The sequence below is a fragment of the Lachnoclostridium sp. Marseille-P6806 genome, from assembly GCF_900625025.1.
In the GTDB taxonomy this organism is placed as follows: domain Bacteria; phylum Bacillota; class Clostridia; order Lachnospirales; family Lachnospiraceae; genus CAG-791.
Genome location: NZ_LR130574.1, coordinates 287,876 through 403,218 on the forward strand (window position 1 = coordinate 287,876; position 115,343 = coordinate 403,218).

Sequence of the window (115,343 nt, forward strand, 5' to 3'; positions counted from 1 at the left end):
GTTCATCGTCATAGAACAGCGCTTTCACGCCCTCCGCCAGCTCATCGTACTTCCCGCCCGGAAAGAGGATGCCGTCCTCACCGTCGGAAAGAAGATCCGGCACGCCGCCCACCTTGGCCGCCACGCAGGGCACGCCCAGCAGCATCGCCTCACACAGCGAATTGGGTGAGTTCTCCATGATCGAGGCGCAGACGAACACATGCGACCGGAGAAACTGCTCTTTCATCTGCTGTGCGTCAAGCCGCCCCAGCATGATCACATGACCGCCGAGCCGGTTTTTCCGGATCAGCTTCCGGAGATACCTGCCGTAGGCCGTGATCCGAAGCGGCAGAGGAACCCTCTTCTTTTCCCGGAGCCGGCCCCCCACCCCGCCGATGATGGAGTTCCCGGAGACATAGAGCTTTGCGTCCGGAAACGCGCGCAGAATCGACGGCATCGCCTCCAGCATGTAGTGAAAGCCCTTGAGCGGATAATCGCCCTGACTCAGAAAAATGCTGTGCGGCTCGATATGCGCCGGATCCCATTCCCCGGAATAAAAATCATTCCGCAGCGTCTCGTTCATCATGTGGTACACCGCGTCGGGATTGATCTCCCCCGCGGCCGCACGGTCAAAGCCCGTCCGCCCGGTGATGTGCGCAGTATGCGCGAGCGCCTGTTCCTCCATGCGGGCGCGCACACGGAACTTGTGCTGCTGCTCCCGCAGAGAATCCCTGCGCACGCGGTCGCGAAACGTTGCGCCCCGCTGCACCCGGTACGGGAGATCCGCCATATAGCGCTCTGCAATGCTGCCGCACATTCCCTGTATTCCGATCAGCGTGCGCGTCGGATTGCGGAACGCCCGCACCATCGCCAGCGTATGCGGAAACTCCGTGCCGAAAATGTGTACGATATCCGGCCGGAAATCCGCAAGGATCCCCGCAAAGCGCAGCTCCAGCGAGCGGTCGTATACCTCCGGATGCTCCAGATTTTCCTGAAAGCCGTAAAAAACCACGCCCTCCAGTTCTCTGCGGCAGTCTCCGAGCGTCTCCGGAACTGGAAAGCACACTCCCAGATCAATATTCAGAAGCGCATCCTGCTCCCCGTTTTCGCGATAAACTTTCTGTTCCCTGCGCAGCCGTTCAAAGCTCCCGCTGAGCCAGCCCTCGCGACAGCTGTACGGAAGTCCCTCTGCTTTCGCGAATGCTGGCAGCATGATGTTGCAAAGCCAAAGTATTCTCATATATTCCCATCTGATGTCCCGCGCCGGTACAGGCGGTTTTTCAGTCCATGATAGAGCGCCGCCGTGTATTTGCCGCGGGAGAACTTCTCGCGGAGCGGCTGCAGCGTGAAAATCATATACAGTCGGAACAAAATCCGGCTTCTGAGCGGCAGGTACAGCGCGGTGACAAGGCGGTGCTCCTTTGCCGAGAGCCTGCGGTTTTCCCGCGTCTCCGAAAAGCCGCCCCCCTCGTAATCCGCGATCACCATCGGAAGCGCCGTCAGCTCCGCTCCCGCGCGGTACCGGCAGTACAGAAAATGTTCGTAATCCGCCCGTACCCGGAGATCCGTGTCGAAGCCTCTGTCCGCGAAGAGCGCGCGGCTGTAAAAGCAGGCCTGATGGCAGGGGAGATTGCGGTAGCAGGCAAAATCGTCCATCACCGGGCTCGCCGCCGCGATCTGTCCGGTCAGTCTCTCATAAATATCCCCGTAAAACAGCTGCGGCGCCGGGCGTTCTTTCCGCCGGACGATGGCATCATGCACCCGCCGGAGCACCTCCCTGTCATACAGGTGATCGCCGCAGTTGAGAAAGTAAAGGTACTCTCCCTCCGCCCTGCGGACCGCCTCGTTCATCGCGTCATAGATCCCGCAATCCCTGCCGGAAATGACGCGGATTCTGGCATCCTCCGGAATGGACGCAAGCGAGCCGTCCGAGGACTTTCCGTCCTTGACGATCACCTCATAATCGGCGAAGCTCTGCTCCCGGATGCTCTGCAGCGTCGTGCGCAGACGGTCTCCGGGATTGAAGCTCACCACGATAATGCTGAAAAAAGGATTCATCACAAATCTCTCATTGCCGCGGTCACCGGTTCACATCCGACCAGATCGCCGGCATCTCATGAAAAAGGAAGCTCTTATACGGCAGGAGCTTGATCGTCTCGTCCGGCATTTTGCGAAGCAGCATCACAAAATACAGCAGCGCCGCCGCGACGACCAGCGCCGCCGCAGCCTTTTTCCGACGTCGCTCCGCCGCCGTCCCCTCCGGCATGCTGCAAAGGAGCTCCGGGAGAAAGAATATCTGGGTGATGGTCAGGTAATAGCCGATCCGCGAGATAAACGGGATAAAGGAGGCGAATACATAAAGAAAAAGCGCCTCGATCTCACAGTAATAATAAAACCGGTTCCGCCGAAAACGCAGAGCCGCCGAAAACACCGCCGGAGCATTTTCCCGACCGCGCAGGAGCCATGCAAAGCCGATGACCGCCGCGCAGCGGACAACATTGCTCCAGCTGATTCCTCCGCTCGCAAGAAACTCCGTCCCCGCATAGGAGGGATAGAGCTTCACTGCGACGGCAAGCCAGAAGCCCTTTGTCGCGTATACCGCGCCGCCGAGAAGTGCAAGCGCCCACAGCATCCACGTCCGCCACGGCAGGAGAGCCAGCGGGTACAGCACCAGAACGATCAGCACCGATTTGTGAAAGGACGCCGCCGCGAGCACCACCAGCACGAAATAAGCAATTCTGCCGTCCAGCAGAAAGCGCAGCGCCCAGAGCACCACGGCCAGCACAAAATAATAGCGCACGGTGTTGTAGCTCTGAAAATAATAGCCGAACATCATAAAAAGAAAGAACGTGAGCGGAAAATTCTCCGCCTGCTCCCGCATCGCCAGCAGGAAGAAGCCGGCCGTCAGCGCCGCAAACACGGCGAAGACCAGCAGATAGTTCTCAAAGCCAGAGAGAGAATAAATCGCTCTCACCACCGCGTTGAAGCCGAACTCCGTCGCTACATAATCATAGGCCCCGCTGTCGATATTGTGAAAGAAATCGACATATTTGGCGTAATCATTGCCCGTGTTGACGCGCAGCGCCTCCGGGATCACCAACACAGAAAAGAGCAGCGCAAGGCAGAGCCGGGAGAGCGCGTCCTGCCTCGAGATCCCGCCCCGGAGGCGGAGACCGCAGCGGGACGCCGGCGCAGCATATTCCAGCGGCGCGCGCCGCCGCACCTGAGACGCCAGAAGCAGCGCCAGTCCTGTGACGATGAGATAAACAATCATTGCTCCCGAATCCCCTTTTTCATCAGCCGGTAGCAGGAAAGAAGCGGAATCTCACGGCACATCCGCCGGCGCTTGCGCAGCAGGAAAAGCAGCGCGAACGGCCGCGCCATCACGCCATAGAGGAAATGGTACAGCACCCCGCGGTCATAAAAGAATTTCTCATTATATCCCTTGAACCACGTCGATTCCTCGTCCTCGCTCCGCTTCCTCTCATGCCCGATGCTCACCGGCACTGCATAGATCCGAAGCCCCTTTTTCAGACAGTCGTGAATGAACAGCGAATCCTCGCCGTTGCTGTACTTCGCGCCGCCCCCGAAGAGCAGGGAAAAGCTCACGTTCGCCCGGTGCAGCCGATCCACCCGCGCACACATGCTGTACGTGGGATAGCGCCCGTAATTGTACCAGCGGACTCTCTTATGGCGGATGTTCTCGTAGGTGCGCCGGTGCTCGGTCGCCTGTACGTTGAACATCAGCACATCTGCCTGCGGATTCCTCTCAAATTCCCGCAGAATCTTCTCCTCGTAGTCGTCGTCATACACGATGTCCTCGTCGGCAAAGGCACACAGTTCAGTGTCCGCCCGCATCAGCGCATTGTTCCGGTTGAGGCCGACGCCCCGCTCCGCAAAGGAAAAGGCCCGGACTTTCCGGCCCCGGTGCACATACTCCTGATAGGAATACTCACGGCACTGATTGCAGATGATCGCCTCCGTGGACAAATTCATGTGCTCCGAGAGCATAACGACATTTTCCTCAACCGCCGCCACCAGAACCTGTATTCTCATTCCCGACCCGCTCTCCTTTGACCGCTCCGTTTTCCGTATCCGTTCCCGCAGACCGCCGCAGACTGCCGCGGCAGCAACGATAATACCGGTGAATAAATTTCATATCTGCACGATCTAGCGCAATCGCCTGCACCGGACAGCCCTGTTGCCGCAGCACGCTGAAAAGGTGATCCGCCGCCGCACCGCAGCGCACCCCGAAAGGAAGCGCCAGAACCACCGCTCCGGCCTCCCGAAGCGCCGCATACTCATCAGCGCGAAGCTCCGGGAGAGCTGTTCCTGTTTCCTCCGTTCCCGCCGGTCTCCTGCCCGCAGCTTCGCTCCGGCCTCCCGAAGCGCCGCTCCCGGAGGAAAAGGCCGGGAGACGAACCAGAACCGGCGGCCGGCCGTTCTCACCGCACTCTTTCAAGCGGGCGAGGTTCGCCGCAATCTCTCTCTCCCACTCCGCCGTGAGGCTCTGCCCCTCCTTGGCGCAAAGAAGTCCGAGCACCGGCACGCCATAGCGCCGCTCCGCATCCTCCGGGACATAGACCGCGTCGTTCACCGTCTCCCGCAGGAGCAGAACGCCGGCGCCCGTGAGCGCGCCGAGGAACAGTCCGAGCAGAATCGCGTTTTTCGTCCGGTTCGAGTACACGAGCATCGACGGGCCGCGCACCGACATTACCGTGATCCGGTCAAATTCCTTTGCCCCTGCTCCGAAGTGCTCAAGCGCGGAATTCACCGCCGCACCGATCGCCTCGGCCCGCGCAGGGGAATGATCTGTCACCGTAACGGTCATCACGCGGATGTCCGACAGGATCGCCGCCTTGACCTCCTCCCGCACCGTGTCAAGGCTGGCCCCCTCCGGGAGATTTTCCTCGATGGTGTCTGAAATCGCCGGATTCGCCGTCAGAAGATCCGTCCACGTCCAGCCGTTATAATAGTCGTAGGCCGTCTGCGTGTCCTCATTCACCGCATATTCCACATACAGCTTCGACACATATTCGTATTCGCGGACGCCCGAAAAAACCGTCGTCACAAGAAAATAGGCAAGAAAGCACAGAAGCGCCCCGAACCCCGCCCCGGCCGGCACGAGCCAGAGGCCGTGCAGCACCCGGAGATAGCGGACGCGCTGATTCAGTTCTTCGGTTCCGTATCGCAGATTATGTCTCGTCATTTTTCATCGCCGTGGTCTGACCCTCGCCGACGCCCTCCGTACTTTCCGGCTGCACCAGAATCTTGAGCGTAAGGAGCATGAGCTTCAGATCGAGGCCGACTGAATAGTTCTGTATGTATGTGAGATCCAGCTTCAGCTTGTCATAGGGCGTCGTATTGTATTTGCCGTAGATCTGCGCATAGCCGGCAAGTCCCGCCTTGACGCGGGTCCGAAACGCAAACTCGGGCATCTCCTCCATATACTGCCGGATGATCTGCGGGCGCTCCGGCCGGGGCCCGATAAAGCTCATTTCCCCCCGCAGGACATTGAAAAGCTGCGGCAGTTCATCGATCCGGCAGGTGCGGATAAAGCGTCCCACCGGCGTGATCCTGTCGTCATTCTGCGCGGCAAGGCGTGCCACGCCGTCCTTTTCGGCATCCACGCGCATGCTGCGGAATTTGATGATGCGAAATTCTTTCATCCCCTGCGTGCAGCGAGTCTGCCGGTAAAACACCGGCCCGCGGTCATAAAAATAGATCGCGAGCGCCGTGATAAGAAAAACGGGCGAGCTGAGAATCAGCAGGAGCACCGCGCCGACAAGATCGATCGCCCGCTTCCAGAAGCGCTGCTCAAAGCTCAGCGCATATTCCCGGGTCATATACAGAGGCGTGTCCGACAGATGGATCTGGGCCGAGCCGCGCATCAGCACATCCGGTATCTTGGGCATCACATACATGCGGATGGCATGTCCGTAGCAGTACTTCATCAGCCGGTTCCGGTCCATGGTCGGGATATCCCACAGAACGACGGTTCCGAATGCCTCTGCCTTTTTTTCGACCGCCTCGATTCCCTCCGAAATATTCATGCACGCCGTAATCCGGTATTTATCCGGGCGGCCCGCAAATTTCGCCATGATATCCTCGATCGGCCGCTCCCCGTAGACGAGCAGCATGTCCCGGGGCGGAAACACCCGCTTGTACACAAAATCACTGATGTTGACCCAGAGCACGGCCAGCACGCACTGCAGCGCCAACAGCTTCCACATGGGTACCTGCGGCACAACCCAGTTCCGCATCAGGGAAATCTGGAAATAGGAAATCACATCGACCGCCGCGAGTGAAAAAATCTGCGACAAAATCACGTCAAAGGGCTTGAGATAGCCGATCTTATTTCCCTCATAGGTCCGCGTCAGGAAAAGAAGCAGGAAAAAATAGATCAGCAGGATCAGGATATGCCCCTTTACGTAAAATTTCAGTTTCAGCCGCACCAGCGGATAATAGGAATCAAACCAGATCCACGCATACAGCGCCGTCTGCAGCAGGAGCCCTACAAGGTCCATCTGCAGCGCAAGTATTCTCCGGAGCGATTCCCGTTTTGACGGCCTGCCTGTATTCATGTACCGCAATAATCCTCCATGCCGAAGCGTTCCTCAGCGAGGCACGCGCCGTAAAAGCACCCTGCGCCGGCGCGCAGGCTGCCGAGCCGCTTCGCGTCTCGTGCCGTCCCACTACGCAACTGCACTTTTCGCTCACGGATCAAATCAGCGCATCAGCGTGATTTTTCACACTATCTCCCCTCACAGCGTCTCTTTTACAATGTAGATCGGCCGGTGCTTTACCTCGAGATAGGTTTTTTCAAGATACTGGCCGACCGCTCCGAGGCACAGCATCTGCACGCCGCTGACCAGCAGAATAATACACACAAGAGACGGCCAGCCGCTGGTCGGATCGCCGAACACCAGCTTGCGGACAATGGTCAGCAGGATCATCAGCACCGAGGCGGCACAGAACAGCACGCCGGTGACGGAGGCGATCCGTAGGGGCGCCGCGGAAAAGCCCACAATACCGTCGACGGCATATTTGAAAAGGCTCCAGAAATTCCACTTTGTTTGCCCTTTCACCCTCTCAATGTTCTCGTACTCCACCCATTTCGTCCGAAAGCCGACCCAGCTGAAAATCCCCTTGGAAAAGCGGCAGTATTCCGTCATGGAGAGAATCGCATCCACGACCTGACGGCTCATGAGCCGGTAATCGCGGGCGCCGTCGACAATTTCGGTCTGCGACCAGCGGTTGATGAGCCGGTAGAAGCGGCGCGCAAACCACGAGCGGAGCTTCGGCTCGCCCGTTCTTGTGGTGCGCCGCGTCGCCGCCGTATCATAGCCCTCCATGAGATAGCCGTAGAGCTCCGGCAAGAGTGACGGCGGATCCTGCAGATCCGCGTCCATGATCGCCACGTAGTCGCCCTTGGAGCTCTGCATTCCGGCGTACATAGCCGCCTCTTTCCCGAAGTTGCGCGAAAAGGAGATCAGATGGACCGCGCCGTCCTCGGCCGCCAGCTTTTTCACCTCGGCCGCCGTCCCGTCAAGAGAACCGTCGTCCACATAGATCAGCTCGTAGCCAAGCCCATTCTCCTCAAAAAAGGGACGGTTCCGAATGAACTCGTCATAGAAATAACGTACATTCTCCTCTTCATTATAACAGGGCACCACCGCGCTGATCAGCTTCATAGACAACCTCCACCTCCACGGACAGAGCTTACAGTCAGGTAATTATATCACGAAAGCCAAGCCCTGCGGTTTTTGCACCGGAAGAATCCGCGTCATGCCTGCATGTAAGCGGTTCTTTCGCGTGCAAAAAGCATGGGGCGCAGCCCCGGAGCGAGAAAACGCGCCAGCGTTTGCGAGCGCCGCAGGGCGGTAATGCGGCGTGGACGGAGCGCCGCAGGGCGGTGATGCGGCGTGGACGGAGCGCCGCAGGGCGGTAATGCGGCGTGGACGGAGCGCCGCAGGGCGGTAATGCGGCGTGGACGGAGCGCCGCAGGGCGAAGCGCGCCTACTGCACGCGCTTCCCCGTCTTGTACTGCTTCGGCGTGACCCCCTTGAGCCGGCGGAATGTCTTGATCAGATGGCTGCTGTCTGCAAATCCCGTCTCCTGACTGATATAGCTCAGATCACAGTTGGTAAACAGAAGCAGGTCCTCCGCCTTGCTGATCCGGATATGCTCGATATACTCCTTGCACGAGCGGCCGTACAGGCTGTGAAAGCTGCGGGCAAAATAAGAGTAGCTCATGCTGCACAGCCCCGCAAGCTGTTCCACCCGCAGATCCTCTCCGGCATGGTTGTCAATATACGCCGTGATATTGTGAATCGAAATTCCCTCGGTATCCTCGGCGATGGCCACATCCAGATTGATTCCTTTTTCTCTCCAGAGGCGGACGATTTCCGTCATGATCATGGAGATGAGGCTCTGCACCATCAGATCATAGCCGTATTCCTTATTTTCCAGCTCCTCCCGTATTCTCGCCATGGTGTCGCCGATCCGCAGACCCGCGATCTGTTTTTTGGGGAAATACATCGGCGCATGCTGCTCATTGCCCGCCTTGCGCAGGATCACATCCATTTTCGGAACATAGCTGTTTCCGGAATGAAGCCGGCTCACATCAAATTTCAGAATCTCACATACCGCCCTCCGCTCTTCATTCTGAAAAAAGCAGTGCACAACCTCCGGACGCACCATGTAGAAATCACCGGCACGGACAAGCTGCGTCACGCCGTCGCTCTCCACGATCATCCCGCCGCGCAGCATATAAATGATTTCCATATAATAGTGCCAGTGCGGCCGCACCGGCATGGTGATCACGTTAGTGTCAAACAGAAGCGCTTCCTGCGGCTTGTTCAGCACATCCGACAGCTCTATGAGACTTCCGAGATTTGTCTGCCGTCCGACGTCAGAGCGTCTCCGGTCTCCCCCCTGATTCACTGCCATATCCTCCTCCATGCCGAAGCGTCCCCCAGCGAGGCACGCGCTGTAAAATACGCGCAGGCGGTTTTACAGCTGCGATCAGGGGCACTTTGGGCTTCGGCACAAATTGCCGTGCGCAAAAATCATCGCATCAGCGTGATTTTTCACACTACTCCTCCACGTTGAAAGCTCCCCGGAGGGGCTGTCGCCGCGTTCCTTTTCCGCTCTGCCGCCTCACTGCGCCGCCTGCTTTTCCTGCCACCATTCCAGAAGATGGACAACCACCAGAGCGTAGCTGCCCCGTCCTTCTGCTATACCGTTTGCTTTCATCGAAGCGTCCGACAGTGTCTCATTGGCTGACTGCAATGTCTCCGTGTCGATGACGGCGCTCTCCTCGACCGCCGCCCGGACATCCTCCCGCAGAAACTCCTGATCCCTGCGCACCTGCTTCGAGATTGCCGGCTGCTCCGCGTAGCGCGCCCGGTTTCTCCCGATCGACTCGTAGTAGGCGTTGTCCACATAATTCAGGATGCCCAGCCACCCGCTGTACCGGAACGCCGGGTCCCCGCTTTCCAAGCAGGCAAAAAAGCCGATCATATTGCAGTCGTCCTCCCTCATATACCCCTTAAGGTGCGCCAGCTCATGGCATAAGGTAAACGGAACGTGCATGACCGTCATATCGAGGTTGTAATTCGCCTCCATCGAAAACGGAAAATAATAGCCCTGCATTTCGGCCTGACTCATAAGGTGCGAGTACGCCATGCCCTTGGGCCGGGGATAAAATCCCTGAAGCTGCGGTATCTTCCGGTTCTCCGCCAGACGTCGAAGACAGCAGATCGCCTCCGCGGAGGCGTCCTCCCCGAGCAGAACCTCTCCGGCCGCATCGCGCGGCACAATCTCTGCAAGTCGGTTCGACTGCTCCGCAATATAATTCCGGAGCTGTCGGAGCGATTCCGCCGTGTCTGCGCCGTCCTCCGTCTCCGCTTCTGCCGCGGCCGGATCGCCGAGCGAAAACCCGGATGCATGATATACGATGAAGCAGTTCAGCGTCATAATCAGAACGACGACCGACACGAGCCACAATGATATTCTGCAAAAAACGGCGGCGGGCCGCCACAATCCGAGGCGAGACTTCCCGGGCGAAATTTTGCCGGCCGGGAACTTCTCAGCCGACGACACCTCAGCCGATGACCTCCCGACAGGCGACGGACCAGAATGGCCGTCCCGCCCCGTCCGCCGACGGCGGAACAACCCCGACAGGGCGCGGATTCCTCCCGCGGCGGCAAGCGCCGCTCCTGCCGCACACCAGAGCGCTCCCGCCGTGAGCATCACCTCTCCCACAGAAAACGGAGCAAGGCCGGTCAGCCGTCCGAGGCTCCCGACCCAAAGCGGAAAAATCCGGCACTGATACCAGTCGCAGAACGGAACGGAGGACCACGCCGCAAGATTCAGCAGCCCTGACAGCGCAAGGAGAAGCACCGGGAGCCTGCGTATTCCCGCTGTCCTCACGCCGCCGGAGACAGCGCGCGTTCTCCGCCTCCGCAGCGCTTTCGGTCTGCGCTTTTTTCTCCCGCTCGTTCCTGTGGTCATGAATCTATCCGCACTTCCCCGCGCCGCCGTCTTACGCAGCATTCTATAACGATTCTTACAGTTTTAAAAGGCACATCTGCGCCGTTTATAAATAGTATAGAATATATTTGTACAAGTTTCATGGGAAATCTCCGGTCCGGGTCCGCTCTGGGCTCGAACCGCCCCGCGAGGCGTTTCCCGTCACCGCCGAGAGTCCGGACGCAGAAATGGTTCCTCACAGCGCCGCTCCGTCAAGAGGCCGTAGCGATCCGGTCTGCGATAGGCGTTTCCCTGCACCTCCCGCCTGCGGTAGGCACGGAGCTGATCGAGATCGAGCTCCGCCATGAAAATCCCCTCTTTCTCATCGGCCTCTATTATTTTTGTATCGCGCGAATCCGGCTGTCCCGGAAGATAAGCCACGCCGTCAAACACGGTCGAATGGCCGTTGCAGTCGGGCGTCCCCGCCGGATAATTACAGGTCGCGATCGCCAGCATGTTTTCATAGGCCCGCCCCCGGAGCTGGGAGAGCCGGTTGATCTCCATGGGACACGCATTGGGAACCAGAATGAGCTCCGCCCCTTTCAGCATGAGGATCCGCGCACTTTCGGGAAACTCCCGGTCAAAGCATATCATCGCGCCGACCTGCACCCGGCCGACCGCGGTGTCCAGCTCTGCGGCATAAAAATCCTCCCCGGGAGCAAGGCCCGCCTCGGAGGCAAAGACGCAGGTATGAACCTTGGCATAGTCCAGCACCCGTCTCCCGCGGCGGTCAAAAAGCGCGAGCGCATTGCGCGGCGCCGGCTCACGGTGCTCAAGATAGGTGATCGCGACTGCCATATCGAGCCGGGCCGCCAGTTCCCCGAATTCCGTGACAAAGCGCCCGTCCGCCGGAACGCTCCGGCACAGTCTCTCCGACGGCTCCTGCGGAATGACATAGCCGCTGCTCCACATCTCCGGGAAAAGTGCGATATCGGCCCCCAGACGTTTCGCCTCCGCACAGGCGCTCTTTCCCTTTTCCAGCGCCTGGTCCTCGTCCGCCCCGGGCAGGAGCTGAAGCAGTGCAATGCGCAGTTTCATTCTGTCCGTCTCCTCTCTCCGCTCAGAACGTCCCCTCCCGGAAACGGCAGATCATTTCATTGGTAAGGCTCATGTTCTGAAATTCTTCGGTGATAGCCTGCCGCTCCACCCACTCGGCCTGCGCGAGTTCGGCGCTGTCCATCCGGATCGTGCGGTCCCCGTCCAGCTCACAAAAAAAGCCCAGCAGCAGATCCGAGTCAAAGCCCCACGGCTGCGATTTGTAATAGCGGATGTTCCGGACACGGATCCCGGCCTCCTCCATCACCTCCCGGCGCACGGTGTCCTCGGCCGTCTCCCCGATCTCACAGAAGCCCGCGATCAGGGCGTTTCCCTTATATTCCCTGCCGGCGTACCGCGTCATCAGGATGCGGCTGCCGTCGACGACGCCCACGATCACTGCCGGCATGATCTTCGGAAAAACCACATGTCCGCACGCCGGGCAGTTCATGGTGCGGAGCTTTGTTCCGACGCTCATTTTCGAGCCACACCGGCCGCAGTGGCGATTATCCATATACCACCAGAACAACTGATACGCCGTTTCTGCGGCAAAGCAAAGCTCCCGGGGAGACACGCTCCGAAGAACCCGGAGAGGCCGCTCCCTAAAGCCGAGGGCCAAGAGCCGTTCCGCCTCGTCCGGTCCCACCGGGGAGAGGCGTGTATAGACCCCTGCCCCTCCGAGAGAAAAGAGGTACTGAAAGCCGGTTTCTCCGGCAAGACACGACATCGCCTGCACCGCCTCGGGAAAACGCAGACGGCCGTCCTCTGTTTCTCCCGCAAAAAGTCTCCCAGCAGAACTGCCGAACAGAACCGCAATGTCTCCTCCCCCGGCGGCGCGAGACGTATATTCATTATGGAAGATGCCCTCTCCGATATCCTGTATCATCTGTTTTCCCCCGCTCTTCAAAGATTCCCGGCCGCCCAGTCCTTTACAATGCCGAACGTCTCGCGGAGCATGTTGTTTGGCAGATAAAAGCCGACCGAGGGGGCCGCGATGCCGCAGACCCACCCGTAGCCTGCCTTTCTGGCGATCCGGACGCCGCGGAACACATGGAAATTATTGGTGACAATCCCTACGGAGGCCTCCTCCGCGTTAAAATACGCGCTGCTGTTCCGGATATTCTCCACGGTATTCCCCGACTGGTTTTCCTCGATGATCCGCTCCGCGGCAATGCCCCGCTGCACAAGATACTTCTTCATAGCGGCGCCCTCCGGCTCCGGCTCGTTTGCCCCCTGCCCTCCGGAGACAATGCAGAGCGTGTCCGGGTTCTCCGCAAGGTAATCACAGGCTGTGTCCAGACGATAGCGCAGCACCCCGCTCGGACCCGTCGGTCTGACCTGTGCCCCCAGAACAACGAGATAATCAAGCCCCGGCTCGCCCCCGGCAAAGCAGCCCGGCAGGAGACACAGCCACGTGATCAGAACGGTCAGGCCGAAAACACCGGCAGAAATCAGCACCCCCGCCCGGACAGCCGCCGGAAACCTCCCCCACAGGTGAAAGCGCTGTACCAGCGCGCCGCCTGCAAAGAGCAGTCCCAGCGCGATCCAGACAAGATAAAATGAGGTTCCGGAGCCTGTCAGGAGGACGCATACGCCGTAGAACAGACAGAGCAGCGCCAGAACGATATACAGCACATGCAGCATGACTTTTTCCTCCTCCCACTTCTTTCTTAAATAATTATTGTAGCCTCCTGTTCCGCCGAATGCAAAAGAGATATTCCTGCTATAATAGGTTCCACGACAGTCTGAAAGGATCAGATTCCCATGAAGCACGATTACCTCGCCGAAATGAGAGAGGGGCGGCCCCTCACCACCACGCAGGAGATGCAGATGATACTGCGCCTCTCCCTTCCTGCCATTCTCGCCCAGATGACCAGCATCATCATGCAGTATATCGACGCCTCCATGGTCGGCCATCTCGGTGCGGATGCCACAGCCGCCATCGGTCTTCTCGGCCCCTCGACATGGCTTTTCGGCGGCATCGTCGGCGCGGTTTCCACCGGCTTTGCCGTGCAGGTCGCGCAGGCCGTCGGCGCCGGAAAGGACGGCACCGCCCGCGGGCTGGTGCGTCTCGGTCTCCTCTCCTCCTGTCTCATCGGCCTTTTGCTGCTCGCCGTCGGCGCATCGCTCCACCTCGTTCTTCCGAAGTGGCTCGGCGGCGCTCCGCAGATTCTTCATGATGCATCCGCCTATTTTCTCGTCTTCGCATTCACGCTGCCCGTGGCGCAGCTTGCGCATATCGCGGCCTCCATGCTGCAGGCAAGCGGAAACATGCGCTTCCCGAGCTCGGTTCAGATTCTGATGTGCGCGCTCGACGTGCTGTTCAACCGCCTGCTGATCTACGATGCCACCGCCGTGCCTTTCGGCGGCTCTGCTCTCGTGCTTCCCGGAGCGGGTCTCGGCGTTCTCGGCGCCGCGCTCGGGACAACGCTGGCGCAGGCTGCGGGAATGGCCATACTTCTGGGATATCTTCTTTTCTTCTCTCCGAAGCTCCGCCTCCGCCGCGGGGATCCCAAGCTCCCGAAGCGCCCCTATCTCGTCCGGGCCCTCCATTTAGCGCTTCCCGTCGCGGCGGAGCAGAGCGTCCTCTGCACCGCCCAGATCGCCGTCATCCGCATCATCGCCCCTCTCGGGACGGTCGCCGTCGCCGCCAATTCCCTCGGCATCACCACCGAGAGCTTCTGCTACATGCCCGGTTACGGCATATCCTCCGCCGCCGTCACGGTCATCGGACAGTCCGTCGGCGCCGGACGAAAGGACATGACGAGAAAGCTGGGCGTCATGGCGGTCATTCTCGGCATGGGCTTCATGAGCGTCACCGGCGTTCTTCTCTATCTCTTCGCACCCTCTCTCATAGGCATCCTCACGCCGGTTCCGGAGATCGTGGAACTCGGCGCGGCCTGTCTCCGCATCGAGGCGCTCGCAGAGCCTCTGTTTGCCGCCTCGATCGTCGCGGCCGGCGTGTTCCGCGGCGCCGGCAACACACTGTACCCCAGCCTCATCAATCTTCTCTCCATCTGGCTCATCCGCATTCCGGCGGCCGCTCTCCTGTCTCCCCGCATCGGACTTACCGGGGCGTGGATCGGCATGGCGCTCGATGTGAGCGTGCGGGGCCTCCTGTTTCTCCTCGTGCTCGCCGGTACGCAGTGGCTTGCCCGGGCCTATCCGGAGCTTCACCCGAAAAAAATCCGGCATCCGTCCTGATGTTCAGACGGACGCCGGATATCCTGAGATTTTATGACAACAAACCCGGCTGGACGGGCTGGAAATGGCCGCCGCCATCCGGAAGTTTTTGCCTGAGTGCCAGTTTATTTTTCTGAGCGGTTATTCGGATAAAGTCAGGCAAAACCCTCGCCCGAATATCTGCGCCGCCTGTACTGTCAGATTATGTTCTTATTTTTATATGCCGCCGAGAGCCGGGGCGTCCGGCCCATCACCGAGCAGACGGATTCCCTGCTGTACACCGCGGTCCGTCAGGAAACGCTCTCCGGGCTGTGGGACATTCTGCGTCAGACGGCGCAGGATTATGCGAGCTCACCGTGCCAAGGAGCTTCTCGCAGGTACCGGCCGCAAGTTCTATGAAATTGCCAACGCCGTCGGCTACGGAGACGGAAAATATTTTGTCAGGCTGTTCACCCGGGAGGTCGGGCTGTCGCCCAAGGAATACCGGAAGAGGCATTCGTATGAGGAATAAGCTCTTTCGCTGGCTGCAGTGGTCCGGCGTCGACCAGATCCGCCTCTACGTGGAGAATGATTATCCCTACTCCAATACCAGAACCAATGTCATCAAGAACGAGATCCGGCACGCGCAGCTCTATGTCGATATCCAGAACATGCGCTTTGAGGACCGCGTCTGCGCCCATTGGGAGCTCGATCCCTCGGCCTCTCCTGCGTCAGCAGCCCGGGGGCGGGGGAACGACGGTCACGGTTTATATTCCGGCGGTTGAGGAGCCGTAAACCGGCATGCCGGGTACATGTTCCCGCATTTCCCGTCCGGTGCTCTTTTGTTACTGTCTTCGCTGCCGCGCGAGCCAGTCAAATACGTCCGCCTGCCTGCCGTCCAGCATCACAGGACTGCCGTCATAGTCAAAATTGCAATCCCGGTTAAAGAGCGGGATCCATGCAAAATGGCCGATATATTCAAAAGGCGTCCCGTCCGGATTTTTCCACCCTTCATGCCGGTCCACGATGCAGTCGAAAAAACTGAAATGCAGATTCTTCGCGCCAGCTGCTTTCAGTCTCTGATAAGTCGCATCCGCCGTCTCTGCCGGAATGACCACCGGGTCATTCCTGGAATGAATGAACCACATCGGAAGCTTTGCCAGCTCACGGATCTGCGCATCCGAAATTGTATTGTCATAGAGCGCTTCACAGACAGGGAACGCCGCAGCAAAGAATCCGGGATAATCGATGCACATCCGGACGGTCATGAATCCTCCGTTGGAATCGCCGCCGATATAGATCCGGTCCCGGTCGATTCCCGGGTTTTTGCTGATAAACTCATCAATTACCGCTTTCAGCGCCCGGATATACATGCTCCTGCCAGTGCTGCCGTACTTATGGGACCCGTCGTCCAGCCACATGGTCGGACACTGGGGCACCAGCAGGTACGCGCCGTCAAAGAGTTCCTGAATTTCCGGCGTGATCATAGAGGTCACCTTGTTTCCCATATAAGCGATCTTTGTCTCAGATCCACCCTCACCCGCGCCGTGAAGCCAGAGGATGAGAGGCTTCTTTTCCTGCAAGGTCTGGGGAACATAGTAGCCGTAGCGCAGCGGCAGCTCCGGATCCGAAGACACCGACTCGCGGAACTCAGCGTAGTCGCTGCAGCGATTTCCGTACTTCCGGTCGAATACGAGCCCCGCACAAGCTCCTGATTCGGTGCGCACCGGTTTTGTCATAGTGATGCAGTACTCACTGATCACTGACACATTAAAGCCATCCGGAGCGGAAATCTCCGCCGTAATGGAATGAAGCGGTCCATAGGCCAGCTCCAGAGTAATGCAGTCTCCGCCGGGAGTCCTCCTGCCGCCCAGATCCGACGCATAGGCATCGGTCACTTCCGCATATCCAACGCTCGGTTCTTTCTTATCCCTCTCCAGCCAGTTAAGCGGCAGCTGCATGATCTCTCCGCGCCGGTTCCGTCTCTCCACATAGACACTGAATCCGTCTTTTTCCGGCTCTTGCGTCAGCTTGTTCTCCATGGGCAGAACCAGTTTCGTCACATAGGGGCCGAAATCGGTCACGCGCACGTCTGCAAAATATCCTCTTGCCATCGCCCTTTGCCTCCTTACCACAAAACAAAATCTGCTAAAACTTCTGTCGGTCTATTATACCTCATACTTTCAAATATCTGTCCAGGAAAGCCAGCACCTTGGCCGAAATCTCGTTCTGGTAGAAACGTGGATCAGCATGCCCCGCGCCCTCAATCACAGACAGCTGACAGGGGACGCCGCACACCTCCATCTGCTCATAGAACTTTTCACTCAGGACCACGGGGATGAAAGGATCTTTCGTCCCGTGCAGCAGGTAATACGGAGGGGTGTTTTCATCCATAAACGTCACTGCCTCCCGCTCTGCGTCGGTCACCGGCGTACCTTTTGGAACCAGCTGCTCCGCCGCTCCGTCGAGGCCGTCGCCACGGTTAATTCCCGAGGGGCCGTAAAAATCGACGACGGCCTGCACTGCGCTGGATTCCCCGAGATTCTCTCCCACATCAAATCTGGGCTCTCTTCCTGTGGCGCCTGCCATAGCGGCGAGGTATCCGCCGGCGGACTCTCCCATGATCCCCACATAGCGAGGGTCGATGCCATAGACCTCCGCATGAGCTCTCAGATACCGGATGGCCGCCTTGACATCTTCCAGATTCGAGGGATAGCGGGCGCTGTTGGAGAGCCGGTACTCCACGCTCGCCACCACATAGCCGCGCTCCACATAATAAGTCAGATACGGGATATATGCTCCCTTTTCCATCGTTAGGAAACCGCCGCCGCAGACCCACACAAGAAGGGGCCTCTTTTCTGCCGGACCGAAAGGACGGATAATATCCATCTTGAGATCGCGGTAATTACAAAATGGGAACCAATAGGGGACCTGAGCAAAGGTCACGTTTTCAATCATCGCGTACATGGGTTCTTTGACTGCTACTTCTATGATTTCTTTCATAATCAGCCTTTCACGCCTTCCAGCGTAATGCCTTTTACAAAGTTTTTCTGAATAAACGGATATACCACGATCACCGGCAGAATACCCAGGGTCGCCATGGCCATTCGGACAGTAGAGGTGGGGATCTGCGCCAGCCCCTGCTGGGCTCCGGAAATGTTGTTGGCGTTCTGCGCCAGTGCCTGGATATTCTGCATCAGACGGTTCAGAAGATTCTGAATCGTGAACAGCTCCGTATGCTTTACGATATAAATATAGCCGTTGTTCCAGTAGGCAAGGCCCGCAAACATGGCGATGGTGGCCATGATCGGCCTGGAGAGAGGCAAAGCGATCTTCACCATCGTGGTGACCTCACCCGCGCCGTCGATATAGGCCGCCTCCATAATTTCATCCGGAACGCTGGCAGTGAAATAGCTCTTCATAAGAAGCACATTGAAAGCATTCATCATCAGCGACGGTATCAGCAGACCGAAGATCGTGTCCTTGATGTGGAACATATTCGTATAGTTGATGTAGGTAGGGACGAGGCCTCCGTTGAACAGCATTGTAAAGAACACAAGGAAAGTCAAGGCGCCTCGGAAAGGCAGGTCTTTCTTGGATAAGCCATAGGCCAGCGTCGTGGTAAGAAACAATGCGCAGGCCGTCCCGATGCCTGTAATGATAAAGGACATACCGTAGGAGCGCAGAATCGGGATGAGCGCGGTCAGTGTCAGCAGAATCATAATCATATTTCCGATGATTTCAAACCGTATCTGTTCTTTTGTTCTCATGTTGTCTCCTTCATGCGGGAGTCGGACGACGGCACTGTCAAAAAATCTGCCTGCTTATACCAGCGCGCTGTCCGGATCGATCCTGCGGACCAGCAGATTGGCAATCAGAACCAGGACAAAACCAATGATCGACTGATAAAGGCCTGCCGCCGCTGACATGGAAATATTGCCGATTTGAATCAGGGACCGGTACACATAGGTATCGATGGTATTCGTCGTGGAGTACAGCGCGCCCTGATTCATCGGCACCTGATAGAATAAACCGAAATCGGAATAGAAGATTCTGCCGATGGCCATCAGCGTCAGCATGATCACGGTGGGCTTCAGGAGCGGTAGAGTAACGAAACGTATCTGCTGCCACTTGGACGCCCCGTCAATCGCCGCCGACTCATAGATGGACTTGTCGATGCCCATGATAGTAGAGAGATAGATAATGCAGTTGTAGCCGACGCTCTTCCATGCGCTCACAAAGATGAGGACAAAGGGCCAGTATTTCGGATCACTGTACCAGTCGACAGGAGTCCTGCCCAGCAGCGGCAGGATCGTATTGTTCATAAAACCGTTCTCGACGCTGAGAAAACCAAACACAAGATATCCGATGATAACGCTGGAGATCAGGTTAGGCAGCAGAATAGCCGACTGATAAAAGTTTTTGATTTTTCCGGTCAGTTCGCTGATGATGATCGCGACCAGAATTGCCATGAAGGTATTGACTGCGATAAACGCCAGGTTGTAAAGAATGGTGTTCCGTGTGATGACCCAGGCGTCGCTCGTCTTAAAGAGAAACTGGAAGTTCTTCATTCCGACAAAAGGACTGCCGAAGATTCCTTTTTGAATGTTGTACTGCTTGAAGGCCACGACAAGGTCTGGCAGCAGTTTACGAGAGATCGGATCGATGTGATGCTCTGCGACATCGACATGCCCCGGGGCAGCGGTCTTGATCTCCTTACCTGGGTCCGGGAGAACAAGTACACCACCGAGTGCATCTTTCTCACTTGTCACGCCAACTTTGACTACGCAGCCAGTGCGATTCGTCTGGATTCCACCGATTACCTGCTAAAACCCGTTTCTGCGCAACAGCTGGAAACAGCTGTAGGGCGGGCGGTGCAGCGTCTGGGCAGAATTTCTCTTGTAGAAGATCTGCCCTCCGGCGAGAGCGCTTCGGGCACAAGAGCTCTGATCCCCTCCATCCGAAAATACATCGTTGAACATCTCGCTGAGGATTTGGACCGGGACAGCATTGCCGCTGCCGTCCATCTCAGTCCCGACTATCTCTCCCACATCTTCCGGGAAAAAACCGGGGAATCTCTGTCTGCATATATCCTGAATCTGCGCATAGAAAAAGCGATGCGGCTTCTCTCCATGAGCAGTGCCAGCATCGCCGATATCGCATCTGAATGCGGATTCAACAATATTTCCTATTTTTCCAGGCAGTTCAAGGCCTGCACCGGCAAGACCCCCCATGAGTTTCAAAAGAACGGGTAAGCCCGCACCGCACATTGCCGCGCTGCGCGCTCACCGCACAACGTCATCTATAGCGCAAAGACCGCACATGCGCAGGATCTGATCTACTGCACAGTGATCACCGCCCGGGCGTAGGCCGCCATGTACTCCGGATGTTCGCCCCTGGCGCTGTCTCTGCAGGTCACCATCAGATGAATCGTATCTCCTGCCGAAGCATCCTCCGGGACGGTAAAGCGCACAGTCCCGTCTCTTCCGTCCGCGCTCTGAGAGCTCTCCAGTCGGATCTCTTCCTGACCCCTATACCGGTCCGCCGCGGCGTAACGCCAGAAAGTCAGTCGCATCGCGTCGCCATCCGGATCCTCCGCACACACATGAAGCGTAATTTCTTCTCCCGCCCCGGCAGTCCGTTCGAGTCCTCCATCCACCTGCAACAAGGGACAGTGATTGGTCTGCAGCCGGTCCGCCGTCTGCGTCCAGGAAGCTCTTGCCGCGAAGTCATTCATCCAGTCTGCGATCCAACGGGACAGGGCATAAGCCTTTCCATCCACCTGCCCGCAGCTTTCATCCTCTGCACTCAGCCAGTAATCGGTCCTCGGATCAAAATCGTGCTCCGATGTTCTCTCGTAGCGGCCGCCCCAGCCTCCCCAGGAGGGATCCTCGAGAGATCGAAGCCCTCTGTCCAGGAGATACAGGAAAGACGGCGAATCTCCCTCGGAAATCATATCGTATTTTGTGTGCGGAACATGTCCCCACCAGTTGCCGGCAAGAAGATCCGGATTATCTCCAAATTGTGATCCCGGCTCTTCGCCGTCATAATGATGCCCGTCCCCCCAGGTATGGTAGCGGGCCATGAATGCCCCTTTGTCCAGGAGATGTTCTTTCATCCATGGCGCCGAAAAGCACTCCAGAGCCTCCACAGGGTCCCCTTTCGGGCCATACAGAAAAGCAACAGGAAGAATCGTCATGCAATGGATCATCTGCACATCCGGCCACACTGGGGAAATGTAATCTCTGTATGTATCGTCCTGGGTCACAATCATCACAATGACCAGAGTATCCGATACTTTCCGGCGGATCTTTCCCCAGTCCGCAGAGTCCCTGTATTCCTCCTCGATCGAACGAAGCGCCCGGGCCACAGTGCTCGTCCCTCCTCCAATCTGTACATAGAGCTTTCCCGGCTTGTCTTTAAGAATCGCTTCCCGGATCAGCTCAGACCCTTCTGTCACCTCCTCCATCTCCGACACCATGCGGACATTGCCGATCGCCACGATACTGCGGAGATAATCCGGATCCGGGTACGCCGGATCATGAGCCTTAAGATTCGGCCACACCTTTTCATAGTCATTGATATATTCATACATCCATGCCGGATCCGCCCAGCGCATCGGAGGAATCCCTTTCTCCGGGATTCCCTGATAATGGAACTTTGAGCCGGAATAGACGATTCCCTCCAGATCTATGTCGTTGGCATAGAGCAGCAGATGCAGGAACGTGTTCATATCATCGCATTCCCCATCATTGGTGTAGATAGTGCGCACTTTCTGTTGAGCCATCGTTTTCCCCCTTTGCTCCTTTCAATCCGGTTTCGTTAATACCCGTACCGTTTCGACGGGATTACCTTTTTCCCACAAGACATCCCTCAACATATCTGCTTCGTTCGCATATGTAAAAGAAATCTGGACTGGTGTTGATTCCGGCGGAAGCAGGACATCGGCGCCCCGCTCCGCATTTGCCTTGATAATGATCCTTTTTCTTACAGAATATTCTCAACGCTTTTCCCTTACATCTCTCTCGTGAGGTTCCTCACCCAGAGATATTTCCGGAAATGCAGCATCACCCAGGGGATCTTGCCCACCTCATCGAGGCAGGTACAGGCATAGACGACAAGCACGGGAAGATGCAGGACAAACGCGCCGGCAAAGGCCGCCGGGAGCGCGAAGCACCACATCGAAACCGCGAGCGAATACACATCGAACTTCGTGTCTCCGCCGCCGTCAAAGATGCCGTTGATCACCACGGTATTCACGCAGCGTCCGATCATGTAGACAGAGGTGATGACGAGCATTCCTACAAGGTAGCTCCGCGCTTTCTCCGTGAGTATCATGAAATGCGCGATGAGCGGCGTCGCGGCAAGAATCAGCCCCATCGTGAGGAAGCCGATCAGGAAAGAGAGGATGCAGAGCCGCTTGCCGTAGAGCTTCGCCTTTTCGAGCTTTCCCGCGCCCAGCTCATTGCCGAGAATGATCGCGCCGGCGCTGCTGATGCCGTTGCACAGGCAGCACATGAGATCACGGACGACCGCCGCCACAGAGTTGGCCGCCGCGGCGTCCGCCCCCATATGCCCCATGATCGCCGTATAGGAGGTGAAGCCCACGCCCCAGAGGAGCGACGCCCCGAGAATCGGAAAGGATATTTTGCGGAAATCCATATTCAGAAGCCGGTTTCGCCGCAGCAGACCGCGCAAACGGGGATGCAGAAAACCGCTCTGATAAGAGGAAACCACGCACCAGATGAGCTGGATCACCCGGGAAATGAGCGTCGCCAGCGCCGCGCCGTCTGCCCCCATGGACGGCAGCCCGAGCAGCCCGTAGATAAAGATCGCATTGAGCACCACATTGAGCACGACCGCACCGGAGGAAATCCACGCACTGCGGCTTACATGCTCGGAGATGCGCATCATGGTGAGGTAGCACTCCGAGAAACCGGTGAGCAGATACGACCACCCGGCGATCCGCAGATACCCCGCGCCGATGCGTGCAAGCTCCGCATCATTCGTAAAAAACAGCATCAGAAATTCCGGAAAAAACACGCAGGCAACAAAAAAGGCCGTGTCGATCAGCGTGATCATCCGGAGGATTCTGCAGAATATATCGTCCAGCGTCTTAAGATCCTGTTTCCCCCAGTACTGCGCTCCGAGTATCGACGCCGCACCCGTCTCCGCAAAGAGAAACATATTCATGACAAACTGCACCTGCGTCGCCAGAGAGACGGCCGCCATGGAGTTCTGATCGAGACGCCCCAGCATGACCGCGTCCGCAGCCGCCACCGAGGCCAGCATCAGACTCTGCAGAGCAATGGGAAGCGTGAGCGTGATCAGCTTCCGGTTAAAATTGTGATCGGTAAAAATACCCTCCCGCATCTGCATCTGACCCTCCATACCGCAGCGCTTTACGCAAAACACGAGCTCCCAAAGCCATACAAGCGATTTTAGGGCTGTGATCAACGGTGGTTCCGGCTTCAGAACCAATCACTGCACAAAATCCCTGCCTCAGCGTCGGATCACAGCAAGGAGCTTCTGCAGCGTCTCCTCCTGTGAACAACCCTTTTCATCAATCGTAATATCACTGTAACGCTCATACAGCGCCGTGCGCTCCTCATAGAGTCCGCGCTGCGTCTGTCCGGGCAGGAGAACAACGCCTCTCCTCCGGAAAGAGGAGCCCGTTCTTTTCCGCATCTCCTCAAACGAGATCCGGAGATAGATGCAGCGCCCGTTCTCTTTCAGACGGCGCATGGCCCGTTCTCCGTATACTGCGCTCCCGCCGGTCGAGATAACGGTTTTTTCCGCCTGTATGCCGCTCAGAATCTCGTCCTCCACACGGATAAATTCCTCCGGGCCGTCCTCGGCGATGATCTCCGAAAGAAGCTTTCCGGTGGTTCTCTGAATCAGCAGATCCGTGTCAAGAAAGCGGTATCCCAGATATTTTGCCAGCATGACGCCGATGGTGCTCTTGCCGCTGCCGGGCAGACCGATCAGAACATAATTCAATCCGCAATCCTCCGCGCCGTCGTCCGGCGTGCCGTCACAAGCTGCCACGAAAACGCCGCCGCAATAAGAACGAGTCCCGCCGCGTCCGTCACAAAATGCGGATCGATCAGCATGATCCCCCCGGCCGCGCTCATCACACGGACCAGCGGATTCATATACGCCCTGAGATACCCCTCCAGCGCCGCCGCGAGAGCAAAAATGCCGATGAACGACGTCACGCCGATCTGAACCACCTTTCCCGGCGTGGTGTCAATGAGCAGCATCGCCGGGCTGAAGCAGAAGACATACGGGACAATGAACACGGCAATTGCAAGCTTCGAGGCGTTGAGCGCGGTCTTCATAGGGTTGGACTTGGCAATCGCGGAGCCCGCGTAGGCCGCGAGAGCGACCGGCGGCGTAATGTCCGCAACGATGCCGAAGTAAAACACGAAGAAATGCGCGGCAAGCGCCGGAACACCCATGCGGATCAGAATCGGCGCACAGGTCGCCGCCATAATGCAGTAGTTCGCCGTCGTCGGGACACCCATCCCCAGAACAATGCAGCACAGCATCGTCAGAACCAGCGCGATGATGAGGTGGTTGTTCGCTACGGCAATGATGCCGTTAATAAGTTCATTGGCAAGCCCCGTCATCGTGATGCAGCCCGAAATGATGCCCGCGACGCCGCAGGCAGCCGCCACGGTGATCGTGCCCCGTCCGCCCGCTTCAAGCGCGTCGATGAGCTTGGACGGCGTGATGCGGTTCGCCTTGTCAAAGAGGCTCACGCCGATCGCCAGAAGAATGGCAAAGCTCGCCGCGCGCTGCATGGTCATGGCATTGCTGGACACCCACCAGACCAGCATGACGAGCGGCAGAAGAAGATAGATTTTGCGGATCAGCACGCGGAACACCGGAAGCTGCTCCTTCGGAACCCCTGCAAGACCCAGCTTCTTCGCCTCCAGATGCACGGAAATGAAAATGCCCGCAAAGTAAAGCACCGCCGGAAGCATCGCCCGCCCGATAATGCCGGAATAGGGAACGCCGACAAAATCGGCCATGAGAAACGCCGCCGCACCCATAATCGGGGGCATGATCTGCCCGCCTGTGGACGCCGCCGCCTCAACCGCCCCGGCAAACTCCGGACGATAGCCGGTTTTTTTCATCATCGGAATGGTGACGGAACCGGTGGTCACCGTATTGCCGACCGACGAACCGGACACCATGCCGCAGAGTGCCGAGGAAATCACGGCCACCTTGGCCGGACCGCCCGCATAGCGCCCCGCCGCACAGTTCGCCATCTGAATAAAGAAATCGGAAATGCCGGTTCTCTCTAAGAACGCGCCGAAAATAATGAATACGACAATGTATTTGGAGCAGACATTGACCGGCGTCGAGAAAATTCCCTCCTTGGTGTAAAACAGATTCCGCACCAGATAGCGGACACGGCCGAAAAATTCCGGATTCGTCAGTCCGTAGGCGAGTGCATAGATCAGAAAAAAGCCGGCCACGCACAGAATCGGGATGCCCACGCTCCGCCGCGTGACCTCGATCAGCGCCAGTATCCCTATGATGCCGATCACGATCTGATACGCCTCAAAGCGGGTTCCCTGCTGAATGATGCGGTTCGAGTTAAAGGTGAAGTACAAAAACGCGCCGGCTCCGAGCACCATCATCACGACATCGTACCGCGGCATGTGATTCGCCCTCTGCTCCCGCTTGGTCGCAGGGTACAGGAGAAAGCCCATCAGCACGATCATCGCAAGAAAAGAAGTCAGGCGGATCTCCTCCAGAAACGTGGCAAAAAGCGTGACATAGATGCACCAGAGAGAAAACGCCGCAACCAGATAGCGGATAACGGCGCGGGGCGTCCCCGTCCATTCTCTGAGGTTGCTCTCCCTGTCATATTTTTTCATCACCGCGGCAAGCTCCTGCTGCGCCGTGCGGTCTTTGTTTTTATCTGTATTCAAAACAAACCTCCGTCCGTCTGCGATGTCATTCCTCTGTGCGCACCGTAATCCCGTGCTCGGCATAGTAGCGCGCCGCCCCCTCATGGAACGGCGCCGCCATTCCCTCGGTCGCGTTTTCCAGCGAAAGCTCCACGCCCTTGGCATTTTCCGCCGCAATATCCTGCGCATGATCAAAGATTGCCGCCGTCATGCGGTAGACTGTGTCCTCATCGAGCTTCGCCGAGACGATCACCGTCGCCTTGACCGTGATCGTATTCACCGCCTCGGACTGCCCGGGGTAGGTCTCCGCCGGAATCTCCAGCGGTGCATAGTAGGGGCAGTCCGCAAGAATCCGATCCCGCAGCGCCCCGTCGATATTCACGAGATAAACGCCGTTCGTCGTCGCCAGCTCCGTGATCGCCATGGTCGGCGCGCCCGCGACGATAAAGGCCGCGTCGATCTTACCGTCCTTGAGCGATTCCTTGCTGTCCTCAAAGCTCTGATACTGGGGATTGATGTCGTCCAGCGGGATCCCCGCCGCCGTCAGAACGTCGACGGCGTTAAAATACACGCCCGATCCGGCCGCGCCGACCGAGACGCTCTTTCCCCGCAGATCGTCGACCGTGTCGATTTCGGGATTCATGGTGATAAGCTGCACCGTCTCGGCATACAGGCCGCCGAGAACCCGGAAATCATGCGTCGCGCCGTCGCTCTCAAAGGACTTGGTCCCGTCCCACGCATAGGCCATGACGTCCGACTGGGTGAAGCCGAGCTGAAAATCGCCGTCCTGCACGGACTGGATGTTCACCTTGGAGCCCCCTGTCGAGACCGCCGTCACCTTGGTATCCGCATAATTCGTGATATACTGCGCGATAACGCCGCCGTAGGAATAATAGGTTCCCGCCGTGCCGCCCGTGCCGAACATCATCCGCATCCTGCCGGCGCCGCACCCCGAGAGCACCCCTGCAAGCGCAAGGCACAGCACAGGCACTGTCGAACGCATCATGCCGCGTTTGATCTTCAATGGTATTTCCTCCTCACTTTCCCAGAATCGACACGAGAAGCTCCACACATTTCTCCGTGCCGATCGCGCCGGTGTCCAGACAGATGTTGTAATCCCGGTAATCGCCCATATCATGTCCGGTATAAGTCTTATAGTAGGTCGCCCGCGTATCGTCGCGTCTGCTGATGTATTTCCTGACATCGGCGATATTGCACTCTCCGAGCTCCCGCGCTCTGACGATCCGTTTTTCCATCGGCGCATAAAGGAAAATATCGAAGCTCGGCACACCGGCTGCACGGAGAATGATATTGGAGCAGCGCCCGACAAGAATACAGGGCTCTCCGGCTGCAAGATCAAGAATCACCTGCTTCTGCGCGCGGAAAATCCCGTCCGAGGAGCTGGTATAGGACACGGCGCTGTTGAGGATGCTGTTCATGATCCGCCCCGCGTGCGTCATGCTCTCTCCCTCGCGCTCGACATCCTCTGCCGAATATCCGCTTTTTTCGGCCGTTTTTTCGATAAATTCATTGTCATAATACGGAATCCCCAGCGCCTCGGTAAGTCCTCGCGCCACCGTCCGTCCGCCGGCTCCGTACTCTCTGCTGATCGTGATGACCGGTAAGCTGTTCTCTGACATATTTCCCTCTTTCCCGCGAGGCGAATTTCAGATTCGCCGATGCGATCTGCGACTCGGTGCCCCGCACCGATGTCGGAGTTTGAAAGGACTGCATCAGCAGGACTTTCAAACTTCCCCCTTTCAGACAAAAAACGGCGCTTCACAGGCTTTTCCTGCAAACCGCCGTCTTCTTATGCACGGAGGACATGGGATTCGAACCCACGCACCGTTTGACCGGCCTAACGCATTTCGAGTGCGCCCCCTTGAACCGCTTGGGTAATCCTCCATAACAAAAATGAATTTAACATATTTCATTTCAAATTACAAATACATTTGTCTGATTCCTGCCACAATTTCAAAGCAGAAAACGGCGTCAGGAAATCCCGCGCCGTTTTCCAATAGAAGAGAGCCGGTTACAGCTTGCCGATCTCTTTCAGGACGGCGTTGGTCGCTGCCATTTCCTCCTCAGTCGCAGGGGCCAGGGGAAGTCTTGCCGGTCCGAGCCGTATGCCGGATATTTCTTCGATCGCAGGCCTCATGATTGAGTTCGGAAGAATTCTCCCGTTCTGCCCGGTCGTCTTGCAGAAACGATAGATCGGAACAAACAGTTCTTTCGCTCTCTCGTTGTCGCCTTCTGCAAATGCCTTGAATATCTCGCGAATCTCATGGCCAAAGATGTGGGCTCCGCCGGAAACCAACCCCATAGCGCCCTGCACGATCGTCGGCAGAAGCATGATGTCGTCGCCGTTGTAGATGGCAAAATCCGGATCCACATCCTTTGTTGCAAGGAAGAAATCCGTAACCTGTGTCGGATTGATGCCCGCCTCGTCCTTTACGCCGACGATATTCGGGAATTCCGCCAGTCTGCCGACCGTCTCGGCCTCCATGTTGACACCGACGAAGATCGGGATATTGTACAGAACAATATCCGCCGCCGTGTTCTCCGCAAGCTTCTTAAAATGCAGGTAGATCCCCTCTTGAGTAGGCTTGTTATAGAAAGGACAGACAACCAGAACCGTGTCAATGCCGGCCTTTACCGCCTCATTGGTCAGAGCGATCGTTTCCCGCGTGGATGCACAGCCGGTTCCCGCAATGACAGGCTTGCGGCCTGCCGCCGCCTTGACCGCAGTTTGGAACAGCTTTACTCTCTCTTCGAAAGTACACAGACACGCCTCGCCGGTTGTTCCGGTTACAATGAGCGAATCGCACAGGTCATTCTCAATGACATAGTCGATCAGCTTCGCATAATTCTCATAATTGATGCTCTCGTCCTCATGATAGGGCGTGATGAGCGGAAGAAGAATCTGACCATACTTCTCAACAAATTTGTTCACAGCGTAACCCTCCATTTAGTATATTCGCTTTTTATACCATCCGCGGAGCAATCCGGCTCCGCAGGCAGCCGCTCCTTGCTGATGCAGCGCTCCTGCTTATTCTGCAAAGGCCCTGCGGATTTTTTCTTTATCCTCTTCCGGGAGATAGGTAATCGGACTTCTGCACAGTCCTACATGACGCCCTCTGCATTCCAGTGCATATTTCAGACGGATCGGGAACTGATTGCCGCCCAGACACTGCCATTTATCATACAGAGAATTCTGAATGTCCAGTCCTTCTTCATGCTTTCCCTCCCCGGCCAGCTTCCACATCCTGACACATTCCTCCGGAAATACAGAAAGAATGGCCGAGATCGCTCCTGCCGCTCCCAGTTCAAAGCAGCTGAAGATCATGTCATCCGTCGCCGCAAATACGCTTCCCCTGGCGCCGACTTTCATCACCTGTGCATACAGGGCCTGAATACCGTCCACGCTCTGCTTGATGCCGCGCACATATTCGGTCTCATTTACCAGTCTCTCAAACAGCTCCGGCAGGATTTTGTTTTGCGGAATGACGTTGTAGATGATGATCGGAAGCTGTACTTCTTTTGAAATGGTACTGTAAAAATCAAACATGCCCTCTTCGTTGGGAACCAGCACATTGTAAGCCGGAGGCGTCACCATAATGGCATCGGCCCCCGCTTCCCCGGCGGCCAGACCTGCCCGGACCGCGTCCCGGGTACAGGTGCGCATCACACCGCACACAACCGATTTCTCCTTGCCGCAGTGTTTCCCTGCGGTTGTCACCATCTTCTTCAGCTCTTCATCACAGATGGTCGGTCCCTCTCCGGTACTCCCGCTGACGCTGATTCCGTCTGCTCCCGCCCTCAGACACAGCTCCATCTCTGCTTCCAGCAATTCGTAGTTGATCTCTCCGTTCTCGTCAAACGGCGTGACGATCGGCGGGATGATTCCGCGGATTTCCTGTCCGAGTTTCTTTCTCATTATCCTTTTCGCCTCCCTCATACGAGATGCTTCGCTCTTTTTGTGTTATTGTATGATGTCTTACAATATTTGTCAACATCTCTCCCGTATATGACAATTTTATCGTCACTGATCCTTGGCGGCATAGTTCCTCCGTTTCGGGTATTTTTATTACCTGTACGCTTACAGAATCTGCTTCACCGCTTCTTTCAGCTTTGCTTTTCCCCCCTCTGTTATTACATTTCCCGCTTCCGCAATGGAATTCAGGTAGAGCGCAAGGCTCTCCTCCGACGTGTCGTAGCCGATTTCCGCGAGCGTCGTCGGCATATTCATATCCTTCATCAGCCGGCGGGTCACATCAATTTCCTCATCGGAATCTCCATTGAATGCCAGTTGCAGCAGAAGTCCCACTGCTACCAGCTCTCCATGCAGCCATCGGGCCGCTTTTTCCGTGTTCTCCGTCCTCATAAAGTCATAGGTCGCATGCGCCAGCGCAAGCTGTCCGGACCCATCCGCAAAACCGCTGACAATGGATGTGTGTAAAAGATTCGTCAGGATGCACTCTGTAAATCTTGCCGCTTTCTGCCGGTTTGCATAAACATCACGCCCCTCCCCGTACAAAAACTCGCAGAGCGCTTTGGAATTCACCAGCTGAATGTATTCCCGCGTCGTGCAGTCTTTGTAGGACAGGACCTTCTTCTGGTGTCCGCACTCGCCGAGTTTTGCAATGGAATCCAGAATTCCCGACGCAAACAGACGCGGAGGGGCCGTAGCAATCAGATTGTCATCGGCAATGCATACATCCACCTCTTTTTGCATATTGATGGCAGGGCGCCTCTGCCCCTTATCGTTGTACATGATGCACACCATCGAGGTCGGCACACAGGTCGCAATCGAGGTCGGCACCGTGACGACCGGAAGTCCGGACAGAACGGAAACCGCCTTGGCAAGATCAATGCACTTTCCGCCGCCCATTCCAACGATCGTGGTACAGCCGTCCCGAAGCGCCTCTCTGGCATACCGCCCGGCACAGGCTTTCGTGCACTCCCCCGTATGAACGATCAGCTTATGCGAAATTTCCGCAGAAATCAGGCTGCCCTCCGCCGCATTCATCACAATGGCACTGCCCTTGACTCCGCCGATCATCAGCGCTTTGCCGCCCAGCCTCCTGATCGTGGGAGCCAGAAGATCAATCACTCCCTCTCCGCCGAAATACTGGCCGCAGCCAACCTTTAAGGCTGATACATCCTCCAGCTTCATCATTTCCTTTCCTGCCGCAGTCCGTCCGCAGCACCGACACAATTCCTGTCCAGGAGTCATCTGGCTCGTTCTTTCCTTATGCGAATCCCAGAAGCTGCGGGATTGCCATCGTCAGCGCGGGGAACAGCGTCATCAGGAGCAGGGTCACCAGCGCAAGGAGGATAAGCGGCATCGAGGCTTTCACGACATTCTCGAGCTTAGCATGAGCCACATCGGCCACCGCGTACAGAACCACGCCGACCGGTGGCGTAATCAGCCCGATCGTCAGGTTAACAATGACGATAACGGCAAACTGAATCGGAGGAACATTGACGGCATACACAATCGGAGCCAGAACCGGAGCAAACAGCAGCACGGCGGAAGCCGTCTCCATCCACATACCGACGATCAGCAGGATAACGTTGACAATAAGAAGAATGACGTACTTATTGTCTGTGAGGGAGGTCATGAACGCGGCCAGCTTCTGCGGGATCTGCTCGGTTCCCAAGCCCCATCCGAATACATTGGAGAAACCGATGATCATGAACAGATTCCCGGTGGTCTTTGCCGCATTCCAAAGAGCATCCGTAATATCGCCGAAATGCAGCTTTTTGAAAACAAACTTACCGACGATCAGCGAGTACAGAACGGCAACGGCCGCGGCCTCGGTAGGGGTAAACCATCCCGCCGTGATGCCGATCAGAATAATAAGCGGCATGCCCAGCGCAATCAGCCCGTCCCGACGGATCAGGCGCCGCTCTTTTTTCGTATACTGCTTTTCATGCGCCGGAAGATTCAAACGTCTGGCATTCAGCGCAATATAGAGCATCTGCGTACCGGCCAGAATCAGTCCGGGAATGACACCCGCGTACAGGACCGCGCCGACCGACAAAGACATGGTGCCCGCGTACAGAATCGCAATGTTGCTGGGCGGAATCAGAGGGCTTTCAATCGAGGAGGCCGCCGTGATGGCACAGGCGAAATCTCTGGGATAGCCGTCCTCCTCCATCGAATCCAGCTCTACCTTTCCAAGTCCTGCGACGTCTGAGAGGGCCGCGCCGGAGATGCTTCCGAAAATGACGCTGGCAATGACATTGACATAGGCAAGACCGCCCCTGGCTTTTCCGATTCTTCCGATTCGCACAAAGTCAAACAGCTTGGAAGAAATTCCGGTCCGCACCATGATCTCAGCTGCCAGCATAAATAACGGCAAGGCCATTAGAGTAAAGGAATTCACGCCGGCAAACATCCGCAGCGGAATTGCCGTCAGATTTCCGGGATTCATCATCAAAATAAAGGTAATTGCGGTCAGCCCCATCGCATGAGCGATCGGAACGCCGATGATGACGCAGGCAACCAGAATAACGGTTGCAATCAGGATTTGTGTCATACTTCATTCCCTCCTGCGACGTCAATAATGATTCTGCCCGCCAGCTGAAGGCAGCAGAGAATAAAGCCCACGATGATCCCAAGCTGTGCATAGAACATCGGAACTCTGAGCGTTGCGCTGATCTGCCTCATGCCAACTTTCGGATATACTGCAATGGATAGGCAGGTTACCGTCGCCAGACAGACCATGACAGCAATCTTTATCAGAATATCCACTGTCTTATGTGCCTTTCCCGGGATTTTCTTGAGAACAAAATCCACTCCGACATTGTTCCAAAGGCGGATTCCGTGACTGGCCGCCATCATGGACAGCCAGATCATGGTGTATCTTGCAAATTCCTCGGTCCATGCAGGCGGTTTGATCGCCGGAATATACCGGGCAAATACCTGTATCAGTACGACCACCGTCATGACGAGCATCAAAGCCGTACAGATGATACGAACAAAATCGTCTATCATCTCCAGAAATTCATCCAGTGTCTTAACCATATTCCAATTCCTTTCCATAAAATGTAATCGGCGGCTTCTTCGGAGGAAGCCGCCGATTACATCCCCGTTCTGTCAATTACTTCTTTTCTTCGGGCTTCCTGTTCTTTTTCATTGCGAATGCCGCGAGCAGAACCGCGACCGCTGCGATAACCGCAAAAAGAATCGTAAGCGTATTTCCGGACCCGGCAGAAGTCTCAGCCGCCGCTGTTCCCAGCGCGGTGTCCGCTGCGTCGTTTGTTTCGGCGGAGACAGCAGCCGTTTCTGCGGAAGCATACGATACACGGCCCTGCCCGACACCGCCGTTGTTGACCGTATTCAAAAGCTCATCGACCAGTGCGGGATCTATATTCTCTTTCAGCCAGTCCACAACCGGCTGCTGGCTCGCATCGCGGAACGAAGCGATCTCGTCCTCGGTAGGGGTATATACCTGTACACCGTTTGCTTTCAGTGTTTCAACGGCTGCGCCCTCAGCCTGACGGCAGATGCCTCTTGCCGCAATGGAAGCCTCCCGTCCCGCCTGCAGGACTTTCTCCTGTGTCGCGGGGTCCAGCCCGTTATACCAGTCGTTGCTTATAGTCAGGAACGCAAGCCCGAGGAGATGACCGTCCAGTATGCAATACTTCTGAACCTCATCCAGCGATGCTCCCAGAGTCGTAATCGCCGAATTTTCCTGACCGTCTACGACACCGGTCTGCAAAGCAGAGTAGAGCTCCAGAAACGCCACCGGGGTCCCCGTCGATCCCATGGACTCCACCAGCTTCATGTAAACCGGGGAATCCATAACACGAAACTTCATGCTCTGCATGTCTGCCGCGCTCCTGATTTCTTTCTTGTTGTTGGTGAAGTTGCGGTAGCCGCCATTATCATAGGAAGCGATCACCCGAAGTCCGGTCTCATCTGCAATCTTATCAAACAGCTTCTGACCGAATTCTCCATCCAGAACGTCATATGCCTGCAGCGGGCTTGTGAACAAATATGGAATGGTAAATACCTGAATGTCCAATGCAAACGCTGACAGCGCTCCGTCTGCCGGTGTCGCCCCCTGCAGCGTTCCCGACTGTAGCTCTTCCAGATTGGACGCCGCGTCGCCGAGTGTTCCTCCCGGATACAGCTCTACGGAATACTCGTTTCCCGTCGATTTCTCAAAAGAAGACTGGAATGCCAGCATGGCAGCATAGGACGGATGGTTATATTCCTGATCGCCGATCTGAAGCGTCGGGGCATCTGTGAATGCGATCTTGACCGTTTTGCCGGGATCTGCCGCCGCGGCCGTTATGCCCGTTCCCCCAAAAACAACAGCCGCTCCCAAAACGCCGGCCAACAATTTTGCCATAAATCTTCTCATTTCATAACCCTCCTGTGCATTGACAAAAATTTATACATCAGACAATTTCTGTATGATGCCATACAATATGGTTATATGATACTACTTTTCATTATTCTGTCAAAATGTATTATTTCATAGATTCATTTCCATTTTTTTGTGCTCTTTGTATAAAAATAAGCTTCGCCGCCATTCTGAACCGACAGACAGCAAAACGGGGAAGCGGACCATTGTCCCTGCTTCCCCGTTTTGCCGTCCCGTTCTCTGAGCATTTTTATTTATCTTCCCCGTTCCGAAATCGCCATGGCATCCGGCAGTCCTGCACGGCAAATTTTCCTCCGCTGATTTCCACATCCACGCCCGTAATGTATTCCGCACGGTCAGAGGAAAGAAACACCAGCAGCGCCGCGAGTTCTTCGGGACGTCCAAGTCTTCCCACGGAAATGTTCCGGATAAAATCTTCCCGGTAATTGCAGATGCTCTGCTCGCTGATCGGCGTCATAATCATGCCCGGAACATAACCGACTACGCGAATCCCATACGGAGCCAGCGCCGCCGCCGTTGACTTCGTGAGATTGGAAACCGCCGCCTTGGTCGCCGCATAAATCACTCCGTTCGCATGCGGGATCCGTGAAGCGAAGCTGGATGCGTTCAAAATCACTCCGCCTCCCTCTTCTATCATGTACGAAGCCGCGAGGCGGATTCCGTCATAAACCGCCTGCAGATTTGTCGCCATCATTCGGTTCCAGTCTTCGTCTGTAAATTGCATGAGAGGCTTATCAATGGCAATGCCCGCGTTGTTCATCCAGATGTCCAGAGCGCCGAATTGCTTAAAGACATGCCCCGCGAACGCTCCCATTCCCCTGCGATCCGCGACATCACAGGCTTCCCAGTAAAACGGCCAGTCATTTTCCCTGAATTCCTCTGCAAGCTCCTGCAGCGGCCCCGGTCTTCTTCCGACCGCCGCGACAAGAACCCCCTCTTTGGCAAATTCCACCGCAGCCGCGCGTCCGATTCCGGTTCCGCCTCCGGTAATTACCGCTACCTTTCCCCGTAAATGAAGTTCCATCGGCCGCCCTCCTGCATATCCCCTCTCGGTCGGTTTATAATTGCATATTGTATGATGTCATATTATTCTTTCCGTTTTCTCTCGTCAATCCCTGCCTTGTTCTAATAAAGGAGGCTGCCGCAATGCGACAGCCTCCTTTATCCCTGTATGTATTCCCGATGATCCTGCCCGGTGTTACCTGCCTCTTTTGCGCTGCAGATAGTCCATATCGTTCTTGGTAATATTCAGATGATGAAACATCTCCTGCGCTCCCGCTTCGGGGTCTCTTTTATGAAAACATTCCAGGATCCTGCTGTGGGGAACAATGGCGTTGCGGTATACCGTATTATCCAAAAAGGACTCGCTGCGGTACTTCTTATTCCCGCGGCTGAGCTCTCTGTTTATGTTCACCAAAAGCTTATTCCCCGCGATCTTGATGATTTCCGAATGAAACAGCTCATCCAGCATAATCATCTTCGTCAGATCCTTATTGTCACTCGCTTCCACGAAAGATTTTAGAATTTCATCCAGCCCCTCAATCTGTTCATCGGTTGCGCGCTCAATGGCAAGGCGAGTCGCCAACGGTTCAATGGCCATCCTCACCTCAATAAAATCATAAAACTGCGCATCGGTTTCCGCGTACCACGAGCTCTCCTCCTCCATCGGGAGCTTCTTTGCCACAAACGCTCCCCGTCCCGGCAGAATTTCCACCATACGCAATGCCTGCAGAACCCGGAGCGCTTCCCGGACACAGGTCCGGCTGACCCCGAAATTCTCACACAGCTGCACTTCCGTCGGAAGCTTTTCTCCCTGCTTGTACTCTCCTGCCTGGATGCTCTCCCGCAGTTTTTTTACCACAGAATCCGTAATGGAAACTCTCTGTATTTCTTGCGATTTCATACAAATCCCCATGCCGAAGCGCTTTGTGCAAGGCACACGCCCCCAAATCCGCGCATGGATGCGAGCCGCTTCGCGTCTCATGCCCCTGCAAATTGTCCGATATGCATACGACTTCTTATAAGTGATTATATCGCATCGGCCGTTTTTTTGATACGTCCATTCGTCCATGGGACGATTTCCGCAAACAGCGTGATATCCCGCCCTTGCGGGAATAAAGCCCGGCCATCATCCGACGGTTTCCGTTCAATACTTGAATTTTCCGTCATTTTTCTCTTCCATGGCCCTGATCACATGATAAACCATCTCGGTACAAGGCACGGAAACGTCCTCTTCCCGGGCTTTCTCCATCAGGACACCGGCAAACATATCAATTTCGGTATGCCGTCCTGCATCCAGATCCTGAAGCGTTGAAAACCGTGTCGCCGCCGGACAGGTATCCCGCTTGTTTTTCAGCCGCCGGATATGAATTCCTTTCCTGGCTGCCACGGCCCGCACCTCATTTTCCAGCGTTCTGCAAAGATAGCCCATGTGCTCGCTGTCAAAATACGAAAGATACCCTGCTCCAATGATCGCCTGCGGCAGATTATATGCAATATTCAGACAGTATTTTGTCCAGATATCCGACATAATGTCTTCCATAAAGTTCAGGCGCACGCTCGTTCCCTCAAAAAGCCTCTCAATTGCCGCAATCCGTTCGGTTTTCTCCTGACAGTCTCTTTCGCCAAAATACAGTCCGCCAGTGTATTTGTGGTCAAATTCAATGACATTTCCTTTTCTCGCCGAACTGATGCGCATCAGAGAATACACAATATGACCCGTCCCGACCGCTTCTGCAACAATTTCCTCACTGTCAATTCCATTCATCGGGACCATAACGACCGTATGCTCTCCGGTAAGGGCGCGAATCACAGGGAGCGTCCCGCGCAGCGCGTGATATTTGACACATACCAGAACCAGATCTGCTGTGCCGAATTCTTCCGGCTCCAGAATATTGTCCCGATACACACGGCCATTGATCCTGACTCCGTCCCGACGGAGCCGCTCTTTTCTCTCTCCGTCTGCGATAATCGCAAAGCTCCTTCCCGGGCGGTCCGTCAGCCCCTCGATAAAATAGGCGCCAATCGCACCCGCTCCAATCAATGCAACACGCTGCAGTTCCATCGCGAGGAATCCCTCCTGTTATTCTCCTGTCAATCTATCGCTGCAAACCAGTTTTTCCCATTCCCGTCACATGAAGTCTACCATGATTCCCGACTGCTTGCCGAATTAATTCTGCCGCACCGCCGTCTCTATCGCTTTCCTCTAGATTTTTATATCAGCTGTGCAAAAAACGGACACAGCACCGCCGTCAACACCCCCGCTGCTGCAATCGACAAGCCGCTCATCGCTCCTTCTGTTTCTCCCATCTGGAGTGCGCGGCTGGTCCCCACTGCATGCGAAGCCGTTCCGATCCCGACGCCTTTGGCAATCGGATTGGTAATACGGAACCATCTGCAGACAGCTTCCGCCATGAGATTTCCGGCAATTCCCGTCAAAATGACAATCGCCCCGGTAAGTGCGGTAATTCCACCCAGCTCCGTGGAAACATCCATGGCGACAGCCGTTGTCACTGACTTCGGAAGAATCGTAACAAACTGCTCATGGGTCAGACGGAACACCGCCGCCATTACCCAAATACAAAAAAGGCTCACAAATGTTCCCGCGGCAATTCCGGCAAAAATAGCAGCCCTGTTTTTTTGCAGCAGCTCCCACTTCTCATAGAGCGGGATTGCCAGACTGACAGTTGCCGGAAGAAGCAGGTAACTGACAGGAGCAGCGCTTGCCTTATACTCCTCATATGGGATTTTCCCCGCAGAGAGAACCAGAATCACAAAAACACTTCCCAGCAGGAGCGGATTAAAAATGCTCTTACGGGCAATACGATTGATCAGCACTCCGGCCCCGAATGCAGCCAGTGTCAGGAGCACTCCCCACAACGAAGAAAATGATAAAAACTCGCGCAGCAGCTTCATCCGTTTCCCTCCTCAATTCTATTGTCTCATTTTTGACTTCGTTCTCTGTTCCGGCCTTCTTTCTGCCACCACCTGCGTCACCCGTCCTGCCGCGGCCATTACGGCTGCCGTGATCGGAATTACTGCGAGCCCGATCGGAACCGCCAATTCTCTCAGCTGTCCCCACAGGTTCATCACCCCGGCTGCTGCCGGGACAAACAAAATCGGAAAGATTCCCGTGAGAAAATTTCCCACCTCCCGAATCTCATCCAGACAGACGATCCCAAGCTTCAGGGCGGCAATCAGTAAAACCAATCCGTAAATGCTCGCCGGAATAGGGAACGGAAGCAGCCAGTGCATCATCTCTCCCAGAAAGCAAAAGGCCATCATGCGGATAAACTGAAACAAATATCGCATGGCTTCCCCTCCTCACGCAGACCATACTCCGTACAGAAAAGACAGCCCGGTTTCATGCCGAAGCTGCCTTTATTATAGCGTATCTTTTTTATTTTTGTATGATAATATTACAATTCTGTGTGTTGTGCTATTTCATAATTCGTTTTTTGTGCCGATTCACTAAAAATCTTCTCCCAAATATTTCTCTGCCATCTTCTGAAGCGCCTGATACTCCTCCTCTGTCAGCTCCTGCTCCGCCAGCTTTACCGCTCCCTCGACATCACCGCTTATCACCTTGCCGGTGATGTCCGCCACCTCAGATCCGTCCAGGTGGTTCTCCACAATCCCCGTCAGCGTCTCACGGTCCTCCTCCGACATGGACTCCATGCCCTGCCGGATCTGCTGTTTTGCGGACTCTTCCGAAATCAGGCCGCCGGATGACTCGGCAATCTGCCTTGCCGCACTGTCTGCCGCCGATTCCATAATCTGCGTTCCGATCCTCTTTGCCACCTGATGCTTCAGCGGTCCCGCAAACCACAAAAAGGCCGTTCCCGCGATCAGAACAATCAACAGCGTGAAAATAAAATTCCGAACCGGATGTGATCGTTTGTTTTCTCTTTTTTTATATGACATTTTTGACTCTCCTTATCCCGCCGCTCTCCTCCGGACCACCGCCAGATCCCATGGCTTCAGCGCCAGCGCATCGCCGTTCCTGACGGGAGCGCCTCCGAGGAGCTCCGTCCCCTCCTCTCCCTCATAGCGGATCGTTCGGCTTTCCGCGGAGTAATTGAAATAATAGACGATCTCATTTCCCTCCCCGTTCAGGCCTTTCCTTATGATGACAGGAAACGAAAGCGCCTGGTCAAGAAGCGACGGACAGGACAGCCCGGCGCCGGCCGCCGCGCCGCGAATCACATGGCGGAGCGCTGTGCCGTCAAGGCCGCAACCGATATAGGTCGCCGTCCCCGCGCCGAAAGCATGCCGCGTGATCGCCGCAAATCTCTCCCATGACGAGTGGTCGTACGAAGCGAGGATTTCCGTTTCCGCCGTCTCCGCGTTCAAAAGCTCCATGAAATGCCGGACCGCCGCGCCCTGAAGCTCCCCTTCGCGCGAGGCGAGCTTCACCTCTCCCGGGTAAGTGAAGTGGCTGTAAGAGATTCCAAAGACCTTTGCCAGCGTATGCGGGGTTTCATCAGACCATACCTTTATATTTTCATCCGCAAAGGCTGTCTTGAACGTCGCCAGCACATGACCGCCCCCGCGGACATAGTCCGCGATCACATCGAGAAGCTCCTGCGTCTCCGCATACAGGGCCGGGATAACCACAAGAGCATAGTCCGCAATATGCTCCGCCGCGTTCTGCGGAAACAGGAAGTCCGTCTCGAGATTCATCTCGTACAGTTGACGGTAGACCTCCATCAGCACGTCATTGTACTTATAGGGTTGGGGATCAAAGCTGTTTCCCACAATCGGAAACCAGTCAAGGGCCTTGAGCGCCGTGCTGCTGACGAGCACCGCCGCCCGGTTCGCTTTCCTCAGATTCACGAGCTGCGGTCCAATCGCCTGCCACTCCCTCCCCACGGCGCAGCAGGCGCGGTAGGTTTCATTTTCCTTAAAGTCATGCGAGAGCACGCCTTTCCAGTAAGTCTCGAACGCATTGTGAAGCGAATGCCAGTGCCAGTATTCCACCATATTCGCCCCGCTCGCCAGATGCGAGTAGGCCTGCAGACGGAGCTGCCCGTCATAGGGCAGCCATTGCGGGAAGCCCTGCGCCTGTGTCTCCAGCACGAGGTAATTGTCTCTCTTCACGGAGCGCGTCAGATCGCCGCCGAACGCGATCTCCATTCCGGTGAGCCCGTCCTGCGTCGGATGGTAGATATCCGTTCCGACGACGGTCATCGCCCTCGCGTCCTCGTACACATCCACCTCGCCGTTGAGGCCGAAAGAATGGCCAATCCAGTTAAAGTCGGTGTTATGCGTGATAAACTGATCCTCCCGCAGGTAGGGCTCCACGATCCGTCGCTGCCACATCAGGAAATCCGCGGCGAGCTTTCTCTGGAAGCGGTTGAATTCCGCCCCAAGGCTCCCGTTGATCGTCCCTCTCACATCCGGAAAATCCTCCCACGCGTTGATACGATTGCTCCAGTAGGAAAGACCGAACGCATCGTTCATCGCATCCAGATCATCCTGAAACTTTTCGCGCAGATATTTTACAAAGGCCTCCTGCACATTCGGCCCGGCCGTTCCGTACGCCTTCGTCTCGTTGTCGAGCTGCACGCCGATCACGTTGTCGTAACGGGCGCAGCTTTCCATCATTTTCCGGATCACGCGCTCGGCGTAATAAAGATAAACAGGACTGGTGATATCCATATTCTGTCTTGCGCCGTAGAGCCCGGGTCCTCGCCGCGTAACGGCAAGCACCTCCGGATGCGACTTCACCATCCATGTCGGAACCGCATAGGTGGGCGTGCCGAGGATCACGCGGATGTCCGCCCTGCCCATCGCCTCTATGGCCCTCGTCACATGTGAAAAATCAAATACGCCCTCCTGCGGCTCGTGACTGCTCCATGTGCTCTCGCCGATCCGGACCACATTCATCCCCGCTTTTTTCAACAGCCCAATGTCTTTTTCCAGCCGCTCATAGGGCATATATTCCTCATAATAGGCTGCACCGTACAGCAACTGATTCATGCCTCTTTCCTCCGTTTCTCCGGGACGCTCTCTCCGATCGATGTCCGTTTACATGTCCGCCGCCATCCTGCCGGACAGAAGCGGATCTTTGGAATAATATTCAAAATTGCGCCCGCAGAACGGATTGCGATGAATAAGCGAGCCAGAGTGTTATGCCGAATTCCACCAGCTCCTCTCCGACTGCCGCGCCGACACGGCGCAGAAGCCCCAGGTCCCAGCTCTGGGCAAGAGCTGTGCCGACCGGGAAAGCCGTCGTATACTGATAGCGCAATTCTCTGTCCCCTTTTCTGTCCGGTCCGTCACCCGTTCCATCCGAATTTTCTCTCTGCGGATAGCCGTCTTCCAGCGCATGAATCACGCCGACTGTCTCAGCCGAAGCAAACGAGTTCCCGACCATCATAACATATTCTCCCCGCGGCAGTGTCCACCCCGGAAGCGCTTCGTCAAACGCAGCAAGAGCATACAGCGGAAACCGGATTTCCACATCCTCCGTTTCTTCCGGTTCCAGCTCCTTTGTTTTTGCAAAACCGACAAGCCTCCGCAGCTCTCTCCCCTCTCCGGTCTGCGGACAGGAGACATAAAGCTGCGCCACCTCCCTGCCGGACATCACTCCGATATTCGTCACCGTAAGTCTCACTCCCGCGGACGGCATCTCTGTGCCAAGCTCATAGTGAGTAATGCCGGCAAATCGGATGGAAAACTCCGTATATCGAAAAGCCCACGAATCTGTAAGCTTCCCGGACGGAACCGCTGCTCCTGAAAGGATGTCCGCCACGGCATTGCCGGCCTCCATTCCTGGCTGATGTATATATAGAATGGCGTCAATACCCGTGAAGCGATCTGTAAAGGAGAGATCGATCAGCCCCCTCCCCCGCATTGCGGGCAATCACATATAACGCTGTATCCGTCTCTCCCTCACTGTCAGACTCGCGATCCGGAAGCGGACCGGCAGGCACTGAAAACGGTGTCTCAAAATAAGCACTCGCCGCGCCAATCCCCTGGTCCTCCATCACGTCCATCTTGGTCCAGACCTCATCCCGCCACTGTTCCCGCGCCGCGGCATAGGCTCTCTCGTAATCATCCAGCCACCTTGCCGTTGTGATCGGAAATCCGGCATTTTCGAGTCCCTGTCGGATGCTCACAACAGGGCGGGAATTGACATCGCCCAATCCGGTTCCCCCCTTTATGGTCCTTACCGCTCCTGCTCCATATAATGCAAGAGACTTTCCCGCCGTGAGCGGCAGGAGTTTTTTCTCATTTCGAAGCAGCACCATTCCCTCTGCTCCCGCCTGCCGGGCAAGCGCCCGGTGACGGATCTCGTATTCTCTTTCTTCCTCACTGACCGCGCCGGTCAATTTTCTGTCCAACGCTCTCATCATGCTTCTTCCCTCCTGAGAGGCAGTCCTTCTTCTGCCGCTTTCCCGCGGCTCTTATTATAATACCCTGCCTCAACGCCGGATCTGCGCTCTCTCCTCTATTTTCCAATACACAGGAGGGCTGGCGAAAATCGTCAGCCCTCCTGTGCAGATCATTGTTATCATTTCCCCCTTACTTTGACTGCGCTGCAAGATACTCATCCAGCTGTCTCTGGCACTCTGCCTGAACCTTGGTAATCCCTGCTGCCTCCATCGCCGTCCTGTACTCTGTCAGCGAAGCTTCCACGTCCTCCGTATAGCCCAGCTCCAGCGGCCATCCATACTGCTGGAACGCATTGGTACAGGCTGCTACCTCGGTGGTAATATTCGTGGTATCCAGCACAAATCCGGTAAATTTCTCTGTATTCCTGCCGGTCTCTATGCTCTTCTCCCACTCTGCGCGGACCTCATCATAATCTGCGGGGGTCCCGGCTGCATTGCGGTTGAGCTCCATGGTGCGGACCGCCCACATAGCCGACGTTGCATACAGATCATTGTCCAGAATTTTGAACTGTCCGTCGTCGTTCAGCTCATAGGATGTACCCAGCACACCGTAGAAAAACGCATCATAGGCTTCCTGATCCGTTGTGACCCAATTCCAGAGCGCCAGTGCCCTCTCCGGATTCTTCGCCGTATTGGAAATCACCATGCAGTCCTGCGTATAAGGAAGATGCGCCACATCGGAGGTCATCGCGCCGAATTTGAAGTTCCATTCCGGATGAAGCACTGCGTAGTTGGAGTATGTGTCGATGTTGTGGAGGCGAAGCGCCGCCTTGCCGTTCTGCGTCTTAGTGGAATCCGTGTCCGCCAGGGCCGATTTTGTCCAGAACCCTTTATCGGACCACGTTTTCATTTTCTCATAAAATTCCGCTGCTCCTTCCATATCGTAAAAAGGCGTAACGACCGGCTTTGCCTCAGACGGATTAAAATACAGATAACGAAGCCCGCTGTCAATATCTTTCCACCCGATGGAGCGCGTCCAGGTGAGAGAAAACTCAGGTCCCATGGAGTATTCGTCAATCGCTTCCATTTCCGGATGATTCGCCACGATATAATCCGCGAACTTCTCGATTTCATCAAAGGTATCAATCGGATCCGTCATACCCGCCTCCTCCGCTAGATCGCCGCGGTAAATCGCACCATAGGCGGTGTAGGTCGGGAGCAGCGTCGGCACGGCATAAAGATGACCGTCAATGGTCGCCTGCGAAAGCGCCGACTCCGACTGCAGAGCATAGTTGTCCGGCGCATACGCTTTCAGCATGTCATCGAGAGCCATAAACGCTCCCTTTCTTGCAAGATTTGAGAAATTGAGCCAGCCTGCGCAGTAAGCCATATCAAACGATTCACCCGAGGAGAAAAGCATCGGATACTTCTGCTGATACTCCGCCCAGCCGATCCAGTTGATTTTCAGCGTCGCATTCAGCTTCTCCTTGAGAAGTCTGTTGAAATTCTCATCCACGAGATCCTGCCCGGCGGGGCGGTCGCTGACCACATACATGGTAAGCTCCACCTCCTTGGACGTGTCGAGTGTCGAGAGATCCCCTTCCGCCGCAGGGGCTGTCCCGGATGCCGCTGCGGATGAAGCCGCATTTCCGCAGCCCGCAAGGAGCGAGGCTCCCATCGCCGCTGCCGCAATCGCTGCAATAACGTTCTTTTTCATAACTGTCAGTTCCTCCTGTTAAAATGATCAAGTGCCCGAAAGGCACAGACTGCCGCTGTGATCGGCCTCCCGGTCGGAATGCCGCCGGTTCCCGGCCGATATATCTTTTACCCCTTGACCGAACCGATGGTGATACCGGCAATGAAATATTTCTGCACAAACGGGTACACCACAACAATCGGTCCCGTTGCGACGACAGCCATGGCGAGTTTCAACGAATTGGACGGGAGATTCGCCACCTGTATGCCCGCCTGCGAGGCGATTTTTGCCAATGCCTGAGTCTGCTGCTGTATCGCATACAGCATATACTGCAGCGGGTACAGATCCTCTGAATTCAGGTACAGCATCGCATTATACCAGTCGTTCCAGTAGCCCAAAGCAAGAAACAGACCGATGGTGGCAAGTCCCGGCTTCAGGAGCGGCAAAACAATCTGCAGGAACGTCCTCCATTCCCCCGCCCCGTCCAGCTTGGCCGATTCGATCAGCGCGACCGGCACTGTGTTGACAAAGGTCCGCATGATGAGCAGATAAAACACATTGAACATACCCGGAAGAATCAGTGCCAGCAGATTATCCTTAAGGTGCAGATACTGAATATAAAAGATATAGGTGCTGACCATTCCTCCATTGAAGAGAGTCGTGAAATAAAAGAAGAACGAAAGCACATTCCGGTAGCGGAAATCCTTGCGGCTGATGACATAGGCTGTCAGCGTAGTGAGAATCAGACCGGTCCCCGTTCCGACAGCCGTAATGAAGATGGACACACCATAGGCCCGGAGAATCCTCTCCGGCGTCTTGAAAATGATCTGATAGGCCTCCAGTGAAAATTCTCCCGGAAACAGCCCGAAGCCATGGAAGCGGATCCACTGCTCCGCGGTAAAGGAGCCGGAAAGCAGCAGCATAAAGGGCACCAGACATACCGCGGCGATCAGGATAACCGCCAGATAACAGATGACATAAAACAGCTTTGATGAAGCGCTGAGCCGGATTTTTTCCGGCGCCGAGCTTGCAAGATCCTGATAGGAATTTCTGGTCATGATAATCCCCCCGCTTTCTCAGAACAGTGCATAGTCCTCGTCGATGTGCCTGACTGCGGCATTTACGATCATGATGATGACAAAGCAGAGAACCGACTGATAAAACGTCGCAGCCGCCGTCATCCCGATATCCGGATTCGTGACCAGCGAACGAAACACATAGGTATCAATGACATCCGTCGCGTTGAAAAGCTGCCCGTTATTTCCGACGATCTGATAAAACATCTCAAAATCGCCGCGAAGAATCCGTCCGACCTGCAAAAGAATCATCGTCACTAGAGTGGGCCGGATTGACGGAAGCGTGATGTAGCGTATCCTCTGAAAAATCGTCGCGCCGTCAATCGCCGCCGCCTCGTTGACGGCTCCGTCGATTCCCGTGATCGCCGCAATATAGATGACCGAATTGTAGCCTGTCCACTTCCATGAGTTGAATGCGCAGATGATCCACGGCCACACGCCCGGCTTCATATAAAAGTTGACCGGCTCTCCTCCCGCCGCGCGGATCACCGTATTGATCATGCCTGTCTCGTAATTAAAAATGGAAAAGACAAATACGCCGACAACAACCCATGAAATGAAATAGGGGAGGAGAATGACTGTCTGCGAGATTTTCTTGAAATACTTTCTTCGGATCTCCGTGATGAACACCGCCACAAGTACCGCGATGATCTGAGAAGTAAAAAGATTCAGGAGATTGTACAGCACTGTATTGCGGGTAATGAGGAGCCCTGTCCCGGACGCGAACAGATACCGGAAGTTGTCCACGCCGTTCCACGGACTTCCGAACACTCCCATATCATAGCGATAGCCTTTGAACGCCAGAACAAGACCCGACATCGGGAAATACTGCATGACGAGCACCAGAATGATTGCGGGCGCTGCCATGGCAAAAAGCGCCTTATTCTTCCTGAACTCGTGGATAAAGCTTTCTTTCTTCATCTTCGCGCCTTTCCTTTCCACTCATGAACACCGGATGAAAAAAGTATAAAAAAAATCGCCGGAGGAGAGAACCGACGATTTTTTGATTTGGGGTACTATTTTATGTTTTCCGACGCTCACTGTCCCAGAAGAGTCTCCAGCTCCCGCTCATACAGCGCCCGTATCCGTATACTCACGCAGGTTCCGGGCCGTCCGTCCGCTTCCGAAGCTTTCTCTGTCCGCATATATTCTGCACCGTAGCCGTCTCCGTAGCATAATTTGATTCGGAAATTAACATTGCCAATGCCGAATCCCCGGTTCCCCTCTCCCGGCTTTGCCATCACAATATTGCGTGCCGTATCCGCATCAATTCCCGGCCCGTCATCCTCCACTGTAAAAACGATATCCTCTCCCTCCCTGCGGGCCGCAATGCGGATATGACACTCCGCGATATCCGTGTGTTCGCCGATCCCATGGACAATCGAATTTTCGACAAAAGGCTGCAGCGTTATATTGAGGCAGGCATATTCTCGAATTTCCTCCGGAACATCCATCTCACAGTGAATGGCATTTCCGTAATGCGCGTTCTCGATACTGACAAACGAACGGACATGTCGCAGCTCGTCGCCGATGGTGATGACGCTTCTGCCGTGATTTAAGGAAATTCGGTAAAACTGCCCCAGATCGCGGGCCAGTGCCGCCACCTCTCCCGCTCCGTAATCCATAGCCCCCCAATTGATGAGATCCAGTGTATTATAAAGAAAATGCGGATTGATCTGTGCCTGCAGCGCTTTCATCTCCGTCTCGGATACCATCCGGCCCAGACGGTACTGCTCTTTCATGAGCTTCTGCACCTCCTCGATCATGAAATCAAAATTCCGGTACAGCTCATCCATTTCGTCTCCGCTGTCATCCCCGGGAAGCTGAAGCTCCGTCCTTGTATTGATGGCTCCGCTCTGCACCGCTCCCATCCGGCCGTTCAAAAAAGAAATGCGGTTGGAATAATATCTGGCAACAATATACGAGATAACGGCAACGGCCGCCACAAGCAAAGCCACGGTGGTTCCCATCAGCAGAAAAAGCCACAAGAACTGCTTCCTGAAATTCGACAGCGGAATCAGGGAGACGATTTCCCAGTCATTGTACTCCAGTGAACGGTGCAGAGAATAATATTGCTGTCCCTCCACCGTGACCAGCGTCCAGTTTTCCGCCGGGGATACCGGGAACGGAAGCCTCGCAAGCGCCTGCTCGCGCCCCTCATCTGTCGCGGCGAGAATATGCCCGTCCTCATCCGCAAGGTACAAAAGACTCCCCTCTATTGTTCTCCCGTTCCGCAGAATCTGCCGGATCACCGCCAGACGTATTCCTGCCTTTACCGGATAACCCCGCTCCGTCCCGGTTCCGTCCGTGACACGGATCATCGAGAGCAGCGTCAGATACGCCTGCGCAGAGGACGGATCGCCGGTTCTCTTATCCTGCAGAATACGGTAGACATTCTTTCCGTCGCGAATCTCTCTCTCCAGTTCTTCCACACGCTCAATCCGCAGAAAAGATGCCTCCGGATAGAACAGATAATTGTTGGACGAGTAAACCAGCGAATCCGGCACATACATTCCGACCCGGTACTCGTCATTATTGAACTCAATCCTCTGCAGCACCGCGCTGAGGGCAAAAAACTCCGCATAGCTTTCGCGGAGCCCCTGCTTCTTCCCCTTCGGAATCTGTGCCAGCAGCTCGCGCAGCTCATAGCTCGTAAGGATCTGCTGCATAACATAATTCATATTTCCGATTCGGGAGGAAATATAGCTTTCCGCCTGCCTCTGCGCCTGCTCCGCCCCGTTTCTTACATCTCTCTCGGTGCGCTTTTCCAGATAGAGAGCCGCACCGCTCATGACGGCGACGATAAGCAGAATCAGCGGTATGGAGTAGGCGATCAGCATCTTTTTCCACATCGCCAGCTTTTTGATCCGTATACCCACGGAGCCAAAGCCTCTGCACACCTTTCCCATTATCAAAGACTCTCCCGATACTCCGTCGGCGTAAGCCCGACTTTCTTCTTAAACAGCTTTGTGAAATATTTGGGATCCTCGTAGCCCACAAGCCCGGCTACCTGATACAGCTTATACTGCGGATCTGCAAGCAGCTCGCAGGCTCTTCCGATCCGCGCATCCGCAATGAACTGTCCCACTGTGATACCCCGGTTCCTGCGGAACATCGCCGAAAGATAGGTCGGCGTCAGATAGACCACCTCGGCCAGCCGGCCCAGCGATAGCGAACTGTCCCCCAGATGCGCCTCGATATACTCGCAGACCTCCCTGACAAGATAGTTTCCGGTTCCGTTTTCCTCACAGTTCATAATCTCCCGGAGCTGCCGATTCACCCAGTCTCCGAGCTCCCGTATAGTACACAGCTCTTCCAGCCGCTCCTCATCCGCCTCCTCCTCAGGCGGCTCGGCGTTCTCCATTGTCCGCATCGCCGCGCGGCTCAGCGTGTCAAATACATTGCGGACACGGAAATTCATGACGGCATGCATATCCGTCAGAAAACGGCACCAGCTCTCCACATAGGCCTCCGCTTCCTCCTGCCTCCGTTCCCGTACCAGCTGATAAAAGGCGCGGAGCCTGTCCTCCGGGACGGTACCCCGGTATTCCTCGCTGCTGTCCATAGCATCTGCCCGGCAGTTCCAGCCCTTATAGGAAAGATGACGTACCCCGGCCAGCGCCTCGCGCCATGCTTCACGTACGTTCCCGCGCGCATGGTGCTCCCGGCTGGCAGACACAAACCACCGGCTCCCCTCCCCGCGGTAGGACAGTATCGCCTCGCTGGTAAGCTCCACCAGTTCCCGGTCCCACGGTGAATCCAGAGCGATCAGCAGTGCATAGGAATTCGCGGAAACCATATCCGCCAGAGCAAGGCTTTCTCCGCCGAAGCGCTCCAGCATCTCCTGCCGGAGATTATTCAAAACATCCTGCGCGATATCATGAATTCCGGGGATCGCACTGCCGTCCGTGCGGATCATGAACATCACATAATTCCGCCACGCTCCCGATCCGTTATCTCCGTCTGCCGTCAGAAGCTCCTCCTGACCGCTGCCGTTCAGCAGGGAATGAAGTGTCGTCTGCCGTTCCCGGCGTGTCTTCTGCACGGCGGAAACCGCCTTGCAGACGACGTCCGACAGCTCTTCGACAGAGATCGGCTTCTCGACATAGCCCACCGCGCTGAGCGAAATCGCCGCATGCAGATACTCCTTGTCGGAATACCCGCTCACAAAAAGGATCTGACAGTCCGGAAGAAGCCCGCGCAGTGCCCGCGCCATATCTGTCCCCAGCATGCCTGGCATACGGATGTCCGACAGCACAATATCCGGACGCAGCTCCGCCGCCGTCCGAAGCGCATCCTCCGCGTTTTCGGCCGCGCTGACCTCGTCCACCCCGAGCGTCTTCCATGGCACATGCCGCAGCAGTCCGTTCCGGATCGGGGCCTCATCTTCCACAATCAATAAACGGATCATAGCTGTTCCCTCATAAACTGATTGTATCACGACGACGGCTCCGTTGCTCCGTTCATACCGATCAGCCACCCGGATGGCCGTCTCTTATCCGCCCTTTTGAGCGGCCTTTCAGAGATCGGTGATAACCAGTGTGCTGATCGTTCCCGCAGGAACCGCAAAGCGGATGATCTCTCCCTGTACCCGGAATGCGTACAGTCCGTCCTCCTGTGTCCGGTTCAGAAGCACCACGGCAATGGAACCATCCGGATTTTTTGCCGCCACGGCCTCCACTCTGTCGTCGCAGCGCGAGAAACCGATCCGTTTTGCTCCGGGACGGATATGGCGGGAGAAATGTGCGATATATTCATAGGTCATGTTCGTGCGGAATATTCCGTTCTGCACAATCATGCCGGCGGTAAATCCATATGGTACATGACGCGGACCGCCATTCTCGTCAACACAGAGATTCCAGTCAATCCAACGGTTCATGCCTCCGTTCAAATTTCCGATCATGTCATGCGCATATTGCCTGGCATCGTCCTCCTCCGCGCGCATAGGCGTTTTGGTCGGCCCCGTAATGCCTTCCCAAAAGCTGGACTGCCCCGGTGCATGCAGCCCGCAGCACTCGGAAAGCATCAAGATTTTGTCCGGAAACGCATCGTGCGCGAGCTGCACGGCTTCAAAATGATCGCCGGAATACCAGTGGAATGCCAAACCGGCGATCATGGTATCCGTCTCCGCATCAATCATCTGCTCCGCCCATTCCACCATTCGTTCTTTGTTATGATCCCAAATAAACAGATCGATTTTCTCCGCAAGCCCGGTTCTCCGGAACTCCGGATACAGATAGTCTTTCAGAAAACGCTTCTGCTCCTGTGCCGTCCAGACACAGCTGTCCCAGTTTGTCGCGGCGACCGATTCGTTCTGAAGCGTCATCATCGTCACCGGTATTCCCTCCTCGAGATAGCCCAGCACATATTTCGCAAGATACTTTGCCCACGGTCCGTAAAATTCCGGGCGGAGCGAGCCGCCGTTGCACCGTGAGGGTTGCGAGCCGCCTGATCCCTCCTCATGCCCCGAACCGCCGTAAACCGCCGCATCATTCTGCGGGCGCTCCGGTGGCGTCTTCCACTGCCGGGGCGGCGACCACGGAGAAAGAAGAACCGAAAGGGGCTCATGCCCGGCTGCGTCATTCATGCGCATCGCCTCCCGAATCATCGGGATAATGTACTGCCGGTCCCGCCGCAGGGAAAAGGTAGCAAGCTCCGGATCCGAAATAGGATCCTCAACCGCCTGATATTCCTCCAGCGAGAAGTCGCAGCTGTCCATATGCGTGCGGATAAAGCGCAGACGATTGCCGTCCGGACCGAAGAACGCCCCGAGCGCCCTCTGCCGCTCCGTCTCTTCCATCCTCGAGAGCAGATACGCGCTGCTCTCCGTCATGGCCCCGCCAAAGCCCTCTATCGTCTGATATTCCATCTGTGGATAGAGACCGATCACACCGGATTCCAGATGCTTCGGCTCATCCGCCTCATGCGTCACCGGAAGTTCACACTCCCTGCGCACCGGTTCCCCATCTGCCGCCCACGTTGTATATTGTATGCACCTCATCATTTCCTCCCACAGAAAAGTATTCTGTCCGGCATTTTATTATGTCCTGTTTCTTATTCGATTCCTGTTCCGGCACTGCCTTTTTCATCATAAAAAAATCCGTGCGCTCTGAGAACGTACGGATTTACGATTTTGTGGATTATTTTATGAATATGCCCACGGCGCGGGGGCAGAAACGAAGCAGTTGCTCCGCTATGCGATCCATTTCAGAATATGCCCACGGCGCGGGGGCAGAAACCCGCCCCCGCAGGCTTCAGAGCACCCCTCGTTTCGGGCGGTCCGGCTGTTCAAAACAGTCCCTCGATCCGCCCTTCGGCGTCTACATCGATCCGGAGCGCCGCCGGATTTCTCGGAAGCCCGGGCATCTGGATAATTTCGCCGGTGAGGATGACGACAAAGCCTGCCCCCGCCGACACATAGGCGTCCCGCACCGTCACGGAAAAGCCCTCGGGCCGACCAAGACGGCCGGGATCATCCGAGAGGGAATACTGCGTCTTTGCCACGCAGATGGGAAGTCCGCCGAAGCCGAGCTTCTCCAGCGAAGAAATCGCCCTCTCCGCGGTTTTGGTATATTCGACGCCGTCCGCGCCGTAAATTTCCCGCGCCACGGTCTCTATCTTCTCCGTCAGCGGAGCCTGCAGTCCGTACAGCGGGCGGTAAGAGGCCGGCTGCTTCTCCAGCGTGTCAAGAACCTTTTCCGCAAGCTCACGGCCGCCCTCTCCGCCGTCTGCCCAGACCGTCGCTCTGGAAAATTCGCAGTGATGTTCACGGCAGAACGCCTCGACAAAGGCGTTCTCCGCCTCCGTGTCCGTTGCAAAGGAATTGAGTGCAACAACGATCGGAACCCCGAATTTATGCAGGTTCTCGATGTGCTTTTCCAGATTTGCCGCGCCGCGCCGCAGGGCCTCCGGGTTCTCCCTCCGCAGCTCTGTTTTCGGGACGCCGCCGTTGTATTTGAGCGCCTGAATCGTTGCGACCAGAACCACCGCGTCCGGTCTGATGCCCGCCATCCGGCACTTGATGTCCATGAATTTCTCCGCGCCCAGATCCGCTCCGAAGCCGGCCTCCGTGACCGTGTAATCCGCGAGCTTCAGCGCCGCGCGCGTCGCGCGTACCGAATTGCAGCCGTGCGCGATGTTGGCAAAAGGGCCGCCGTGAATGAGCGCCGGCGTATGCTCGAGCGTCTGCATCAGATTCGGCCGGAGTGCGTCCTTTAAGAGAGCGCACATGGCGCCGACCGCGCCGAGCTGCTCCGCCGTGACCGGCTCCCCGCCATAATTGTAGGCGGCGACAATCCGGCCGAGGCGCTTTTTCAGATCCTCCATGTCCTCCGCCAGACAGAAGACGGCCATGATCTCCGAGGCCGCTGTGATCACAAAATGATCCTCGCGCACCGGGCCGTTTGTTTTGCCCCCAAGACCGATCGTGATATTGCGGAGCGCGCGGTCATTCATGTCCATGCAGCGCTTCCACACGACGCGGGTAGGGTCAATGCGGAGCGGATTGCCGAAGTGAAGCGAGTCGTCGAGCATCGCGGCCAGCAGATTGTTCGCCGCGGTGACGGCGTGAAAATCGCCGGTGAAATGAAGATTCAGATCTTCCATCGGCACGACCTGCGCATAGCCTCCGCCGGCCGCTCCTCCCTTTACGCCGAAGCACGGCCCGAGCGACGGCTCCCGCAGCGCAAGAATCGAGCGGCGTCCGAGCTTTCTCAGCGCATCGGCAAGACCGATGCTGATCGTCGTCTTTCCCTCCCCTGCCGGCGTCGGATTGATCGCAGTGACAAGAATCAGCTTCCCGTCCTTTCGCTCTTTCAGCACGTTCATGCAGGAATCCGAGAGCTTCGCCTTGTATCTTCCGTACAGCTCAAGATCATCCGCCGCAATGCCGAGCTCCGCCGCCGCATCCATGATCGGCAGGAGCTGTGCCTCCTGTGCAATTTCGATATCCGTCTTCATCTCTGATCCTCATCGTGGAAACATATGGAAAGAACGCAGACAAAAAACGTGCTTCCGGCAACACCGTCAGTATAGTCTCTGCCCGGGTGGTTAGGCAACGGCAATTCCAGCGGCTCCGGGAGCAGGCCGCACTCCTCCCCCCTGTCGCTCCCCCGCGCGTTCAGAGACGCCGCACCGCCGCTCCCTCTCCCCCGCGCGTTCAGAGGCGCCGTACCGCTGCCGCTCTCTCTCCCTGCCCGGCATGACGGCGCTCCGCAAGCTCCCGGGGATATGCGGCCGCCGCAAGGCCGTGCCATGGGTCATTGAACAGAAGCTCTCCCCGCTCCTCATCATAGCCGACAAGCAGCATGCAGTGCTCGCGGGAGATCCATGTGAACAGCTCTCCGCCGTCCAGACGCCATGAGGGTCCGGGAATCGGCTCCGCAAGGTCGAGCGTCGCCCAGTATGCCACCGGCACCCCTTGGTCGATATACTCCCGGAGCAGCCGCTCCGTCTGCACGCCGGTGACGTCCTTCGCCGCAAATGCAGGGCGTCCACACCCGTCCGCCGGCGCATATTCCGCAAAAACCCGGTTCAGCGCCCGCACCAGCACGCCGGGATAGCAGCCGAACGCCGCGGGATCATAGGGGCTGCCGGCAAAATACTCATCCGGATCCGGCCCTGTTCCGATGATGTTCTCCGACGCGGGCGTCAGATCCGTTCTGCCGTCCGCCCCCATAAAAAGTGTCAGCTCCCGCATCGGAAGATAGTGCCGGATGAACTCGTCCACAGAGAGAGGAATGCCGAGATACCGAAGCAGCATGACCGCCGTCACACTCTCGCAGCCGGTCGGCCATCTCTCTCTCTGGTCGATGCAGGGTATGAGGATCCGTTTTGACGCCATCACCTGTCACCTCTGCTCCTGCCCTCTCCGCTCCGTGCGGCGCCGGATCAGCAAAAGGATCGCCGTCATCAGCGCCGCGCTGATAAGGAGCGAGATCTGCCAGCTTCTCGTGAGCGCCGCGGCCAGATACCCGACGATGCAGCAAGCCACCGTCACCGCCGCATACTGCATCTGCGTCTGCACATGATTGATGTGATTGCTCTGCGCCCCCGCGGACGCCATGATCGTCGTATCGGAAATCGGCGAGACATGATCTCCGCAGACCGAGCCCGCAAGAACCGCAGAAACCGCGATGACCATCATCTGGCTGTCCGTCCTCTGGAACAGCGACACGACAATCGGCACCAGAATGGAAAAGGTGCCCCACGAGGTTCCTGTGGAAAAGGAAATGAAAATCGCGATGCAGAACACGGCCACCGGTATGAACCAGATGAGGCGGCCGCTCAGATCGAGATTGCCGCTCACAAAATCACCGATTCCGAGCCGATCGGTCATCCCCTTGAGCGTCCACGCGAGCGTAAGAATCAGAATCGCCGGAATCATCATTTTTCCGCCCTCCGGCAGCGAGTCCATAAAGTCCCGGAATGTGATGACCCTGCGGGGGAGATAGAGAAAGCCCATGAAAATGACGGTGACCACGGTCGCGAAGATCAGAGAAATCTCGGCGTCACAGTTGGCGAACGCCGCGACCACGCCCGACGCGCCGCCTAGGTAGCCGGTATAAATCATCGCCCCGACCGCTGAGCCGATCATGACCAGCATCGGCGCAATCAGATCCGCGACATGCCCCTTTCCCTCGCGCATCCGTCTCTCGTCCTCCTCGGCCAGCGCGCGGAATTCCTCACCTCCCGAGGTAAAGAGATCACCGTTCGCCGCATTTTTTTCATGCTTTGCCATCAGGCCGAAGTCAATAGACTTCGCCGTGATAAAGAAAACCATATAGAGCGTCAGAATGGCGTACAGGTTATAGGGAATCGTCGCTATGAAAAGCTGAAAGCCGTTCATTGGCCCGCCCTCCGGCACATAGGAATTGACCGCGGCCGCCCAGCTCGAAATCGGCGCGATGATGCAGATTGGCGCCGCCGTCGCGTCGATGATATAGGCGAGCTTTGCGCGGGAAATGCCGTACTTGTCCGTGACGGGGCGCATGACGGAGCCGACGGTCAGACAGTTGAAATAATCGTCGACAAAGATCAGAACACCGAGCAGCGCGGTCGCCGCCAGCGCCTGCTTCCGACTGCGCAGATGCTTTGTCGCCCAGCGCCCGTACGCCGCCGTCCCGCCGCAGCGGGACATCAGCACGATGATCATGCCGAGCAGAACGTCAAAAATAACGATATTCAGATCCATACTGTCACGCATGACCGTGAACAGCGTCTCAAAGGTATTCCACGGCTGAAAGCCGGCCGCCATTCCCGCGCCGAGCAGCACCCCGCAGAACAGAGACAGATAGACCTCTTTTGTGAGCAGTGCCAGAAGAATTGCCGCCACCGGAGGCACCAGCGACCATCCCGTTCTATAAAACATATTCATTTCCACCCTCTCCTGTTTATCTTCCGAACAGCGCCAGAATGCTTCGCGCGGCGCTGTTCAGCCTTGCATCGCACTGCCCGGCATCCGCGCTTTCCTCCCGCGGCGTCAGCACCATATAGCCGCGGCCCATCAGAATGTGTCCCGTCGTCGGCGGCATAAGCCGCTCGCCTTTCCGGATATGGCAGACATAGGCCGCAAGTGCGCAGCCCTCCGCCTCTGCGGCTGCCCGCGCCTCCCCCTCCTCCGGCACGCGGCGCACGATGCCGCTCAGATCAAAATAGCGTATCATCATCATTCTTGTTTTTTTCGGAGCAAAGCAGTACTCCATGCCGCTCTGAAAGCGTATCATCTGCTCCGCCATATCGACGCCCGACGCCATCGGCGTGAAGAGGTTATGCAAATTGTGTCCCGAGGGCCGCGCCGACAATTCGATCACAAAGGGAGAACGGTCCTCCCCGAGAATCAGATCGCAGTGCAGAAGACTGTTGTCAATCCCGAGCGCACGGACGACATTCTCGAGAAATGCGGAGACGTTCTCCGTCAGCGCTCCGGGCAGCACACTCGTGTAGGCGACGGCCTGTCTCGCGGGAAGCGGCGTATTCTGCTTGCGGCGCAGGAGAATCAGCTGAAAGCGTCCCTCTGTGACAGCGGCATCCGCGCCGTACTCCCCGCCGGATACCAGCTCCTCGAGCACATAATCCTCCTCCGCGTGGATCGCGAGCCTCCCCAGCTCCTTTTCGAGCTCCTCCCATGAGCTTACGACGGCGAGGTCGCGGCTTCCGGAGCCAAAGCGCGGCTTTACGATCGCCGGATAGGCAAGTCCCTGCCGTATGGCGGCAAGCCGCTCGCTCATCCTCTCCGCCTGTCCCGGAGCCGGAAGCCAGAGCTCCCCCGGAAGAAGAAAGCAGGCGCAGTCCCGCAGTCCTTTTTTCCGCAGACATTCATGAAACTCCCATTTGTCCGTACACAGCAGCGCCGCCCTCTCGCTCACCCCGCGGAGACCGAGCGCATCGTTTGCCGCGCCGGTCGCCGTGAGATACCGTCCGATGGGCGCCGTCAGCAAAAAGGAAGGCCGTATGTCCCGAAGCCTCCGAAGTACCTCCTCAGTATTCCGGATATCCGTGACATACGGCTCATCGGCCGCCCGAAGCCCTGCCGCCTCCGCATTGCCGTCAAGTGCCGCGACCCTGATTCCCAGCCGCTGCGCCGCCTCTATTGTATGGAGCGCCTCCGCGCTCGCCCCGATCATTGCCGCTTTCACTGTCTTTGCCCCTCCCTGCTGCCGCCTCCGGCAACGCCCGCACCGCTTGCTCCGGCATTTCCTCACCGAGAGCCGGACCGGCGCAGCCGCCGCGCTCTTGCGTCCCGGTACAGCCACAACGCCCGGTACTGAACATAAAACCGCAGGGGATGCCGCTGCTGCAGGGCGATGTACTTCTGCTCCTCCCGTCCGATGCGTTCCTTATAATAGCGGTTCTGCCGGAAATCCGGAAACGCATCCCGCATCTCCTTTGCCAGCGCCGTCACAAAGCCGAGGCATCCGCTCCGCAGCCCGCGCATCGCGGAAAACAGCGTGTTCACATAAAACAGCACCGCAAAGGAAAACTCGATCTCCTCGCGGTATTTTTCAAAATACCCGTACCGCTTTGCCTCAAGGAGCATGCGCCGCCCCGCCTCCATGCGGTCGAGAAGACGCTGCTTTGTCACGGTATGCACGGTGGAGCTCTCATGCTGATAATAGTAATAGAGAGGAGGAAGCGGCTCCCCTCCCTCCGGAGCCCCGCCGTCCGGGCGGTAATCCGGACAGCTCCCGCGCAGCTCCCCGGGGTACGGCAGATATTCAAAGTGCTTCGCCCTCAGCATCCATGTGTTTGCGAGCGCATTATCCTCGTAAAACATGTCCTCCGGGAAGCGGCTGTCACAGCCCAGAATGATGTCTCTGCGATAGATCTTCACCACCAGAGAACCACTGTCCAAAATCAGAGAGCGGTATTTCACCTCATTCAGCACCCCCGTCTGCTCCGGACGGTTATTGTGAACGATCTTCCCCACCCGAAAAGAAAACTCCTCCGTCAGGCAGTAATCGCAGCCGACCATATCGGCTCCGGTTTCCTCTGCCCGCGAAAGGAGCTTGTCATAGTAGTCCGGCGAAACCCAGTCGTCCGCGTCGAGAAAGCCGATCCATTCTCCCTCCGCCAGCGAAAGGCCCAGATTCTTTGCGCCGCCCTGCTTCCGGTTGCGGTCACAGCGCAGCGCTCTGATAAAGGAATACCTTGCGGCATATTCCCGCAGAATGTCATAGGACCCGTCCGACGAGCAGTCGTCCACCGCGAGGATCTCCATTTCCCCGCCGCGCCGCAGAAAGCTCTGACCCGTCAGCGAATCCAGACAGCGATTCAGTTTTCCTCCGTCCGCCATGTTGTAGACGGGAACAATCACAGACAGTTTCATTCCGCTCTCCGACAGGCCGTTCCGCACCGCCTATACCGCGTAATATTTGCAGAGCTTCTGCACCGCCCGGATCACATCGTCCGCGTCCTCATCCGTCATCGCGTAGTAAAACGGAATCGTGATCATATGTTCATACAAACGCTCCGCCCGGGGGCAAAGACCGCGCGCATAGCCGAGCTTCTCGTAATACGGAAACCAGTAGGTCGGGATATAGTGGACGTTGCAGACGATATTTTCCTCCCCCATGGCCTCAAAGAAGCGCGCTCTGTCTATGGAAAGCTTCTCCGGATTCAGACGGAGAATATAGAGATGCCGCACCGAGTCCGAGCCCTCCGTCTCACGCTGTACGATGAGCTGCGGAATCTCCGAGAACGCCTCGTCGTATTTCTTCCGGAGCATTTTCTTGCGCGCCGCGAAGCGGTCCAGCTTGTCAAGCTGACTGGCGATCAGGGCCGCCTGCATATCCGTGATGCGGTAATTCGGCGCAAGCGCGACCTGCTCGTAATACCACGGCCCGTCCGGCACATGCTCCATCCGGGACGGATCCCTCGTGATGCCATGCGAGCGGTACAGCAGGAGCCGTTGATAAAACGCCTCATTGTCCGTCAGCACCGCGCCGCCCTCGCCGCCGCAGATCGTCTTCACCGGGTGAAAGCTCAGCGTCGTCATGTCCGCGATGCTGCCGCTTTTCCTCCCCTTATAGGAGCTGCCGATCACATGCGCGCCGTCCTCGATGTACACAAAGCCGTATTTTTCCCGGAGCGCGAGGAAACGGTCATGATCCACCGACTGGCCCCCGAAATCCACGGCGACGACCGCTTTCGTCCTCTCCGTTATTTTTTCCTCGACGCAGGCAGGGTCAAGCTGCCACGTCTTTTCATCAATATCGGCAAAGACCGGGCGTCCGCCGCAGTAGAGCGCACAGTTGGCAGAGGCCGCAAAGGTAATCGGCGTCGTGATGACCTCGTCTCCCTCGCCCACGCCCGCCGCCATGCAGGCCATGTGAAGCGCCGAGGTCCCGCTCGAGCAGAGCACGGCATAACGCGCCCCCGTTACTTCACAGAGTCTCCGCTCCGTCTCCTCGATCTGCGGCCCGCAGGTCAGATAATCTCCCCGCAGCACGCGGACGACCGCCTCGACATCCGCGTCGTCTATGTACTGATGGGAATAATAAATTTTATTGCTGCGGACAGGCTCGCCGCCCTCGATTGCCGGTTTATTCATATCACCCTAGTCTTCGGTCTCTTTCAGTCTCTCCCGGATCTCCTCCACGGTCATCCACTCCGTGTTCGTACCGGAAGAATAGACAAAGCCGTCCTCTACGGCTCTGCCGGACATATCGCGCACCTGCCGCTCATTGAACATGATCTGCGGGTAGACGATAAAGTTCTTATCATATTCCATAGTATTCGCAGAATCCTCTGCCGTGACCATGACCTCATGGAGCTTTTCTCCCGGCCGTATGCCGACCTCTGTGGTGCGGCACCCGGGCAGCATGGCCTCCGCCAGATCCTTTACATAAAAGGACGGGATCTTGCTGATAAAGGTTTCGCCGCCCTTTCCCTCCGCAAGCGCCTTAAGCACCAGCTCCACACCCTGCTTCAGGCTGATCCAGAAGCGGGTCATGCGGTAATCCGTGATCGGCAGGGTCGTCTCGCCTTTTTCGATGAGACCCCGGAAAAACGGAATCACGCTCCCCCGGCTCCCCGCCACATTTCCGTAACGCACAATGCTAAACGAAATATCCTGATCGCCCGCATAGGCATTCGCCGCGATAAACAGCTTGTCCGATACCAGCTTGGTTCCGCCGTAGAGATTGACGGGATTGACCGCCTTGTCCGTCGAGAGGGCGACCACCTTTGTCACACCGGTATTGAGGCAGGCGTCGATGACGTTCATCGCGCCGTTGATGTTGGTCTTGATCGCCTCCGCCGGATTGTACTCGCAGGCCGGAACCTGCTTGAGCGCCGCCGCATGGATCACATAGTCCACGCCGTGCAGAGCCCGCTCGAGGCGCTCCCTGTCGCGGACATCCCCGATGAAATAGCGCATCTTCGCCTCATGACGCCGGAACACGGGATCCGAGCTCATCACGAACTGCTTATACTCATCGCGGGAATAGACGATGAACTTCTTCGGCTCATAGTGCTCCAGCACATACTTCGCAAAGCACTTTCCGAAAGAACCGGTCCCGCCGGTGATCAGTATGGTCTTGCCGTCAATGATATTGGACATGCTGTTCTCCATTTTCCCTCACTTCATGTTGTTCTCGTAATAGCGGTTGATCTTATTGTAGGTGTCGTCGCTGATGTTGTGCTCAATCCGGCAGGCCTCATCAGTCGCCGTCTTTTCATCGACGCCGAGCGCAATCAGGATCTTGCGCAGCAGCTTGTGCTTTGCATAGGTATGACCCGCGATTTCCATTCCCGACGGATTGAGCGTGATGTAGCCCCCTCCGTCCACGTCGATATATCCGTTCTCGCGCAGCTTTTTCATCGCGACGCTGACGCTGGGCTTGGAGTACCCCAGCTCCACCGCAATATCGATGGAACGCACCTGTCCCAGTCTTTCATTCAGAATCAGGATGGTTTCGAGATAATCCTCTGCCGATTCATGTATATTCATGATTACCCTCCATACCGAATCACCGCGCAGCCGCGGAACGCAGAGCCGCGGACCTGCACGGAACAGGCCCGCGGCCGCGAAAGCACAATCCTCTCAGAAACGGGGCCGCCGTCAGAATGCAAAGATCAGCGCTCCGTAAGCCGGCAGGTCAAATTCAAGATACTGCTCCCGGTAATCGCACTCTCCCGGAATCGCACGAATCGACGCCGGAAGCGGCGAATCCTCCGCCGCGCCGTATTCCTCCTGCGCACTGTTAAGAAGCAGCCGGTAAAATCCCTTTTTCGGAACGCCGACGCGGTATTCCTCACGCTTCACCGGCGTCATGTTGAGCACAAAGAGAAGAGATTTCGCATGGCTGTCGCAACGCCGCACAAAGCTGTAAATGCTGCGGTCCTTGTCATCTGCATTGATCCACTCAAAGCCCGCCCAGTCATTGTCGATCTCGTACATGCAGGGGTAGCTGTTGTATATCCGCAGCAGCTCGCCGACATATTTCTTCATTCCGGCATTCAACGGATTCTGGAGAAGATACCAGTCGAGCTCCCGCGCTTCGCTCCACTCTCTCTCCTGTCCGAACTCCTGCCCCATGAAAAGAAGCTTCTTCCCGGCATGTCCGAACATGAATGTATAGCCCGCACGGAGATTGGCATACTTATCGACCTGATAGCCGGGCATTTTCTCCACCATCGAGCATTTGAGATGAACCACCTCGTCGTGAGACAGCGGCAGAACATAATTCTCGGAATTATTATAGCTCATGGCGAACGTCAGCGAATAATGGGAGCCGCGGCGCATGATCGGATCCAGCTTCATATATTCACAGAAATCGTGCATCCAGCCCATATTCCACTTGAACGTGAAGCCGAGGCTGTCCGTCCCGATGTCCCCGGTGACGCCGGGCCATGCCGTCGATTCCTCCGCCACGGTGATGAAGCCGGGGTAGGAGCCGCGGACCACGGAGTTGAGATGCTGGAAAAACATGACGGCATCCAGATTCTTGTTTCCGCCGTACTGATTCGGCAGCCACTGCCCGTCTTTCTTGCCGTAGTCAAGATACAGCATGGAGGCCACCGCGTCAACACGGATCCCGTCGATGTGAAACTCACGGAGCCAGTACAGGACATTGGCGATCAGAAAGTTCCGGACCTCGGGCTTTGCAAGGTTGAAAATTCTTGTCCCCCAGTCCGGATGCTCGCCGCGGCGCGGGTCCGGATCCTCAAAGATACATCTGCCGTCGAAACAGGCAAGGCCGTGGGCATCCGGACAGAAGTGCGCCGGAACCCAGTCGAGGATCACGCCGATGCCGGCCGCATGCAGACGGTCGACCAGATACATGAAGTCTTTCGGTTCCCCGTAGCGGGAGGTGGGCGCATAGTAGCCCGTCACCTGATAGCCCCACGAGCCGTCAAAGGGGTGCTCCAAAATTCCCATGAGCTCCACATGAGTGAAGCGCATCTCTCCGAGATAAGAAACAAGACGGTCGGCAAACTCCCGGTAATTGTAAAAGCCGTCCCCGCCGTCCGGATGTTTCATCCATGAACCGATATGGCATTCATACACTGCCATCGGGAGCTTTGTGGGGTCGCTCTTTTCCCGGCGCGCGCGCCATCTGCCGTCTTTCCACGCAAAGCCGCCGATGTCCGCCGTCCGGGAGGCCGTCCCGGGGCGTCTCTCCGCGGAGGCTGCAAAGGGATCCGCCTTGTAGAGCTTCTGTCCGTCCGGTCCCCAGATCAGATATTTATACAGTTCGCCCTCGCCGAGCCCCGGCACAAACAGCGTCCAGATCCCCGCGCCGTTTGTATCCCGGTTCATGGGGTGCTGATCCTCCGACCAGCCGTTGAACGTCCCCGTCACATAGACCGCGCGCGCATTCGGAGCCCACACCGCAAAGAAAAAGCCTTTCTCTCCGTTTTCTTCCGAGGGGTGCGCACCGAGCTTTTTATAAATATCATAATGCGTTCCCTGCCCGAAGAGATAGCAGTCCATATCGGAAACAAAAACGCGATTCTCCTCCGCCGCTGCCGGCGCTCCACTCTTTGTCCCCGTCCTGACCGCACCCGCTTTTTTCTTTTTCAGAGCACGTTCGTTCTTTGCTTCCTCCATATCGGCCCCCCATGGCACTTATTCATGCCGGAGCGCATCGCGGCATGTCCTGCTTCCCGCACGGAATTTTCATCTGCGGAAACGAATGCGGAAAGCGAAATTTCCTGTCTGCTCTACGAAAATCCTTATCTACGAAAGCCCTTATCTGCGGAAATCCTTATCGCGAAGAATGATGCGATCCTCGCTGTCATAGCGTTTCCGCAGAACCGAGTCCATAAAATGTCCCGCCGTTTTTCTCTCCGCGGAAGTCACAGCGCTGTCAATCAGCTCCCGCAGCTCTTCCACCGTGACCCGGTGCGTCTCCGTCTGCAGGCCGGCGATTTGATCCTCCAGCGCGCCGCGGCCGCTCTCATCCATCACACAGTCCTGCCGCTCGGCGTAGCGCTCGGCATAACGCATCAGTTCCTCAATCGACAGCGGACGGATGTCCACCCGGGTTGTAAAGATGTTTTTCAGCTCCTCCTCGTACTCGCCCCAGAAACGGTCCATATTTTTACGCGTATCCGTCAACAGGACGATCGCGCCGTGATCCTCCTTTTCGAGCGCCGCATTCAGCGCCTCCACGGTCTCTCTCGTCATCGTTGACGCATGATCGACAATAAGTCCGCCGTTCTCAAGCCGCGCAAGATACGCCGTCGGACCCTTGCGATTGAGGCTCGAGCCCGTGGTTACGGCCACCTTGCCGGAAAAATTGATGTCCGTCATATGCACGTTGCGCAGCAGCGCCTTGGCAAGGTCGGTCGCTCCGTTCTCTTCATCGCCGGTGATCACGACATTCCCGGTATAGGAAGCAAGACTGATGGAATCAATGGTCTCAAGAAGTTGCTCCCTGGTATTCTTCTCATGAAGAAACGGCGTGAACAGCTTTCTCTGCTCCGGCGTCATATTCCTGATACGCTCCGACGCCGAACCGGCCCGCCTCGCCTGCTGCCGGCGGTCCTCACGGCTCTCCGGCTGCTCCCTGCGGCGCAGCTCTTCTGTGCGGGGAGCTCCCTCCTGATAATGAGCCTTCTGATAATGAGACTTCTCCTGTCTCACCGGCGGCTCCTCTTCCTGACCGTGCGGCGTCTCTCCGGACGCATCCTGAACCGTCTCCTGTGCAGCCTCCCGCCCTTCCTCCGCCAGCACGGCGGGTCCGCGGTCCTCCTCCATGATGATCTTCTGGAGTTCGGCCGTCTCCATGTTTTCTCTGGCCGCATTCGCGGCCCGCACTGCCGAAGCCTCCGCCAGCCCCGCGTCGAGTTCGGCATCGCGTCTGGCGCGCTCCGCCCTCATGCGCTCTGCCCGTTTCTGTGCCTCGGCCTCCTCCTCGCGCCGGCGGTTCTCCTCTGCCTCCCGCTCTTTCTCTTCGACGAGCCGTCTCGCCTCCGCTTCGACCTCTGCCCGGTGAGCCGCCTCTTCCTCTGTCCGGCGCGCCGCCTCCGCTGCGGCCTGCTGTCTGGCAAGCTGCTCGTTATTCTCAAATTCAAGCCGGACCAGCTCGGCGATTTCCTGCGTCTCCGAAAGCTTTTCCTCTGTATGCTTCTGCGCCGCTTCCGCGCCGCTCTCATTCTCATCCACGTCCGGCTCTTCGATGTTCTCCTCCGGCTCACCGGCGCCGCTGTCGTCGCCCGGTTCTTTGCCGTCTGCATATTCCTCTGCGAAAAGCGCCTCCTCTTCCTCCTGTCCCGCGTCTCGCAGGGGCTGGCGGGACGGGGCGGCAAGAGCCCTCTCCACACTGGATCCGATCCATGTTCTCGTCGAGGCATCAGCGCTTTCATCCAGAACCAGCGTATCCTGCAGACTGGACTCCGGGAGGCCGCCGTCCTGCTGCCCCGCCGGCTCATTCGCCTGCTTTGCCAGCGCGACGGCGAGCTTCTCCTGCCCTGTCATGCCGTCAGAGAGGCGTCCCTTGGGCGCGGACTCGCGGAGTCTCTCCTGTCTCGCCTCTTCATAGGCGCGGAGCGCCTCCTCATCCTCTGCCTCCGCCGGTTCCGTCTCCGGAAGCTGCCTCTCTTCTGCGGACGGCTCTGGAACCTCCGGCACGTCCGGACGGGATATTACATTTCTTCCGTCGATCCCGAGACGCATGGAATACTGACCATCCGTCTCCTGCGCCAGATCCGCCTCGTAAGCGGCGCCGCGCCCTGCCCCGGCACGCACAGCCCGGCGCTCCCGGACCTCCTGCCGTGCACGCTCAAACTCCTCGCGCGCTTCCGGCGCATTCTCCTCCTCTTCCGGAAGATCAAAGCCGCCGCGCCGATCCTGCCCGGCCCGTCTCTGCGGTTCTCCGCCGTTCACGGCCTCTTCGATCCCGTCGCTGTCCAGCTCGTCCGTCTCACGGGTCATGATATCCCTCAGCCCGTCCGCCACCTCGCGCTGGAGATCCACCGTATTTACAAGCTGCTCATCCATCCCCCTGATCCGGATCTCATCCGATCCGCCGGGATTCATCGTGATCGGCTCGGTATCGGCGATCCCGGTCATCCGCGCCGCGCGGTCGACCAGTGCGTCCATATCCGTCTCCGGATTCCGCCTGCCCGCCGTGCGTCTTCCACTGCGGGAATCCTTTTCCGAAAGCCCTCTCTCCGAAAACGGTGCCTCGGAAGCCGCCTCCGCGAGAGGCTGCGTATTCTGGCGCGCGATGCTCGTCGTAAGCTGACGGTAAATTTCTTTCTGTTCCGCCGTGAGGCTGGCATATTTCTGCTTTAACTGAATCGCCTTTTTCTGGTAGGCCGGCTTGCCTCTTTCAATGAGCTTGTCGCACTGCGCCGCGCAGTCCTGATAACGCCCCTGCTCCTCATAGAGCTTCGCCAGCTCGAGTACCCACTTGTCGCGAAACGAATGACGCTCCAGATCCTTGAGCACCGCAATCCGCTCGTCCAGACTGACATTCTGAAGCTGGTAGAGCTGATACTGCAACACAAAACGGCTGGGATCCATGGGAGCCAGTCTCGTAAATTCGTTATAAAGCTGCAGCGCGGAAAGCATCTGCTTCTGACGGATCAGGAGATCGCAGAGCGCATAGACGATCTTCGGATTATCCGGCTGGCGGTTGTACGCCTGCACCAGAACCGCGTAGCTCTGCTCGATTCTGCCGTTGATCTTATACAGATCACTGATCATGCAGAGCGTTTTTACACTTTTGACATGATTCCAATCTATGGTATCGGCGATTTCCACGGCCTGCACAAAATCGCGCCTGCCGATCAGCGCCTGAATGTCCTCCAGACAGATCCTGTATTCGTATTTATCCACTGCGTTTCTCCCCGGCTACGCATTTCCTGCGCGGTTGAACGGTATTTGCCTGTCAATTCGCCTCGCGGAGCACCTCCGGCAAGGCCGGCGCAGACTCCCGATATTTATATCAGTCTATCATATCCATAATCTATGTGTCAAAATTCCGGAAGCCCTTTTTGCCTCGAAAAACCGCGCAAAATCGCGCTTTTACGTCATTTTCCAAAGAGTCCTCGAAAGGACGGCAAACTGCTCGAGCGAAAGTTTTTCCCCTCGGATATCTGCCGGAAGACCGACCTCTGCGAGAGCGGAAGCAACCTGCTCTCTCGTGACCGTTTTCCCGCAGATTGCTGCGAGCCCTCCCGCCACGCCGTTTGCCAGCGTCTTCCGGCGCTGATTAAAGGAGGCGCGGATCACCGCGAACAAAAACTTCTCATCCGCCTGCACCGGGGGCTCCGTTCTCGCCCGGAGGCACATCACGCTGCTGTCCACTCCGGGCCGCGGAATAAAGCAGGAGGGCGGCACCGCCGCGACGATCTCCGGCTCGCTGTAATAACGCACCGCCAGCGTGATCGCGCCGTAATCCCGGGAGCCCGGCGCTGCGCAGATACGCTCCGCCACTTCTTTCTGCACCATGACGGTGATACTCTCAAAGCATCCGCGGTTTTCAAGGAGCTTCATCAGAATCGGCGTCGTGACATAGTAGGGGAGATTTGCCACCACCTTCATCGGCCGTCCCCCGTTATATTTTCCCGCTGCGGCGCGCAGATCGACGCGAAGAACATCGCCCCATATGATATCCACATTGCCGCGGCCCTGCAGCACCTCCGCGAGCACGGGGCGCAGCGTCTCATCGATCTCGACGCACACCACCTGCTTTGCCGCGTCGGCAAGCATGCCGGTCATGGAGCCGATGCCCGGCCCGATCTCCAGAACACAATCCTTTTCCGTAATCTGCGAGGCGTCAATGATCTTCTGCACGATATTGACATCAATAAGAAAATTCTGCCCGAATTTTTTCTTAGCGCGCAGATTGAACTGATTGAGGATCCGGAGCGTCTCTCCGGGTGTGCAGACATTAGTCAAGGCCATATAATCTCTCCGCGTTCTTCTCCGTCACCCGGATCACCTCTTCCAGCGAAATCTCTTTCAACTCCGCGATTTTCGCTGTCACAAGCGGCAGCAGCAGGGAGCTGTTCCTCTCCCCCCGGTGCGGCTCCGGCGCCATATAGGGACAGTCCGTCTCCAGCACAAGGCTCCCGAGAGGAATGTCCTGCACCACCTCCCGGAGCTTTCTGGCATTCTTAAAGGTGACAACGCCTCCGATTCCGATAAAATATCCCATCCGGACGTATTCCCGCGCCTGCTCCGGACTGTATGAATAGCAGTGGACAACACCCTGCGGGCGACTGCCGTCATCCGTGCTTTCCCGGGGCACTCCCCCGCCGCGGCGGTGCTCACGCAGAATCTCCATGGTATCCTGCGCCGCGTCCCTCGAATGGATGACAACGGGGAGATCCAGACGCGCCGCCAGCGCAAGCTGCGCCCGGAACCATTTTTTCTGCGTCTCCCGGTCCGGCTCGTCCCAATGATAATCAAGGCCGATCTCGCCGACCGCCACCGCTTTCGGCTGTGAAAGAAGCTCTTCCATGTGCGCCAGCGTCTCTTCGGTCATTTCCGCGCACTCCGAGGGGTGCACGCCGACCGTGGCATAAAGCTGCGGATGAGTCTGCGCCAACCGAAGCGTCCCGTCAAGACCGGAGACCGACGCCGAAACCTCGACGGCCCGACCGACGCCTGCCTTACAGAAACCTGCCAGCAGCGCTTCACGATCCTCATCAAAGACCGGATCACTGTAATGCGTATGCGTATCAAATATCACAACTATCCTCCATGCCGAAGCGTTCCCAAGCAAGCCGCGCGCGGGCGGTATAATAAGCGGTACGACAGCTCATTTTACCAGAAATGACGGCCTCATGCGCATTTTACGGCAATTTTGCCGGATTTCGCCATCTGTGATTTTTTTGCAAATTTTATGCTTGCCAAACAGAGGCGGGTTCGCTATAATACACCTTGCGTCCGGCGTTTGGAGCCGTGATTTGAATATGCGCCTTTAGCTCAGCTGGTAGAGCACCTGACTCTTAATCAGGGTGTCCAGGGTTCGAGTCCCTGAAGGCGCACGAGGGGGCATCGTTTTTGCAGACTGCTGCGGGGACGGTGTTCTTTTTATGTCTGATAAACCAAGAGTGCGAAAATACCTGCTCAAAAGCCGCACACACGCTCTGAAATGATTTCGCGCGGGAACCGGACGCAAAATCCGGTTCCCGCGCGAAGTCAAATCCCCCGTAGCAAGCCACAAGGCATCATCCAGCTTGTTTCTGATTGCAACTTTCAAATCATACTCATCTCAGATCTTCTCAAAATCAACACCTGATTGTTCCCTGATCTTTGCGTTCAATTCCCTCCATTCATTCCCTCTGTAATCAGATCGCACATCAGGTCTCATATCATGACTCGATTTCAAAGCCGGAACAGCGTGCTCAGAATCCCGCGCCCGAGGCTCGCGCCGAGATTTCCTCCGAGCGTCTTGCCGAACGAGCCGAATTTCTTTCCCATCTGCTTGCCGACTTCACGTCCCACCGTGCCCGTAACCGAGCTTGCGATGTTCTTGGCCGCCCGCTTTTTCGCGGTCTGTCCTTTCTTTTCCTCCCGTTCCTCGTCCCGCTTTTTCTTTTCCTCTTTCTTGGCCGCTGCTGCGGCCTCCTGCTTTCTCTGCTTCTCCGCCGCCTGTTCGGCTGCCGCGCGCTCGGCCTCCGCCGCCTCCAGCGCGCCCTTTCTCTGCAGCAGCTCGTAGGCGGACTCCGGATCGACGGGGCTTGCATACTTGCTGTACAGAATGCTTCCCCGGATCACACCCTCTCTCGCCTGCTCATCGACCGGCCCGATCTGAGACTGGGGCGGGAAGACTGCAATCTTCTCGGAAATTCCCGGCATCCCCTGTTCGTCGAGGAACGAAACGACCGCTTCGCCCGTGCCGAGCGTCAGAATCGTCTCATAGCTGTCAAACGACGGGTTCTCACGGAAAGATTCCGCCGCGGCCCTGACCGTTTTTTTCTCCGCCGGCGTATAGGCTCTCAGCCCGTGCTCGATCCGGTTGCCGAGCTGCGCCAGAACATCATCCGGAATGTCGCGCGGGTTCTGCGTCGCAAAATAAATTCCCACACCCTTGGAGCGGATCAGCTTCACCACCTGAATGATCTTCTGGAGAAGCTCCTTTGACGCGTCATGAAACAGAAGATGCGCCTCATCAAAGAAAAATACCATTTTGGGCTTATCGAGATCCCCCACCTCCGGGAGCGTCTCAAACAGCTCCGAAAGCATCCAGAGCAGGAACGTGGCATATAATGCCGGCGAGCTGATCAGGCTCTCGGAATCCAGCACATGGATCATTCCCCGTCCGTCTGCTCCCAGCGCGAACCAGTCGGTGATGCTCAGCGCCGGCTCCCCGAAAAACCGGTCGCCGCCATCCATCTCCAGTCTTGTGACCGCACGCATGATCGCCGCCACGGAGGCGCCGGAAATGTTTCCGTAATCCGCCCGGTAATCCTGCGCATTCTCGCTGATGTAATTCAGCATCGCTTTCAGATCTTTCGTATCAATCAACAGAAGATTCCCGTCGTCCGCAATTCTGAACGCAATCGCGAGAATCTGGGACTGAATGTCATTCAGACCGAGAATACGCGCCAGCAGAAGCGGCCCCATTTCCGAGATCGTCGTGCGCAGCGGCATCCCCATCTTCCCGTAGATATCCCAGAACGCCACCGGGTAGGCGCGGCGGACAAACTCCGTCTCCGAAAGGCCGAAGCGCTCCATGCGCGCCCGAAGATCCCCGGTGTCCGCTCCGGGTCTGATCATTCCCGCAAGATCCCCTTTCACGTCCGCAAGGAACACCGGAACCCCCAGATCGCTGAAAGACTCCGCCAGAACCTTTACCGTAACGGTTTTCCCGGTTCCGGTCGCTCCCGCGATCAGGCCGTGCCGGTTCGCCATGCGTGGAAGAATCCCGATTTCTCTGCCATCCTCTGTTTTTCCTGCCAGAATCATACCGTTCTTTAACATAAAATTCCTCCATGCCGAAGCGCTTCCCAGCGAGGCGCGTGCCGCCTGCACTCTGCTCCGGCTTACCCATTGCTGTGATTATAACATCAGACAGGGGACATTTCCCTCTTTTTGTGTGTTTTGCCCCCCGGCTTTTATCGCTAGAATCAGAGATATACAATAGACAGGTACCGCAGAGCAGCAGATGCAGAACGGAGCGCCATCGTGAATACCTATTCCATAACCAAAGCAATGATCGAATCCGCCGTGGATCACGGCATCCGGAGCATGGAGGAGGATCCCGGCCGCAGCATCCGCCGCCTGTGCGATCTGGGCAAGCAGTTCTCAAAAAACCGATTCCAGAATGATGTGTTTGACGTCATGCAGGAGGTTCTGTCCAACGAGAACAGCAGCTACTATGACCTCGTTGACAACACGCTGCGGAATGTCGATCACAGCGCCATCCGCATATTCGGAATGGGCTTCGGTTATTCCTCATGGGTTTACGGCGGACGCATCATCCGCCGGCTGGAGCAGGCCGAAGGCATCGCCCTCCCTCTCACGCCCATCCTGCGCTATCAGCCGGGTCTCTCCGACGGAACTTCCCCCGAGGATATCGCACGCCTCATTCACGACGGCATGGAGCTGGGGATTTATTCGTGGTTCATCCGCGAAGTCGGACCGGCCGCAGAGAGCTATGAGCTGATCGACATTTTCCGTTCCTATCCCGACTGCAGCTTTGTCTATCTGCGCCCCACCGGCCGCCTCACCGCGGCGCAGGTCCAGATGCTGCGGCAGTGCCGGAACCTGATGGTCGCACTTCCCTCCACAGACCTCGAGACCGCGCTGACCGCGCTTCTCCTGCGCGATCAGAAAATTCTGTTCTCCATATCCAGTCCCTACGGCAAAAATACAGGCCGCCTCGATTTCGAAACTTCGATGAGGCATGTGATCGGAACAGAAGCGCCGATCTTTCTGCCCGTGGCGGAGGACGGCACGCCGCAGGAGGATATTGATGCCTCCGAAAAGCTCTGCTATCAGTCCCGCCTCGATCAGAAATATCCCACCTGCATCATTGATTTCTACGGCGACACCGCAGGACTCACAAATCGCATCGCGGGGCACCGGGAGCTTCTTGAGATCAGCGAGGACAGACGTGTTCTCCGTCCTTTTGCCGCCGCAGGGCGGCGCTTTCCGCTCGAGCTTCCGCTCCTTGAGGCGCTGCGGCAGGTAATGCCGGCGCTGGATGCCTCCCTCCTGACAGAGGCTTGAAGCGCGCCCCTCTATTCTTCCCTGCCGTCGATATTTTCCCCGCCGATAACGAGCCCGCTCACCCTCGCCCTGATCGAGAGCTCCGTCCGGTTCCGCAGCCCTGTTTTCTGCAGCATATGAGAAATATGGCTCTTCACGGTCGAGATATCGACGCACAGCTTCTCAGCGATCTCGCCGTTCGAGGCCCCGGTCGTCATTTCCCGGAGAACCTCAATTTCCCTCTCCGTCAGCTCACTGCTCCTCGCACAGCCCAGCATCAACTCCGGAGGGCAATCCGGATAAACCGATTCTCCTGCCATCGTCCGGTCCATCACCTCCAGCAGCGGCTCCGCGCTGACCTCCTTGTACCAGAAGCTGTCCACGCCGGCCTCTCTCGCCCGCCGGATATAAGACACCTCGGGCATGGAGGTCACGATGATGATCTTCGTCTCCGGACTCACTTTTTTGATGCGCTTCGCTTCGTCAATTCCGTTCGAGCCGTCGCCCATCACCACATCCATCAGAATCAGATCAACCTTATATTTTGTACAGTAAATATTGGTCACACCCGCCGTATCCAGCGAAAACAGCAGACGATAGCGCTCTGACGAGCCGATGATCAGTTCAAACAGACGTCTTGGAATTTTCTGATCATCCACCACAATTACCTGATAAGCCATACTAATCCCTCATGCCGAAGCGTTTCCAGCGAGACACGAGCCGTAAAAACGCTCTGCGCCGGCAGTTTTACGGCTGCGATAGAGGCAATTTGAGCTTCAGCGCAAATTGCCGTGTAAAAATCAGCGCACCAGCGTGATTTTTACACTATTCTCACCCATCCCGGGGCAGAAAAAGCCTCAGCACAAATCTCGGCTGACTCTCCACCTGCATCGCTCCTCCGGCCGCCTCTACTGCGGCGCGGAGATTGCCCAGTCCTCCTCCCTCCCGGATCTCCTGCTCCGGCGGCGCGCCGCCATTCATAAACGTCACAAGATATCGTTTTTCCTCACGGCGGACATGGATGTTCAGCCGGTCGCCGGCCGCATGGCGGAACGTATTGGTGATGCACTCGCCCATCGCCACCCGCATAATGCGCATCCATACGGGTTCTTCCGGCAGCTCTCCGACACAGCGGATGCTGACCCCGATATCCTCCGCCGCACGGAAGATGGAACGGTAGCCGCTCTCCTGTTCTCCTCCGTCGTCCGACCGCAGCAGACGGAACTCGCTGACCCACAGCTTCCGGATCAGCTCTGCGTCCTCCCCGTATTCAGCCTCCTGCAACAGATACCGGCGGGTTGCGAGCAGAATATTGCCCAGATTGTCATGAATCTCTATTTTTGCGCGGAGCGTCTCTTTCTCAATTGTCAGCCGGCCGATATCCTCACTGAAACGCCGGAGCCGCTTCCGTATCTTTTCCAGCTCCTCATTCTGCTCTCTCCGCTTCTGCTGCAGCTCCTGCTCTCTTGTGACGTCAGACGCGATGAGCTCATAGATGCGCCGTCCCTCCAGCGCCCGTTCCGCGCGGGCAAAAAGAAACACCCTGCCATCCGGCAGCGGAAGAAGCAGGCGTCCGCCATCCCGGACGCTGCGGCTTCTCACCACATCCCAGAACAGCTCGCCGTCGGCAAGCGTCTTTCCCGTAAGGCTCCGGCAGATTTCCTCCATCCGCCCGTTGACCATCTTGGTGCGTCCCCCCGCCCAGTAATAGCAAAGGCCCGTGGGCAGAATATCCACGGCCTCCTTGACCGAAGCCGGGTCAATATGCCTCTGCTGCCACCGCACAGTCTCCCAGAGAGAAACCGCCTGATACAGCGAGAGAAAAAGAAACGCCGCAAGCGCTCCGGAAACCGGAAGCGTCCCGATGGCCGCCGCGAGAGGCCGATACTGCGGCACCCCTTGCCGCGCGCGGGAGAGCAGAATCAGAAGCTCCCCCAGAAAGCAGGACAGCAAAAGAGGAAGCACGGCGGCCGCCACACGCAGAGCCCGGCGCTTCTGCTGAATGCAGCAGAGGATCATATAGAATCCGGAAAAGCCAAGGAGCACCGCCCAGAGCATGAGAAAGCCGTCTCCCAGCGGGCGAAGATTTACGAGACGCATATCCCGCCTCCCTCCTGCACCGCCCGGTGCGGAAGACGAAGCCGGACATACAGCGTGTCCTCCTCCCGGCCCGCCAGCACAATTCCTCCAGGAACGCCGCAGCAAAGCAGCTCCTCGGGCGGCTCTCCCCTTTCATACTCCCGCAGGCCGAGCTCCAGCCGCAGGCTGAGCCCATCGTCCCCGCCGAGCACCGCAAACGCGGCCGAGAGGCAGAACATATACCTCTCGATCACCTGCTCGAAAAATTCATAGCAAAGCAGAATGTCTCCGGCCGACTCCATCTGCTCTCCGTCCGCCCGCACATCGCAGACCGCTCCGGTCAGCGCGAGGCTCTCCATGGACTCCCGCAGCGCGTAATACAGCTCCTGTGTGCTGAGCCTGCCATCGTCTCTGGGAAGGAGCTGCAGATTGGCCCGCCGCTTGACATAGGTTCCCAGAATCATTGCCGCTTTGAGCTGCCCGCGAAAGGCCTCTCCGCTTTCCGCCGGAGCAGAGAACAGAGTCTCAATCCTGTCTCTTCTGCTCTGCGTCACCCGCTCGATCTCCCCCAGTATCCGCGCCTGCGTCTCATTGCGGAGGCGCTGCTCTTTCAGACGGTTCTCCGCCTCTGCCAGCACATTTTCCTCCGCAAGACGCTGCCCTGATTCCATGAGCTGTTCATTAATCCTCGCGATATTCGAGATATCGTCAATCCAGCTCACCGTGCCGCCGCGTATCCTGCGCCTCTGCAGCCGTTCCCCCGCGCCGGCCCCCTCTTTTTCCTCATCGTCGTGCAGAGCGGCCGCCTGCGAGCGGAGCACCGCACGGCCGTCTTTCCCGCGGATCACCGCACGGATCCCGGCAATATCAAACAGCTCGCCGTAGCCCGAGTTTGACGGTACCAGTCCGATCTGTATACAGCTCTCCCACATCACGGCGAACGTGAAGCAGAACAGCTCCTGCATATGAAACAGTTTCCGGCCGCCGACGCGAAGAAATCCCCCGGCCAGAGGGCTCCGCATGGCCAGCACAAAAATCATCCCGACCGGAAGCATCGGGATCCACGAAAATTTCCGGCACTGCACAAGGCGGCAGCGCTCAAGGATGACAAGGAGGGAAAATACCTCCGTCAGTATGATCCAGAGCATGACCGGGCCGTACAGAACCCCTCCGCGGTACTCATTGTACCAGTTCCGGAAGCCGTTATAAAAAACAAACATTTTCTGGTGTGCATCATTGAGGAGAATAACGACGATCAGAAAAAGATCAAGAAAGGCAGAAAAAACACAGAAACAGCGCAGAAAGCGGTCAAAGCGGGCATCTCCCCTGCCTCCGATCCGGTATGCCGCAAAGGCGGACAGCAGCGGGATCAGCAGATACGGAATATAGTCCGCATACCAGAGATACCGGGGGAGCACCCTCAGGTTCACAAAAAAGATATCACGGGACATCCGGAGAAGAAACAGAAGAAACATGAGCCCCGAGACCGCAAGCAGGCAACGGCGCACGCCGGTCATGATGATGCGCCTCTGCAGTGTAAGAGCCCATGCAATGACAAGACAGCCGAAAACGGCATCGGAAACCCGTGGAAAAAGCAGAGCGTTCCGAAGCCGCGAGGCCGCAGCCCCGAGACAAAATACCAGCAGAAAGCTCCCGATGACCCGTCTGCTCCTCCGGCTGATATAACCCATCCATCCCCCTCCTGCCGCCGAAACGGTTACGGGTGTATATCCATGCCCCCTCCATGCACCGCCATCCGGAATACGATGTCTTTCAGCTTCTCCATGTATTCTCCCGCGTCCAGCTCCCTGTCATAGCCGCCGGAGAGCCAGCGGATAAGAGACCGCAGCAGCGCATCAATGATAAAGGTCAGATAAAAATTTTCCTCATTCCCCTCGGGCAGAAGATCCTTCATGAAAAATTCCGCGATCGGCCACGTCGTCTCGACGAGATAATCCTGAAAGGAATTCTGCCCCTCAATCTGCAGGGCGCAGCGGTAAAACACCCGCTCCCGGTAAAAATATTCACAGATATCCGTCAGCCAGTCCCAGCCGTTCCGGTAAGAGGACAGATCCATCTCCCCGATGAAGCCGACATAGAATATCCAGTTCACCAGATCGTACTTGTCCCGGAAGTGATAGTAAAAGCTCTTGCGGTTGATCCCGCAGTCGTTGCAGATATCCGACACACTGATCTTCTCAAAAGGCCGCTCGCTCATCAGCTTCTTCATCGATTCGGCCAATGCATTTTTCGTGATATTAGAATCTGACATTCCGCCTCACCCTGCCCTGCCGGAACGGTTCTCCTCTCATCAGGCCTTGCAGCAGCCGCTGGAACAGCCGGGCTTGCAGATCGCGGCCGCATTCGACGAACAGACGCCGCACCCCGTCTCAGGGGACTCCGCAGCCGCTCCCTCCTCCGCATTCAGCTTCCCGATCATCTCGGACATCGTGCGCCATCCCAGAACCGCGCACTTGACGCGGGCCGGCATATGGGCAATGTTCTGAAGCGCCGCCGACTCGTCCAGCGTCTCGATCTGCTCTCCGGTCGCGTTCCCCTTGATCATTCCCATGAAATTTCCAGCGAGCTCCAACGCTTTTTCCTTGCTTTCGCCGATGATCAGATCGCACATCATGTCGGCAGAGGCCTGCGAAATCGCGCAGCCGCTCCCACCAAACGCCGCATCCTCGATGATGCCGTCCTTTACGATAAGCTGAAGATGAATATCATCGCCGCAGCTCGGATTCACACCCTCGAGCACGATCGTCGGGGACGCCAGCTCCTTTTTGTGCGAGGGATGGAGATTATGCTCGTTGACAATTTCCCGATACAGTTGCTTCAGTTCCATAAAATCAACCCCGCGGCCCGAAAAGCCGCTCTCCCGTATAACAATGACCTGATGCTTAATAGCCCATCCAGCGGCGCACGCAGGAAACCGCCTGCACAAAGCGGTCGACCTCTTCCTCCGTGTTGTAAAAATACAGACTGGCCCGGGCCGTGGAGGACACGCCCAGATGAATGAGCAGGGGCTGCGCGCAGTGATGTCCGGCCCGGATGCAGATATGCTCTGTGTCAAGAACCGACGCCACATCATGCGGATGACACCCCTCCACCTCAAAGGTGACGATGCCGCAGTGCCGCGACGCGTCTTTCTGTCCGAAGATTTTCACCTCCGGAAGCGCCGAGAGCCCGTCCATCAGACGCTGTGTGAGCTGTCTCTCCCGTTCCATGATATCCTCAAAGCCGATATCCTGCAAATACCGGATGGCCGCCGCGAGTCCCACCGCACCGAGCGCATTGACCGTCCCCGCTTCAAATTTTTCCGGCACCGGCGCGTAGGTGAGACTGTCGCGGGTGACGCTTTCAATCATCTCGCCGCCGGTAAGAAAGGGCGGCATCGCATTAAGAAGCGAGATCCGGCCGTACAGAACGCCGATTCCCATGGGCCCCATCAGCTTGTGTCCCGAAAAAACAAAGAAATCCGCGCCCAGCTCCCGGACATCGACCGGCATATGCGGCGTGCTCTGCGCACCGTCCACCACCATTACCGCGCCCTTGCCGTGCGCGTAATCCGCGATTTCACGAATCGGGTTTGTGCTGCCCAGCACATTGGAAACCTGCGTCAGCGCCACAATTCTGGTCCGCTCCGTGATCTTGCTCTGATACTCCTCCCGCGTAATGGTTCCGTCCGGCTCGCACTCGATCCAGACGATTTTCGCCCCGGTGCGCTCCGCCGCCATGCGCCACGGGAGCTGATTGGAGTGATGCTCCATAATGGAAACCGCAATCTCGTCCCCCTCGTGAAGCGTGGAGAGACCGTAGCTGTAAGCGATCAGATTGATGGACTCGGTCGTGTTTCTGGTAAACACGATCTCGCAGTCCCGCGCCGCGCCGATCAGCTCCGCCACCGTGTGGCGCGCCTGTTCGTAGCGCTCCGTCGCCCGGACGCTCCAGTCATAAAGCCCGCGCAGAGGATTCGCATTGCACTCGTCGTTGAAGCGTTTCATAGCGTCGAACACCGCCGCCGGGCGCTGGGTCGTCGCCGCATTGTCAAAATAAATTACATCGTTTCCCTGAAAGATCGGAAAATCACTGCGATATGAATTCATGCTCGTCCTTTCCGCGTCATAAGCGGCTTCGGATATAATCGTTGATCTGCCTCTGCAGCTCCTCGCCGTGAATCTCGCGGGCCACCGTTCCCAGACGGGCATAAACCATCATCTCCTGCGCGGCGCGGGCATCGATCCCTCTGGTTCCGAGATAGAACAGAAGTCCCTCATCCAGACGTCCGATGGTCGCCCCGTGACGGCCCTCCACATCTTCCTCCTCACAGAGAATCATCGGAATGGACTTGTTCTCAATATCATTCGAGAGCAGCAGAACATTCTCCTGCTCGTCGCCGACGGAGCCCGCAGAACCTCCGCGGAAATCAATGGTTCCGCGGAGCGTTTTTTTTGCCCGGCCGCCCAGCACGCCGTCAAAGCTCATACGGCAGTCCGTTTTCCGCCCTCTCTGGACCGCATTGTAGTTCATATCGGCTTCTTCCCCGCCGAGTGTGAGATAGCAGGCCCTGACACAGAACGCCGATTCGTTTCCGATCATTTCCGCCTGCGCGCCGACAAAGCTCTTCTGCCCGCCCAGCTCCATCTGGTTCAGCGTAAGCGCCGAGCGCTCCGCAAGGCTGACGCCCAGATCGTCCGCATGGACAAAGCCGCCGCCCAGCATCTGCACTCTGCTCAGATTGAGCTTCGCCTCTTTCTCAAGAATAATCTTGGTGGAGACTCCGGCAAAGCCCGATGCAGCTGGCCCGGAGCGGAAGTCCATAATCAGCGTGAGCGAAGCCCCTGCTCCCACATGGATCATCTGCTCCGTGACCGCGTGCTTCCCATCCGGAAATCCCATGCTCCAGAATACCGGCTCCTCAATCGAGACGCCTGCCCCGACCTCCATGAGACGGACCCGGCTGCAGACAGACGCGAGCCTTTCGTCATATTCCTGACCGAGGCCCGTCGCAAAGGTTTGCGGATGGTAGGCCGGCACCTTTCCGGCGACCACCCGCTCCGCCTCCTGCTTCGGAGCCGCGGCGAGAAGCCTTGCCGCCGCCTCCCGCGACACGCTGCGGCATGACACGCCCTGCGGGAGATCACTGAGCGTCTCCTCCGGCTCCGCAGCGGCCGCAAAGAGCGCGTCCGCCCCCGTCAGCTTTCCGCTGTTCATCTTCAGCTTGTTCCATGTAAGAACCGGAAGATGATTAAGTTCCAATGTGTTCTGCATAATCGTCACCTGTATTGTTCGGAATGCCCCCTCTCACGTCCAGCGGACGCTCGCGGAAGGCCGTTCGGCCTATAACTCCCGGTACACTGTTCGGAATGCCCCCTCTCGCGTCCAGCGGACGCTCGCGGAAGGCCGTTCGGCCTATACTCCGTCGCTTTCTCGGATGCCTCAGTATGCAAGCATACCGGCATCCGAGAAAGCTCCGTCGTGCATTCCTCACTCAGCCGCCTTCCATTTCCAGCTTGATAAGGTTATTCATTTCTGCGGCATACTCGAGCGGGAGCTCCTTGCTGACCGGATTGGCGAAGCCGCTGACAATCATCGCGCGCGCATCCGCCTCTGTGATACCGCGGCTCATCAGATAAAACACCGCCTCATCGCTGATCCGTCCGATCTTGGCCTCGTGTCCCACATCGGCGTCGCTGGTATTTACAATAATCGCGGGAACCGTATCCGAACGGGACTGCGAATCAAGCATCAGCGATGCGCATGACACCGACGCTTTCGCCCCCTCCGCGCTGCGGCCGATCACCACGCTGCTGCGGTACGTGCTGATGCCGCCGCTTTTGCAGATCGACTTGCTGTCGATATATGACGAGGTGCGTTTCCCGGTATGGATCATTTTCGCGCCGGTGTCGAGATTCTGCCCGCTCCCGGCGAACGTAATGCCCGTAAACTCCGCGTGGGAGCCGTCCCCCTTGAGTATCGTCGTCGGATACAGGTACGAGACGTGGGAGCCGAACGACCCGGAAACCCACTCCATGATCCCCCCCTCCTCCACCAGCGCCCGCTTGGTGTTAAGATTGTACATGTTCTTCGACCAGTTCTCGATCGTGGAGTAGCGCAGACGCGCGCCCTTTTTTACATACAGCTCCACACAGCCCGCATGAAGATTCGCCACATTGTACTTCGGCGCGGAGCATCCCTCAATAAAGTGAAGATCCGCCCCCTCGTCCACAATGATCAGCGTGTGCTCAAACTGCCCCGCGCCCTTGGCGTTCAGCCGGAAATACGACTGAAGAGGAATATCGACCTTCACTCCTTTCGGGACATAGACAAACGAGCCGCCGGACCACACGGCGCCGTGAAGCGCCGCAAATTTATGATCGGTCACCGGAACCAGCTTCATGAAGTACTCTTTTACCATGTCCCGGTAGTCCCCGGTCAGCGCGCTTTCCAGATCCGTATACACGACGCCCTGCGCCGCGACCTCCTCCCGGACATTATGATACACGAGCTCGGAATCATACTGCGCTCCGACGCCGGCGAGCGATTCTCTCTCTGCCTGCGGGATGCCCAGCTTCTCAAAGGTGTTCTTGATGTCCTCCGGGACCTCTTCCCAGCTCCCTTTCATATCCGTATTGGGACGGACATAGGTCGCGATGCTGTTCATATCCAGCCCGTCAATGGACGGTCCCCAGTCGGGCACGCTGAGCTCATGATATGTTTTCAGGGCCCGCAGACGGAACTCGCACATCCATTCCGGATCATGCTTCTCTTCGGAAATCTGACGGACAATTTCCTTCGTCAGCCCATCCTCTATCCTGTAAAAGCCCGACTCGTCGTCCTTGAAGTCATAGAGACTGCGGTCCAGCTCATCGATCTGCTGCTTTGCCATAGATCACCTCATCCGGAGACGGACCTCCGGCTGCGCCGCGCGCAGCCCGTTCTCCGCCCTCCGGTATCTCCCGCTGCCGCCTCCGGCAGCACCCGCACCGCCTACTCCGGCATAAACCGCTCAAAGCCGTTCCGGTTGATTTCCTCGACCAGCGACGCATCGCCGGTGTGAACGATCTTTCCCTTTACCAGTATATGCGTGTAATCCACATGGAGCGCTTCCAGAATCTTGGTGCTGTGCGTGATGATAAGAAGCGCGCCGTCCCTCTTCTTCTGATAGGCCTCAATACCCGCCGAAACCGTGCGGACCGCATCGACGTCCAGACCCGAATCCGTCTCGTCGAGAATCGCCAGCCGGGGATTCAGCATCAGAAGCTGCAGAATCTCCGCTTTCTTTTTCTCTCCGCCGGAAAAGCCCACATTCAGATCGCGGTCGGCATAGGACGGATCCATGTTGAGAAGAGCCATTGTCTCCTCCAGCTCTTTCTTGAACGCGAACAGCTTGATCGGCTTGCCGGTTTTCTGCCGCAGAGCGCTGCGGAGAAAGGCCTCCATCGAAAGCCCCGGCACCTCCAGCGGATTCTGAAAGGAAAGGAACATGCCCCTCTGCGCCCTCTTGTCCGCAGAGAGCTCCGTGATATCCTCGCCGTCAAAAACAATGGAGCCGCCGGTCAGCCGATACACGGGATTCCCCATCAGCGTGTGCCCCAGAGTGGACTTCCCCGCCCCGTTCGGTCCCATGAGCACATGCGTCTCCCCGGGCCGGATCGTGAGGTCGATTCCGTGGAGAAGCTCCCCCTCCTCAATCGCAGCAGTCAGCCCGCTGACCTGCAGTAATGTGTCTGACATAATTTCCTCCATAAGCAATGCTTCATAAGTGTGAGCCCTGCCTGCACCCCTTGCACAGACAGGAAGCTGATGACAATGCTGACGTCATATACAGTAATCGCCGCCGCTCTGTTTTTCCATCTGATCCAGAATATCCTGCAGAGTAAAGCGATCCACATACTCGCGGATCACCTGATCCAGTCCCTGCCAGAACGGCAGCGTCGCGCACATCGCGCTGCGCGGGCAGATATTATCCGGATCATCAAGACAGGCCACCGGCGAAAGGGGCCCCTCCATGACGCGCAGAATCTCGCCGACCGTGTACTCTTTCGGCTCGCGCGCAAGGCGGTACCCGCCGTTATTCCCCCGCTGCGAGCGAAGAAAGCCCGATCTGGTGAGCGTCGTCACGATCTGCTCCAGATATTTGACCGTAATGCCCTGCCTGCGCGAAATATCCTTGAGAGAGATGAATTCTCCGGTATTATGTACTCCGAGATCAACCATCATACGGAATGCATAGCGTCCCTTTGTAGAAACTTTCATCCAGAACCTCCATCACAGGGAACGCAAATTCCGTGCGGCTTTGCCGTTGTCGTTCCCACATGATAAACTATTGCTGTCCGTTATTTCAACCGCCATCGTGATTTCTTATATCCTATCGGAACAGGGGTATTTGAATATAGTATACAAAAACTGTATGAATAATCAAGTGACCAATTCTAAAGAATTCCTAAAGCAGAGCGTCTCATGGACGGCCGACGGCTCCCACCCTCTCATGCGCCCGCGCGCGGGACACGCGGAAGCGGAAGCAAAAGACCGGGCGGATGCGGATTCCGGGCGGGACGCAGCATATATGCGGCTTGCGCTGCAGCAGGCCCGGAAAGCCCTCCGTCTCGGCGAAGTGCCCATCGGCTGCGTCATCGTCCTTGGTGATCAGGTAATCGGCCGGGGCTACAACCGGCGCAACACCGATCACTCCGTCCTCGCCCACGCCGAGATTACGGCGATCCGGAAAGCCTGCCGCCGCACCGGCGACTGGCGCCTCGAGGGCTGCACTCTGTACGTCACGCTGGAGCCCTGCCAGATGTGCGCCGGCGCCATCGTGCAGTCCCGCATCGACCGCGTCGTATTCGGCGCATCCAGCCCGAAAGCCGGCTGCAGCGGCACACTCCTCAATATCCTGCAGAACGAGAGCTTCAACCATCAGAGCGAGCTGCGCTCCGGCGTTCTCGCGGAGCAGTCCGCCGCACTGCTGCAGCAGTTTTTCCGGACGCTGCGGGAGCGGAACCGGGCGGAAAAAGCCCTGCGGGCCGATCTGCAGGCATCATCTCCGCCGGCAGAAGCATCGTCCGCGCAGCCGCCGGAAGCATCCTCCGCGCGGCCGCCAGAAGATTGACTTTTCACCGTCCGTTGTTTATACTCGCAGTTGTGTGACGCCGCATATTTCTATATGTGGCCGGACTCTGATCGCTGCCTGCCGGCGGTGGTGCTGAAGTCTGGGTCTCACGCAATGGACATCCGCGAACCGTGTCAGATCGGGAACGAAGCAGCACTAAGCGGAAGCGTTCATGTGCCGTGAGGGAGCCTGGCGGAGCCATCGCCCCAGTACCGGGTCAGGGCCCTGCCATGTACAGAACGTGCGGCGTTTCTTATTTTCCGATGAAGCCTATGAACCATTCCGATATTTTTGATCTTTCCAACTGCACGCTCTGCCCGCGGAACTGCCACGCCGACCGGCTCGCAGGCAATACCGGCTTCTGCCGGGAAACCGCAGAAATCCGCGGCGCAAGAGCCGCTCTCCTTGCATGGGAGGAGCCCTGCCTCACCGGGACGAAAGGCTCCGGCGCCGTGTTTTTTTCCGGCTGTAATCTGGGCTGCGTCTTCTGTCAGAACTACTGCCTCGCATCGTCGCAGGCGGGCCGCCCCCTCTCTCCGGAGCGTCTGGCGGATATTTTTCTCTCTCTGGAGTCCGAGGGCGCCGCAAACATCAACCTTGTCACCCCCGCTCATTTCTCCCCTCTCCTTGTCCCGGTTCTGGAGGAGGCAAAAAAGCGCGGCCTCCGCATCCCTGTCGTCTACAATACCGGCTCCTATGAAAAGGCCGAGGCCATCCGCCGCCTCGACGGCCTCATTGACATTTATCTTCCGGACCTGAAATATGTCTCTGACGAGCTCGCGGTCCGTTATTCCCGTGCGCCCCGTTATTTTGCCTTTGCCTCCGCCGCCATCCGGGAAATGGTGCGCCAGTGCCCGGAGCCCTGCTTCTCCGACGGCTCGCACGCTCTTGATGCGCCGGAGGGCGAGGAGACGCCCCTTATGCTGCGCGGCGTCATCGTCCGTCATCTGGCCCTGCCGGGACAGCAGAACGATTCGCGCGCTGTGCTCCGCTATCTCCACGAAACCTACGGAGACAAAATCTTCATCAGCATCATGAGCCAGTACACGCCCATGTCGCAGGTGCAGGGCGATCCTCTCCTCTCCCGCAGGCTCACCGAGGAGGAGTACGACGCTCTCACCGATTACGCCGTCGAGCTGGGAATTGATAACGGCTTTTTACAGGAGGGCGAGACCGCCTCAGAGAGCTTTATCCCCGCTTTCGACGGCACCGGGCTCTGAACGGTGCACAGAAACAGGCCGCAGAAACAGGCCGCAGCGGTGAAAATCCATCGCTGCGGCCTGTTTTTCCGGATGATGATTTTTCTGTCAGACGGTCAATATTCCAGCGTGTCCAGATGCTTCAGATAGCTGCTTACCATCAGGGATATATTGAACGTGAGCGCGTCCTCGAAATTGCGGATATCCAGTCCCGTGCTCTTCTCCAGCTTCTCAATGCGGTATACCAGCGTGTTCCGGTGCACGAACAGCTGCCGCGAGGTCTCCGAGACGTTCAGATTGTTTTCAAAGAACGTATTGATCGTCGTCAGCGTCTCCTCGTCCAGCTCTCCCAGATTTACTTCTCCGAAAATCTCATTCAGGAAAATGCGGCAGAGATTCACCGGAAGCTGATAAATAAGGCGCCCGATCCCCAGCGCGTTGTAGGAGGTCACCAGCTTTCCGGCATAGAAGATCTTGCCGACCTCCATCGCCATCATCGCCTCCTTGTAGGATTTGGACAGATCCTTGAGCTCACGCGCAATGGTTCCGTAGGAGGCGCGGACCTTCAGCATCGCCTCGGTATTCAGCATATCCACCGCGACGTTCGCCGCTTCCTCCACCTCGTCATAGGCCTCCATGCCGCTGACCGCCTTGATCAGCACCACGCTGTTTTCATCCACTGCCGTCAGGTAGTCGCCGCTCTGCACGGTGTACAGCCCGGACAGCATCTCCTGCGCGGTCTGCTCCTCGTCCTCGGCGCTCTTCTGTTCCACCTCGATCAGGACGATCGCACGCGGAATCAGATTATCTATGTGCAGCTTTTTCGCACGGTTATACACATCGACCAGCAGCAGATTATCCAGAAGAAGCTGCTGGAAAAAATTGTTGCGGTCGTATTTTTCCTTATAGGCGACCAGCAGATTCTGCAGCTCGCTCACCGCGATGCGCGTCACCATCAGGGTGAATTCGCTCTCTCCGGTCGCCGCCAGAACATAAGCCGGCTCCTCATCCTCCTCCACTTTCATCAGATAGCAGTTGCCGATGATCTGACTGTCCGCCGGCGAAGCGGCAAATCCCGCGATCAGAGAGCTGTCCGTGGCGGTCGCTCCCTGCGTCATGGCAGCCACGGTCCCGTTCAGATCGGTGACACAAAAATCAACCTTTGTAATGTTCTTCAGTTCCTCGAGACAGCCTTTCATCACCGTTGAGGGAATCATATCGCACGACCTCCGTCCATTTCGTATTGCGTCTGCATTGCTCCCGCTCTGCGCCGCAGAACGGAATTCCGCTACCATATTGTACTCTTTCCTGCCGGAAAAGAAAAGGGAGCACCTCCGCTGGAGATGCTCCCGAAATCACTCTGAGAGAGCTCAGTTCGCGATGACCTGCTCGGTCTCCTTGTCAAAGACATGGAGCTTGCTGGTATCAAACGCAAACTTGATGGTATCGCCGGGGCGAGCCACGGTCTTGGGATCAACGCGGGCTGTGATCGGAGTCTCAGCCAGATCAAAGTACAGGAACACTTCTGCGCCGAGCAGCTCGTAAACATTGACCTTTGTCTCGAACGCGACATCCGCTTTCGCCACGAAATCAGGATCGTCATTGACGTTCTCGGGACGGATGCCCATGACAACCGTCTTGCCGTTGTAGCCGCCGTCGACGAGCGCTTTCGCCTTGTCTGCCGGAACCGGGATATCCTTGCCCTGCACCGTCAGGAACGCTTTCTGTCCGTCAACCTTGCAGACCGCATCGATGAAGTTCATCTGCGGAGAGCCCATGAAGCCTGCGACGAAGAGATTGCACGGCTTGTCATACAGATTCTGAGGGGTATCGACCTGCTGCACCACGCCGTCTTTCATAACGACGATTCTGGTGCCCAGTGTCATGGCCTCTGTCTGATCGTGGGTAACATAGATGATGGTGGTGCCCAGTCTGTGATGGAGCTTCGCAATCTCGGTTCTCATCTGAACACGGAGCTTCGCGTCCAGGTTGGACAGCGGCTCGTCCATCAGGAAGACCTTGGGATTACGGACAATGGCACGGCCCATCGCGACACGCTGTCTCTGTCCGCCGGACAGAGCCTTCGGCTTGCGGTCGAGGAGCTTCTCCAGATCAAGAATCTTCGCCGCCTCGCGGACCATCTTGTCGATCTGATCCTTCGGCACCTTGCGGAGCTTAAGGCCGAACGCCATGTTGTCATACACGGTCATATGAGGGTACAGAGCGTAGTTCTGGAAAACCATCGCGATATCGCGGTCCTTGGGTTCCACATCGTTCATGACCTTTCCGTCGATCTTGAGAACGCCGTCGGAGATGTCCTCCAGACCCGCGATCATACGAAGCGTCGTGGACTTTCCGCATCCGGAAGGGCCGACGAAGATGATGAACTCCTTATCGGCAATATCCAGATTGAAATCCTTAACAGCCTTGAAGCCATTGGGATAGGTCTTGCATACATGCTCGAGATTCAAGCTTGCCATTACGAATATCCTCCCTGTCTTTTCATGAATATGCAGCTCATTCGCGCCGGGTCTGCTGCCCTTTATGACGCTGGAATGAGTATATCGGAGTTTTCCGGCGATTTCCATGACCGAATTTCACAAAGTTTCCCGCCCGCTTTATGCCATAATGCCCACGAATGGAAACCCCTCCTCAGTCTTTGGACATTTTGCCGAAAGTGCATCTCTCTGTTTATGCACATTATACAAATCAGGTGTTTTAATCCCCATGCCGCCGCGCTCTATGCAAGACACATGCCGTGTGCAAAAATCAGCGCATCAGCATGATTTTTCACACTACCGCTCCGCCGGCGTGTCGGAGCCGTCCTGCGGTTCATCCCGCACGGGCTCGTCCCGAAGCGCCGCAGGCATAGCGTCCGGATCGCCCTCGTCCTCCGGCTCCGGCTCAAAACGCTTAAACGCGGGACTGTACAGATAACAGCAGCCGTAGGCCGGTCCCGCAATTCCGAACATGATGAGCAGGGGCATGACCGCCCACTGTCCCACATAAAGCACAAGAAGCGGCACCAGAGACAGAGCGATCATCCCCAGCGTCCGGGGGAAATAGCCGACGGTCATGATGACAGCGTTTTTGAGCGTCCCCCGGTTCGTATTCACAAAATGCGACAGCAGGGGGAACGTCCAGAGAAACACCGCCGTAATGATGATGAGCGCGACCACCAGCGCGATTTTCAGCGGCTGCGGGAAGCGTTCCGCATGCGTCGCCATATAAAGATCAATGCCCAGAATGATGAAAAAAATCAGAAAGCCGGCCCAGAGCCCGGTTGCCTGCAAAAAATTGTCCCTGCAGGAGCGGAAGAACGAGCGCGCGATATAACCCTCCTCGCCGCGTATCAGCTTCAGAAGCACGTAGTGCATGGCCGTGAACGCCGCGCCGACGGGGAGCGCCGCAAGAAAGAGCAGAGCGCCGATCAGCAGCATGTTATTCAGAAACGCCGTCACGTAAAACACCGCAAACAGCGGAATAAAGAAAAGACAAGTCAGCAGATTGACGATAAGAACGTCCGCGACACGGTTCAGTGCCCGCATAAAGGGACTGTCCAGATTAAAAAGTCTTCCCATATAGCTTGATCAAACCTCCTCTTTTATACAGGCACAGCAATCGCCATGCCGTATGCTGCATTTTAATCCCCATGCCGAAGCACTTTCGTGCGGGGCACGCGCTGTAAAATCCGCGCAGGCGGTTTTACAGCTGCGATCAGGGGCTATTTGGGCTTCGGCACAAATAGCCGTGTGTAAAAATCAGCGCATCAGCGTGATTTTTCACACTATCCTCACTCCTGCTGCGCCTCATCCTGATGCAGCGCCCTGTCCACAAGATTCTCCAGAAATTCCCGGACGCTCTCCGCCGCTTTCTGCGCTGCGCTGCGCGCCGCCTCTCCGGCCGCTTCCCTCACGGAATCCGCCGTCTCCTGCGCCGCACCCTGCACCTGCTCGTTCACGAGATCCCCGGCATCCTCCGCGGCCTCTCCCAGTCCTGCCGTCACCGTTTCCTGCACGGCGTTCCTTGCTGCCGCGGTTTCTCCGGATCCCGGAAGCCGGAAAGGAAGCAGCTCTCCTATGCGTGCCAGCATCACATCCGGGGTAAGGCCGGCGTCTCGGAGCCGCTCGATCGCCTCAAGAAGATAGCCCCGATGGAGCCGAAGCGTTTCCATCAGCCCGCTTTCCTGCGCACTGCCGCTTCCATCTGAGGCGGCGCTGCTGCTGATGTTGTCATCTACACTGCTCTCCACCGCACCGCTGCCGCCCGCAGCGCCATCCATGCCGCGGATATAACGTGCAGGGAGCGGCGACAGAAACAGAAGCAGAACCGCAAGTGCAAACGCCGCCGGCAACAGTCCCTTTCGCCTCTGATGTTTTCTGTCTCTTCCCCTCCGCATATCTCAGCTTCTTTCCGGCAGATCCGCTTTTGACCGGATCCAGTCCCACAGATACGCAAATGTTTCTTCCGCCCCCGTCTCATTCAAAATCTCATGGCGGGCATTCTTCACAAGCTGCAGCGTCACATCCTGCATCCCGTATTCTCCGCGGAAGCTCTCAAAAACCTGCTTTACCGCCGCGCCGTACTCTCCGACCGGATCCTCCGTTCCCGAAATCAGCAGAACGGGAAGCTCCCCGGGCATCTGTCCGAGCAGCGTCCGGTCATGCAGACGGCCGATCAGCTCAAATAACGTCTGAAAGCCGTTCACCGTAAACGTGAAGCCGCAGAGCGGATCCTCCATATACCGACTCACATTGTCCCGGTTCACGGACAGCCAGTCAAACGGCGTCCGCGCATTCGCAATCCGCTTGCAGTATCCGCCGAACGCCATCCGGTTCATCTGCTTTGCCGCATGGCGTTCCCCGCAGATCCGGCTCTGCACCGCCGCAAGCAGCTTTGACGCGGCGAGGAGTCCCCGCGGCGTCATGCCGGTTCCCATAAGGATCGCTCCCTGAATTCCGGTTCCGTAGCGGCAGATGTAATTGCGGACGATAAAGGATCCCATGCTGTGTCCGAGGAGGAAAAAAGGAACTCCCGGATGCTGCGCCTGCACCGTCTTTTTCAGGCGGTGGACATCGCGCACCACCACGGTCGCCGGATCCTCCCCGCAGAAATACCCGAGCTCTTCGCTGCCGCGCGCCGTCTTTCCATGTCCCAGATGATCATTGCCGACGACGCAGACGTCCCGGCTGCACAGCCATTCCGCAAAGCGCTCATAGCGCTCTATGTACTCCGCCATGCCGTGCACGATCTGCAGAATGCAGACCGGCTCTCCCTGCGGTTCCCATTTCACGCAGTGAACCGGCGTGTGCCGTTCATCTCTTGATTCAATGAAAAACTCTTCTTTCCTCATAGCAATCCCCATGCCGAAGCGTTCCTCAGCGAGGCACGCGCCGGAAAAGCACCCTGCGCAGGCGGTTTTGCGGCTGCGATCAAAGGAGATTTGAGCTTCAGCAGATCTCGGAACCCGCCGCGATACCCGCGTTCTGGGGCGTCATGACGCAGACGTTCCCCTCCGCGTCCTCCGCGGACAGGATCATGCCCTCGGAAGTAAGGCCCGCCAGCGTTGCGGGCTGCAGGTTCACAACGACCATGATCTTCCGTCCGATCAGTTCCTCCGGCTCATACCATTTATGAATGCCGGAGACAATCTGGCGGATATCATGATCGCCGACCTTTACCTTAAATACCAGCAGCTTCTTTGATTTCGGCACTGCCGCACACTCAAGCACCTCGCCGACCTTGAACTGGAGCTTCTGAAACTCTTCGATCGACACCGCGGGCCGGATCAGCGTCTCCGGCGATGTACTTCCTGCTGCCGCTTTGTCCGCTCCGGAGGAAACGGCCGCTTTTCCCTCCGCCGCCCCGCCTGCCACGGGCGTGCGTCCCGTCCGGGAGCGTCCGGCGGCCGCGAGGTTCTCCTCCGCCTTTTTCTGATGCGCCTCGAATTCCGCTCTCTGCCTCTCCTGAATTGCCTCTGCCTGCTTCAAAACAGCGTCCCTGTCAAGACGGGCGAACAGCATTTCGGGATCGGCATCCACTTTGGTTCCGGACGCATACTGCCCGAAGCTCCCGAGCGTGCTGAAATCATACAGCGGCGCAGAGAGCTGCGCGGCGATCTTCTCGCCGGTCGCCGGCATGAACGGCGCAAGGAGAGAACTGGCCATCATGATGCCCTCAGTCAGATTATACATCACAGTGGCGAGGCGCGCCGCCTTTGCCTCATCCCGCGCCAGCACCCACGGCTCTGTCTCGTCGATGTATTTATTCAATCTCTTGTAAACCGCAAAAATCTCGGTCAGCGCATCGGCGGCGCGCAGCTCATCCATGTCCTCCTCGACTTTCGCATAGGCCGCGGTGCACACCGCCTTGAGGTCCTTGTCCACGGGTTCCGCCGCGCCTCTGTCCTCGACCACGCCGCCGAAATACTTGTTACTCATGGAGATGGTGCGCTTCACGAGGTTCCCGAGCGTATTAGCAAGATCGGAATTAATCCGCTCCACCAGCAGATCCCACGTGATCACGCCGTCATTCTCGTATGGCATCTCATGCACGCAGAAATAGCGGACGGCATCCACACCGAACAGATCCGCCAAATCGTCCGCATAGATGACATTGCCCTTGGACTTGCTCATCTTCTCGCCGCCCTGCAGGAGCCACGGATGCCCGAACACCTGCTTCGGCAGAGGCTCGCCCAGCGCCATCAGGAAAATCGGCCAGTAGATCGTATGGAAGCGGATGATGTCCTTTCCGATCAGATGCAGGTCCGCCGGCCACTCTTTCCGGTAGAGCTCCGTGCTGGCTCCGTCCGCATCGTAGCCGATGCCCGTGATGTAATTGCAGAGCGCATCGAGCCAGACGTAGACCACATGACCGGGATCGAAGTCCACCGGGATCCCCCACTGAAAGGACGTCCGGGAGACGCACAGGTCCTGAAGCCCCGGCAGCAGGAAATTGTTCATCATCTCGTTCCTGCGGGAAACCGGCTGAATAAAGTCCGGATGCTCATTGATATACTCGATCAGGCGCGGCGCATATTTGCTCATCCGGAAGAAGTAAGCCTCCTCCTTGGCCGGATGCACCTCCTCGCCGCAGACCGGACAGCGCCCGTCCACGAGCTGAGACGGCGTGTAAAAAGCCTCGCATTCCGTGCAGTAGAGGCCGTCATACGCCCCCTTGTAGATATCGCCCTGCTTATACAGTCTTTTGAATATCTTCTGAATCTGAACCGTATGATCCTCATCCGTGGTGCGGATGAAGCGGTTGTAGGAAACGTTCATCCGGTCCCAGATCCGCCGGATGTCGCCCGCCGTCATATCGACAAATTCCTGCGGGCTCATTCCCTCCTCGATCGCACGGGTCTCGATCTTCTGGCCGTGCTCGTCAGAACCGGTCAGAAAATGCACGTCATAGCCGTCCGCCCGCTTGTAGCGCGCGATGCAGTCCGCCAGAATCGCCTCATAGGTATTGCCGATATGCGGCCTGCCGGACGTGTAGGCAATGGCCGTTGTGATGTAGTATTTTCCTTTATTCTGCATGATAATCACCATTCCCCCTGCTGCAGGGTCTTTTCTCTTCTAATATGTCAGAACCTCTCTGCCGTTTTCGGTGACGAGCACCTGTACCTCCCACTGCGCAGAGGGCTTGCCGTCCGCCGTGTAGATGGACCAGCCGTTCCCGCTGTCCTGATAGATCTCATCCGTTCCCATGTTGACCATGGGCTCGATCGTGAACACCATGCCGGGCACCATCAGCATCTCCGTCCCCGGCTTCGACACATAGCTGACATACGGATCCTCATGAAACTCCAGCCCGCAGCCGTGCCCTCCGATCTCCTTCACCACAGTGTAGCCGTTCTCCAGCGCGTGCTGATGCACCTTGCTGCCCATGTCTCCGAGGAACGTCCACGGAATCACATTGGCGACGCCGATCTCCACACATTCTTTCGTGACCTGCACGAGCCTGCGTTTTTCCTCCGAAACCTCTCCGATGCAGAACATGCGGGAGGAATCCGAAAAGAAGCCGTTCAATATCGTCGAGCAGTCCACGTTGATGATATCGCCGTCCTGCAGAATCACATCGGGCGCCGGGATTCCGTGACAGACCTGATCGTTCACCGAGGTGCAGACGCTCTTCGGAAAGCCCTCGTAATGGAGGTCCGCAGGAATCCCTCCCATTCGGACGGTCGTGCGGTAGACGATGTCGTCGATCTCCTGCGTCGTCATGCCCGCGCGAATCTTTTCCCCGATCTCATCGAGCACCGCAATATTGATCTTTGCGCTCTCCCGGATCCCCTGAATCTGCTCCGGCGTCTTGATCAGGCTTCGGTCCGGGACGGAATGTCCCTGCAGCTCAATCTTGCGTATTCTGTCGTCAAATTCCTCGTGGCAGTTCTTATATTTTTTCCCGCTTCCGCACCAGCAGGGCGCGTTCCGGTCAGGCCTTTTCTCTGCAAAGCGTATCATGAGCAATCCTCCATGCGTGATGAACAGGCTGCGAAATGATCCGCAAAGAACCGCACATTCTCCCGAATATCGCCGCTAAACACTGCTGAACCGGCGACAATTACGTTGGCGCCGGCATCAAGCACCGTATCAATATTATCCCGTGTGATCCCCCCGTCTACCTGAATGTCCGTATGCAGTCCCCGTTCCCGGATCAGACGGCTCGCCTCCCCGATCCGCCGCGTGGAGGCCTCGATGTATTTCTGTCCCCCGAAGCCCGGCTCCACCGTCATGACAAGCAGCAGGTCGATGCGGTCAAGGAACGGAGCCGCCGCCGCGACAGGCGTGGAGGGCTTGATCGCAAGCCCTGCTTTTTTCCCCGCTTCTCCGCGGATCTTGGCAATCACTGCACCCGGATCCTTTGCCGCCTCCAGATGAAAGGTGATAAGGTCCGCGCCGCAGTCCGCAAAGACCCCCACGTAGCGCTCAGGCTCACGGATCATCAGATGCACGTCAAAAAACTGATCCGTCCCCCTGCGGATGCTGCGGATCACCGGCATCCCGAAAGAGATGGAGGGGACAAAATTTCCGTCCATGACGTCAATGTGCACCCACTCCGCACCGCCCGCTTTCGTCTGTGCAATCTGATCGCCCAGACAGTTGAAATCCGCCGTCAGAATCGACGGTGAAAGAATATACATAATCAATCCTCCATGCCTTGCACTCAGCTGCGAGGCACGCGCCGCAAACACTTTGGAAAATTTTACGGAGCAAAAAACGGACATGGCCCGCGGACAGAACACGCTCCGCAGGCCATGTAAGCATATCACAATATTCTCTCTTTTTCGAGAGCGGCGCGCGGAAAACACCGCGGCGGTTCCTCACCCGGTTCCTCACGAATTTCTCAGCCCCTGCGCCGTCTTACCCTCTGACGAAAGCGCCGACCCTGCCGCAGATTCCCTCCGCATCCAGACCGTACTTGTGGATCAGCTCCGCCGCAGGCCCCGATTCGCCGAAGCGGTCATAGACGCCGATCCGGGTCATTCTCGTCGGGAGCTTTTCCCCGAGAAGCTCCGCCACGGCTCCTCCGAGTCCGCCCGACACAAAGGCTTCCTCTGCGGTGACGACTTTCCCGGTCTTTTTCGCCGAAGCGAGAATCAGCTCCTCATCGAGCGGCTTGATCGTGCAGATATTGATGACTTCCGCGTCGATCCCCTCCGCCGCAAGTCTCTCTGCCGCTTCGAGCGAGGTGGCGACGCAGATGCCGGTCGCCACGATCGTGACGTCCTTTCCCTCTCTCAGCAGCGTTCCCCTGCCGATTTCAAAATGATAATCCGGATCCGTATTGATCACGGGGCAGGCTGCGCGCCCGAAGCGCAGATACACCGGGCCGACATAGTCGAGCGCGGCGCGCACCGCCGCTTTCGCTTCCACATCATCCGCCGGATTCATAACCACCATGCCGGGGAGCATGCGCATCAGGGCGAGATCCTCAAGGCACTGATGCGAGGCCCCGTCCTCGCCGACGCTGATGCCCGCGTGCGTCGCGCCGATCTTGACATTCAGATGGGGATAGCAGATGGAATTGCGCACCTGCTCAAACGCGCGCCCGGAGGCAAACATGGCAAAGGTACTGGCAAACGGAATCTTTCCCACCGTGGAAAGCCCCGCCGCAATGCCCATCATATTGCTCTCCGCGATTCCGCAGTCCATGAAGCGGTCGGGATATTTCTTCTTGAATACGCCGGTCTTAGTCGCCCCTGCAAGGTCGGCGTCCAGAACGACAAGATTCGGATATTCCTCCGCGAGCTCCGCCAGCGCATTGCCGTAGCTCTCACGGGTCGCTATTTTCCTGATCTGTTCACTCATAATTCGTCATGCCTCCCTGCTCAGTTCTTCGGAAATCTTTTCGAGATCCGCCAGCGCCACCGCAAATTCCTCGTCGTTCGGCGCCTTGCCGTGCCAGCCGACGGAATTTTCCATGAACGATACGCCCTTGCCCTTGAGCGTTTTGGCAATAATAGCCACAGGGCTCCCCTTTACCGTCTTCGCCTCTTCAAACGCTGCGCGGAGCTGCGCCATGTCGTTGCCGTCCGCCACGCTGATGACGTGAAAATTGAACGCCTCAAACTTCTTATCGAGGGGATAGGGGTTGTTGACCTCGGTGATCGGGCCATCGATCTGCAGATTATTGTTGTCCACGATCACAACCAGATTGTCCAGCTTCTTGGCTCCGGCAAACATCGCCGCCTCCCAGACCTGTCCCTCCTCGCACTCGCCGTCTCCCAGCAGCGTGAACACACGGAACGGCCTGCCGTCAAGCTTTCCTCCCATCGCCATGCCGACCGCCGCGGAAACTCCCTGTCCCAGAGAGCCGCTGCTCATGTCGAGGCCCGGCAGATACTGCATGGACGGATGCCCCTGCAGACGCGCGCCGGTCTTGCGGAGCGTGGTGAGCTCCTCCACCGGAAAATAGCCGCGCTGCGCCATCACGGAATAGAGTCCCGGCGCCGTGTGCCCTTTGGAGAGCACGAAGCGGTCGCGGTTCTCCATCCCCGGATTCTCCGGATCGATGTTCATCTCCTCAAAATAGAGGTAGGTGTAGATGTCCGCCGCCGAGAGCGACCCGCCCGGATGTCCCGATTTCGCAGCATGCACTGCCGTAACGATTCCCTTGCGGACTTCATTGGCAAGCTTCCTGAGTTCCCGATCTGTCATATCTCCTCCATGCCGAAGCGTTCCCGGCCGCGCACGCTTCTCTCGCTTTCTTCCGGCCGGCCCGTTCCGGGATATCCTGTCCGGAAAGGCCCTGCCGCCGTTCGCCGGGTCATCCCCTTTATCCTACCACAACCTCACGCGCAGGAACAGCCAAAAAACGCGAATGTTCTCGAGCACGCCGCACGGCATGCACTCGCTCTGCGAAAGTCGGAATCGTCCCCGGTCTCCTGCGGCGGGCGCTGAAAAATCAGCGCATCCGCGTAGTTTTTACACTATTTTCCACTCTGTCCGTAATAGGCGTTTGCGCCGTGCTTGCGAAAATAGTGCTTATCCTGCAGCTCCTGCGGCGCAGGGGAGACGCGCGGCTCGATCAGCTCGGTGCGGTATGCCATCTTTGCGACCTCCTCGAGCACCACCGCGCTGTGAACCGCAGCCTCCGCGTCTTTTCCCCATGCAAAGGGGCCGTGGTTCTTGCACAGAACTGCGGGGACCGCCTCCGGGTCCTTGCCGAGACGGGCAAATTCGTTCACGATAAGGTGTCCGGTATTCTCCTCGTACGCCTCCTCGATCTCCTCTTTTGTAAGACAGCGCAGGCACGGCACCTCCCCATAAAAATAATCCGCATGCGTCGTCCCGTAGCAGGGAATGCTGCGCCCGGCCTGCGCCCAGCTCGTCGCATAGGCGGAATGAGTGTGGACAATCCCTCCGATATTCGGAAACGCGCGGTAAAGCTCAATATGCGTCGCCGTGTCGGACGAGGGATTCAGCTTCCCCTCGACCCTCTCTCCGGCGAGATTCACGACCACCATATCCTCCGCCCGCAGCTCCTCGTAGGGAACGCCGCTCGGCTTGATGACCACAAGGCCGCGCTCCCGGTCAATGCTGCTGACATTCCCCCATGTAAAGGTGACAAGACCATACCTCGGAAGAAGCATATTCGCTTCAAAAACCTGCTTTTTCAGTTCCTCCAACATCGCTTTCCTCTCCCCCGGAATCCCTCCGGCAAGCCGCATCAACGTGATTTTTCACACTAATCTCTCAGCGCCGCGATCGCCGCCTGCTCCGCTGCGAGCCCGCTGCGGTATCTCCCGGCAAAGACGTCGAAGCCCGCCGCATCCGCCGGATCGGGCATGACGGTATTGCCCTGCGCCCCGCTGAACACCGCCTCATCCAGCCACTTCTCGAGAGTTTCATCCCCGCGCCGGGTGACAAGATACGAGGCAAGCAGCGCAATTCCCCACGCGCCGCCCTCGCCCGCGGTTTCCATCACCGTGACCGGGGCCTGCATCGCCGCCGCGAGAATATTCTGCGCCACGCCCTTTGTCTTGAAAATGCCGCCGTGCCCCATGAGGCGGTCGACCTGCACCTGCTCTTTCTTCATCAGAATATCATTGCCCAGCTTCAGCGTGCCGAATGCGGAATAGAGATGCGCGCGCATCAGATTCGCCAGCGTGAAGCAGCTCTCCGCTGTCCTTACGAGCATCGGGGCTCCGGCCTGATCCATGATCCCTGCGACCGGCTCCCCGGAGACGAAATTGTAGGACAGCACGCCGCCGCAGTCCGCATCGCCCGTCATGGCGTGGCGGTACAGCGCGCCGTACAGCCGGCCCCTGTCGGTCTTCATCCCCATCAGGGAGCAGAACTCCTCAAAGATTCCCACCCACGCGTTCAGATCGGAGGTGCAGTTGTTACAGTGAACCATGGCGACCTCGTCTCCGGAGGGCGTCGTGACGAGATCCAGTTCCGGATACACCGCACGGAGCGGCTTCTCAAGCACCACCATCGAAAAGATCGAAGTCCCCGCCGAGACATTTCCGGTGCGGCGCGCCACGCTGTTCGTCGCCGCCATGCCGGTTCCCGCATCGCCCTCGGGAGGGCAGAGAGGGCAGCCGGCCTCCAGAGTGCCCGTGGGGTCAAGACGCCGCGCGCCCGCCTCTGTCAGCACGCCGGCAGGCTCTCCGGAGCGCAGCGACTTCGGAAGAATGTCCCCGAGACGCCACGCATAGCCCCCTGCCGCCGCAAGCGCGTCGAACTGCTCTACCATGCGCTGATGATAATCCGCCGTCGCCGAATCGATCGGGAACATGCCCGAGGCATCGCCCACGCCGAGAACTTTCTCTCCAGTGAGCTGCCAGTGCACATACCCTGCCAGCGTCGTGAGAAACGCCACGTCCTTTACATGCTCCTCACCGCCGAGCATCGCCTGATACAAATGCGCGATGCTCCAGCGCTGCGGGATATGATAGCGGAAAAGCTCCGTCAGGCGGTCTGCCGCCTCTCCGGTGATCGTGTTTCTCCATGTGCGGAACGGCACGAGAAGACGGTCCTGCGCGTCAAAGACGAGATACCCGTGCATCATGGCGCTGATGCCCACCGCGCCGAGCTTCGTGAGCCGGCTTCCGTACTGCGCCTCCACATTTGCCGCAAGATCCCGGTAGCAGTCCGCAAGCCCCGTCCACACATCGTCCAGCGTGTACGTCCAGATACCGTGATCGAGGCGGTTCTCCCATTCATGGGAGCCCTGTGCGATCGGCGCGTTGTCCTCCCCGATCAGAACGGCCTTGATCCGGGTCGAGCCGAGCTCGATGCCGAGAACCGCTCTCCCCCCGTCAATCCACTGCTTCGCTGCCTGTCTGTCCATTGTCCGCTTCCCTCCTGCATCCCGCTTGATAATATGATGTACTCTGCCGCTCCAGCTCCTCCATGTGATCTCTGTCCCACAGAAGAATCCGGAGCTTTCCTGCCGCCGTCTCCGCGCCGCGGGTATAGTAGCTGTTCGTCATAACCGCCCCCACCATGCGCTCGTAGAAGTCCCGCCCCGCCGCCGCCTCCTGCACCGCCGAAACACCGCACGGGCCGGAATAGCACTTGCACTGCACCGCATACGTCACGCCGTCCTTTTCCGCCAGAATATCCGCGCCGAAATCGCCGCTCCCCCGCGTGACCGTCACCCTCGAAAAACCGTCCGCGCGCAGGAGCTCCGCGCAGTAGAACTCAAATTCATGCCCCTCCAGCTCATCCATCGGGACAAAGCGCTCTCTCCTCCTGCGCCGGATGAATCCCGCAGACAGAAATACCAGCGCGGCGCTGACCGCGAGGATCAGCGCTGCCGTGATGATGCCCTGCTCCATAGGCTACGCCTCCCGTTTCCTGTCTGTCGTTTCCGCGCGGATCGGAAAATGCACCTCCGGAAGACGCAGCTCCGGGACATGAATTTCCGGAAGACGCAGATTCCCCGGGCGGAAATCCGGGAGCTGCACCCGGCAGGCCCTTGCCTCCGGGAGCCTCACCTCCGGAACCCGCAGTTCCGGGAGCCGGACATCGGGAATTTTCGCCTCCGGGAGCTTCACCTCCGGTATGACCTGCTGATAGCGATGACGCACCGGATGGACATAACACTCCCAGCCGTCGTCCAGCCGCAGGCAAGCGAGCTGCGCCCGGAGCGCGCCGCGGCGCAGCACCGGATTCGGATCGTCCTCGCAGTTCAGGCACTTGGCCCCGCAGTCGATATCAATAAAGCGCTCCGCGTGAAAAATCCGGTTGTAGACATGCTCCTCCGGCTTGCGGTACGGCCATCCCTTTTCATAGCGCAGCTTATAAAAATAGTACTCCGTGATCGTGTGCCCGCAGATGAACATATCGTAATGCTTCGATCCCTCATAATAGCCGAAAGGATCCTCCCGGATCATCAGCCTGCGCCACAGCGCGTCGCTCCGGCGCCGCTGGCGCTCCGCGGGGCTATATTTCATATTCTCAAAATACGGAAACGCATGCGACATCAGATATCTGCGGCCGTTCACAAGCGTCTCCGCGCTGTACGGAAGCTGTTCCAGCCATGCGGCGATCCTCGCCCTCTCCTCCTCCGGCAGGACGCAGTAGGCTTTCCACGTATCCAGCCCCCGGTTGGGAAAAAACCAGTTCTGCTCGTTCTCGTCAAAGCCCTGTCCGCCGCCCGCCGCCGAAAGGACGACTCCGAGAAACATCGCTTCATGATTCCCGATGAGACAGTGCACAAAGGAATGCCGCTGATCCAGCTCCATGACAAAACGGAGCGCTTCCAGCGGCTCCTTTCCCCAATCGCAGTAATCTCCGAGAAGAAAGAGCTCATCGCTCCCGTCGTAATGAAATTCTATTTTTTTCAGCATCGTACGGAACTCCGCGAGAGCTCCGTGGATATCGCTGATCACGTATGTCGACATCGCTTTTCCCCTGTCCGCGGACGGTTTTATTGTAACACAAAAACGCCTTTCCGCCGGAGCGGAAAGACGTTTTTATTCACACGAAAGTGATAAGCCGAGGTCATACGAGCATGACCTTTGCGGCCGCCCGCAGATCAGAGCTGAGGGCCTGCCGCGACGAGAGCCATGCCGGCCTCGTTTCCGGTGTACTTCGCAAAGTTCTTCTGGAATCTTGCCGCCAGATCCTTCGCCTTGACATCCCACTCGTCCGCAGACGCATAGGTATCGCGGGGATCGAGGATCGCCGGATCCACGCCCGGAAGCTCGGTGGGAATCTCAAAATCAAAATACGGCAGCTTCTTGGTGGGAGCCTTTGCCACATCGCCGTTCTGGATCGCCGTGATGATGCCGCGGGTATCCTTGATGGAGATGCGCTTGCCGGTTCCGTTCCAGCCGGTATTCACAAGATACGCCTTTGCGCCGGACTTCTCCATCTTCTTGACGAGCTCGTCGGCATACTTTGTCGGATGAAGCTCTAAGAAAGCCTGTCCGAAGCAGGCAGAGAACGTAGGCGTAGGCTCGGTGATGCCGCGCTCCGTGCCGGCAAGCTTCGCCGTGAAACCGGACAGGAAGTAGTACTTTGTCTGCTCCGGGGTCAGGATGGAGACCGGAGGAAGCACGCCGAACGCGTCCGCGGAAAGGAAGATCACGTTCTCCGCATCCGGCCCGGAGGACTTGCCGTTCACCGTCTTGACGATCTTCTCAATATGATCGATCGGATAGGAAACGCGGGTGTTCTCGGTAACGCTCTTGTCATTAAAGTCGAGCTTGCCGTTCTCATCGATGGTCACGTTCTCAAGAAGCGCATCTCTCCTGATCGCGCCGTAGATATCCGGCTCCGCCTCGGCGTCGAGGTTGATGACCTTTGCATAGCAGCCGCCCTCGTAATTGAAGACGCCGTTGTCGTCCCAGCCGTGCTCGTCGTCGCCGATCAGAAGACGCTTGGGATCGGTGGAAAGGGTGGTCTTTCCGGTTCCGGACAGACCGAAGAAGATGGAGGTGTGCCTGCCGTCGAAGTCCGTGTTTGCGGAGCAGTGCATGGACGCGATGCCGCGCAGAGGCATGTAGTAGTTCATCATGGAGAAGATGCCCTTCTTCATCTCGCCGCCGTACCACGTATTGAGAATGACCTGCTCACGGCTGGAGATGTTGAACACGACCGCCGTCTCGGAATTCAGTCCCAGCTCCTTGTAGTTCTCCACCTTCGCCTTGGAAGCGTTGAAAACAACGAAATCGGGCTCGAATTTTGCGAGCTCCTCGTCGGTGGGAACAATGAACATATTCTTTACGAAATGCGCCTGCCACGCCACCTCCATAATGAAGCGGACAGACATGCGGGTATCCTCGTTCGCGCCGCAGAACGCGTCGACCACGAACAGGCGCTTGCCGCTGAGCTCTTTCTGCGCGATCTCCTTGACCGCAGCCCAAGTCTCCTCAGACGCCGGATGATTGTCGTTCTTATACTCGTCAGAGGTCCACCATACCGTATCCTTGGAGTTCTCGTCCATGACGATGTATTTGTCCTTGGGAGAACGTCCGGTGTAGATGCCGGTAAACACATCCACTGCGCCGAGCTCGCTCACGCGGCCGACCTCATAGCCCTCAAGCTCCGCTTTCGTCTCCTCTGCGAACAGCTCTTCAAAGGAGGGATTGTAGACAACCTCGGGGGTTCCGGTGATGCCATACTTTGTCAGATCAATCTTTGCCATCTCGCGTTAACCTCTCTTCTTGATTATATATCGTTCCAAATGACCGTGCCGCCGCGCGGGAAGCCCCATGCGGGGAGCCGCCGTCCGGCAGCGTGCCGCGGCAGTCATTCGAGTACCGCGTTTTATTATACATGATTCGGCCGCTTTGTCACGATCAAATCCTGATATTTTATTTATTTTTCAGAAGCTCCTGATAGACCTCCCGCTTCGTGATTCCCCGGTCCGCGGCGGCTTTCTTCATCGCCGTCTTCCGGTCCATTCCCGTTTCCTCATAGCGGGCGACATGCTCCGGAATGCTTAATGCTTCCCACGCCGACTGCCGGCGCCGGTCCGCCTCCTCCGGGTCAAGTCCTCCGATGACGAGAACATATTCCCCCCGCGGCTCATTCTCCTCATAAAACGCCTGCGCTTCTCCCAGCGTCTCCGGAATCGCCTCCTCAAAGCGCTTCGTGAGCTCGCGGCAGAGCGTGACGCGGCGCTCCTCCCCCAGAACGCCTCCCAGCTCTTTCAACGTTTCCCGCAGATGATGGGGCGACTCGTACAGGATCATCGTCCGCTCCTCCCCCGCAAGCTGCTCCAGCACGCGGGCGCGCCGCTTCCTGTCCGCCGGAAGAAAGCCCTCAAAGCAGAAGCGGCGCGCCGGCAGGCCGGAGAGCGTCAGCGCGGTGATCAGCGCGCAGGCCCCGGGGAGGGACGTCACCCGTATGCCCTCCTCGATGCAGCGGGCGCAAAGCACCTCGCCGGGGTCCGAGATCGCGGGCGTCCCCGCGTCCGTGACGCAGGCGATGCTTTTCCCCTCCCGCAGCAGCGCGATCAGCTCCTCCGCCTTTTCAAAGCGGTTATGCTCATGATAGCTGGTGACCGGCGTATGAATTCCGAAATGCGTCAGGAGCTTCCGCGTGTTCCGGGTGTCCTCCGCCGCAATCAGGTCCGCCCCGCGCAGCGTATCGAGGACGCGCTGTGTGATATCGCCCAGATTCCCGATGGGGGTGGCGCACAGATACAAGTTCCCGCTCATGCTCTTATTCCCGCCGATCCTCTCTGCCGGAGCCGCTCCGCGGCGTCAGTATCCATAGACCTCACGAAGCTCCGACGTGTAAATCCCCGGCCTCTCATAGACGACGAGAGGCCTTTCCACGGCGAGGCGGTGCCTGCCGCCCCGCACGCAGTCCATCAGAAACATATTCGGCTCACGGTCCGCATACGGATGCACCATGCGCAGCCGCTTGGGCGTGAGCCCGACGCCGTCCAGCGTCACCATGATCTCCGCCAGACGGAACGGACGGTGCACCAGATAAAAATGCCCGCCCGGGCGCAGACGCCCCGCCGCGGCGCGGGCCACATCCGCAAAGGTGCAGCAGAGCTCGTGGCGCGCAATCGCTTTCGCCGCCGCCATGCTGCTGCGCCCGTGCGCCGCAATCATATAGGGAGGGTTTGACGTGACCACATCAAAGGAAGTGGATGCAAACAGCCGGTCGGCCCTGCAGATGTCTCCCTGTACGATGGTGATGCGCTCCTCCAGCCCGTTCAGGCAGACGCTCCGGCGCGCCATATCCGCGCTCTCCTCCTGCAGCTCGAGTCCGACGAGCCGCGCCGCCTGCGTTCTGGCCGACATGAGGAGCGGGATAATCCCGGTGCCGGTGCCGAGGTCAAGGACCTGATCTCCCGGCGCCGCCGCGGCAAAGCCGGACAGAAGCACCGCGTCCATGCCGAAGCAGAAGAGCTCCGGCGTCTGAATGATTTTCAGGCCGTTTCTCTGCAGATCATCGATGCGCTCCCCGCTCCGGAGGAGCTCCCGAAGCCGCTCCTCTCCGCCGGCTTCAGCCATGATTCTCTCCGCCGCTCTTTGCATTTCCGCCGGCTTCCGGATTCTTGAGCGGCCGGTTCCCGTGATGCGGGCGGCGTCCCCGGTGCCGCGTTCCGCCGTGCTCGTGCTCCGGGGCCGTCCCCGGCCGGTCAGGAGTCCCTGTCTCTGCGGCGGCAGGCCGGTCGGAGGTTTCTGCCCTCGTGCCTGCAGGCCGTCCGTGCTCGCGCTTTCCTCCCTCGCGGCGCGCCGGCGCCGCATGCTCCTTTTCCTTTGCCTCCTCCGCGGGCCTTCTGCCCCGGCTTCCCTGCGCGCTGCGGCTGCTGCCGCGCCGCCGGCGGCGCAGGATCGTAAACTCTCCGACGCCGTACTCATGGAGCTCTTTCTCATCGTTGATCTCGACGAGAATCCGGATTCTCTGCCGGAGCACATCGACGCCCGAGACCTCGCCGACAAGACCGTCATTCCCTTCGACCTCGTCGCCGACGCCGGGCAGATTCCTGTTCAGCTCCTCGTAGACGTCCTCCTCATTCTTGAGGCAGCACATAAGTCTCCCGCAGACACCGGAAATCTTTGCCGGATTGAGGGAAAGGCTCTGCTCCTTTGCCATCTTGATCGACACCGGCACAAAATCGGACAGATAGGACGCGCAGCAGAGCGGCCTCCCACAGACGCCGTAGCCGCCGAGCATCTTCGTCTCGTCGCGCACGCCAATCTGCCGGAGCTCGATCCGCGTGCGGAAGCCGCCCGCAAGGTCCTTGACCAAATCGCGGAAGTCGATTCGTCCGTCCGCCGTGAAATAAAACATGATCTTGCTGCCGTCAAAGGTATACTCTGCAGCGATCAGCTTCATCTCCAGCGCGTGCTGACGGATTTTTTCCTGACAGGCCAGATAGGCCGTCCTCTCTTTTTCCCGGTTCTCGCGGTTCCTTGCGTCGTCCTCCGGCGTAGCGATCCGGAGTATCCTGCGGACCGGCTGCCGGAAGCGGCACAGCCGGAGCGCCGCGGGCACCCCCGTCACGGCGCCGTACTCCATGCCCCTTGCCGTCTCGGCAATCACATGCATGCCGCTGCGGACAGAAAGTTCCCCGGCGTCAAAATAGCTGGCCTTGCCTCCCTGCCGGAAGCGGACCGCAATGAGGTTCTCCGGCTCCCGCCGGTCCCCCTGCATTCCTCTTTTTTCCCTCGGCTCCTGCCGCTTCTGCTCGCTGCGGGCAAGCTCGAACGCGGGGCGCTCATACGCCACGGGCACGGCCGGCATTTTCCCGTCCGCCACCGCTCCCTTTTCACTCTCTTCATGCACCGTCTCGGTAAATGAGATTTTGATCTCTTCGTCTGCCATTCCTGTTTTTCCTCCGCACCTGCATTCCGAAGCAGGGTTATTTTTTCATCTGCCCTCTGACCGCAAGGAGAAGCAGCTCCAGAGCAAGCGCCTCGCTGACGTTCGCTTTCCGCCTCTTCTCATAAAGCGCCTGCGCCTCGCTGATCCGGCCGAGTCCCTCGTAGGAGAGCCGGTCCGCCGCGGAATACAGCGCCGCGAGCCGGTCGCGGAAGAGGAGACGCCCCTCTTCCCCGGTCGCTTTCAGGACAAGAACGTCCCGGAACCACAGACGCAGAAACTCCGTCAGGGGAAACTGCGCCGCACCTTTCTCCGCGTCTCCTTTGCCCGCGCCGCTCCGCTTCTGCGCGGCGGCGTCCTCCGCATACTCCTGCGCCGCCGCTGCGAGCTCGGCCGCGTTCATACCGCCGATCCGCTCTAAAAGGCCGGCGGCCTTTTTTCTTTCCTCTGCAAAGCCGGGGCTCCGAAGAAGTGCAAACGCCCTGCCGGGATTCCCTCCCGCAAAGCCTGCGCAGAAAGCAAGCTCCTCCTCACCGGCTTCGGCCGGCTCCTCCGGATGCCCGCGGTTCCATGCCGCCGCCTGCATGCGAAGCGCCTCTGCAATTTTCTGCTCCGCGACAGGCTTCATCCTGAGAACCACACAGCGGCTCAGCACCGTGGGAAGAAAGCCGGTTACCCCATCCGCGAGGAGCAGCAGCACGGCGTATCCGGGCGGTTCCTCCAGCGTCTTGAGCAGCGCATTCTGCGCCGCCGCCGTCATCCGCTCGGCATCGCGGATGATGTATACCTTACGGTTCCCGGAATAGGGCCTGATCACGATATCGTCCCGAATCGCCCGGACATCGTCCACGCCGACGGACCTTTTGTTCTCTGTCGCCGCATGAATGATATCCGCATGCGCCCCCGCCGCGGCCTGAATGCAGGAAATGCACTCCCCGCAGGGCTCGATTCCCCCGCCCTGCGCATCCGCTGCCGGGGACAGACACTGCAGCGCCGCCGCAAACACCTCCGCCAGCTCATTTTTATCCGAATCCGCCGGACCGTCGATGATATAGGCGTGCGAGATCCGCCCGTCCCGCAGCGCCCGCTGCAGATATTCCCGTATCTGTTCCTGTCCGATGATATCGGTAAACTTTTTCATTCTCCGCCGTCCTGCTCCTGCACGCCGGTCTGTGCGAGAATCGCCGCCGCGAGCCTCTGCGCACAACGTTCCAGCTCCCCGTCGGGATTCTCGTAGGTATTCTCCGCGCCGATCCCGGCCGCGGCGAGCTTCTCCGGCGAAAAATCCTCTGTATCCGAAAGAAACCGGCGGCACATCTCGGCATATTTCGGAGACGCCTGCGCCCGCTCCCGCTTAAGCGCCCGCGCAAGACGCTCGCCGTCGTCCACATGAATATAGAGCGGCACAACGGCCTCCCCGCCGAAATACGCCCGGAAAGAACGCAGCGCCTCCGGCGTCGCGATGATCAGACTGCTGGAAACAGACAGATCGATCTGCCCGTCGTCCACCGTGTAATACCGCCAGATTCCGTGCACGGTATCATAGGCGCGCTCCTCGATGATCCGCCCGCTGCGGCAAAATTCACCGTACTGCTCCTCCGTCGTAAAGCGGTACTGCCGCCCCTCCTCCTCGCCCGAGCGCTTCGGACGGGTCGTGTAAAGCACCACCCTGCGCAGGGAGAGGGCGCTGTTCTGCAGCAGGGTCCTGTACAGCTTGTCCTTGCCCGAGGAGCTCGGTCCCAGCAGGCAGAAAATGCGATTGCTCATCTCAAACCACGTCCTCTACGCGGACCATGTTGGTCTTGCCGGAGGAGCCGAGCGGAACGCCGGCCGTCAGAACCACCGTATCGCCGGGCTTCACATAGCCCGCAAGGCGCGCCTGCCGGATCGCGGACTGGAACAGCTCCTCCATATTATCCTCCTCCTGAATGATGAGAGGATAGGTGTCAAACAGAATATTCAGCCGGCAGGCCACGCTGCTCTTCGTCGTACAGGCAAGAATCGGGCAGGTCGGCTTGTAGCGGGACAATCTTGTGGCCGTGAAGCCGGACATGGTGACGGTGATCACCGCGTCCGCGTGAATATCCGCCGCGATGGTGCAGGCGGAGTGCGAAATGGCGGTGGTGACGTCGACCTTTTTCCCGTCGACCATGCGGCGGGACATACGGCGCAGATAGTCGATGTCGACCTCCGTGCGCTCGGCGATGCTCGCCATCGTCTCCACGGCCTGCACCGGGTACTCCCCGTTCGCCGTCTCCCCGGAGAGCATGATCGCCGTGGTCCCGTCATAAATCGCGTTTGCCACATCCGTCACCTCCGCCCGCGTTGGACGGGGATTGTGAATCATGGAATCCAGCATCTGCGTCGCGGTGATGACCTGCTTGCCCTCGCGCTCCGCGAGCTTGATCATCTGCTTCTGCAGGGAGGGCACATTCTGAAGAGGCACCTCCACGCCCAGATCGCCGCGAGCCACCATGATGCCGTCGGCTTCCTGAAGAATTTCCTCGAGATTCTCGACCCCCTGCACGCTCTCGATCTTGGCGATGATCATCATATGACCGCCGCGCGATGCGAGGAGGCGCTTGACCTCCCGGATATCCTCCGCCGTGCGGGTAAAGGAGCAGGCGATGATGTCAAAGCCCAGCTCGCAGCCAAAGAGAATATCCGCGCGGTCGCGCTCGCTGATAAAAGGCATGGACAGCTTCGCTCCGGGCACGTTGACGCCCTTGTGATCCGACACCGGTCCCCCATTTAATACGGTGCAGAAAATTTCCTTTCCCCGGACCTCGTCCACCGTCATCTCGATCAGACCGTCGTCGATGAGAATCGCTCCTCCGACGCGGACATCCGCCGGCAGATCCCGGTGCGTGACAGAGGCACGCGTCTTGTCGCCGGTGACCTCCTCCGTCGTGAGAACAAACTTCTGCCCTTTTTCCAGAACCGCCTTTCCGCCGCCAAACTTTCCCAGCCGGATCTCCGGCCCGCGGGTATCAAGGAGTGTCGCCACCGGCAGATTCATCTCCCGGCGCAGACTGACAAGACGGTCATATTTCGCCTTATGCTCGGCATGATCTCCGTGGGAAAAATTGAACCGCGCCACATTCATCCCCGCATGGATCAGACGCCGCAGCATGTCGCTGCTCTCGCTGGCCGGGCCGATGGTGCACACGATTTTTGTTTTTCGCATCTGCTGCATAAAATTCCTTTCGCGCCGCAGCGCTGCTGTTTGTAATGAAGAAACCATGCGCCGCTTTCTGCGCATACGGTTTGATTATACACTATCGCAAAACATTCCCACAATGTACCGCGAGCCGCAAGCCTTGAATCCCATCCCCGAATCTGTATAATGAAAGTGGCCGGAAGCATTCGCAGGGGCTTCGGTGCATGCCCCCGTGCGGTGCGCATTCCGGCTTCATATCGCTCGCCGCAGGCCGCGGCGGTATCTGAAAGGAGCCTTGCACATGCAGAACATTCACAAAATAACCGGGGATCTTCTGGCAATCGGCGCCAGCGATCACCGGCTGTCCCGCTTTGAGAACATCTTCCCCCTGCCGAACGGCGTTTCCTATAACAATTACGTGCTGATCGACGATAAAACGGTTCTGATGGACACGTCGGATTCCTCCGTTGCCGATCAGTTTCTTGAAAATCTCGCCGGCGCTCTGGGCGGCCGTTCCCTCGATTATATCGTCATTCATCACATGGAGCCCGACCACGCCTCGATGATCGGCGCCATTCTCCGGCTCTATCCGGGCATCACGGTGGTTTCCGGCAGACAAGCCTTTGCCATGCTCTGCCAGTTCTATCCCGAGCACGCCTCCGTCAGCCATCTCGAGGTCGCGGAGGGCTCCACCCTCTGCACCGGCCGCCACACGCTGCATTTTGTCGCGGCGCCGATGGTGCACTGGCCCGAGGTCATGGTCTCCTATGACGATTATGACAAGGTTCTGTTCTCCGCGGACGCGTTCGGAACGTTCGGCGCCGTCGAGGGCTCCGTCTTTGCGGACGAACACGATTTTCGGGCGGAATATCTCGACGAGGCACGCCGCTACTACGCCAATATCGTCGGCAAATTCGGCGCGCAGGTGCAGACGCTCCTGAAAAAGGCGGCTCCACTCGACATTCGGATCATCTGCCCCCTGCACGGGCCGGTTCACCGGGACGGCATCCCTTTTCTCCTCGACCTCTATCAGAAATGGTCCTCCTACACCCCCGAGACCGATGACATTCTCGTCGTGTACAGCAGCCTCTACGGACATACAGAGAGCGCTGCGCAGGCTGCCGCCGCACAGATTCATGAGAAGTCGGGGCGTCCCGTCCGCGTGTACGACGCCTCTGAGACGGACTGCTCCTACCTCATTGCCGAGGTGTGGCGCTGCGCCAAAATCGTTCTGTTCTGCCCCACCTACAACATGGGAATCTACCCGAAAATGCTCACGTTTCTCCATGACATAAAGGCTCTCGCCGTGCAGAACCGCATTTTCGCCCTCGCGGAGAACGGAACGTGGTCGCCCGTCGCGGCAAAGCTCATGGCTGCAGAGCTTTGCACCATGAAAAACGTCACCATTCTGGACACGACGCTCACAATTCGCAGCGTTCTTCTGGCTGCGGACGCCGCGAAGCTTGACGCATTCACCAGCGCTGTCGCCGAGGCATAAATCGAAACGGGAACGCTGCGCGGCATGAAGCCCCGCCGGGAAAATACCCGGGCAAAAGACATGAATCAGGAGAGGCCTCCGGCAAATGATACTCTGCCGGCGGCCTCTCCGCTTTCTCTGCCGCTCATTCTCCTGCGGCGCTTTCCTCTGATGCTTCTCTCTGATACTTTCCCCTGATGCTTCCCTTACTGCCGCAACTCAGTCCTCCGGATACGTCACGCCCCATACTCTCCGCATCCCGTCCAGCATGGCCATGATGCGCGCCGTCTCCTCCATCGGATGCAGCGGGCTCTCCGTTCTGCCCCCGCGGAGGCAGGACATCACCTCCATCGCCTCGTACTCGAAGCCGTTTTCGATAAACGGACAGTCCACCCTCTCCGTCACAAAGTCTTCCTCTGTAAGAAGCGGCTTTGCATTCGGCGTCCCGTCCGGCAGAAGCGCGTAGATTCTCTCCGCCGCGTCGGGGATTTCCGGCTTCGGATGCTTCCAGAAAAAATGATCGGGCGCCCAGTGCACCGGAAAGCGGAGCTCTCCGTATTCGCCGCTGATGCAGCCCTCCGTCCCGATATCGCAGCGCGTCGAGGAGGAGATCTGGCACAGCACATCCCGGCCGCCGTCCTCGTGATACAGAAATTCGATATCGTTCGTCTCATCCACACCGGTGGCGCCGACAGAGGCGTATGCCCGGATCTCATCCGGGAAGCGCCCCATGAAATTCAATGCGAAATTGATCGGATAGACGCCGACATCCAGCAGCGCGCCGCCTCCCTGCTTCGGATCGAAGAGGCGCTGCGCGGCGTTCACCGACGGATTGTGCCAGCCGAAGCTCGCCCGGATGTGGCTGATTTTTCCGATTCCGCCGCTCTCCGCGATCTCCTTTGCCCTGCGGATCGCGGGGAGATAACGACTCCACATCGCCTCCATGAGAAAAAGACCCTTTTTCTCCGCAAGCTCTGTCAGCTCCCTCGTCTGCCGCTCGTTCAGGGCAAAGGGCTTCTCGCACAGCACATGCTTTCCATGCTCCAGCGCAAGGCGGCAGAGCGGCGCATGCGCATCGTTCGGCGCGCCGATATAGACCACGTCGACCGCAGGATCGCTGACGAGGGCCTCCGCCGTATCAAAAAGCCGGACCTCGTCCGCCCCGCGGGAGCGGAGCTCCTCGGCAAAGCGCTCCGCCGGCTCTCTGCGTCTCCCGGCCACGCCGTAAATGCACACATCCTCCAGCGCGGACAGCCCTTTCGTGAAGCGGCGCACAATCGCGCCCGCTCCGATGATTCCCCAGCGGTACCGTTTCCTCTCAGCCATTTGCTCCCCTCGCGGTCTGCGCCGCGCTCTTTGCGATGCGGAGTGTGCGGAGATATCGCTTCCGTTCCCCATCAACGCGAAAGCTCTCGATGCACTTCTGTATCGTTTTGTTGTGCGTCCACGGATCCAGCAGCCGGCTCTCCAGATACGGCAGCGCGGCCGCCTCCTGCTTCGCCATGGCCGTCGCGAAATACCACGCCGTCATCATCCGCAGATAATAGTCATCCGAGCGCTCCTGCGGCGGCTCCTCGCAGCGGATGCTTCTGTCCCGGTAAAACTTGTTCAGCGAAAACAGAACCTGCTCCGGCATCTCCGCCCGGAAATGCTCCCCGAGATAGCAGCTCATGAGAACATTCATCCCGAAGCGCTTGGAGTAGACGTTCTCGGACTGCAGCCAGTCCTGTATCCGGCCGCTCTCATAGAGCTCCTCCCGGTGCTTCCGGAACAGCTTCGGCACAAGACTGTCGCTCTCCGCCCAGCAGCGCAGAAACGGCAGATAGCGGTCCAGCGCCTCCAGTGTCTCCTCGTAGTCGCGAAGCCTGTCGATCAGAAAGCCATGAAGCATATTTTCTTCAAAAAAATGATGCGGAAGCTCTCCGAGAAAGGCCTCCGCGGCAACGCGGTCCTCGCTCCAGAGCTCTGCCGCGAAGCGGCGCAGCACCGGCGTGCGGATCCCCAGCAGCTCCTTCCTCGCAAGGGTCGGGAGGAGCTTTGCCATGAAATCGCCGTAGGCCGGCTCCGCGAGCGCCGTCAGCCGCTCCCGCACGCAAGCCGCCCCCGGCGCTTCACCGCCGCCGTCTGTCCGCATCTCCCTCGTCTCAGTTCCCGAGTCTTGCAAGCAGCGCCTCCGTCTGATCCTCATAGCCGGGCTTTCCGAGCAGGGCAAACATATTGCGCTTGTAGCTCTCAACGCCCGGCTGATTGAACGGATTCACCGCGAGCAGATAGCCCGATACGCCGCAGGCAAACTCAAACAGATAGAAGAGCTGCCCGAGATACCGCTCCGTCTGCTCCGGAATGCTGATGACAAGATTCGGCACATCCCCGTCGGTATGCGCCAGTATCGTCCCGTTCATCGCCGCCTTATTCGCAAAATCAACCGTTTTGCCGGTCAGGAAATTGAGGCCGTCCAGATTCTCGGGATCCTCTCCGATGACGAGCGTCTCACGGCTCTTTTCCACATTCAGCACCGTCTCGAACATGATGCGCGCGCCGTCCTGAATGAACTGTCCCATGGAGTGCAGATCCGTGGTCAGATCCACGGACGCCGGAAACAGGCCGCGCTGATCCTTGCCCTCGGACTCGCCGTACAGCTGCTTCCACCACTCGGAAATATAATGGAGGCTGGGCTCATAATTCGCCAGAATCTCAACCGTCTTGCCCTTGCGGAGGAAAATATTGCGGAGAGCCGCATATTTGAGCGCATCGTTGCCCTCATACTCGCTGCTAAGCGCAAGCTCGCGCCCCTCTGCCGCGCCCTGCATCAGCGCGTCAATATCCGCGCCGGAGACCGCGATGGGGAGAAGACCGACCGCCGTAAGCACGGAAAAGCGTCCGCCGATATCGTCCGGAACGACGAAGCTCTCATAGCCCTCGGCATCCGCCAGCGTCTTGAGCGCGCCGCGCGCCTTGTCCGTGGTGGCATAGATTCTTGCCGCCGCACCCTCCTTGCCGTATTTCTTCTCCGCAAGCTCGCGGAAAATACGGAACGCAATGGAGGTCTCCGTGGTGGTCCCGGATTTGGAAATCACATTGACGGAGAAGTCCCGGTCGCCGATGACCTCCGTCAGATTCGCCAGATAGGTGCTGCTGATGGAGTTGCCCGCAAAATAGATTTCCGGCGTTTTGCGGATCTCCTTTGACACCGTGTTGTAAAAATTATGGCGGAGGAAGTTGATCGCCGCCCGCGCCCCGAGATAGGAGCCGCCGATGCCGAGCACGACGAGGACCTCGGAGTCGGACTGAATCTTCGCCGCCGCCTTTTTGATTCTCGCAAACTCTTCCTTATCATAGTTCACCGGAAGATCGATCCAGCCGAGAAAGTCGCTGCCGGCTCCCCCGCGTGAAACCAGAAGCTCTTTCGCATCCAGCGCCTGCCGCTTGATGTTCGCCACTTCCTCTTCGCTGACAAACTGTGCCGCTCTGGAATAATCCAAGGTAATTTTTGCCATGTCTGCCTCCTTTGTCTGTCTCTTGTTTTCACGGGTAAGTTTATCAGCACGATATTAAAAATACAACTGCGCTCACTTGATAAACCCGGCTCTTTCAACTAATATTGATAGGAAATTCACGAACCGCACGGAGGATCGCAATGATTTACAAAACACACGGCACCTGCTCCTCACAGATCGAGCTGGAGCTTGACGGCGGCCACATCATTCACGGCGTAAAATTCACGAACGGCTGCAACGGCAATCTGAAAGGCATCAGCCGACTGGTCGAGGGACGGCGCGCCGAGGAGGTGATCGAACTGCTCGAGGGAACCCGCTGCGGCTTAAAGGATACCAGCTGTCCGGATCAGCTCGCAAAAGCGCTGAAAGCGGCCCTGTCATGAGAAGCGGCGAAGCGGAGCTTATGACGGAAGCGGCAGACCGCGCAAAAACGACCCGAAAAAAAATCATACTGACCGGCGGAGGAACCGCGGGCCACGTCACGCCCAATCTGGCTCTTCTTCCGGCGCTGCAGGAGGCCGGCTACGAGATCCGGTATATCGGCTCCTTAAACGGCATCGAGAAGCGCCTCATCGCCGATTACGGCATCCCTTATGACGGCATCGAAACCGGCAAGCTCCGGCGCTATTTTGATCCCAAAAACTTCACTGATCCGTTCCGCGTCATCCGGGGATACCGGCAGGCAAAGACGCTTCTGAAAGAATACCGCCCCGACGTTCTGTTTTCCAAGGGCGGCTTTGTCAGCGTTCCGGTCGTGCGGGCCGCCGCGGCGCTCCGCATCCCCTGCATCATTCACGAATCGGATATGACGCCGGGGCTTGCCAACCGGCTGTGCGCTCCGGCCGCCAGAAAAATCTGCTGTAATTTCCCGGAAACCATGGACTCTCTTCCGCCCGACAAGGCCGTTCTCACCGGAACGCCGATCCGCAGCGAGCTTCTTGACGGCGACCCGGAAAAGGGCTACGAGCTCTGCGGCTTTGCTCCCGGAAAGCCCGTGCTCATGGTTATCGGGGGGAGCCTCGGCTCCGCGTCGGTGAACCGGGCCGTGCGCGAGAACCTGACGGAGCTTCTCCGCGATTTTCAGATCGTCCATATCTGCGGAAAGGACAAGGTGGACAACCTCCGCCTGACCATTCCCGGCTACCGGCAGTTTGAATTTGTAAAGGCGGATCTCCGCCACCTCTTTGCGATGGCAGAGCTTGTCATCTCAAGGGCCGGCGCCAATGCGATCTGCGAGCTTCTCGCTCTCAAAAAGCCTGCGATCCTCGTTCCTCTCCCCTCCTCCAGCAGCCGCGGAGACCAGCTTCTGAACGCCGCCTCCTTTGAGCGGCAGGGGTACAGCATGGTGATTTCCGACGACGAGCTGCCCGACCGCATTCTGGACGCAGTCCATACGCTCAGCGACAGCCGGCGCAAGTATATCAAGGCCATGGAGGAGAGCGGCCAGACGAACGCCGTGCCCATCATCATGGATCTGATCGAAAGAGGCGCCGCGGGGGAACTGTAAGCTCCAGCTCCCAGCCCTCCCGGCAGGATTCCGACCCTTTTCAGTACAACAAAATCCCGCAGCAGCGGACGGCAGAAGCTTCACTGCCGCCCGTCACTGCGGGATTTATTATTTTATTGAAATTTAATTCAGAATCTGACTCAGATCTTATTGTCGGAGCCGAGAACCGCCGTGATCTTGTGTGCGACGATGTCCTTGACGTTCTTGCGGCCGTCGGTGAGATACTGACGGGGATCAAAGTGATCCGGGTGCTCCGCAAAGTGCTGACGGACGCCCGCCGTCAGGCCGAGACGGAGGTCGGAATCGATATTGATCTTGCAGACCGCTCCCTTTGCCGCCTCGCGGAGCTGATCCTCCGGAATGCCGATCGCATCCTTGAGAGCGCCACCGTTCTCGTTGATGATGCGGACATACTCCTGCGGAACAGAGGAAGATCCGTGAAGAACGATCGGGAAGCCGGGAAGTCTTCTCGAGACCTCGGCGAGAATATCAAGGCGCAGCTTCGGATCCGTGCCTGGCTTGAACTTGTATGCGCCGTGACTGGTTCCGATCGCGATCGCAAGGGAATCGACGCCGGTCCGGTTCACAAACTCCTCGACCTGATCCGGGTCGGTGAACATCGCCTTGTCCGCATCGACAGAAACCGCATCCTCGATGCCCGCCAGCGTGCCGAGCTCCGCCTCAACGACAGCCCCGCGCTCGTGCGCGTACTCCGCAACCTTTCTGGACTCCTCGACGTTCGCCTCGAAATCGTGGCTGGAATAGTCGATCATGACGGAGGTGAAGCCGTTGTCAACGCAGTCCTTGCAGGTTGCAAAGTCCGCGCCGTGATCCAGATGAAGCACGATGGGAAGCTCCGGATGAAGCTCCGCCGCCGCCTCGACGAGCTTTACGAGATAGACGCTGTTCGCGTACTTTCTCGCGCCCTGAGAGGCCTGCAGGATAACCGGGCTCTTCAGCTCCGCCGCCGCCTCGGTGATGGCCTGAACGATCTCCATGTTGTTAATGTTGAAAGCGCCGATGGCATAACCGCCGTCGTATGCCTTTTTGAAAAGCTCAGTGCTTGTAACGATAGGCATAATATTTACCACCTTTCCTATAAGGAATATTTTATGCTACGCCAAAATTATAGCTCACCGCCCCCCTCAGCGCAAGCAAACGGGCGGAAGAGACCGCCCCCGAAATATGCTATAATGACAGCATGATGGCCTCCAATTATACAAATAAGTGGTATAAGCTTGATAACGCCGCGATTATTGTCCCCTGCTCCGCGCATGGCTCCGACACGCGGGTATTCCGCATCGCCTGCGAGCTGAAAGAGCCGGTGGATCCGGAGCTCCTCCAGCAGTGCCTCGACGATACGATGGAGGAGTTTCCCTATCTCAACAGCTATCTGCGCAAGGGGCTCTTCTGGTATTACCTTGACGGCCTGCGCCGGACTGCGCGGGTTGAGGAGGATGCGCACGCTGCCCTGCGTCCGATCTATTTTCCCGGACGCAGGAACCTCCTTTACCGCGTGACCTACTACCACTGCCGCATCAATCTCGAAATGTTTCATGTTCTCGCCGACGGAACCGGAGCCTTTGTCTTTTTCCGCCGGCTGCTGACGAACTACCTCGCAAGGGCCCATCATCTTTCGCTCGAGGACGCCGGCGTGACCGATACCTCCTCTCTGCAGGAAAAAGCAGGCGACGCCTTTTCCCACTATTACCGGCACGTCAAAGGCTCGGATCAGCTGAAGCAGATGACCTCCGTCAAGGCGTTCCAGATCCGCACGGACCGCGATCC

At 57.7% G+C, this 115,343-nt stretch carries 100 protein-coding genes, 2 tRNA genes, 1 other RNA gene and 3 pseudogenes (2 of these 106 running past the window's edge); 13 read left to right on the forward strand and 93 right to left on the reverse strand.

The window, feature by feature from the left end; translation table 11 throughout:
- The 12 genes from E0E20_RS01205 to E0E20_RS01260 all read right to left on the reverse strand — a co-directional run.
- On the reverse strand, positions 1–1,219 hold the 5' portion of the coding sequence (locus tag E0E20_RS01205) for a glycosyltransferase family 4 protein (protein WP_130836246.1). Its footprint begins 122 nt before the window's first position; the window shows 1,219 of its 1,341 coding nt (coding positions 1–1,219); the start codon lies at positions 1,217–1,219; its stop codon lies beyond the left edge, outside the window.
- The gene (locus E0E20_RS01210; RefSeq protein ID WP_242622619.1) at positions 1,216–2,037 is read right to left on the reverse strand and encodes a glycosyltransferase; all 822 of its coding nucleotides are present in this window, start codon (positions 2,035–2,037) and stop codon (positions 1,216–1,218) included. Before E0E20_RS01210 ends, E0E20_RS01205 begins: the two co-directional genes overlap by 4 nt.
- Before the next feature lie 22 nt (positions 2,038–2,059).
- Positions 2,060–3,253: an EpsG family protein gene (locus E0E20_RS01215; RefSeq protein WP_130836248.1), complete on the reverse strand. Its 1,194-nt coding sequence runs from the start codon at positions 3,251–3,253 to the stop codon at positions 2,060–2,062.
- Positions 3,250–4,035, reverse strand: coding sequence for a glycosyltransferase (locus E0E20_RS01220; RefSeq protein ID WP_130836249.1), 786 nt, complete (start codon positions 4,033–4,035; stop codon positions 3,250–3,252). Before E0E20_RS01220 ends, E0E20_RS01215 begins: the two co-directional genes overlap by 4 nt.
- Positions 4,004–5,188, reverse strand: a complete 1,185-nt coding sequence (locus tag E0E20_RS01225; protein WP_130836250.1) for a YveK family protein — start codon at positions 5,186–5,188, stop codon at positions 4,004–4,006. The genes E0E20_RS01220 and E0E20_RS01225 overlap by 32 nt, the downstream gene beginning before the upstream one ends.
- Positions 5,175–6,563, reverse strand: a complete 1,389-nt coding sequence (locus tag E0E20_RS01230; protein ID WP_130836251.1) for an exopolysaccharide biosynthesis polyprenyl glycosylphosphotransferase — start codon at positions 6,561–6,563, stop codon at positions 5,175–5,177. The genes E0E20_RS01225 and E0E20_RS01230 overlap by 14 nt, the downstream gene beginning before the upstream one ends.
- Before the next feature lie 180 nt (positions 6,564–6,743).
- Complete coding sequence (locus tag E0E20_RS01235) at positions 6,744–7,673, reverse strand: glycosyltransferase family 2 protein (RefSeq protein WP_130836252.1); 930 nt, start codon at positions 7,671–7,673, stop codon at positions 6,744–6,746.
- Positions 7,674–7,998: 325 nt separating this feature from the next.
- On the reverse strand, positions 7,999–8,931 hold the full coding sequence (locus E0E20_RS01240) for a helix-turn-helix transcriptional regulator (RefSeq protein WP_165443927.1): 933 nt from the start codon (positions 8,929–8,931) through the stop codon (positions 7,999–8,001).
- 210 nt (positions 8,932–9,141) lie between these two features.
- Complete coding sequence (locus tag E0E20_RS01245) at positions 9,142–10,497, reverse strand: DUF3810 domain-containing protein (protein ID WP_165443928.1); 1,356 nt, start codon at positions 10,495–10,497, stop codon at positions 9,142–9,144.
- A 180-nt stretch (positions 10,498–10,677) separates the two neighbouring features.
- Positions 10,678–11,553, reverse strand: a complete 876-nt coding sequence (locus E0E20_RS01250; protein WP_130836255.1) for a carbon-nitrogen hydrolase family protein — start codon at positions 11,551–11,553, stop codon at positions 10,678–10,680.
- 22 nt (positions 11,554–11,575) lie between these two features.
- On the reverse strand, positions 11,576–12,436 hold the full coding sequence (gene nudC, locus E0E20_RS01255) for an NAD(+) diphosphatase (protein ID WP_130836256.1): 861 nt from the start codon (positions 12,434–12,436) through the stop codon (positions 11,576–11,578).
- Between the two features lie 17 nt (positions 12,437–12,453).
- Positions 12,454–13,194 (reverse strand): YdcF family protein, encoded by a 741-nt coding sequence (locus tag E0E20_RS01260; RefSeq protein WP_130836257.1) that lies wholly within the window; start codon positions 13,192–13,194, stop codon positions 12,454–12,456.
- Between the two features lie 120 nt (positions 13,195–13,314).
- On the opposite strand from E0E20_RS01260, the gene E0E20_RS01265 reads away from it, so the two are divergent.
- From E0E20_RS01265 to E0E20_RS01275, 3 genes are all read left to right on the forward strand, one after another.
- Positions 13,315–14,754 (forward strand): MATE family efflux transporter, encoded by a 1,440-nt coding sequence (locus E0E20_RS01265; protein WP_130836258.1) that lies wholly within the window; start codon positions 13,315–13,317, stop codon positions 14,752–14,754.
- Positions 14,755–14,953: 199 nt separating this feature from the next.
- Positions 14,954–15,244 carry a helix-turn-helix domain-containing protein gene (locus tag E0E20_RS14385; protein WP_330508646.1) on the forward strand — a complete coding sequence of 97 codons (291 nt, stop codon included), beginning with the start codon at positions 14,954–14,956 and terminating at the stop codon, positions 15,242–15,244.
- Complete coding sequence (locus E0E20_RS01275; RefSeq protein ID WP_130836260.1) at positions 15,234–15,497, forward strand: histidine kinase; 264 nt, start codon at positions 15,234–15,236, stop codon at positions 15,495–15,497. The genes E0E20_RS14385 and E0E20_RS01275 overlap by 11 nt, the downstream gene beginning before the upstream one ends.
- Before the next feature lie 60 nt (positions 15,498–15,557).
- Here E0E20_RS01275 and E0E20_RS01280 read toward each other — a convergent pair whose 3' ends face one another.
- The 4 genes from E0E20_RS01280 to E0E20_RS01295 all read right to left on the reverse strand — a co-directional run bounded on the left by E0E20_RS01280 (position 15,558) and on the right by E0E20_RS01295 (position 19,340).
- On the reverse strand, positions 15,558–16,826 hold the full coding sequence (locus E0E20_RS01280; RefSeq protein WP_130836261.1) for a prolyl oligopeptidase family serine peptidase: 1,269 nt from the start codon (positions 16,824–16,826) through the stop codon (positions 15,558–15,560).
- 61 nt (positions 16,827–16,887) lie between these two features.
- Entirely contained in the window at positions 16,888–17,715 is an 828-nt protein-coding gene (locus E0E20_RS01285; protein WP_242622599.1) for an alpha/beta hydrolase, read from the reverse strand.
- Between the two features lie 2 nt (positions 17,716–17,717).
- Positions 17,718–18,482: a carbohydrate ABC transporter permease gene (locus E0E20_RS01290; RefSeq protein ID WP_130836263.1), complete on the reverse strand. Its 765-nt coding sequence runs from the start codon at positions 18,480–18,482 to the stop codon at positions 17,718–17,720.
- Positions 18,483–18,536: 54 nt separating this feature from the next.
- Positions 18,537–19,340: an ABC transporter permease gene (locus E0E20_RS01295; protein ID WP_242622600.1), complete on the reverse strand. Its 804-nt coding sequence runs from the start codon at positions 19,338–19,340 to the stop codon at positions 18,537–18,539.
- Between E0E20_RS01295 and E0E20_RS01300 the strand changes: the two genes are divergently transcribed.
- Entirely contained in the window at positions 19,314–19,967 is a 654-nt protein-coding gene (locus tag E0E20_RS01300) for a response regulator transcription factor (RefSeq protein ID WP_130836264.1), read from the forward strand. The genes E0E20_RS01295 and E0E20_RS01300 overlap by 27 nt on opposite strands.
- A gap of 83 nt (positions 19,968–20,050) precedes the next feature.
- Here the strand turns inward: E0E20_RS01300 and E0E20_RS01305 are convergent, their stop codons facing one another.
- From E0E20_RS01305 to E0E20_RS01505, 41 genes and pseudogenes are all read right to left on the reverse strand, one after another.
- Complete coding sequence (locus E0E20_RS01305) at positions 20,051–21,499, reverse strand: DUF1593 domain-containing protein (RefSeq protein ID WP_130836265.1); 1,449 nt, start codon at positions 21,497–21,499, stop codon at positions 20,051–20,053.
- 227 nt (positions 21,500–21,726) lie between these two features.
- Complete coding sequence (locus tag E0E20_RS01310; protein ID WP_130836482.1) at positions 21,727–23,085, reverse strand: MATE family efflux transporter; 1,359 nt, start codon at positions 23,083–23,085, stop codon at positions 21,727–21,729.
- 129 nt (positions 23,086–23,214) lie between these two features.
- Positions 23,215–23,712, reverse strand: a complete 498-nt coding sequence (locus E0E20_RS01315; RefSeq protein ID WP_278045051.1) for a shikimate kinase — start codon at positions 23,710–23,712, stop codon at positions 23,215–23,217.
- Complete coding sequence (locus E0E20_RS01320; RefSeq protein ID WP_330508649.1) at positions 23,709–25,658, reverse strand: TRAP transporter permease; 1,950 nt, start codon at positions 25,656–25,658, stop codon at positions 23,709–23,711. The genes E0E20_RS01315 and E0E20_RS01320 overlap by 4 nt, the downstream gene beginning before the upstream one ends.
- Positions 25,659–25,683: 25 nt before the next feature.
- Positions 25,684–26,661, reverse strand: coding sequence for a TAXI family TRAP transporter solute-binding subunit (locus tag E0E20_RS01325; RefSeq protein WP_242622601.1), 978 nt, complete (start codon positions 26,659–26,661; stop codon positions 25,684–25,686).
- A 13-nt stretch (positions 26,662–26,674) separates the two neighbouring features.
- A complete protein-coding gene (locus E0E20_RS01330; protein WP_130836267.1) occupies positions 26,675–27,277 on the reverse strand; it encodes a cytidylate kinase-like family protein in 603 nt (200 codons plus the stop codon).
- A gap of 177 nt (positions 27,278–27,454) precedes the next feature.
- Positions 27,455–27,542 (reverse strand) — tRNA-Ser (locus tag E0E20_RS01335).
- Between the two features lie 127 nt (positions 27,543–27,669).
- The gene (gene dapA, locus E0E20_RS01340; RefSeq protein ID WP_242622602.1) at positions 27,670–28,590 is read right to left on the reverse strand and encodes a 4-hydroxy-tetrahydrodipicolinate synthase; all 921 of its coding nucleotides are present in this window, start codon (positions 28,588–28,590) and stop codon (positions 27,670–27,672) included.
- A 96-nt stretch (positions 28,591–28,686) separates the two neighbouring features.
- A complete protein-coding gene (locus tag E0E20_RS01345; protein ID WP_130836269.1) occupies positions 28,687–29,574 on the reverse strand; it encodes a dihydrodipicolinate synthase family protein in 888 nt (295 codons plus the stop codon).
- Positions 29,575–29,736: 162 nt separating this feature from the next.
- Positions 29,737–30,816 (reverse strand): iron-containing alcohol dehydrogenase, encoded by a 1,080-nt coding sequence (locus E0E20_RS01350; protein WP_165443930.1) that lies wholly within the window; start codon positions 30,814–30,816, stop codon positions 29,737–29,739.
- A 73-nt stretch (positions 30,817–30,889) separates the two neighbouring features.
- Positions 30,890–32,182 carry a TRAP transporter large permease gene (locus E0E20_RS01355; RefSeq protein WP_130836271.1) on the reverse strand — a complete coding sequence of 431 codons (1,293 nt, stop codon included), beginning with the start codon at positions 32,180–32,182 and terminating at the stop codon, positions 30,890–30,892.
- Positions 32,179–32,670 (reverse strand): TRAP transporter small permease, encoded by a 492-nt coding sequence (locus E0E20_RS01360; RefSeq protein ID WP_165443931.1) that lies wholly within the window; start codon positions 32,668–32,670, stop codon positions 32,179–32,181. The genes E0E20_RS01355 and E0E20_RS01360 overlap by 4 nt, the downstream gene beginning before the upstream one ends.
- A 76-nt stretch (positions 32,671–32,746) precedes the next feature.
- Positions 32,747–34,003, reverse strand: coding sequence for a TRAP transporter substrate-binding protein (locus E0E20_RS01365; protein WP_165443932.1), 1,257 nt, complete (start codon positions 34,001–34,003; stop codon positions 32,747–32,749).
- Between the two features lie 265 nt (positions 34,004–34,268).
- A complete protein-coding gene (locus E0E20_RS01370; protein WP_130836274.1) occupies positions 34,269–35,063 on the reverse strand; it encodes an SDR family NAD(P)-dependent oxidoreductase in 795 nt (264 codons plus the stop codon).
- 174 nt (positions 35,064–35,237) lie between these two features.
- Positions 35,238–35,942: a FadR/GntR family transcriptional regulator gene (locus E0E20_RS01375; protein ID WP_165443933.1), complete on the reverse strand. Its 705-nt coding sequence runs from the start codon at positions 35,940–35,942 to the stop codon at positions 35,238–35,240.
- A 243-nt stretch (positions 35,943–36,185) separates the two neighbouring features.
- Complete coding sequence (locus E0E20_RS01380; protein ID WP_130836276.1) at positions 36,186–37,103, reverse strand: ketopantoate reductase family protein; 918 nt, start codon at positions 37,101–37,103, stop codon at positions 36,186–36,188.
- 149 nt (positions 37,104–37,252) lie between these two features.
- Positions 37,253–37,954 carry an LrgB family protein gene (locus E0E20_RS01385; protein WP_130836277.1) on the reverse strand — a complete coding sequence of 234 codons (702 nt, stop codon included), beginning with the start codon at positions 37,952–37,954 and terminating at the stop codon, positions 37,253–37,255.
- An 18-nt stretch (positions 37,955–37,972) separates the two neighbouring features.
- On the reverse strand, positions 37,973–38,350 hold the full coding sequence (locus E0E20_RS01390) for a CidA/LrgA family protein (protein WP_130836278.1): 378 nt from the start codon (positions 38,348–38,350) through the stop codon (positions 37,973–37,975).
- A gap of 159 nt (positions 38,351–38,509) precedes the next feature.
- Positions 38,510–38,962: a hypothetical protein gene (locus E0E20_RS01395; RefSeq protein WP_130836279.1), complete on the reverse strand. Its 453-nt coding sequence runs from the start codon at positions 38,960–38,962 to the stop codon at positions 38,510–38,512.
- 12 nt (positions 38,963–38,974) lie between these two features.
- A complete protein-coding gene (locus tag E0E20_RS01400) occupies positions 38,975–41,020 on the reverse strand; it encodes a beta-galactosidase (protein WP_130836280.1) in 2,046 nt (681 codons plus the stop codon).
- Between the two features lie 57 nt (positions 41,021–41,077).
- A pseudogene (locus tag E0E20_RS14720) lies at positions 41,078–41,285 on the reverse strand (glycoside hydrolase family 3 N-terminal domain-containing protein); the annotation flags it as partial.
- A gap of 129 nt (positions 41,286–41,414) precedes the next feature.
- Positions 41,415–41,897 (reverse strand): annotated as a pseudogene (locus tag E0E20_RS14725) (fibronectin type III-like domain-contianing protein); the annotation flags it as partial.
- Positions 41,842–42,399, reverse strand: a complete 558-nt coding sequence (locus E0E20_RS01415) for a glycoside hydrolase family 3 C-terminal domain-containing protein (RefSeq protein ID WP_130836282.1) — start codon at positions 42,397–42,399, stop codon at positions 41,842–41,844. The pseudogene E0E20_RS14725 and the gene E0E20_RS01415, both read right to left, overlap by 56 nt.
- 169 nt (positions 42,400–42,568) lie before the next feature.
- Entirely contained in the window at positions 42,569–44,095 is a 1,527-nt protein-coding gene (locus tag E0E20_RS01420) for an ABC transporter substrate-binding protein (protein WP_130836283.1), read from the reverse strand.
- A 107-nt stretch (positions 44,096–44,202) separates the two neighbouring features.
- On the reverse strand, positions 44,203–45,132 hold the full coding sequence (locus E0E20_RS01425) for a carbohydrate ABC transporter permease (RefSeq protein ID WP_130836284.1): 930 nt from the start codon (positions 45,130–45,132) through the stop codon (positions 44,203–44,205).
- 18 nt (positions 45,133–45,150) lie between these two features.
- Positions 45,151–46,071, reverse strand: coding sequence for an ABC transporter permease (locus E0E20_RS01430; protein WP_130836285.1), 921 nt, complete (start codon positions 46,069–46,071; stop codon positions 45,151–45,153).
- Between the two features lie 116 nt (positions 46,072–46,187).
- Positions 46,188–48,059, reverse strand: a complete 1,872-nt coding sequence (locus tag E0E20_RS01435) for a cache domain-containing sensor histidine kinase (RefSeq protein WP_130836286.1) — start codon at positions 48,057–48,059, stop codon at positions 46,188–46,190.
- 2 nt (positions 48,060–48,061) lie between these two features.
- Positions 48,062–49,561, reverse strand: coding sequence for a response regulator (locus E0E20_RS01440; protein ID WP_130836287.1), 1,500 nt, complete (start codon positions 49,559–49,561; stop codon positions 48,062–48,064).
- 108 nt (positions 49,562–49,669) lie between these two features.
- Positions 49,670–51,151: a glycoside hydrolase family 30 protein gene (locus E0E20_RS01445; RefSeq protein WP_130836288.1), complete on the reverse strand. Its 1,482-nt coding sequence runs from the start codon at positions 51,149–51,151 to the stop codon at positions 49,670–49,672.
- A gap of 287 nt (positions 51,152–51,438) precedes the next feature.
- A complete protein-coding gene (locus E0E20_RS01450) occupies positions 51,439–53,109 on the reverse strand; it encodes a formate--tetrahydrofolate ligase (protein ID WP_130836289.1) in 1,671 nt (556 codons plus the stop codon).
- 199 nt (positions 53,110–53,308) lie between these two features.
- Positions 53,309–53,992 (reverse strand): C39 family peptidase, encoded by a 684-nt coding sequence (locus E0E20_RS01455; RefSeq protein WP_130836290.1) that lies wholly within the window; start codon positions 53,990–53,992, stop codon positions 53,309–53,311.
- Positions 53,993–53,998: 6 nt separating this feature from the next.
- Positions 53,999–55,531 carry a Na+/H+ antiporter NhaC family protein gene (locus tag E0E20_RS01460; RefSeq protein ID WP_130836291.1) on the reverse strand — a complete coding sequence of 511 codons (1,533 nt, stop codon included), beginning with the start codon at positions 55,529–55,531 and terminating at the stop codon, positions 53,999–54,001.
- Positions 55,532–55,541: 10 nt separating this feature from the next.
- Entirely contained in the window at positions 55,542–56,786 is a 1,245-nt protein-coding gene (locus tag E0E20_RS01465) for an ATP-grasp domain-containing protein (RefSeq protein ID WP_130836292.1), read from the reverse strand.
- A gap of 62 nt (positions 56,787–56,848) precedes the next feature.
- Positions 56,849–57,976: a glycosyltransferase family 2 protein gene (locus E0E20_RS01470; RefSeq protein WP_130836293.1), complete on the reverse strand. Its 1,128-nt coding sequence runs from the start codon at positions 57,974–57,976 to the stop codon at positions 56,849–56,851.
- Between the two features lie 30 nt (positions 57,977–58,006).
- Positions 58,007–59,200, reverse strand: coding sequence for a UDP-4-amino-4,6-dideoxy-N-acetyl-beta-L-altrosamine transaminase (gene pseC, locus E0E20_RS01475; protein ID WP_130836294.1), 1,194 nt, complete (start codon positions 59,198–59,200; stop codon positions 58,007–58,009).
- Between the two features lie 6 nt (positions 59,201–59,206).
- A complete protein-coding gene (gene pseB / locus E0E20_RS01480) occupies positions 59,207–60,202 on the reverse strand; it encodes a UDP-N-acetylglucosamine 4,6-dehydratase (inverting) (RefSeq protein WP_130836485.1) in 996 nt (331 codons plus the stop codon).
- A 27-nt stretch (positions 60,203–60,229) separates the two neighbouring features.
- Positions 60,230–60,601, reverse strand: a complete 372-nt coding sequence (locus E0E20_RS01485) for a metal-dependent transcriptional regulator (protein WP_130836295.1) — start codon at positions 60,599–60,601, stop codon at positions 60,230–60,232.
- A 111-nt stretch (positions 60,602–60,712) separates the two neighbouring features.
- The gene (gene glgB / locus E0E20_RS01490) at positions 60,713–62,704 is read right to left on the reverse strand and encodes a 1,4-alpha-glucan branching protein GlgB (protein ID WP_130836296.1); all 1,992 of its coding nucleotides are present in this window, start codon (positions 62,702–62,704) and stop codon (positions 60,713–60,715) included.
- Positions 62,705–62,845: 141 nt separating this feature from the next.
- Complete coding sequence (locus E0E20_RS01495) at positions 62,846–65,941, reverse strand: tetratricopeptide repeat protein (protein WP_130836297.1); 3,096 nt, start codon at positions 65,939–65,941, stop codon at positions 62,846–62,848.
- A gap of 189 nt (positions 65,942–66,130) precedes the next feature.
- A complete protein-coding gene (gene rsmA / locus E0E20_RS01500; RefSeq protein ID WP_442911467.1) occupies positions 66,131–67,006 on the reverse strand; it encodes a 16S rRNA (adenine(1518)-N(6)/adenine(1519)-N(6))-dimethyltransferase RsmA in 876 nt (291 codons plus the stop codon).
- Positions 66,999–67,802, reverse strand: a complete 804-nt coding sequence (locus E0E20_RS01505; RefSeq protein ID WP_130836299.1) for a TatD family hydrolase — start codon at positions 67,800–67,802, stop codon at positions 66,999–67,001. The genes rsmA and E0E20_RS01505 overlap by 8 nt, the downstream gene beginning before the upstream one ends.
- A gap of 225 nt (positions 67,803–68,027) precedes the next feature.
- Between E0E20_RS01505 and E0E20_RS01510 the strand changes: the two genes are divergently transcribed.
- Positions 68,028–68,100, forward strand: a tRNA-Lys gene (locus tag E0E20_RS01510).
- 340 nt (positions 68,101–68,440) lie between these two features.
- Here E0E20_RS01510 and E0E20_RS01515 read toward each other — a convergent pair.
- Entirely contained in the window at positions 68,441–70,039 is a 1,599-nt protein-coding gene (locus E0E20_RS01515) for a helicase HerA-like domain-containing protein (protein ID WP_130836300.1), read from the reverse strand.
- 204 nt (positions 70,040–70,243) lie between these two features.
- On the opposite strand from E0E20_RS01515, the gene E0E20_RS01520 reads away from it, so the two are divergent.
- Positions 70,244–71,290, forward strand: a complete 1,047-nt coding sequence (locus tag E0E20_RS01520; RefSeq protein WP_130836301.1) for a hypothetical protein — start codon at positions 70,244–70,246, stop codon at positions 71,288–71,290.
- An 11-nt stretch (positions 71,291–71,301) separates the two neighbouring features.
- On the opposite strand, the gene E0E20_RS01525 is transcribed toward E0E20_RS01520, so the two are convergent.
- The 10 genes from E0E20_RS01525 to E0E20_RS01570 all read right to left on the reverse strand — a co-directional run bounded on the left by E0E20_RS01525 (position 71,302) and on the right by E0E20_RS01570 (position 81,610).
- Positions 71,302–71,949, reverse strand: a complete 648-nt coding sequence (locus E0E20_RS01525; protein ID WP_130836302.1) for a response regulator transcription factor — start codon at positions 71,947–71,949, stop codon at positions 71,302–71,304.
- Positions 71,950–72,100: 151 nt separating this feature from the next.
- Entirely contained in the window at positions 72,101–73,369 is a 1,269-nt protein-coding gene (locus tag E0E20_RS01530) for a hypothetical protein (protein WP_130836303.1), read from the reverse strand.
- The gene (locus E0E20_RS01535; protein ID WP_130836304.1) at positions 73,357–75,039 is read right to left on the reverse strand and encodes a cell division protein ZapB; all 1,683 of its coding nucleotides are present in this window, start codon (positions 75,037–75,039) and stop codon (positions 73,357–73,359) included. Before E0E20_RS01535 ends, E0E20_RS01530 begins: the two co-directional genes overlap by 13 nt.
- A gap of 26 nt (positions 75,040–75,065) precedes the next feature.
- Positions 75,066–75,620, reverse strand: a complete 555-nt coding sequence (locus tag E0E20_RS01540) for a TetR/AcrR family transcriptional regulator C-terminal domain-containing protein (RefSeq protein ID WP_130836305.1) — start codon at positions 75,618–75,620, stop codon at positions 75,066–75,068.
- A 39-nt stretch (positions 75,621–75,659) separates the two neighbouring features.
- On the reverse strand, positions 75,660–76,196 hold the full coding sequence (sufU, locus tag E0E20_RS01545) for a Fe-S cluster assembly sulfur transfer protein SufU (RefSeq protein ID WP_130836306.1): 537 nt from the start codon (positions 76,194–76,196) through the stop codon (positions 75,660–75,662).
- 55 nt (positions 76,197–76,251) lie between these two features.
- Positions 76,252–77,457 (reverse strand): aminotransferase class V-fold PLP-dependent enzyme, encoded by a 1,206-nt coding sequence (locus E0E20_RS01550; RefSeq protein ID WP_130836307.1) that lies wholly within the window; start codon positions 77,455–77,457, stop codon positions 76,252–76,254.
- A gap of 16 nt (positions 77,458–77,473) precedes the next feature.
- Complete coding sequence (locus tag E0E20_RS01555; RefSeq protein ID WP_130836308.1) at positions 77,474–78,622, reverse strand: SufB/SufD family protein; 1,149 nt, start codon at positions 78,620–78,622, stop codon at positions 77,474–77,476.
- 220 nt (positions 78,623–78,842) lie between these two features.
- Positions 78,843–80,240: a Fe-S cluster assembly protein SufB gene (gene sufB / locus E0E20_RS01560; protein WP_130836309.1), complete on the reverse strand. Its 1,398-nt coding sequence runs from the start codon at positions 80,238–80,240 to the stop codon at positions 78,843–78,845.
- Between the two features lie 101 nt (positions 80,241–80,341).
- Complete coding sequence (sufC, locus tag E0E20_RS01565) at positions 80,342–81,088, reverse strand: Fe-S cluster assembly ATPase SufC (RefSeq protein WP_130836310.1); 747 nt, start codon at positions 81,086–81,088, stop codon at positions 80,342–80,344.
- Between the two features lie 84 nt (positions 81,089–81,172).
- Positions 81,173–81,610 carry an RrF2 family transcriptional regulator gene (locus E0E20_RS01570; RefSeq protein ID WP_130836311.1) on the reverse strand — a complete coding sequence of 146 codons (438 nt, stop codon included), beginning with the start codon at positions 81,608–81,610 and terminating at the stop codon, positions 81,173–81,175.
- A 310-nt stretch (positions 81,611–81,920) separates the two neighbouring features.
- Here E0E20_RS01570 and tadA point away from each other — a divergent pair.
- The 3 genes and pseudogenes from tadA to E0E20_RS01585 all read left to right on the forward strand — a co-directional run.
- A pseudogene (tadA, locus tag E0E20_RS01575) lies at positions 81,921–82,367 on the forward strand (tRNA adenosine(34) deaminase TadA); the annotation flags it as partial.
- 73 nt (positions 82,368–82,440) lie between these two features.
- Positions 82,441–82,710, forward strand: an RNA gene (ffs, locus tag E0E20_RS01580) — signal recognition particle sRNA large type.
- A 25-nt stretch (positions 82,711–82,735) separates the two neighbouring features.
- Positions 82,736–83,683, forward strand: a complete 948-nt coding sequence (locus E0E20_RS01585) for a radical SAM protein (protein ID WP_207302811.1) — start codon at positions 82,736–82,738, stop codon at positions 83,681–83,683.
- Between the two features lie 95 nt (positions 83,684–83,778).
- On the opposite strand, the gene E0E20_RS01590 is transcribed toward E0E20_RS01585, so the two are convergent.
- The 21 genes from E0E20_RS01590 to pyk form a co-directional block, all read right to left on the reverse strand.
- A complete protein-coding gene (locus E0E20_RS01590) occupies positions 83,779–84,879 on the reverse strand; it encodes a PucR family transcriptional regulator (RefSeq protein ID WP_130836313.1) in 1,101 nt (366 codons plus the stop codon).
- Positions 84,880–85,032: 153 nt separating this feature from the next.
- A complete protein-coding gene (locus E0E20_RS01595; RefSeq protein ID WP_130836314.1) occupies positions 85,033–86,142 on the reverse strand; it encodes an ABC transporter ATP-binding protein in 1,110 nt (369 codons plus the stop codon).
- A 315-nt stretch (positions 86,143–86,457) separates the two neighbouring features.
- Positions 86,458–87,243, reverse strand: coding sequence for a YesL family protein (locus E0E20_RS01600; protein ID WP_130836315.1), 786 nt, complete (start codon positions 87,241–87,243; stop codon positions 86,458–86,460).
- A 212-nt stretch (positions 87,244–87,455) separates the two neighbouring features.
- Entirely contained in the window at positions 87,456–88,061 is a 606-nt protein-coding gene (locus E0E20_RS01605) for a hypothetical protein (protein WP_130836316.1), read from the reverse strand.
- A 3-nt stretch (positions 88,062–88,064) separates the two neighbouring features.
- Entirely contained in the window at positions 88,065–89,015 is a 951-nt protein-coding gene (locus E0E20_RS01610) for an alpha/beta hydrolase (protein ID WP_130836317.1), read from the reverse strand.
- A 97-nt stretch (positions 89,016–89,112) separates the two neighbouring features.
- Entirely contained in the window at positions 89,113–91,200 is a 2,088-nt protein-coding gene (gene metG, locus E0E20_RS01615; RefSeq protein ID WP_130836486.1) for a methionine--tRNA ligase, read from the reverse strand.
- Positions 91,201–91,239: 39 nt separating this feature from the next.
- Positions 91,240–92,127, reverse strand: coding sequence for a methionyl aminopeptidase (locus E0E20_RS01620; RefSeq protein WP_130836318.1), 888 nt, complete (start codon positions 92,125–92,127; stop codon positions 91,240–91,242).
- The gene (gene rpe / locus E0E20_RS01625) at positions 92,124–92,807 is read right to left on the reverse strand and encodes a ribulose-phosphate 3-epimerase (protein ID WP_207302812.1); all 684 of its coding nucleotides are present in this window, start codon (positions 92,805–92,807) and stop codon (positions 92,124–92,126) included. The genes E0E20_RS01620 and rpe overlap by 4 nt, the downstream gene beginning before the upstream one ends.
- A 220-nt stretch (positions 92,808–93,027) precedes the next feature.
- Entirely contained in the window at positions 93,028–93,975 is a 948-nt protein-coding gene (locus tag E0E20_RS01630) for a transketolase family protein (protein ID WP_130836319.1), read from the reverse strand.
- Between the two features lie 6 nt (positions 93,976–93,981).
- Positions 93,982–94,824, reverse strand: a complete 843-nt coding sequence (locus tag E0E20_RS01635) for a transketolase (RefSeq protein WP_130836320.1) — start codon at positions 94,822–94,824, stop codon at positions 93,982–93,984.
- A gap of 272 nt (positions 94,825–95,096) precedes the next feature.
- Entirely contained in the window at positions 95,097–95,798 is a 702-nt protein-coding gene (locus tag E0E20_RS01640; RefSeq protein ID WP_130836321.1) for an L-ribulose-5-phosphate 4-epimerase, read from the reverse strand.
- A gap of 56 nt (positions 95,799–95,854) precedes the next feature.
- Positions 95,855–97,465 (reverse strand): xylulokinase, encoded by a 1,611-nt coding sequence (locus E0E20_RS01645; protein ID WP_130836322.1) that lies wholly within the window; start codon positions 97,463–97,465, stop codon positions 95,855–95,857.
- The gene (locus E0E20_RS01650) at positions 97,434–97,955 is read right to left on the reverse strand and encodes a restriction endonuclease (protein ID WP_130836323.1); all 522 of its coding nucleotides are present in this window, start codon (positions 97,953–97,955) and stop codon (positions 97,434–97,436) included. Before E0E20_RS01650 ends, E0E20_RS01645 begins: the two co-directional genes overlap by 32 nt.
- 3 nt (positions 97,956–97,958) lie before the next feature.
- Positions 97,959–99,023, reverse strand: a complete 1,065-nt coding sequence (locus E0E20_RS01655; RefSeq protein WP_130836324.1) for a metallophosphoesterase — start codon at positions 99,021–99,023, stop codon at positions 97,959–97,961.
- A gap of 134 nt (positions 99,024–99,157) precedes the next feature.
- Positions 99,158–100,771, reverse strand: coding sequence for a phosphoenolpyruvate carboxykinase (ATP) (gene pckA, locus E0E20_RS01660; protein ID WP_130836325.1), 1,614 nt, complete (start codon positions 100,769–100,771; stop codon positions 99,158–99,160).
- Between the two features lie 169 nt (positions 100,772–100,940).
- Positions 100,941–101,789 (reverse strand): 16S rRNA (cytidine(1402)-2'-O)-methyltransferase, encoded by an 849-nt coding sequence (rsmI, locus tag E0E20_RS01665; RefSeq protein WP_130836326.1) that lies wholly within the window; start codon positions 101,787–101,789, stop codon positions 100,941–100,943.
- A gap of 45 nt (positions 101,790–101,834) precedes the next feature.
- The gene (locus E0E20_RS01670; RefSeq protein WP_130836327.1) at positions 101,835–102,599 is read right to left on the reverse strand and encodes a tRNA1(Val) (adenine(37)-N6)-methyltransferase; all 765 of its coding nucleotides are present in this window, start codon (positions 102,597–102,599) and stop codon (positions 101,835–101,837) included.
- A complete protein-coding gene (locus E0E20_RS14390) occupies positions 102,592–103,917 on the reverse strand; it encodes a PSP1 domain-containing protein (RefSeq protein ID WP_330508658.1) in 1,326 nt (441 codons plus the stop codon). The genes E0E20_RS01670 and E0E20_RS14390 overlap by 8 nt, the downstream gene beginning before the upstream one ends.
- 37 nt (positions 103,918–103,954) lie before the next feature.
- Positions 103,955–105,055 carry a DNA polymerase III subunit gene (locus tag E0E20_RS01680; protein WP_130836328.1) on the reverse strand — a complete coding sequence of 367 codons (1,101 nt, stop codon included), beginning with the start codon at positions 105,053–105,055 and terminating at the stop codon, positions 103,955–103,957.
- Positions 105,052–105,681 (reverse strand): guanylate kinase, encoded by a 630-nt coding sequence (locus E0E20_RS01685; protein WP_130836329.1) that lies wholly within the window; start codon positions 105,679–105,681, stop codon positions 105,052–105,054. The genes E0E20_RS01680 and E0E20_RS01685 overlap by 4 nt, the downstream gene beginning before the upstream one ends.
- 1 nt (position 105,682) lies before the next feature.
- A complete protein-coding gene (gene pyk / locus E0E20_RS01690; protein ID WP_242622603.1) occupies positions 105,683–107,110 on the reverse strand; it encodes a pyruvate kinase in 1,428 nt (475 codons plus the stop codon).
- 265 nt (positions 107,111–107,375) lie between these two features.
- Here pyk and E0E20_RS01695 point away from each other — a divergent pair, with 265 nt between their 5' ends.
- Entirely contained in the window at positions 107,376–108,572 is a 1,197-nt protein-coding gene (locus tag E0E20_RS01695) for an FprA family A-type flavoprotein (RefSeq protein WP_130836331.1), read from the forward strand.
- A 198-nt stretch (positions 108,573–108,770) separates the two neighbouring features.
- Here the strand turns inward: E0E20_RS01695 and E0E20_RS01700 are convergent, their stop codons facing one another.
- From E0E20_RS01700 to E0E20_RS01710, 3 genes are read right to left on the reverse strand one after another with little or no spacing between them, the layout of a single operon-like run.
- Positions 108,771–109,877 (reverse strand): Gfo/Idh/MocA family protein, encoded by a 1,107-nt coding sequence (locus E0E20_RS01700; protein ID WP_165443935.1) that lies wholly within the window; start codon positions 109,875–109,877, stop codon positions 108,771–108,773.
- Positions 109,870–110,715: a DNA alkylation repair protein gene (locus E0E20_RS01705; RefSeq protein ID WP_242622604.1), complete on the reverse strand. Its 846-nt coding sequence runs from the start codon at positions 110,713–110,715 to the stop codon at positions 109,870–109,872. Before E0E20_RS01705 ends, E0E20_RS01700 begins: the two co-directional genes overlap by 8 nt.
- Positions 110,696–112,048 (reverse strand): glucose-6-phosphate isomerase, encoded by a 1,353-nt coding sequence (locus E0E20_RS01710; RefSeq protein WP_130836333.1) that lies wholly within the window; start codon positions 112,046–112,048, stop codon positions 110,696–110,698. The genes E0E20_RS01705 and E0E20_RS01710 overlap by 20 nt, the downstream gene beginning before the upstream one ends.
- 140 nt (positions 112,049–112,188) lie before the next feature.
- Here E0E20_RS01710 and E0E20_RS01715 point away from each other — a divergent pair, with 140 nt between their 5' ends.
- Entirely contained in the window at positions 112,189–112,431 is a 243-nt protein-coding gene (locus E0E20_RS01715) for a TIGR03905 family TSCPD domain-containing protein (protein ID WP_130836334.1), read from the forward strand.
- 20 nt (positions 112,432–112,451) lie between these two features.
- A complete protein-coding gene (locus E0E20_RS01720) occupies positions 112,452–113,555 on the forward strand; it encodes an undecaprenyldiphospho-muramoylpentapeptide beta-N-acetylglucosaminyltransferase (RefSeq protein WP_130836490.1) in 1,104 nt (367 codons plus the stop codon).
- 140 nt (positions 113,556–113,695) lie between these two features.
- Here E0E20_RS01720 and fba read toward each other — a convergent pair whose 3' ends face one another.
- Positions 113,696–114,634 carry a class II fructose-1,6-bisphosphate aldolase gene (fba, locus tag E0E20_RS01725; RefSeq protein WP_130836335.1) on the reverse strand — a complete coding sequence of 313 codons (939 nt, stop codon included), beginning with the start codon at positions 114,632–114,634 and terminating at the stop codon, positions 113,696–113,698.
- 122 nt (positions 114,635–114,756) lie between these two features.
- Between fba and E0E20_RS01730 the strand changes: the two genes are divergently transcribed.
- On the forward strand, positions 114,757–115,343 hold the 5' portion of the coding sequence (locus E0E20_RS01730) for a hypothetical protein (protein ID WP_207302813.1). The gene runs 805 nt beyond the window's last position; 587 of the gene's 1,392 nt are visible here — the first part of the coding sequence; it begins with the start codon at positions 114,757–114,759; its stop codon lies off the right edge, out of view.

Coding starts and splice junctions, on each gene's coding strand:
- E0E20_RS01645 (WP_130836322.1), bottom strand. CDS start 97,465: ATGGACAGACAGGCAGCGAAGCAGTGGATTGACGGGGGGAGAGCGGTT.
- metG (WP_130836486.1), bottom strand. CDS start 91,200: ATGCAGAATAAAGGAAAATACTACATCACAACGGCCATTGCCTACACG.
- sufB (WP_130836309.1), bottom strand. CDS start 80,240: ATGGCAAAGCAGCAGATCGATGAGCTGGACCGCAGTCTCTATGACTTC.
- E0E20_RS01670 (WP_130836327.1), bottom strand. CDS start 102,599: ATGGCTGAAGCCGGCGGAGAGGAGCGGCTTCGGGAGCTCCTCCGGAGC.
- E0E20_RS14385 (WP_330508646.1), top strand. CDS start 14,954: ATGCCGCCGAGAGCCGGGGCGTCCGGCCCATCACCGAGCAGACGGATT.
- E0E20_RS01350 (WP_165443930.1), bottom strand. CDS start 30,816: ATGATGAAGCTGGAGGATGTATCAGCCTTAAAGGTTGGCTGCGGCCAG.
- E0E20_RS01655 (WP_130836324.1), bottom strand. CDS start 99,023: ATGTCGACATACGTGATCAGCGATATCCACGGAGCTCTCGCGGAGTTC.
- E0E20_RS01415 (WP_130836282.1), bottom strand. CDS start 42,399: ATGATGAGAGCGTTGGACAGAAAATTGACCGGCGCGGTCAGTGAGGAA.
- E0E20_RS01395 (WP_130836279.1), bottom strand. CDS start 38,962: ATGTCATATAAAAAAAGAGAAAACAAACGATCACATCCGGTTCGGAAT.
- E0E20_RS01430 (WP_130836285.1), bottom strand. CDS start 46,071: ATGAAGAAAGAAAGCTTTATCCACGAGTTCAGGAAGAATAAGGCGCTT.
- E0E20_RS01260 (WP_130836257.1), bottom strand. CDS start 13,194: ATGCTGCATGTGCTGTATATCGTTCTGGCGCTGCTCTGTCTGTTCTAC.
- E0E20_RS01240 (WP_165443927.1), bottom strand. CDS start 8,931: ATGGCAGTGAATCAGGGGGGAGACCGGAGACGCTCTGACGTCGGACGG.
- E0E20_RS01595 (WP_130836314.1), bottom strand. CDS start 86,142: ATGGCAAGCTTGAATCTCGAGCATGTATGCAAGACCTATCCCAATGGC.
- E0E20_RS01285 (WP_242622599.1), bottom strand. CDS start 17,715: ATGAAAGAAATCATAGAAGTAGCAGTCAAAGAACCCATGTACGCGATG.
- E0E20_RS01570 (WP_130836311.1), bottom strand. CDS start 81,610: ATGAAAGTTTCTACAAAGGGACGCTATGCATTCCGTATGATGGTTGAT.
- E0E20_RS01250 (WP_130836255.1), bottom strand. CDS start 11,553: ATGAAACTGCGCATTGCACTGCTTCAGCTCCTGCCCGGGGCGGACGAG.
- E0E20_RS01555 (WP_130836308.1), bottom strand. CDS start 78,622: ATGCAGAACACATTGGAACTTAATCATCTTCCGGTTCTTACATGGAAC.
- E0E20_RS01385 (WP_130836277.1), bottom strand. CDS start 37,954: ATGAAGCTGCTGCGCGAGTTTTTATCATTTTCTTCGTTGTGGGGAGTG.
- E0E20_RS01425 (WP_130836284.1), bottom strand. CDS start 45,132: ATGACCAGAAATTCCTATCAGGATCTTGCAAGCTCGGCGCCGGAAAAA.
- E0E20_RS01710 (WP_130836333.1), bottom strand. CDS start 112,048: ATGGCAAAAATTACCTTGGATTATTCCAGAGCGGCACAGTTTGTCAGC.
- E0E20_RS01330 (WP_130836267.1), bottom strand. CDS start 27,277: ATGTCAGAGAACAGCTTACCGGTCATCACGATCAGCAGAGAGTACGGA.
- E0E20_RS01450 (WP_130836289.1), bottom strand. CDS start 53,109: ATGAAGACGGATATCGAAATTGCACAGGAGGCACAGCTCCTGCCGATC.
- E0E20_RS01535 (WP_130836304.1), bottom strand. CDS start 75,039: ATGGGTTATATCAGCCGGAGGAGCAGACGGGTCATCGGGAGCTTTCTG.
- E0E20_RS01650 (WP_130836323.1), bottom strand. CDS start 97,955: ATGGAGCAGGGCATCATCACGGCAGCGCTGATCCTCGCGGTCAGCGCC.
- E0E20_RS01245 (WP_165443928.1), bottom strand. CDS start 10,497: ATGACCACAGGAACGAGCGGGAGAAAAAAGCGCAGACCGAAAGCGCTG.
- E0E20_RS01290 (WP_130836263.1), bottom strand. CDS start 18,482: ATGAGAACAAAAGAACAGATACGGTTTGAAATCATCGGAAATATGATT.
- E0E20_RS01455 (WP_130836290.1), bottom strand. CDS start 53,992: ATGGCGTCAAAACGGATCCTCATACCCTGCATCGACCAGAGAGAGAGA.
- E0E20_RS01420 (WP_130836283.1), bottom strand. CDS start 44,095: ATGAAAAAGAACGTTATTGCAGCGATTGCGGCAGCGGCGATGGGAGCC.
- E0E20_RS01590 (WP_130836313.1), bottom strand. CDS start 84,879: ATGATTCCCTCAACGGTGATGAAAGGCTGTCTCGAGGAACTGAAGAAC.
- E0E20_RS01390 (WP_130836278.1), bottom strand. CDS start 38,350: ATGCGATATTTGTTTCAGTTTATCCGCATGATGGCCTTTTGCTTTCTG.
- E0E20_RS01550 (WP_130836307.1), bottom strand. CDS start 77,457: ATGAATTCATATCGCAGTGATTTTCCGATCTTTCAGGGAAACGATGTA.
- rsmI (WP_130836326.1), bottom strand. CDS start 101,789: ATGAGCGGGAACTTGTATCTGTGCGCCACCCCCATCGGGAATCTGGGC.
- E0E20_RS01605 (WP_130836316.1), bottom strand. CDS start 88,061: ATGCGGAGGGGAAGAGACAGAAAACATCAGAGGCGAAAGGGACTGTTG.
- rpe (WP_207302812.1), bottom strand. CDS start 92,807: ATGTATATTCTTTCACCGTCGATTCTGACGGCGGATTTCAACTGTCTG.
- E0E20_RS01305 (WP_130836265.1), bottom strand. CDS start 21,499: ATGGCTCAACAGAAAGTGCGCACTATCTACACCAATGATGGGGAATGC.
- sufC (WP_130836310.1), bottom strand. CDS start 81,088: ATGTCAGACACATTACTGCAGGTCAGCGGGCTGACTGCTGCGATTGAG.
- E0E20_RS01685 (WP_130836329.1), bottom strand. CDS start 105,681: ATGAGCAATCGCATTTTCTGCCTGCTGGGACCGAGCTCCTCGGGCAAG.
- E0E20_RS01630 (WP_130836319.1), bottom strand. CDS start 93,975: ATGAGTGAACAGATCAGGAAAATAGCGACCCGTGAGAGCTACGGCAAT.
- E0E20_RS01380 (WP_130836276.1), bottom strand. CDS start 37,103: ATGGAACTGCAGCGTGTTGCATTGATTGGAGCGGGTGCGATTGGCGCC.
- E0E20_RS01640 (WP_130836321.1), bottom strand. CDS start 95,798: ATGTTGGAGGAACTGAAAAAGCAGGTTTTTGAAGCGAATATGCTTCTT.
- E0E20_RS01610 (WP_130836317.1), bottom strand. CDS start 89,015: ATGAGGAAAGAAGAGTTTTTCATTGAATCAAGAGATGAACGGCACACG.
- E0E20_RS01375 (WP_165443933.1), bottom strand. CDS start 35,942: ATGAAATCGCAAGAAATACAGAGAGTTTCCATTACGGATTCTGTGGTA.
- nudC (WP_130836256.1), bottom strand. CDS start 12,436: ATGATACAGGATATCGGAGAGGGCATCTTCCATAATGAATATACGTCT.
- E0E20_RS01530 (WP_130836303.1), bottom strand. CDS start 73,369: ATGCGTCTCGTAAATCTTCGCCCGCTGGGAGACGGCTTTCTCATGCTC.
- pyk (WP_242622603.1), bottom strand. CDS start 107,110: ATGCAGCAGATGCGAAAAACAAAAATCGTGTGCACCATCGGCCCGGCC.
- E0E20_RS01230 (WP_130836251.1), bottom strand. CDS start 6,563: ATGAATACAGGCAGGCCGTCAAAACGGGAATCGCTCCGGAGAATACTT.
- E0E20_RS01225 (WP_130836250.1), bottom strand. CDS start 5,188: ATGACGAGACATAATCTGCGATACGGAACCGAAGAACTGAATCAGCGC.
- fba (WP_130836335.1), bottom strand. CDS start 114,634: ATGCCTATCGTTACAAGCACTGAGCTTTTCAAAAAGGCATACGACGGC.
- sufU (WP_130836306.1), bottom strand. CDS start 76,196: ATGGAACTGAAGCAACTGTATCGGGAAATTGTCAACGAGCATAATCTC.
- E0E20_RS01445 (WP_130836288.1), bottom strand. CDS start 51,151: ATGAGGTGCATACAATATACAACGTGGGCGGCAGATGGGGAACCGGTG.
- E0E20_RS01680 (WP_130836328.1), bottom strand. CDS start 105,055: ATGAAAAAGTTTACCGATATCATCGGACAGGAACAGATACGGGAATAT.
- E0E20_RS01635 (WP_130836320.1), bottom strand. CDS start 94,824: ATGACAGATCGGGAACTCAGGAAGCTTGCCAATGAAGTCCGCAAGGGA.
- E0E20_RS01435 (WP_130836286.1), bottom strand. CDS start 48,059: ATGGGAAAGGTGTGCAGAGGCTTTGGCTCCGTGGGTATACGGATCAAA.
- E0E20_RS01515 (WP_130836300.1), bottom strand. CDS start 70,039: ATGTTAAAGAACGGTATGATTCTGGCAGGAAAAACAGAGGATGGCAGA.
- E0E20_RS01370 (WP_130836274.1), bottom strand. CDS start 35,063: ATGGAACTTCATTTACGGGGAAAGGTAGCGGTAATTACCGGAGGCGGA.
- E0E20_RS01695 (WP_130836331.1), top strand. CDS start 107,376: ATGCAGAACATTCACAAAATAACCGGGGATCTTCTGGCAATCGGCGCC.
- E0E20_RS01280 (WP_130836261.1), bottom strand. CDS start 16,826: ATGGCAAGAGGATATTTTGCAGACGTGCGCGTGACCGATTTCGGCCCC.
- E0E20_RS01345 (WP_130836269.1), bottom strand. CDS start 29,574: ATGAGAAAGAAACTCGGACAGGAAATCCGCGGAATCATCCCGCCGATC.
- E0E20_RS01600 (WP_130836315.1), bottom strand. CDS start 87,243: ATGGGAAGACTTTTTAATCTGGACAGTCCCTTTATGCGGGCACTGAAC.
- E0E20_RS01220 (WP_130836249.1), bottom strand. CDS start 4,035: ATGAGAATACAGGTTCTGGTGGCGGCGGTTGAGGAAAATGTCGTTATG.
- E0E20_RS01720 (WP_130836490.1), top strand. CDS start 112,452: ATGACGGAAGCGGCAGACCGCGCAAAAACGACCCGAAAAAAAATCATA.
- E0E20_RS01440 (WP_130836287.1), bottom strand. CDS start 49,561: ATGATCCGTTTATTGATTGTGGAAGATGAGGCCCCGATCCGGAACGGA.
- E0E20_RS01360 (WP_165443931.1), bottom strand. CDS start 32,670: ATGGTTAAGACACTGGATGAATTTCTGGAGATGATAGACGATTTTGTT.
- E0E20_RS01265 (WP_130836258.1), top strand. CDS start 13,315: ATGAAGCACGATTACCTCGCCGAAATGAGAGAGGGGCGGCCCCTCACC.
- E0E20_RS01235 (WP_130836252.1), bottom strand. CDS start 7,673: ATGAAGCTGATCAGCGCGGTGGTGCCCTGTTATAATGAAGAGGAGAAT.
- E0E20_RS01365 (WP_165443932.1), bottom strand. CDS start 34,003: ATGGCAAAATTGTTGGCCGGCGTTTTGGGAGCGGCTGTTGTTTTTGGG.
- E0E20_RS01620 (WP_130836318.1), bottom strand. CDS start 92,127: ATGATACGCTTTGCAGAGAAAAGGCCTGACCGGAACGCGCCCTGCTGG.
- E0E20_RS01400 (WP_130836280.1), bottom strand. CDS start 41,020: ATGAATCAGTTGCTGTACGGTGCAGCCTATTATGAGGAATATATGCCC.
- E0E20_RS01275 (WP_130836260.1), top strand. CDS start 15,234: ATGAGGAATAAGCTCTTTCGCTGGCTGCAGTGGTCCGGCGTCGACCAG.
- E0E20_RS01585 (WP_207302811.1), top strand. CDS start 82,736: ATGAACCATTCCGATATTTTTGATCTTTCCAACTGCACGCTCTGCCCG.
- pckA (WP_130836325.1), bottom strand. CDS start 100,771: ATGGCAAAGATTGATCTGACAAAGTATGGCATCACCGGAACCCCCGAG.
- pseC (WP_130836294.1), bottom strand. CDS start 59,200: ATGAATAAACCGGCAATCGAGGGCGGCGAGCCTGTCCGCAGCAATAAA.
- E0E20_RS01540 (WP_130836305.1), bottom strand. CDS start 75,620: ATGTCAGATTCTAATATCACGAAAAATGCATTGGCCGAATCGATGAAG.
- E0E20_RS01310 (WP_130836482.1), bottom strand. CDS start 23,085: ATGCGGGAGGGTATTTTTACCGATCACAATTTTAACCGGAAGCTGATC.
- E0E20_RS01470 (WP_130836293.1), bottom strand. CDS start 57,976: ATGAAACTGTCTGTGATTGTTCCCGTCTACAACATGGCGGACGGAGGA.
- E0E20_RS01700 (WP_165443935.1), bottom strand. CDS start 109,877: ATGGCTGAGAGGAAACGGTACCGCTGGGGAATCATCGGAGCGGGCGCG.
- E0E20_RS01215 (WP_130836248.1), bottom strand. CDS start 3,253: ATGATTGTTTATCTCATCGTCACAGGACTGGCGCTGCTTCTGGCGTCT.
- E0E20_RS01525 (WP_130836302.1), bottom strand. CDS start 71,949: ATGGCTTATCAGGTAATTGTGGTGGATGATCAGAAAATTCCAAGACGT.
- E0E20_RS01210 (WP_242622619.1), bottom strand. CDS start 2,037: ATGAATCCTTTTTTCAGCATTATCGTGGTGAGCTTCAATCCCGGAGAC.
- glgB (WP_130836296.1), bottom strand. CDS start 62,704: ATGGAGGAAGCAAAGAACGAACGTGCTCTGAAAAAGAAAAAAGCGGGT.
- E0E20_RS01485 (WP_130836295.1), bottom strand. CDS start 60,601: ATGAATATACATGAATCGGCAGAGGATTATCTCGAAACCATCCTGATT.
- E0E20_RS01355 (WP_130836271.1), bottom strand. CDS start 32,182: ATGACACAAATCCTGATTGCAACCGTTATTCTGGTTGCCTGCGTCATC.
- E0E20_RS14390 (WP_330508658.1), bottom strand. CDS start 103,917: ATGGCAGACGAAGAGATCAAAATCTCATTTACCGAGACGGTGCATGAA.
- E0E20_RS01715 (WP_130836334.1), top strand. CDS start 112,189: ATGATTTACAAAACACACGGCACCTGCTCCTCACAGATCGAGCTGGAG.